Origin of the sequence: Stutzerimonas chloritidismutans (assembly GCF_051486945.1) — a bacterium.
GTDB classification, from domain to species: Bacteria; Pseudomonadota; Gammaproteobacteria; order Pseudomonadales; family Pseudomonadaceae; genus Stutzerimonas; species Stutzerimonas chloritidismutans_B.
In genome coordinates, this window is the sequence record NZ_JAHVDX010000003.1 from 624,052 (window position 1) to 737,744 (window position 113,693).

At 62.1% G+C, this 113,693-nt stretch carries 106 protein-coding genes (2 of these 106 only partly in view); 70 read left to right on the forward strand and 36 right to left on the reverse strand.

What is annotated here, in order from left to right:
- A protein-coding gene (locus KXR72_RS14815) for a LysM peptidoglycan-binding domain-containing protein (RefSeq protein WP_437421851.1) crosses the window boundary here: on the reverse strand, positions 1-986 show its 5' portion. It extends 40 nt beyond the left edge of the window; 986 of the gene's 1,026 nt are visible here — the first part of the coding sequence; it begins with the start codon at positions 984-986; its stop codon lies beyond the left edge, outside the window.
- A 148-nt stretch (positions 987-1,134) separates the two neighbouring features.
- Here KXR72_RS14815 and def point away from each other — a divergent pair, with 148 nt between their 5' ends.
- From def to KXR72_RS14860, 9 genes are all read left to right on the forward strand, one after another.
- Positions 1,135-1,641: a peptide deformylase gene (gene def, locus KXR72_RS14820; protein ID WP_437421852.1), complete on the forward strand. Its 507-nt coding sequence runs from the start codon at positions 1,135-1,137 to the stop codon at positions 1,639-1,641.
- 54 nt (positions 1,642-1,695) lie between these two features.
- The gene (gene fmt, locus KXR72_RS14825) at positions 1,696-2,625 is read left to right on the forward strand and encodes a methionyl-tRNA formyltransferase (RefSeq protein ID WP_437421853.1); all 930 of its coding nucleotides are present in this window, start codon (positions 1,696-1,698) and stop codon (positions 2,623-2,625) included.
- Between the two features lie 5 nt (positions 2,626-2,630).
- Positions 2,631-3,956 carry a 16S rRNA (cytosine(967)-C(5))-methyltransferase RsmB gene (gene rsmB, locus KXR72_RS14830; RefSeq protein ID WP_437421988.1) on the forward strand — a complete coding sequence of 442 codons (1,326 nt, stop codon included), beginning with the start codon at positions 2,631-2,633 and terminating at the stop codon, positions 3,954-3,956.
- Positions 3,957-4,008: 52 nt separating this feature from the next.
- Positions 4,009-5,382, forward strand: a complete 1,374-nt coding sequence (gene trkA, locus KXR72_RS14835) for a Trk system potassium transporter TrkA (protein WP_437421854.1) — start codon at positions 4,009-4,011, stop codon at positions 5,380-5,382.
- Between the two features lie 316 nt (positions 5,383-5,698).
- Positions 5,699-6,553, forward strand: coding sequence for an ectoine/hydroxyectoine ABC transporter substrate-binding protein EhuB (gene ehuB / locus KXR72_RS14840; protein WP_437421855.1), 855 nt, complete (start codon positions 5,699-5,701; stop codon positions 6,551-6,553).
- 217 nt (positions 6,554-6,770) lie between these two features.
- On the forward strand, positions 6,771-7,430 hold the full coding sequence (ehuC, locus tag KXR72_RS14845) for an ectoine/hydroxyectoine ABC transporter permease subunit EhuC (protein ID WP_437421856.1): 660 nt from the start codon (positions 6,771-6,773) through the stop codon (positions 7,428-7,430).
- Positions 7,427-8,086 (forward strand): ectoine/hydroxyectoine ABC transporter permease subunit EhuD, encoded by a 660-nt coding sequence (ehuD, locus tag KXR72_RS14850; protein WP_437421857.1) that lies wholly within the window; start codon positions 7,427-7,429, stop codon positions 8,084-8,086. The genes ehuC and ehuD overlap by 4 nt, the downstream gene beginning before the upstream one ends.
- 8 nt (positions 8,087-8,094) lie before the next feature.
- A complete protein-coding gene (ehuA, locus tag KXR72_RS14855; RefSeq protein ID WP_437421989.1) occupies positions 8,095-8,910 on the forward strand; it encodes an ectoine/hydroxyectoine ABC transporter ATP-binding protein EhuA in 816 nt (271 codons plus the stop codon).
- A gap of 11 nt (positions 8,911-8,921) precedes the next feature.
- Positions 8,922-9,230 (forward strand): hypothetical protein, encoded by a 309-nt coding sequence (locus KXR72_RS14860; RefSeq protein WP_437421858.1) that lies wholly within the window; start codon positions 8,922-8,924, stop codon positions 9,228-9,230.
- Positions 9,231-9,298: 68 nt separating this feature from the next.
- On the opposite strand, the gene KXR72_RS14865 is transcribed toward KXR72_RS14860, so the two are convergent.
- The 3 genes from KXR72_RS14865 to KXR72_RS14875 are packed head-to-tail and all read right to left on the reverse strand — an operon-like array spanning position 9,299 to position 11,098.
- Entirely contained in the window at positions 9,299-9,571 is a 273-nt protein-coding gene (locus tag KXR72_RS14865; RefSeq protein ID WP_437421859.1) for a PilZ domain-containing protein, read from the reverse strand.
- Positions 9,572-9,600: 29 nt separating this feature from the next.
- Positions 9,601-10,488 carry a lysophospholipid acyltransferase gene (locus KXR72_RS14870; protein WP_437421860.1) on the reverse strand — a complete coding sequence of 296 codons (888 nt, stop codon included), beginning with the start codon at positions 10,486-10,488 and terminating at the stop codon, positions 9,601-9,603.
- Between the two features lie 40 nt (positions 10,489-10,528).
- Entirely contained in the window at positions 10,529-11,098 is a 570-nt protein-coding gene (locus tag KXR72_RS14875; RefSeq protein ID WP_437421861.1) for a DNA-3-methyladenine glycosylase I, read from the reverse strand.
- Positions 11,099-11,233: 135 nt separating this feature from the next.
- Here KXR72_RS14875 and glyQ point away from each other — a divergent pair, with 135 nt between their 5' ends.
- Genes glyQ through KXR72_RS14895 form a run of 4 tightly spaced genes read left to right on the forward strand, consistent with a single transcriptional unit; the run spans position 11,234 to position 15,513 of the window.
- On the forward strand, positions 11,234-12,181 hold the full coding sequence (gene glyQ, locus KXR72_RS14880) for a glycine--tRNA ligase subunit alpha (RefSeq protein WP_437421862.1): 948 nt from the start codon (positions 11,234-11,236) through the stop codon (positions 12,179-12,181).
- Positions 12,178-14,232 (forward strand): glycine--tRNA ligase subunit beta, encoded by a 2,055-nt coding sequence (gene glyS / locus KXR72_RS14885; RefSeq protein ID WP_437421863.1) that lies wholly within the window; start codon positions 12,178-12,180, stop codon positions 14,230-14,232. Before glyQ ends, glyS begins: the two co-directional genes overlap by 4 nt.
- A 4-nt stretch (positions 14,233-14,236) precedes the next feature.
- Entirely contained in the window at positions 14,237-14,779 is a 543-nt protein-coding gene (gene gmhB, locus KXR72_RS14890; RefSeq protein WP_437421864.1) for a D-glycero-beta-D-manno-heptose 1,7-bisphosphate 7-phosphatase, read from the forward strand.
- Complete coding sequence (locus tag KXR72_RS14895; protein ID WP_437421865.1) at positions 14,776-15,513, forward strand: lysophospholipid acyltransferase family protein; 738 nt, start codon at positions 14,776-14,778, stop codon at positions 15,511-15,513. The genes gmhB and KXR72_RS14895 overlap by 4 nt, the downstream gene beginning before the upstream one ends.
- Positions 15,514-15,587: 74 nt before the next feature.
- On the opposite strand, the gene ahpF is transcribed toward KXR72_RS14895, so the two are convergent.
- From ahpF to dnaA, 5 genes are all read right to left on the reverse strand, one after another.
- The gene (gene ahpF / locus KXR72_RS14900; protein WP_437421866.1) at positions 15,588-17,153 is read right to left on the reverse strand and encodes an alkyl hydroperoxide reductase subunit F; all 1,566 of its coding nucleotides are present in this window, start codon (positions 17,151-17,153) and stop codon (positions 15,588-15,590) included.
- A 215-nt stretch (positions 17,154-17,368) separates the two neighbouring features.
- Positions 17,369-19,783, reverse strand: coding sequence for a DNA topoisomerase (ATP-hydrolyzing) subunit B (gyrB, locus tag KXR72_RS14905; protein WP_437421867.1), 2,415 nt, complete (start codon positions 19,781-19,783; stop codon positions 17,369-17,371).
- Positions 19,780-20,889, reverse strand: coding sequence for a DNA replication/repair protein RecF (gene recF, locus KXR72_RS14910; RefSeq protein ID WP_437421868.1), 1,110 nt, complete (start codon positions 20,887-20,889; stop codon positions 19,780-19,782). The genes gyrB and recF overlap by 4 nt, the downstream gene beginning before the upstream one ends.
- Positions 20,890-20,897: 8 nt before the next feature.
- Positions 20,898-22,001, reverse strand: a complete 1,104-nt coding sequence (dnaN, locus tag KXR72_RS14915) for a DNA polymerase III subunit beta (protein ID WP_437421869.1) — start codon at positions 21,999-22,001, stop codon at positions 20,898-20,900.
- A 37-nt stretch (positions 22,002-22,038) separates the two neighbouring features.
- The gene (dnaA, locus tag KXR72_RS14920; protein WP_437421870.1) at positions 22,039-23,487 is read right to left on the reverse strand and encodes a chromosomal replication initiator protein DnaA; all 1,449 of its coding nucleotides are present in this window, start codon (positions 23,485-23,487) and stop codon (positions 22,039-22,041) included.
- Between the two features lie 500 nt (positions 23,488-23,987).
- Between dnaA and rpmH the strand changes: the two genes are divergently transcribed.
- The 26 genes from rpmH to KXR72_RS15050 all read left to right on the forward strand — a co-directional run bounded on the left by rpmH (position 23,988) and on the right by KXR72_RS15050 (position 51,091).
- Positions 23,988-24,122 carry a 50S ribosomal protein L34 gene (gene rpmH, locus KXR72_RS14925; RefSeq protein WP_137973924.1) on the forward strand — a complete coding sequence of 45 codons (135 nt, stop codon included), beginning with the start codon at positions 23,988-23,990 and terminating at the stop codon, positions 24,120-24,122.
- A 17-nt stretch (positions 24,123-24,139) separates the two neighbouring features.
- Entirely contained in the window at positions 24,140-24,520 is a 381-nt protein-coding gene (gene rnpA, locus KXR72_RS14930) for a ribonuclease P protein component (protein ID WP_437421871.1), read from the forward strand.
- A 2-nt stretch (positions 24,521-24,522) separates the two neighbouring features.
- A complete protein-coding gene (gene yidD / locus KXR72_RS14935; protein WP_437421872.1) occupies positions 24,523-24,768 on the forward strand; it encodes a membrane protein insertion efficiency factor YidD in 246 nt (81 codons plus the stop codon).
- Between the two features lie 2 nt (positions 24,769-24,770).
- A complete protein-coding gene (yidC, locus tag KXR72_RS14940; protein ID WP_437421873.1) occupies positions 24,771-26,447 on the forward strand; it encodes a membrane protein insertase YidC in 1,677 nt (558 codons plus the stop codon).
- 62 nt (positions 26,448-26,509) lie between these two features.
- Positions 26,510-27,871, forward strand: a complete 1,362-nt coding sequence (gene mnmE / locus KXR72_RS14945; protein ID WP_437421874.1) for a tRNA uridine-5-carboxymethylaminomethyl(34) synthesis GTPase MnmE — start codon at positions 26,510-26,512, stop codon at positions 27,869-27,871.
- A gap of 478 nt (positions 27,872-28,349) precedes the next feature.
- On the forward strand, positions 28,350-30,242 hold the full coding sequence (gene mnmG, locus KXR72_RS14950) for a tRNA uridine-5-carboxymethylaminomethyl(34) synthesis enzyme MnmG (protein ID WP_437421875.1): 1,893 nt from the start codon (positions 28,350-28,352) through the stop codon (positions 30,240-30,242).
- Complete coding sequence (rsmG, locus tag KXR72_RS14955) at positions 30,242-30,886, forward strand: 16S rRNA (guanine(527)-N(7))-methyltransferase RsmG (protein WP_437421876.1); 645 nt, start codon at positions 30,242-30,244, stop codon at positions 30,884-30,886. Before mnmG ends, rsmG begins: the two co-directional genes overlap by 1 nt.
- A gap of 18 nt (positions 30,887-30,904) precedes the next feature.
- Positions 30,905-31,693, forward strand: coding sequence for a ParA family protein (locus KXR72_RS14960; protein WP_437421877.1), 789 nt, complete (start codon positions 30,905-30,907; stop codon positions 31,691-31,693).
- Between the two features lie 10 nt (positions 31,694-31,703).
- Positions 31,704-32,576: a ParB/RepB/Spo0J family partition protein gene (locus KXR72_RS14965; protein WP_437421878.1), complete on the forward strand. Its 873-nt coding sequence runs from the start codon at positions 31,704-31,706 to the stop codon at positions 32,574-32,576.
- Positions 32,577-32,686: 110 nt separating this feature from the next.
- Positions 32,687-33,109 carry a F0F1 ATP synthase subunit I gene (locus tag KXR72_RS14970; protein WP_437421879.1) on the forward strand — a complete coding sequence of 141 codons (423 nt, stop codon included), beginning with the start codon at positions 32,687-32,689 and terminating at the stop codon, positions 33,107-33,109.
- A 14-nt stretch (positions 33,110-33,123) separates the two neighbouring features.
- Positions 33,124-33,996, forward strand: coding sequence for a F0F1 ATP synthase subunit A (gene atpB, locus KXR72_RS14975; RefSeq protein WP_437421880.1), 873 nt, complete (start codon positions 33,124-33,126; stop codon positions 33,994-33,996).
- Positions 33,997-34,067: 71 nt separating this feature from the next.
- The gene (atpE, locus tag KXR72_RS14980) at positions 34,068-34,295 is read left to right on the forward strand and encodes a F0F1 ATP synthase subunit C (RefSeq protein ID WP_019340921.1); all 228 of its coding nucleotides are present in this window, start codon (positions 34,068-34,070) and stop codon (positions 34,293-34,295) included.
- Positions 34,296-34,388: 93 nt separating this feature from the next.
- On the forward strand, positions 34,389-34,859 hold the full coding sequence (locus tag KXR72_RS14985; protein WP_437421881.1) for a F0F1 ATP synthase subunit B: 471 nt from the start codon (positions 34,389-34,391) through the stop codon (positions 34,857-34,859).
- Between the two features lie 12 nt (positions 34,860-34,871).
- The gene (locus KXR72_RS14990) at positions 34,872-35,408 is read left to right on the forward strand and encodes a F0F1 ATP synthase subunit delta (RefSeq protein WP_437421882.1); all 537 of its coding nucleotides are present in this window, start codon (positions 34,872-34,874) and stop codon (positions 35,406-35,408) included.
- Positions 35,409-35,423: 15 nt separating this feature from the next.
- Entirely contained in the window at positions 35,424-36,968 is a 1,545-nt protein-coding gene (gene atpA, locus KXR72_RS14995; RefSeq protein ID WP_437421883.1) for a F0F1 ATP synthase subunit alpha, read from the forward strand.
- A gap of 51 nt (positions 36,969-37,019) precedes the next feature.
- Positions 37,020-37,883, forward strand: coding sequence for a F0F1 ATP synthase subunit gamma (gene atpG / locus KXR72_RS15000; protein ID WP_437421884.1), 864 nt, complete (start codon positions 37,020-37,022; stop codon positions 37,881-37,883).
- Between the two features lie 30 nt (positions 37,884-37,913).
- On the forward strand, positions 37,914-39,290 hold the full coding sequence (gene atpD / locus KXR72_RS15005; RefSeq protein WP_243607782.1) for a F0F1 ATP synthase subunit beta: 1,377 nt from the start codon (positions 37,914-37,916) through the stop codon (positions 39,288-39,290).
- Positions 39,291-39,370: 80 nt separating this feature from the next.
- Entirely contained in the window at positions 39,371-39,799 is a 429-nt protein-coding gene (locus KXR72_RS15010; RefSeq protein ID WP_437421885.1) for a F0F1 ATP synthase subunit epsilon, read from the forward strand.
- 109 nt (positions 39,800-39,908) lie between these two features.
- Positions 39,909-41,273, forward strand: a complete 1,365-nt coding sequence (gene glmU, locus KXR72_RS15015; protein ID WP_437421886.1) for a bifunctional UDP-N-acetylglucosamine diphosphorylase/glucosamine-1-phosphate N-acetyltransferase GlmU — start codon at positions 39,909-39,911, stop codon at positions 41,271-41,273.
- 98 nt (positions 41,274-41,371) lie between these two features.
- Positions 41,372-43,519 (forward strand): methyl-accepting chemotaxis protein, encoded by a 2,148-nt coding sequence (locus tag KXR72_RS15020; RefSeq protein WP_437421887.1) that lies wholly within the window; start codon positions 41,372-41,374, stop codon positions 43,517-43,519.
- Positions 43,520-43,594: 75 nt separating this feature from the next.
- On the forward strand, positions 43,595-44,377 hold the full coding sequence (locus tag KXR72_RS15025) for a DeoR/GlpR family DNA-binding transcription regulator (RefSeq protein WP_437421888.1): 783 nt from the start codon (positions 43,595-43,597) through the stop codon (positions 44,375-44,377).
- A gap of 2 nt (positions 44,378-44,379) precedes the next feature.
- A complete protein-coding gene (glmS, locus tag KXR72_RS15030; protein WP_437421889.1) occupies positions 44,380-46,230 on the forward strand; it encodes a glutamine--fructose-6-phosphate transaminase (isomerizing) in 1,851 nt (616 codons plus the stop codon).
- A 125-nt stretch (positions 46,231-46,355) separates the two neighbouring features.
- On the forward strand, positions 46,356-46,874 hold the full coding sequence (locus KXR72_RS15035) for a sigma-70 family RNA polymerase sigma factor (RefSeq protein ID WP_437421890.1): 519 nt from the start codon (positions 46,356-46,358) through the stop codon (positions 46,872-46,874).
- Positions 46,875-46,903: 29 nt separating this feature from the next.
- Positions 46,904-47,794 carry a DUF4880 domain-containing protein gene (locus tag KXR72_RS15040; protein ID WP_437421891.1) on the forward strand — a complete coding sequence of 297 codons (891 nt, stop codon included), beginning with the start codon at positions 46,904-46,906 and terminating at the stop codon, positions 47,792-47,794.
- Between the two features lie 85 nt (positions 47,795-47,879).
- Positions 47,880-50,240: a TonB-dependent siderophore receptor gene (locus KXR72_RS15045; protein WP_437421892.1), complete on the forward strand. Its 2,361-nt coding sequence runs from the start codon at positions 47,880-47,882 to the stop codon at positions 50,238-50,240.
- A gap of 11 nt (positions 50,241-50,251) precedes the next feature.
- Positions 50,252-51,091, forward strand: a complete 840-nt coding sequence (locus KXR72_RS15050; RefSeq protein ID WP_437421990.1) for an alpha/beta hydrolase — start codon at positions 50,252-50,254, stop codon at positions 51,089-51,091.
- Here the strand turns inward: KXR72_RS15050 and KXR72_RS15055 are convergent.
- From KXR72_RS15055 to KXR72_RS15070, 4 genes are read right to left on the reverse strand one after another with little or no spacing between them, the layout of a single operon-like run.
- Positions 51,072-51,638 carry a biliverdin-producing heme oxygenase gene (locus tag KXR72_RS15055; protein ID WP_437421893.1) on the reverse strand — a complete coding sequence of 189 codons (567 nt, stop codon included), beginning with the start codon at positions 51,636-51,638 and terminating at the stop codon, positions 51,072-51,074. The genes KXR72_RS15050 and KXR72_RS15055 overlap by 20 nt on opposite strands.
- Positions 51,638-54,037 (reverse strand): response regulator, encoded by a 2,400-nt coding sequence (locus tag KXR72_RS15060; RefSeq protein WP_437421894.1) that lies wholly within the window; start codon positions 54,035-54,037, stop codon positions 51,638-51,640. Before KXR72_RS15060 ends, KXR72_RS15055 begins: the two co-directional genes overlap by 1 nt.
- A gap of 53 nt (positions 54,038-54,090) precedes the next feature.
- Positions 54,091-54,576 carry a response regulator gene (locus KXR72_RS15065; RefSeq protein WP_437421895.1) on the reverse strand — a complete coding sequence of 162 codons (486 nt, stop codon included), beginning with the start codon at positions 54,574-54,576 and terminating at the stop codon, positions 54,091-54,093.
- 14 nt (positions 54,577-54,590) lie between these two features.
- Positions 54,591-56,846 (reverse strand): ATP-binding protein, encoded by a 2,256-nt coding sequence (locus tag KXR72_RS15070; protein ID WP_437421896.1) that lies wholly within the window; start codon positions 56,844-56,846, stop codon positions 54,591-54,593.
- A gap of 216 nt (positions 56,847-57,062) precedes the next feature.
- Between KXR72_RS15070 and KXR72_RS15075 the strand changes: the two genes are divergently transcribed.
- Both KXR72_RS15075 and KXR72_RS15080 read left to right on the forward strand, forming a co-directional pair.
- Positions 57,063-57,470 (forward strand): SMI1/KNR4 family protein, encoded by a 408-nt coding sequence (locus KXR72_RS15075; RefSeq protein WP_437421897.1) that lies wholly within the window; start codon positions 57,063-57,065, stop codon positions 57,468-57,470.
- A 34-nt stretch (positions 57,471-57,504) separates the two neighbouring features.
- Positions 57,505-57,879 carry a DUF3301 domain-containing protein gene (locus KXR72_RS15080; protein WP_437421898.1) on the forward strand — a complete coding sequence of 125 codons (375 nt, stop codon included), beginning with the start codon at positions 57,505-57,507 and terminating at the stop codon, positions 57,877-57,879.
- A gap of 4 nt (positions 57,880-57,883) precedes the next feature.
- Here the strand turns inward: KXR72_RS15080 and KXR72_RS15085 are convergent, their stop codons facing one another.
- A complete protein-coding gene (locus KXR72_RS15085) occupies positions 57,884-58,846 on the reverse strand; it encodes a CobW family GTP-binding protein (protein ID WP_437421899.1) in 963 nt (320 codons plus the stop codon).
- Between the two features lie 66 nt (positions 58,847-58,912).
- Here KXR72_RS15085 and KXR72_RS15090 point away from each other — a divergent pair, with 66 nt between their 5' ends.
- Positions 58,913-59,272: an NADH:ubiquinone oxidoreductase gene (locus tag KXR72_RS15090; RefSeq protein WP_437421900.1), complete on the forward strand. Its 360-nt coding sequence runs from the start codon at positions 58,913-58,915 to the stop codon at positions 59,270-59,272.
- A gap of 18 nt (positions 59,273-59,290) precedes the next feature.
- Here KXR72_RS15090 and KXR72_RS15095 read toward each other — a convergent pair whose 3' ends face one another.
- Positions 59,291-59,809 carry a DUF3617 domain-containing protein gene (locus KXR72_RS15095; RefSeq protein WP_437421901.1) on the reverse strand — a complete coding sequence of 173 codons (519 nt, stop codon included), beginning with the start codon at positions 59,807-59,809 and terminating at the stop codon, positions 59,291-59,293.
- A 124-nt stretch (positions 59,810-59,933) separates the two neighbouring features.
- On the opposite strand from KXR72_RS15095, the gene KXR72_RS15100 reads away from it, so the two are divergent.
- The 3 genes from KXR72_RS15100 to KXR72_RS15110 all read left to right on the forward strand — a co-directional run bounded on the left by KXR72_RS15100 (position 59,934) and on the right by KXR72_RS15110 (position 63,979).
- Positions 59,934-60,449 (forward strand): sigma-70 family RNA polymerase sigma factor, encoded by a 516-nt coding sequence (locus tag KXR72_RS15100; protein ID WP_437421902.1) that lies wholly within the window; start codon positions 59,934-59,936, stop codon positions 60,447-60,449.
- A complete protein-coding gene (locus tag KXR72_RS15105) occupies positions 60,446-61,393 on the forward strand; it encodes a FecR domain-containing protein (protein ID WP_437421903.1) in 948 nt (315 codons plus the stop codon). The genes KXR72_RS15100 and KXR72_RS15105 overlap by 4 nt, the downstream gene beginning before the upstream one ends.
- A gap of 102 nt (positions 61,394-61,495) precedes the next feature.
- The gene (locus KXR72_RS15110) at positions 61,496-63,979 is read left to right on the forward strand and encodes a TonB-dependent siderophore receptor (RefSeq protein WP_437421904.1); all 2,484 of its coding nucleotides are present in this window, start codon (positions 61,496-61,498) and stop codon (positions 63,977-63,979) included.
- Positions 63,980-64,033: 54 nt separating this feature from the next.
- Here the strand turns inward: KXR72_RS15110 and KXR72_RS15115 are convergent, their stop codons facing one another.
- The 3 genes from KXR72_RS15115 to KXR72_RS15125 all read right to left on the reverse strand — a co-directional run bounded on the left by KXR72_RS15115 (position 64,034) and on the right by KXR72_RS15125 (position 67,582).
- On the reverse strand, positions 64,034-64,435 hold the full coding sequence (locus KXR72_RS15115) for a DUF1850 domain-containing protein (protein ID WP_437421905.1): 402 nt from the start codon (positions 64,433-64,435) through the stop codon (positions 64,034-64,036).
- Positions 64,432-66,465 (reverse strand): TRAP transporter permease, encoded by a 2,034-nt coding sequence (locus KXR72_RS15120; RefSeq protein ID WP_437421906.1) that lies wholly within the window; start codon positions 66,463-66,465, stop codon positions 64,432-64,434. The genes KXR72_RS15115 and KXR72_RS15120 overlap by 4 nt, the downstream gene beginning before the upstream one ends.
- Positions 66,466-66,628: 163 nt before the next feature.
- On the reverse strand, positions 66,629-67,582 hold the full coding sequence (locus tag KXR72_RS15125) for a TAXI family TRAP transporter solute-binding subunit (protein ID WP_437421907.1): 954 nt from the start codon (positions 67,580-67,582) through the stop codon (positions 66,629-66,631).
- Between the two features lie 375 nt (positions 67,583-67,957).
- On the opposite strand from KXR72_RS15125, the gene KXR72_RS15130 reads away from it, so the two are divergent.
- Both KXR72_RS15130 and KXR72_RS15135 read left to right on the forward strand, forming a co-directional pair.
- Entirely contained in the window at positions 67,958-68,398 is a 441-nt protein-coding gene (locus tag KXR72_RS15130) for a DNA methylase (protein ID WP_437421908.1), read from the forward strand.
- A gap of 260 nt (positions 68,399-68,658) precedes the next feature.
- On the forward strand, positions 68,659-68,901 hold the full coding sequence (locus KXR72_RS15135) for a hypothetical protein (RefSeq protein WP_437421909.1): 243 nt from the start codon (positions 68,659-68,661) through the stop codon (positions 68,899-68,901).
- On the opposite strand, the gene phnN is transcribed toward KXR72_RS15135, so the two are convergent.
- Positions 68,898-69,437, reverse strand: a complete 540-nt coding sequence (gene phnN, locus KXR72_RS15140; RefSeq protein WP_437421910.1) for a phosphonate metabolism protein/1,5-bisphosphokinase (PRPP-forming) PhnN — start codon at positions 69,435-69,437, stop codon at positions 68,898-68,900. The genes KXR72_RS15135 and phnN overlap by 4 nt on opposite strands.
- A gap of 120 nt (positions 69,438-69,557) precedes the next feature.
- Between phnN and KXR72_RS15145 the strand changes: the two genes are divergently transcribed.
- From KXR72_RS15145 to madM, 10 genes are all read left to right on the forward strand, one after another.
- Positions 69,558-69,995, forward strand: coding sequence for a YqaA family protein (locus tag KXR72_RS15145; protein WP_437421911.1), 438 nt, complete (start codon positions 69,558-69,560; stop codon positions 69,993-69,995).
- A 177-nt stretch (positions 69,996-70,172) separates the two neighbouring features.
- On the forward strand, positions 70,173-71,840 hold the full coding sequence (gene mdcA / locus KXR72_RS15150; RefSeq protein WP_437421912.1) for a malonate decarboxylase subunit alpha: 1,668 nt from the start codon (positions 70,173-70,175) through the stop codon (positions 71,838-71,840).
- Positions 71,840-72,712, forward strand: a complete 873-nt coding sequence (locus tag KXR72_RS15155; protein WP_437421913.1) for a triphosphoribosyl-dephospho-CoA synthase — start codon at positions 71,840-71,842, stop codon at positions 72,710-72,712. The genes mdcA and KXR72_RS15155 overlap by 1 nt, the downstream gene beginning before the upstream one ends.
- Positions 72,713-72,714: 2 nt before the next feature.
- A complete protein-coding gene (locus KXR72_RS15160) occupies positions 72,715-73,014 on the forward strand; it encodes a malonate decarboxylase subunit delta (RefSeq protein ID WP_437421914.1) in 300 nt (99 codons plus the stop codon).
- Positions 73,007-73,873: a biotin-independent malonate decarboxylase subunit beta gene (locus KXR72_RS15165; protein WP_045159614.1), complete on the forward strand. Its 867-nt coding sequence runs from the start codon at positions 73,007-73,009 to the stop codon at positions 73,871-73,873. Before KXR72_RS15160 ends, KXR72_RS15165 begins: the two co-directional genes overlap by 8 nt.
- Positions 73,870-74,655 carry a biotin-independent malonate decarboxylase subunit gamma gene (gene mdcE / locus KXR72_RS15170; RefSeq protein WP_437421915.1) on the forward strand — a complete coding sequence of 262 codons (786 nt, stop codon included), beginning with the start codon at positions 73,870-73,872 and terminating at the stop codon, positions 74,653-74,655. Before KXR72_RS15165 ends, mdcE begins: the two co-directional genes overlap by 4 nt.
- Positions 74,656-74,727: 72 nt before the next feature.
- The gene (locus KXR72_RS15175) at positions 74,728-75,345 is read left to right on the forward strand and encodes a malonate decarboxylase holo-ACP synthase (protein WP_437421916.1); all 618 of its coding nucleotides are present in this window, start codon (positions 74,728-74,730) and stop codon (positions 75,343-75,345) included.
- The gene (mdcH, locus tag KXR72_RS15180) at positions 75,342-76,268 is read left to right on the forward strand and encodes a malonate decarboxylase subunit epsilon (protein ID WP_437421917.1); all 927 of its coding nucleotides are present in this window, start codon (positions 75,342-75,344) and stop codon (positions 76,266-76,268) included. The genes KXR72_RS15175 and mdcH overlap by 4 nt, the downstream gene beginning before the upstream one ends.
- A 124-nt stretch (positions 76,269-76,392) precedes the next feature.
- Positions 76,393-76,806, forward strand: coding sequence for a malonate transporter subunit MadL (gene madL / locus KXR72_RS15185; RefSeq protein WP_437421918.1), 414 nt, complete (start codon positions 76,393-76,395; stop codon positions 76,804-76,806).
- 5 nt (positions 76,807-76,811) lie between these two features.
- Complete coding sequence (madM, locus tag KXR72_RS15190) at positions 76,812-77,576, forward strand: malonate transporter subunit MadM (RefSeq protein ID WP_437421919.1); 765 nt, start codon at positions 76,812-76,814, stop codon at positions 77,574-77,576.
- Between the two features lie 193 nt (positions 77,577-77,769).
- On the opposite strand, the gene KXR72_RS15195 is transcribed toward madM, so the two are convergent.
- Entirely contained in the window at positions 77,770-78,690 is a 921-nt protein-coding gene (locus tag KXR72_RS15195) for a LysR family transcriptional regulator (RefSeq protein ID WP_437421920.1), read from the reverse strand.
- Positions 78,691-79,012: 322 nt separating this feature from the next.
- On the opposite strand from KXR72_RS15195, the gene KXR72_RS15200 reads away from it, so the two are divergent.
- On the forward strand, positions 79,013-79,207 hold the full coding sequence (locus KXR72_RS15200) for a hypothetical protein (protein ID WP_437421921.1): 195 nt from the start codon (positions 79,013-79,015) through the stop codon (positions 79,205-79,207).
- Between the two features lie 109 nt (positions 79,208-79,316).
- Here KXR72_RS15200 and KXR72_RS15205 read toward each other — a convergent pair whose 3' ends face one another.
- The 3 genes from KXR72_RS15205 to trpB all read right to left on the reverse strand — a co-directional run bounded on the left by KXR72_RS15205 (position 79,317) and on the right by trpB (position 81,778).
- Positions 79,317-79,646, reverse strand: a complete 330-nt coding sequence (locus KXR72_RS15205; RefSeq protein ID WP_437421922.1) for a DHCW motif cupin fold protein — start codon at positions 79,644-79,646, stop codon at positions 79,317-79,319.
- Positions 79,647-79,748: 102 nt separating this feature from the next.
- The gene (trpA, locus tag KXR72_RS15210; protein ID WP_437421923.1) at positions 79,749-80,570 is read right to left on the reverse strand and encodes a tryptophan synthase subunit alpha; all 822 of its coding nucleotides are present in this window, start codon (positions 80,568-80,570) and stop codon (positions 79,749-79,751) included.
- Positions 80,567-81,778, reverse strand: coding sequence for a tryptophan synthase subunit beta (trpB, locus tag KXR72_RS15215; RefSeq protein ID WP_437421924.1), 1,212 nt, complete (start codon positions 81,776-81,778; stop codon positions 80,567-80,569). Before trpB ends, trpA begins: the two co-directional genes overlap by 4 nt.
- A gap of 145 nt (positions 81,779-81,923) precedes the next feature.
- Here trpB and KXR72_RS15220 point away from each other — a divergent pair, with 145 nt between their 5' ends.
- Positions 81,924-82,820 (forward strand): LysR family transcriptional regulator, encoded by an 897-nt coding sequence (locus KXR72_RS15220; protein ID WP_437421925.1) that lies wholly within the window; start codon positions 81,924-81,926, stop codon positions 82,818-82,820.
- 135 nt (positions 82,821-82,955) lie between these two features.
- Complete coding sequence (locus KXR72_RS15225) at positions 82,956-84,347, forward strand: S8 family peptidase (protein ID WP_437421926.1); 1,392 nt, start codon at positions 82,956-82,958, stop codon at positions 84,345-84,347.
- An 18-nt stretch (positions 84,348-84,365) separates the two neighbouring features.
- On the opposite strand, the gene galE is transcribed toward KXR72_RS15225, so the two are convergent.
- Positions 84,366-85,430, reverse strand: coding sequence for a UDP-glucose 4-epimerase GalE (gene galE, locus KXR72_RS15230; RefSeq protein WP_437421927.1), 1,065 nt, complete (start codon positions 85,428-85,430; stop codon positions 84,366-84,368).
- 404 nt (positions 85,431-85,834) lie between these two features.
- Between galE and KXR72_RS15235 the strand changes: the two genes are divergently transcribed.
- The 6 genes from KXR72_RS15235 (at position 85,835) to KXR72_RS15260 (ending at position 91,806) form a co-directional block, all read left to right on the forward strand.
- Positions 85,835-87,019: a glycosyltransferase family 1 protein gene (locus tag KXR72_RS15235; protein ID WP_437421928.1), complete on the forward strand. Its 1,185-nt coding sequence runs from the start codon at positions 85,835-85,837 to the stop codon at positions 87,017-87,019.
- Positions 87,007-88,248, forward strand: coding sequence for a UDP-galactopyranose mutase (gene glf / locus KXR72_RS15240; RefSeq protein ID WP_437421929.1), 1,242 nt, complete (start codon positions 87,007-87,009; stop codon positions 88,246-88,248). Before KXR72_RS15235 ends, glf begins: the two co-directional genes overlap by 13 nt.
- A 13-nt stretch (positions 88,249-88,261) precedes the next feature.
- A complete protein-coding gene (locus KXR72_RS15245; protein ID WP_437421930.1) occupies positions 88,262-89,416 on the forward strand; it encodes a beta-glucosidase in 1,155 nt (384 codons plus the stop codon).
- Positions 89,413-91,218 (forward strand): ABC transporter ATP-binding protein, encoded by a 1,806-nt coding sequence (locus KXR72_RS15250; RefSeq protein WP_437421931.1) that lies wholly within the window; start codon positions 89,413-89,415, stop codon positions 91,216-91,218. Before KXR72_RS15245 ends, KXR72_RS15250 begins: the two co-directional genes overlap by 4 nt.
- Positions 91,215-91,430: a KTSC domain-containing protein gene (locus KXR72_RS15255; RefSeq protein ID WP_437421932.1), complete on the forward strand. Its 216-nt coding sequence runs from the start codon at positions 91,215-91,217 to the stop codon at positions 91,428-91,430. Before KXR72_RS15250 ends, KXR72_RS15255 begins: the two co-directional genes overlap by 4 nt.
- 160 nt (positions 91,431-91,590) lie before the next feature.
- Positions 91,591-91,806 carry a dodecin gene (locus KXR72_RS15260; RefSeq protein WP_011915136.1) on the forward strand — a complete coding sequence of 72 codons (216 nt, stop codon included), beginning with the start codon at positions 91,591-91,593 and terminating at the stop codon, positions 91,804-91,806.
- A 40-nt stretch (positions 91,807-91,846) separates the two neighbouring features.
- Here KXR72_RS15260 and KXR72_RS15265 read toward each other — a convergent pair whose 3' ends face one another.
- On the reverse strand, positions 91,847-93,211 hold the full coding sequence (locus KXR72_RS15265) for a cation:proton antiporter (RefSeq protein WP_437421933.1): 1,365 nt from the start codon (positions 93,209-93,211) through the stop codon (positions 91,847-91,849).
- 212 nt (positions 93,212-93,423) lie between these two features.
- Between KXR72_RS15265 and KXR72_RS15270 the strand changes: the two genes are divergently transcribed.
- Complete coding sequence (locus KXR72_RS15270; RefSeq protein WP_437421934.1) at positions 93,424-94,347, forward strand: NADP-dependent oxidoreductase; 924 nt, start codon at positions 93,424-93,426, stop codon at positions 94,345-94,347.
- Positions 94,348-94,352: 5 nt separating this feature from the next.
- Here KXR72_RS15270 and KXR72_RS15275 read toward each other — a convergent pair whose 3' ends face one another.
- From KXR72_RS15275 to KXR72_RS15285, 3 genes are all read right to left on the reverse strand, one after another.
- The gene (locus KXR72_RS15275) at positions 94,353-95,348 is read right to left on the reverse strand and encodes an LLM class flavin-dependent oxidoreductase (protein WP_437421935.1); all 996 of its coding nucleotides are present in this window, start codon (positions 95,346-95,348) and stop codon (positions 94,353-94,355) included.
- A 38-nt stretch (positions 95,349-95,386) separates the two neighbouring features.
- Positions 95,387-95,797: a hypothetical protein gene (locus tag KXR72_RS15280; protein WP_437421936.1), complete on the reverse strand. Its 411-nt coding sequence runs from the start codon at positions 95,795-95,797 to the stop codon at positions 95,387-95,389.
- Between the two features lie 107 nt (positions 95,798-95,904).
- On the reverse strand, positions 95,905-96,330 hold the full coding sequence (locus KXR72_RS15285) for a hypothetical protein (RefSeq protein ID WP_437421937.1): 426 nt from the start codon (positions 96,328-96,330) through the stop codon (positions 95,905-95,907).
- 123 nt (positions 96,331-96,453) lie between these two features.
- Between KXR72_RS15285 and KXR72_RS15290 the strand changes: the two genes are divergently transcribed.
- The 3 genes from KXR72_RS15290 (at position 96,454) to KXR72_RS15300 (ending at position 99,703) form a co-directional block, all read left to right on the forward strand.
- Complete coding sequence (locus KXR72_RS15290) at positions 96,454-97,527, forward strand: aminopeptidase (RefSeq protein ID WP_437421938.1); 1,074 nt, start codon at positions 96,454-96,456, stop codon at positions 97,525-97,527.
- 265 nt (positions 97,528-97,792) lie between these two features.
- On the forward strand, positions 97,793-98,968 hold the full coding sequence (locus tag KXR72_RS15295) for a hypothetical protein (protein WP_437421939.1): 1,176 nt from the start codon (positions 97,793-97,795) through the stop codon (positions 98,966-98,968).
- Between the two features lie 12 nt (positions 98,969-98,980).
- Positions 98,981-99,703, forward strand: a complete 723-nt coding sequence (locus tag KXR72_RS15300) for a ferritin-like domain-containing protein (RefSeq protein WP_437421940.1) — start codon at positions 98,981-98,983, stop codon at positions 99,701-99,703.
- Positions 99,704-99,786: 83 nt separating this feature from the next.
- Here KXR72_RS15300 and KXR72_RS15305 read toward each other — a convergent pair whose 3' ends face one another.
- The 8 genes from KXR72_RS15305 to tssM all read right to left on the reverse strand — a co-directional run.
- A complete protein-coding gene (locus KXR72_RS15305; protein ID WP_437421941.1) occupies positions 99,787-100,926 on the reverse strand; it encodes a catalase family protein in 1,140 nt (379 codons plus the stop codon).
- Positions 100,927-100,946: 20 nt separating this feature from the next.
- A complete protein-coding gene (locus tag KXR72_RS15310) occupies positions 100,947-102,818 on the reverse strand; it encodes a di-heme-cytochrome C peroxidase (RefSeq protein ID WP_437421942.1) in 1,872 nt (623 codons plus the stop codon).
- 546 nt (positions 102,819-103,364) lie between these two features.
- Complete coding sequence (locus tag KXR72_RS15315; protein WP_437421943.1) at positions 103,365-103,844, reverse strand: hypothetical protein; 480 nt, start codon at positions 103,842-103,844, stop codon at positions 103,365-103,367.
- A complete protein-coding gene (locus tag KXR72_RS15320) occupies positions 103,841-106,384 on the reverse strand; it encodes a glycoside hydrolase family 24 protein (protein WP_437421944.1) in 2,544 nt (847 codons plus the stop codon). Before KXR72_RS15320 ends, KXR72_RS15315 begins: the two co-directional genes overlap by 4 nt.
- A 35-nt stretch (positions 106,385-106,419) precedes the next feature.
- Positions 106,420-108,462, reverse strand: coding sequence for a type VI secretion system tip protein TssI/VgrG (gene tssI, locus KXR72_RS15325; protein WP_437421945.1), 2,043 nt, complete (start codon positions 108,460-108,462; stop codon positions 106,420-106,422).
- Between the two features lie 20 nt (positions 108,463-108,482).
- A complete protein-coding gene (locus tag KXR72_RS15330; RefSeq protein ID WP_437421946.1) occupies positions 108,483-109,475 on the reverse strand; it encodes a serine/threonine-protein kinase in 993 nt (330 codons plus the stop codon).
- Positions 109,472-110,209 carry a PP2C family protein-serine/threonine phosphatase gene (locus KXR72_RS15335; RefSeq protein ID WP_437421947.1) on the reverse strand — a complete coding sequence of 246 codons (738 nt, stop codon included), beginning with the start codon at positions 110,207-110,209 and terminating at the stop codon, positions 109,472-109,474. Before KXR72_RS15335 ends, KXR72_RS15330 begins: the two co-directional genes overlap by 4 nt.
- Positions 110,209-113,693, reverse strand: the 3' portion of a protein-coding gene (tssM, locus tag KXR72_RS15340; protein ID WP_437421948.1) for a type VI secretion system membrane subunit TssM. It continues 55 nt past the right edge of the window; the window shows 3,485 of its 3,540 coding nt (coding positions 56-3,540); the start codon falls outside the window, past its right edge; the stop codon is at positions 110,209-110,211. The genes KXR72_RS15335 and tssM overlap by 1 nt, the downstream gene beginning before the upstream one ends.

Here is a 113,693-nt window from a genome sequence, read left to right on the forward strand (position 1 = left end):
GTCGCCTGGAGGACCAGCCCGTAGCTGAGCTTGTCGTAAGTGCGGAAGATCATCAGCAGGCCGGAGCGTTCGTCAGGGATCTTCACATTTTCGCCGGTCACCCGGTCGCGCACGGTTTCACCCGTCTTGTAGACGGCCAACACGTTGCCGATTTCCAGGCCGTCACGCGCACCTTTGTTCAGGGTGACCACGTCGAACTGGCCAATCTGGGTCACGCCACGTGGTACGTCGAGAATCAACCCTTCGACCTTTTCCTTCGGCTCGCTCGGCATGAAGGTCGAGTTGATCGCGCGCTCTTCATTGGGGAACAGGCGATCACCGAGGCGGGCTTCCTGAGTCACGCGGGTCAGGCGCAAGGTAGCGATGTCACCTTCGATCTCGACCAGTTCGACGCTGCCGATGTCGTCGGCATTGATGCCGAGAAACTCGCCGGAATCGGGATCGACATAGGTCTTGCCCTGGCGAAAGACACCGTAGGCGCCGACCTTCTCATCGAAACTGCCGCGGCCGTAGATCCGATCTCCGGCACCACTGATCACGCGTTCGGCATTGCCGGCGACGATGTACGGCGCGCTTTCGAACTGCTCGGCAGAATCGACGATGCGGTTGCTGAGCAAAAACGAATTGATAGCTTCCAGCGGAATGGTGCTGATGGCTTCGGCCATCGGAGTGGTGCGTACGGTCGGGGAGAGCTTGATGGTGCCGCGCGAGGCGCCCCGGTTGAGCATCAGGCGCGGCTGGCCGTCGATGTAGACCAGACTGAGCTGGTCGCCGGGATAGATGAGGTGCGGGTTTTCCACCTGAGGATTGGCGTGCCACAGTTCGGGCCACTTCCAGGGCTGGCTCAGGAACCGACCGGAAATGTCCCAGAGCGTGTCGCCCTTCACCACGGTGTATTGCTCAGGATGGCCATCCTTAAGCTCCACAGCGGCCTGAGCCATGCCGCCAACCGCCACCAGCAGCAGGGCGAGTAGTGATTTCCTCATGTGGTGAATCCCTTTATGATGTGCCTTCACGTAAAGCGCCCTAGCGCCGCAGAAACCCTTGTGGAAAGCGGCGTTAAGCCGTTTACAAGCTGCTCGGCATCTTAGCAGCGGCTTTTGACTTTATTCCATAAGTGCATCACAAACGCATATGGCAATCCTGAACATCCTTGAGTTTCCCGATCCGCGCCTGCGGACCATCGCCAAGCCGGTGGACGTGGTCGACGACGGCATTCGCCAGTTGATCGACGATATGTTCGAGACCATGTACGACGCGCCCGGTATCGGCCTGGCCGCGACGCAGGTCAATGTCCACAAGCGGGTCGTGGTAATGGATCTCTCCGAGGACAAGTCCGAACCGCGCGTCTTCATCAACCCCGAGTTCGAGTTCCTGACGGACCAGATGGACCAGTACCAGGAAGGCTGCCTGTCGGTGCCGGGTTTCTACGAAAACGTGGATCGCCCGCAGAAGGTGAAGATCAAGGCGCTCGACCGCGATGGCCAGCCCTACGAGCTTATCGCCGAAGGCCTGCTCGCCGTGTGCATCCAGCACGAATGCGATCACCTCAATGGCAAGCTGTTCGTCGATTACCTGTCCAATCTCAAGCGCGACCGGATTAAGAAGAAGCTCGAAAAGCTTCACCGCCAGCAGGCTTGAACCTCCCACTCCAAAGGCTTGCAGCAGCAAGCCTTTTTTATTGACGAGTCCCCTATGCGCATCGTTTTTGCCGGTACGCCGGAATTCGCAGCCCAGCATCTCCAGGCGCTGCTCGACGCGAAACGCGACATCGTTGCCGTCTATACCCAGCCGGACCGCCCGGCCGGGCGCGGCCAGAAGCTGATGCCGAGCCCGGTCAAGCAACTGGCGCAGAACCATGGCATACCGGTGTTCCAACCACAGACGCTGCGCGCGCCTGAGGCTCAGGCCGAGCTGGCAGCGTTGCACGCTGACCTGATGGTGGTGGTGGCCTACGGGTTAATCCTGCCGCAGGCTGTCCTCGACCTGCCGCGGCTTGGCTGCATCAACAGCCACGCCTCGCTGTTGCCGCGCTGGCGAGGTGCCGCGCCTATCCAACGAGCAATCGAGGCCGGCGACCCGGAATCGGGCGTGACGGTGATGCAGATGGAAGCGGGGCTGGATACGGGGCCGATGCTACTCAAGGTGACCACCCCCATTTCCGCCAACGATACCGGCGGCAGCCTGCACGACCGCCTCGCCACGCTTGGCGCACAGGCTGTGGTCGAAGCCGTCGCCGCGCTGGAGGCCGGCAACCTTGTCGGTCAGGTGCAGGACGATAGCTTCGCCACCTACGCACACAAGCTGAACAAGGACGAGGCGCGCCTGGACTGGAACCGGCCGGCCATCGAGCTGGAACGCCAGGTTCGGGCCTTTCATCCCTGGCCAATCTGTCATGCCAGCCTCGACGAAGCCACGCTGAAGATCCACGCCGCACGCACGGCAACGGGTAATGGCACGCCGGGACTGATCCTGACGGCGAGCAAGGACGGCCTCGAAATCGCCTGCGGGAAAGGCTCGCTCCTGCTGACACGGCTGCAGTTGCCAGGTGGCAAACCGCTGGATTTTGGTGATCTGTTCAATAGCCGACGCGACCAGTTCGCACCGGGCCAGGTGTTGGGCTGATGGCAATGAATCCACGCCTGGCTGCGGCCAGAGCTCTGGGCGTCGTGCTGTCTGGCAAGGCATCGCTGGGGAGCAGCCTGCCGGAGATGCTGACCAAGGTCGATGCACGCGACCGGGGCCTGACCCAGGACCTCGCCTTCGGCACAGCGCGCTGGCAACCACGCCTCGCCGGCCTGGCCGAGCGCCTGCTGCAGAAGCCGTTCAAGGCTGCTGATCGCGACGTCGAAGCGCTTCTGCTGGTCGGCCTTTACCAGCTGTTCCATACCCGTATCCCGCCGCACGCTGCGCTCGGCGAGACGGTCGGCTGCGCGGAGAAACTCAAGAAGCCCTGGGCCAAAGGCCTGCTTAACGCTGTTTTGCGTAAGGCGCAGCGGGAAGGCGAGGCGCTGTTCGCGGACCTCGAGCGCGACCCTGTCATCCGCTTAGCCCATCCGCGCTGGCTGCAAAAGGCCCTCAAGGCGCACTGGCCCGAACACTGGGAAGCGATCTGCGCCGCTAACAACGCGCACCCGCCAATGACGCTGCGGGTCAATCGCCGCCAAGGCACGCGCGACGCGTACCTGGCAAGGCTGCAGGACGCGGGCATCGAGGCCTATCCCACGCCCCACAGTGATGACGGTATCCGCCTGGCCGCCGCCTGCGACGTCTACCAATTACCCGGCTTCGCCGATGGGGAAGTCAGCGTGCAGGACGAAGCCGCGCAGCTCGCTGCCGGGCTGCTCGATCTGGCGCCCGGCCAACGGGTGCTGGACGCTTGCTGCGCACCGGGCGGCAAGACCTGCCACCTTCTCGAGCGCGAAGCGGGACTCGCAGAAGTCGTCGCACTCGATCTCGAACCCAAGCGGCTCGAGCGCGTGCGGGACAACCTGGCGCGGCTGCAGCTCGACGCCAACCTGATTGCCGCCGACGCCCGCAGGACCGATGCCTGGTGGGACGGCCGCAGCTTCCAGCGCATCCTGCTCGACGCACCCTGCTCGGCGACCGGAGTGATCCGCCGTCATCCGGACATCAAACTTACGCGCAAGGTCGAGGATATCCCGCCGCTCGCCGAGCTCCAAGGCGAGATGCTCGACGCACTCTGGCCGACGCTTGCGGTCGGAGGCGTGTTGCTCTACGCCACCTGCTCGGTGCTGCCGACTGAAAACCGCGACGTGATCGAGGCCTTCCTGGCGCGTACGCCCGGCGCGCGCCAGCTGGATCTGCCCGCAGGGTTCGGTGTCGTGCAACCCTACGGCCGCCAGTTGCTGCCGCAGCCGGACGGTCACGACGGGTTTTATTACGCCAAGCTGATCAAGATCGCGGCGCAACCCGGCGGGCGAACAGGACAGTGAATCAGCCTCGGCCAATAACTCGGGGCGGCAACCACCTCTCAGGAGTGATCGCGTGAAGATCATCATTCTCGGCGCAGGGCAGGTCGGCGGCACGCTCGCCGAAAACCTCGCCAGCGAAGCCAACGATATTACGGTGGTGGACACCGACGCCGATCGCCTACGCGAACTGGGCGACCGCCTCGACATCCGCACCGTGGTGGGCCGCGGCTCCTTTCCCACCGTGCTGCGGCAGGCCGGTGCGGACGACGCCGATATGCTCGTAGCCGTGACCAACAGCGACGAGACCAACATGGTCGCTTGCCAGGTCGCCTACACCCTGTTCCACACCCCGACCAAGATTGCGCGGGTGCGTGAGTCGGTTTACCTCACCCGCTCCGGGCTGTTCAGCAACGAGGCGATCCCGGTCGACGTCCTGATCAGCCCCGAACAGGTGGTGACCAACTACATCAAGCGTCTGATCGAGCATCCCGGATCGCTGCAGGTGATCGACTTCGCCGATGGCAAGGCCCAACTGGTTGCGGTACGCGCGTATTACGGCGGCCCGCTGGTCGGCCAGGAGCTGCGCCAGATCCGCAAGCACATGCCCAACGTGGATACCCGCGTCGCGGCGATCTTCCGGCGCAACCAGGCGATCCTGCCGCAGGGCGACACGGTCATCGAGGCCGATGACGAAGTGTTCTTCATTGCCGCCCGCGGGCACATTCGCGCGGTCATGAGCGAGATGCGCCGGCTCGACGACAGCTACCGCCGCATCGTGATCGCCGGTGGCGGCCACATCGGCGAGCGGCTGGCCGAAGCGATCGAGAGCCGCTATCAGGTCAAGATCATCGAGATGAACCCGGCGCGCTGCCGCTACCTGTCCGACACGCTGGACAGCACCATCATCCTGCAGGGCAGCGCGTCGGACCGCGACCTGTTGGTCGAAGAAAACATCAACGACGCGGACGTCTTCCTGGCGCTGACCAACGACGACGAAGCGAACATCATGTCGTCGCTGCTGGCCAAGCGCCTAGGCGCGCGGAAGGTCATGTGCATCATCAACAATCCCGCCTACGTGGACTTGGTGCACGGCGGCGAGATCGACATTGCCATCAGCCCGCAGCTGGCGACCATCGGCACCTTGCTGACCCACGTGCGTCGCGGCGATATCGTCAGTGCTCACTCGTTGCGCCGTGGCGCGGCAGAGGCAATCGAGGTCATCGCCCATGGGGACTCACGTTCGAGCAAAGTCGTCGGCCGCGCCATCGGCAAAGTTTCTCTGCCGCCAGGCACGACCATCGGCGCCGTGATCCGCGACGAGGAGGTGCTGATCGCTCACGACAACACGGTGATCGAGTCTGGCGACCACGTGATTCTCTTCCTTGTCGACAAGCGCCATATCCGCGACGTCGAACGCCTCTTCCAGGCTGGCCTGACCTTCTTCTGAGCCCAGCCGGCCGGTCGCCTTCGGGCGATCGGCCACTTCGTTCGGCAACGCTTCGTTGCCGCTTCGCTTTATTTCTGCCGGTTCGAGACAAATCGGCTCAGATGCCGTCTACATTTCCGTTAGGCGCTCAGCTTTTGTATGCTCGGGCAGATCGGCCGGGCGGCACCTGTCCAACCGGGGCACCGCAGCAGCGTGCGCCACGCAGGTCCGCGTCACCGTTTTTTTGCCGTGTACGGCCGAGGTACCACCCTGGCAACCGCCTCCTAGAACAAACGAATCCGACTTACGGATATCCAAGGAAAACAGGAGAGACACCATGAGGAACTTCAACATCTCACCCATCGCCCGGCTACTGATCGGTTGCACCGCCCTGATGGGCGCCACGATCAGCAGCCTGACCCAGGCCGATACCCTGGACGAGATCAAGGACAGCAGTAGCGTCCGCATCGGCTACGCCAATGAAACCCCCTTCGCTTACACCGCCACCGACGGCAGCGTCACCGGCGAATCCCCCGAAATCGTCGAAAAGATCTTCCAACGCATGGGCGTCGAGAAGATCAATCCGGTGCTCACCGAATGGGGCTCGCTGATCCCCGGCCTGCGCGCCAGCCGCTTCGACCTCATCGCAGCCGGCATGTACATCACCCCCGAGCGCTGCAAGCAGGTCCTGTTCACCGACCCGCATTACCAGTTGAAGGACACCCTCCTGGTCAAGACTGGCAACCCCAAGCAATTGCGCAGCTACGAGGACATCGCCAAGGACGAGACCGCCAAGCTCGCCATCATGTCCGGCACGGTCAACCTGAACTACGCGCGCAAAGCTGGCATCAAGGACTCGCAGATCGTGCAAGTGCCGGACACCACCTCGCAGCTGCAGGCCGTGCGCACCGGACGTGCGGATGCTGCCATCGGCACCCAGCTGACCATGAAGGGCTTAGCTGAGAAGGCAGGCGAAGGGGTCGAAGCCACTACCGATTTCAAGGACGACCCAGCCCATACCGGCTATGGCGCCCTGGCGTTCCGCCCCAAAGACAAGGCTTTGCGCGACGCGGTGAACGCCGAGCTGAAGAAGTGGCTGGGCAGCGACGAGCACCTGAAAACCGTCGAGCCCTTCGGCTTCGATCGCTCCAACATCACCAATAAGACCGCCGACGAACTCTGCGGCGCGTGACAGGCTCGTTGGGGCCTGACTGGCCGCACCGACCTGCACATGATGAACCGTCGTTCCGACAGGCCCGCTCGCAGCATATGGCGGGCCTTCGACGGCTGGCTGCGATACAGATCGCCCCGCGTGGGGCGACCCGGTCGCAGACCGCTCGCCCGACGCAGCCGCCGCACTGCTGGGCGATTCCAGCTCCACCCGATGTGGAGCCAACCGGAAAATCAAGATGAACGAACTCCTACCTCTCTTGCTACAAGGCGCCTGGGTGACCGTGCAGGTCGCCTTTTTCGGCTCACTGCTAGCGATTCTGGCTGCCTTGATCGGCGCCTTCGCCCGGCTGTCGCCCTTCGCGCCGCTGCGCTGGCTGGCAGTCGTCTACATTGAGCTGTTCCGTGGCAGCTCGCTCCTGGTGCAGCTGTTCTGGCTGTATTTCGTGCTGCCGATGCCGCCGTTCAACATCAACATGAGTGCATTCCAGGTCGCCGTGATCGGCCTTGGCCTGAACATCGGTGCGTACGGCGCCGAAGTGCTGCGCGGCGCAATTCGCTCGGTTCACGAGGGCCAATACGAGGCCTGCCTGGCTCTAAACATGACGCCCTGGCAGCGCCTGCGGCGGGTGATCCTGCCGCAGGCACTTCTGGCCGCTATTCCGCCGGGCACTAATTTGCTGATTGAGCTGTTGAAGAACACGTCGCTGGTTTCGCTGATCACCTTGTCGGACCTGGCTTTCCGAGCCCGTCAGCTCGACCAGGCGACGCTGCAGACGCTAGAAATCTTCGGCTTCGCGCTGGTCATCTACTTCGTGCTCGCGCAGCTCATCAACCTCGGGATGCGCACCCTGGAACGCCGCCTCGCCCGTGGCCGCATGCGCGGAGGTTTGTCATGAATTTTTTTGACTGGGACTTTGCGCTGCAGATCCTGCCCCGGCTGCTCGATGCCTCAATCAAGACCATCGGTATAACGCTCGCCGGCTTCTCCATTGCCATCGTGCTCGGCCTGTTTCTCGCCGTGGGGCGCCGTAGCCGCCAACGCTGGCTGGCCTGGCCGGTCACGGGGGTCATCGAGTTCATCCGCAGCACGCCGCTGCTGATCCAGGTGTACTTCCTGTTTTTCGTGCTTCCGAACTTCGGCGTGAATCTGTCCGCGTTGCAGGCAGGCATCGCTGGCATCGCGCTGCATTACGCCTGCTACACCGCCGAGGTTTATCGCGCCGGCCTGGATGCGGTGCCGCGCGCGCAATGGGAAGCGGTGACCGCGCTGAACATGAAGCCGGTGACCGCCTACCGCAAGATCATCCTGCCGCAGGCACTGCGGCCGATCATGCCGGCGCTGGGCAATTACCTGATCTCGATGCTCAAGGACACCCCCGTGCTGTCTGCCATCACCGTGGTGGAAATCATGCAGCGCGCCAAGAACATCGGTTCCGAACACTTCCGCTACCTCGAGCCGATCACCATGGTCGGCCTGTTCTTCCTCATCCTCAGTCTTGGCCTCGCCTGGTTGGTGCGGCGTCTGGAAAACCGAATGGAGCTAGCCCGATGAGTCAGTCCATGCAAGCCGGTGCGCCGGCTTCCGATACCGCCAGCGAAACGGACGTGATGGTGCAGTTCCGTGACGTGAGCAAGCACTATGGTGACCTGACGGTTCTCAATCACCTCGATCTGGACGTGCGTAACGGGGAGAAGGTCGCGATCATCGGGCCTAGCGGATCGGGCAAGTCCACCCTGCTGCGCGCGTTGATGACGTTGGAGCAGATCGACGACGGCGTGATCATGGTCGACGGTGAGCCCCTGACGCACATGCCCGACAGCCACGGTCAGCTGGTGCGCGCCAACGCCCGCCACCAGCGCCGCGTCCGTGGCAAGGTCGGCATGGTCTTTCAGAGTTTCAACCTGTTCCCGCACATGAGTACGCGGCAGAACGTGATGGAGGCGCCTGTCCAGGTGCTCGGGCTGTCCAAGGCCGAGGCGCGCGAGCGTGCCGAAGAGTTGCTGGCGATGGTGGGCCTGGACGACAAGCTCGATCACTACCCCTCGCAGCTGTCCGGTGGCCAGCAGCAGCGTGTTGCCATTGCGCGGGCGCTGGCCATGCGACCCAAGGTCATGCTGTTCGACGAGGTTACCTCGGCGCTCGATCCAGAGCTCTGCGGCGAAGTGCTCAACGTCATCCGCCGCCTCGGCGACGCTCATAGCCTGACGATGCTGATGGTGACGCACCAAATGGGCTTCGCACGCGAATTCGCCGACCGGGTTTGTTTCTTCAACGAAGGGCGAATCCACGAACAGGGGTCACCGGAAGAACTGTTCGACAATCCCCGCGAGGCCCGCACTCAGGAGTTTCTCAGCGCGGTGACGCAGGCCAGTTGACGGAGACAGTTATGCTCGAATCGCTGGAAAAGATGCTGGCTGCCGGTAAGGACAACGCCATGTTGCGTTTCGGCCTCGGTAAGGGCTACCTCGACGCTGGAGATGCACTGGCCGCTGCCCAACACTTGCAGCGCTGCGTCGAGCAGGACTCGAGCTATTCCGCCGCCTGGAAATTGCTCGGCAAGGCACACCAGGCATTAGGTGATTCTGCGGCAGCGCGCCAGGCCTGGGAGCAGGGTCTGATTGCAGCTAAGGCCCGTGGCGACAAGCAGGCGGAAAAGGAAATGCTCGTATTCCTGCGCAAATTGGACCGAGCCTGATCCCCGGTCGAGAGAACGTCAGCGAGCGGAACGAGGTGAGGGGGAGGGCCACTCAGTCTGCCCTGACCTCAATCTGCCCTGACAAAGCGCAGCCCCACCCCCTCGGCATCGACACGCATCACTTCCATTTCCAGCTCGGGCGCGGGAATCGGCAAATCCTGGACCTGGCCGCTGACTATCATGCCAGGCAGCAACTCCGTCAGCTGCGGATGCTTGACGTAGACCCCGCCGTCCGAGAGGTCACGGGTATGGGCGAAGATTTCGCCGAAGGATTCGTGGGTGATACGGATGCGGCACTTCATCGGCGCACGCGGGTGCTGTCGCTGATTCAACGTTCCCATGACTATCCCTGTGTACTGCGTTGCTAAGGTCAGTACCAGCGTGGTTCGCCGGCCGGACGTTTCTTGAACCGCTTCATCGTCCACATGTACTGGCTCGGCCAGCGACGGACATAACGCTCGATCACGCCACTCATCGCGGCGACTGCGACGTCGACGTTTTCCTCGTACATCGCGGGCGGCGCCGCTTCGAGGATCACCTTGTAGCCCGAACCGTCGTCCAGGCGCAACGCATGCAGAAAGACGCCGACTGCCTTGCCGCCGGTGAGCATGCCCGGCACGAATTTGCTTGTCAGCGCTTGAGTGCCAAGGAACGGCACGAACACGCCTGCGCCCTCGCTCGGCTCCGGATCTGCCGGTATACCGACGGCGCCGCCGCGACGCACTTCCTTGATGACACTGATGATGCCTTCGCGGGTGGAGGGCGCAACCTTGTTACCGAGCTGAACACGTTGGCGCTGGAGCAGATCATCGACGGCTTTCAGCTTTGGTGGCCGGTAGAAAATGATCGGTTTGCACTGGGCGCAATAGAAGTGATTAAGCACCTCCCAATTGCCGAGGTGGCTGGTAATGCCGACCACGCCCTTGCCGGACGCCAATGCCTGCTCCAGTACCTCAAGCCCTTCGACTTCACGGACCAGGCTCAGCGTCTTGTCGGCCGGCCATATCCAGGCGCAGGCGCTCTCGGTGAATGTCTTGCCGATCTGCTCAAGGCTCTGACCCAACAGCCGTTCACGCGCCGCGTCGTTCAGTTCGGGAAAACATTTGCCGATGTTGATCCGGGCGACCTCGCGGGAGCGGTTGGGCAGTTTCAACATCAGCCAGCCGATCAGGCTGCCAAGCCGCTGCACGATGGGCCAAGGCAGCAGCGCGAACAGGCGCAGGAAACCAACGACCAGCGCACCTTTGAACCTGTCCAAAGGACCTCTCCCTTCAATCAAAGCGGCTAGTGTAACGCCTTCACGTGGCAGGCTCGCACCCGAGCGCGAGAACCGGGTAACGGTCGCAGTCGAGGGTATGATCCATGACCATGCCGCTGGCCTGCATGAAGGCATAGCAAATGGTGGGGCCGACGAAGCCGAAGCCCGCCCGCTTCAACGCCCGGCTCATTGCCTCCGCCTCGGGCGTGACCGCCGGCACTTCGTCCTTCGAGGCGAAATGATTGATTCTGGGCTGGCCACCCACGAAGGACCACAGCCAGTCCACGGGATGCTCCAGCGCGAGCCAAGCCTGGGCGTTACGCCGAGCGGCTTCGAGCTTGCGTCGATTGCGAATGATGCCGGCGTCCAGCATCAACGCATCGATTTCGGCATCGGTCAGCTGCGCCAGGCGTGGCGCGTCGAAACCGAACAGGACGTGCCGGTATCGCTCGCGCTTGCGCAGCACGGTGATCCACGACAGCCCAGCCTGAAAACCCTCGAGCACCAGGCATTCGAACAAGGCCTGCGGGTCGCGATTCGGCACGCCCCATTCCTGATCGTGATACTGAGCATACAGGGGGTTGCTCGTGCACCAGGCGCAACGCGGCATCGTTCGGCTTCCGTGGATAGGCGGGTAGGGCACCCGGCGGTGAAACGCATGCCCAAACGCCGGGCTGGCGCCGGGTCTGGGCTGTTATCGGGTATACTCCAAGGCTTTATGTCGAAGCCCAGCACAGGTGAAATTTTGACCCAGCCTACGCCTGCCGTGCGCACCTTCCAAGACCTGATCCTCGCCCTGCAAAGCTACTGGGCAGAGCAGGGATGTGTCGTTCTGCAACCCTATGACATGGAAATGGGCGCCGGTACGTTCCACACCGCGACGTTCCTGCGCGCCATTGGTCCTGAAACGTGGAACGCCGCCTATGTGCAGCCGTCCCGCCGCCCCGCCGACGGCCGCTACGGCGAAAACCCCAATCGCCTGCAGCACTATTACCAGTTCCAGGTCGTGCTCAAGCCCAACCCAGACAATATTCAAGACTTATATCTGGAGTCGCTCCGCCGGATCGGCGTCGACACCTCCGTGCATGACGTGCGCTTCGTCGAGGATAACTGGGAGTCGCCGACGCTGGGCGCCTGGGGCCTCGGTTGGGAGGTCTGGCTGAACGGGATGGAAGTTACCCAGTTCACTTATTTCCAGCAGGTGGGCGGGATCGAGTGCTACCCCGTCACCGGCGAGATCACCTACGGCCTGGAGCGACTGGCCATGTACCTGCAGGGTGTGGATTCCGTCTACGACCTGATCTGGACCGACGGCCCCTTCGGCAAGGTCACCTATGGCGACGTGTTCCACCAGAACGAGGTGGAGCAATCGACTTACAACTTCGAGCACGCCAATGTCGACAAGCTCTTTGAACTGTTCGATTTTTACGAGGCGGAAGCCAATCGCCTGATCGCGCTGGAACTGCCATTGCCGACCTATGAAATGGTCCTGAAGGCCTCTCATACCTTCAACTTGCTGGACGCTCGGCGAGCCATCTCGGTGACGGCCCGCCAGCAATACATCCTCCGGGTTCGCGCGCTGGCGCGCTCTGTAGCGCAGAGCTACTTGCAGGCACGTGCGAGGCTCGGCTTCCCCATGGCTACTCCCGACCTGCGTGACGAAGTACTGGCCAAGCTGGAGGCAGCAGAATGAGCGCACTGGATTTCCTCGTCGAACTCGGCACCGAAGAGCTGCCACCCAAGGCGCTGGGCAAGCTGTCCGATGCCTTTCGCAGCGGCATCGAAAAAGGTTTGAAGGAGGCCGGGCTGCTGCATGCACGGGTTCAGGCGTTCGCCGCCCCACGTCGCCTGGCCGTGCTGGTCCAGAACCTCGAGAGCCAACAGCCCGATCGCAGCGTCAATCTCGATGGTCCGCCACTGCAGGCTGCATTCGATGCTGACGGTGAGCCGACCCAGGCCGCCCTTGGTTTCGCCCGTAAATGCGGCGTTGAACTCGCGGACATCGACCGTAGCGGTCCCAAACTGAAGTACAGCCGCACCATCGCCGGCGAGCCGACCACCGCGCTGTTGCCCGGCATCGTCGAAGCCGCACTCAATGATTTGCCGATTCCCAAGCGCATGCGCTGGGCGGCGCGCAAGGAAGAATTCGTCCGCCCGACCCAATGGTTGGTGATGCTGTTCGGCGATCAGGTCATCGATTGCACACTACTGGCTCAGCGGGCAGGTCGCGAATCGCGGGGCCATCGTTTCCACAGCCCAGGACCGGTACGCATCTCCAAGCCGTCCAGCTATCTGGACGACCTGCGCAGTGCTCGTGTCATCGCGGACTTCGCCGAGCGCCGCGCCATGATCGCCAAACGGGTCGACGAGCTGGCCGCCGAGCAGCAGGGCACGGCCATCGTGCCGCCGGAGCTGCTTGATGAGGTCACCGCGCTGGTCGAGTGGCCGGTGCCGCTGGTCTGCTCGTTCGAGGAGCGCTTCCTCGATGTGCCGCAGGAAGCCCTGATCAGTACCATGCAGGACAATCAAAAGTATTTCTGCCTGCTGGACACTAACGGCAAGCTGCTGCCGCGCTTCATTACCGTGGCGAACATCGAGAGTCGCGATCCAGCCCAGGTCATTGCCGGCAACGAGAAGGTGGTGCGCCCGCGTCTGACCGACGCCGAGTTCTTCTTCAAGCAGGACAAGAAGCAGAGGCTCGAAGCCTTCAATGATCGGCTCAAGAATGTGGTGTTTCAGGCGCAACTGGGCTCTGTCTACGACAAGGCCGTGCGCGTGTCCAAGCTCGCCGCGTTCATCGCCGGCAACGTACAAGGCAATTCGGACTGGGCGGCCCGTGCCGGTTTGCTCAGCAAATGCGACCTGGCCACCGAAATGGTCGGTGAGTTTCCCGAAATGCAGGGCGTGGCCGGGTATTACTACGCTCTGAACGACGGTGAACCCCAAGACGTTGCTCTCGCGCTGAACGAGCAGTACATGCCGCGCGGCGCGGGTGCCGAGCTGCCGACCACCCAAACAGGCGCGATCCTGGCGGTCGCTGACAAGCTCGACACGCTGGTAGGAATCTTCGGCATCGGCATGCTCCCCACCGGCAGCAAAGACCCCTATGCGCTGCGCCGCGCTGCGCTTGGCGTGCTGCGCATCCTCGTGGAGAAGGGGATCGATCTCGACCTGGTTCAAGCCGTCAACTTCGCTATCGCTCAATTCGGCGACCAGGTGAAGGCCGCCGGGCTGGACGAGCAGGTACTTGAATTCATCTTCGACCGCCTGCGCGCTCGCTACGAGGACGAAGGCATCGACGTTGCGTCCTACCTTTCGGTGCGCGCCGTGAAGCCTGCGTCTGCACTGGACTTCGACCAGCGCGTCCAAGCGGTGCAGGCGTTCCGCACCCTGCCCGAAGCAGAAGCCCTGGCAGCCGCGAACAAGCGCGTCTCCAACCTGCTCAGCAAGTTCGACGCCAAGCTGCCGGAAACGGTCGAACCGCGTTATTTCGATAACGCCACCGAGTTCTCGCTGTATTCGGCACTGCAACAAGCCGAACAGGCAGTGCAGCCATTGGCCGCCGCACGTCAGTACCGCGAGGCGCTCGAGCGCCTGGCTCATCTGCGCGCCCCGGTGGATGCCTTCTTCGAGGCGGTTCTGGTCAATGCCGACGATGCGTCGGTGCGTGCCAACCGTTATGCATTGTTGGCCCGGTTAAGAGGATTGTTCCTTGGCGTCGCCGATATTTCCGCACTTGGCTAAGCCGGTGAAACTGATCGTCCTTGACCGTGACGGCGTGATCAATGTGGACTCAGACGCCTACGTCAAGAGCGTGGACGAGTGGGTCCCCATCGCGGGTTCGATCCAGGCCATTGCCCGCCTTTGTCAGGCAGGCTGGACGGTTGCCGTCGCAACCAACCAGTCTGGCCTGGCCAGAGGCTTGTTCGATGCCGCGACCCTCGACGACATGCACTTCAAGCTGCAGCAGATGGTCATGGAGGAGGGGGGCCGTATCGAGTTGATCGTGCATTGCCCTCATGGACCGGACGACGGCTGCGACTGCCGCAAGCCGTTACCCGGCCTGTTTCAGAAAATTTCCGAACATTTCCATCTGGCCGACCTGAACGGTGTGCCGGTGGTTGGTGACAGCCACCGCGACCTGCACGCTGGAATGCGCCTGGGTGGGGAGCCTTACCTGGTACGAACCGGGAAGGGTATGCGGACCCTGGAAGGTACGCTGCCGCAGGGCACGCAGGTCTTCGATGATCTGGCCGCTGTCGCGGACCATTTGTTGGAGGAGGGACGATGAGCCTGCTGTACTCCGCACGGATCGCGTTGTTCTATGTACTGCTGTCGCTTAGTGCCTTCGTCTGGTGCCTGATTAGCCTGGTTTTCGCGCCGTTCATGTCGTTCCGCATGCGCTATCGCTTCGTGGTACAGGCCTGGTGCCGCAGCGCGGTTTGGCTGGCCAGGTCGATCATTGGGCTGCGCTATGAAGTTACCGGTCAGGAAAACATCCCTACTACGCCCTGCGTGATCCTTTCCAAGCACCAGAGCACCTGGGAGACCTTTTTCCTGTCGGCCTACTTCGAGCCACTAAGCCAGGTGCTCAAGCGCGAGCTGCTCCATGTCCCGTTTTTCGGCTGGGCGATCATGCTCCTCAAGCCCATCGCTATCGATCGGAATAACCCGAAAGCAGCTTTGCGACAGGTCGCCAAACAGGGTCAGGAACGTCTGGAGCAGGGCGCCTGGGTGCTGATCTTCCCAGAGGGCACTCGCATGCCGGTGGGCCAGAATGGAAAGTTCTCACGCAGCGGCGCGGCATTGGCGGTCAACGCCAAGCTGCCGGTGCTGCCGATAGCCCACAATGCCGGTTGCTATTGGCCTCGCGCCGGCTGGGGCAAACACCCCGGGACGATCCGGGTCGTCATCGGTCCGGCCCTGCAGGCTGAAAGCGAAGGGCCGCGGGCCGTCGCCGAGCTTAACCAACGCGCTGAAGATTGGGTTAACGCCGAGGTTCAGCGACTGGAGGCTTTGGCCTGAGTCCGCCGGGCTCGCGGGCCGCCGTCATATGAAAAGGGGAGCCGAAGCTCCCCTTTTTCGTTTCGCCAACTCAATCAGCTCTGGACCGAACTGCGGATCAGGTGATCGAAGGCGCTCAGCGAGGCCTTGGCGCCCTCACCAACCGCGATGACGATCTGCTTGTACGGCACAGTGGTCACGTCACCGGCGGCGAAGATGCCCGGCAGCGAGGTCTCGCCACGTGCATCGACGATGATCTCGCCGCGTGAAGTCAACTCCACGGTGCCCTTGAGCCAGTCGGAGTTGGGCAGCAGGCCGATCTGCACAAAGATGCCTTCGAGCTCAAGCTGGTGAAACTCGCTAGAGTTGCGGTCCTTATAGGTCAGCCCGGTGACCTTCTTACCGTCGCCGTTCACTTCGCTGGTCAGCGCGCTGGTGATCACGGTGACGTTCGGCAGGCTGTAGAGCTTTTTCTGCAGCACGGCATCGGCACGCAGCTGGCTATCGAACTCGAGCAGCGTCACTTGAGCGACGATGCCAGCCAGATCGATAGCTGCTTCGACGCCGGAGTTGCCGCCGCCGATGACCGCCACACGCTTGCCCTTGAACAGCGGGCCGTCGCAGTGCGGGCAGTAGGCAACGCCACGGCCGCGGTATTCCTGCTCGCCGGGCACGTTCATTTCACGCCAGCGCGCGCCGGTCGCCAGAATAAGGGTCTTGGCCTTCAGCGAGCCGCCGTTTTCCAGCTTGATCTCATGCAGGCCGCCTTCGCTTGAGGCTGGGATCAGCTGAGCGGCGCGCTGCAGGTTCATGATGTCGACGTCGTATTCGCGGACATGGTTCTCCAGCGCACGGGCCAGTTTCGGGCCTTCGGTCTCGTTGACCGAGATGAAGTTTTCGATGGCCATGGTGTCCAGCACCTGACCGCCGAAGCGCTCGGCGGCAACCCCGGTGCGGATGCCCTTGCGCGCCGCGTAGATGGCCGCAGCGGCACCGGCAGGCCCACCACCTACGACGAGCACGTCAAAGGCATCCTTGGCGCTCAGCTTCTCGGCATCACGTGCCGAAGCGCCGGTGTCCAGCTTGGCGAGGATCTCTTCCTCGCCCATGCGGCCCTGGCCGAACAGCTCGCCATTGAGGTAGATGCTCGGTACGGACATGACCTGGCGAACCGTGACTTCTTCCTGAAACAGTGCACCGTCTATGGCGACGTGATGGATGTTCGGGTTGAGCACCGCCATGAGATTCAGCGCCTGGACGACGTCCGGGCAGTTTTGGCAGGACAGCGAGAAGTAGGTTTCGAAGTGGTACTCGCCGTCGAGACTCTTGATCTGCTCGATGATCTCCGGCGCGGTCTTCGAAGGATGGCCGCCGACTTGCAGCAGTGCCAGGACCAGCGACGTGAACTCATGCCCCATCGGGATGCCAGCGAAGCGCAGGCTGATGTCGCCGCCGATGCGATTGAGCGCGAACGACGGCTTACGGACATCGTTGCCGTCGGTGCGCAGGGTAATCTTGTCGCTCAGGCTGGTGATTTCTTGCAGCAGGCTGAGCATTTCTTGCGATTTAGCGTCGTCGTTCAGCGAGGCGACGATCTCGAATGGCAAGGTCACCTTTTCCAAATACGTCTTCAGCTGCGCCTTCAGGTTCGTGTCGAGCATGGTTGGATCCCCAAGTGATTCGATATAGTTCGATAAAGGATCATAGGACGTGCTCGAAGAAGGTTAAAATTGATTAACCATAGCGAGGCCATTTACTTTAGCTATTGATTGTTCCACGTGGAACAACCGGCAAAAGAAAGCCCCGGACAACACGCTGATGCGGCTGCACACGGGGCGAAGGGGAAATCCTGTGTAGCGGACATCGAAAGACGCCGTTAGAAGTCCAAATTAGAGACTGCCAGCGCGTTGGACTCAATAAAGTCACGCCGCGGCTCGACCGCATCTCCCATAAGCGTATTGAAGATCTGATCAGCTGCAATTGCATCTTCGATCGACACGCGGAGCATTCTGCGCACAGCTGGGTCCATCGTGGTCTCCCACAACTGGTCCGGGTTCATTTCGCCGAGCCCCTTGTATCGCTGTACGCTATGACGGCGGGTACCCTCGTTCATCAGCCAGTCAAGCGCCTGTTTGAAGGTCGTCACAGGCTTCTTCCGCTCGCCCCGCTGCACATAAGCCCCGTCTTCGAGCAGGCTGTTGAGCTTGTCACCAAGCGTCGTGACCGTCTTATAGTCGTTGCTGCTGAAGAAGTCGCGGTTGAACGTGATGTAACTCGCCAGCCCATGCGAGATGATCTCGACCTCCGGCAACCAAAGATTTCGCTCCTTGTCTTCGCGCAAGCTGGCTTTGTAGGTGAGGCCGGAACGCTCGACAGTCTTGAGCAGGGCGGCGTAGGGCTCAAGCCAGGCCTGCATGGCCGAATGGTCTGCGAGCTTTTCAACGGGTACCCGCGGCAAGTAAATAAGGTGTTCTGTAAGCTCTTGCGGATAGAGTCGGGACAACCGCTGCAGGGTTTTCATTACGGTGCGGTAGTCATTGACCAAACGTTCCAGCGCCTCGCCAGACAGTCCCGGCGCGTCCTCGTTGACATGAAGGCTAGCGTCTTCGAGTGCGGACTGAGTGAGATACTCGTCCATCGCCTCGTCATCCTTGATGTATTGTTCCTGCTTGCCGCGCTTCACTTTGTAAAGCGGCGGCTGGGCAATGTAGACATAGCCTCGCTCGATCAATTCAGGAAGCTGACGGAAGAAAAAGGTCAACAGCAGCGTGCGAATGTGAGAGCCGTCGACGTCAGCATCCGTCATGATGATAATGTTGTGATACCGCAGTTTGTCGATGTTGTATTCTTCGCGGCCTATCCCGCAGCCCAGCGCTGTAATCAGCGTGCCCACTTCCTGCGAGGAAATCATCTTGTCGAAACGAGCCTTTTCGACGTTGAGGATCTTACCTTTCAACGGCAGAATCGCCTGAGTCCTGCGGTTACGGCCCTGCTTGGCAGAACCGCCCGCGGAGTCACCCTCCACGATGTAAAGTTCTGAAAGCGCAGGATCCTTTTCCTGGCAGTCGGCCAGCTTACCCGGCAGCCCTGCAATGTCCAATGCGCCCTTTCGGCGGGTCATTTCGCGCGCCTTGCGAGCCGCTTCACGGGCACGAGCGGCATCGATCATCTTTCCGACAACCGCCTTGGCTTCGTTAGGATGCTCGAGCAAGAAATCCGCAAAATACTTGCCCATCTCTTGTTCGACCGCCGTCTTAACCTCGGACGAAACCAACTTGTCCTTCGTTTGCGAGCTGAACTTGGGGTCGGGCACTTTGACTGAAATAATGGCTGTCAGGCCTTCACGCGCGTCGTCACCCGTAGTCGAGACCTTATGCTTCTTGGCCAAGCCTTCCTGTTCGATATAGTTATTCAGGTTGCGGGTCAGCGCGGAACGGAACCCCGCGAGATGAGTGCCGCCATCGCGCTGCGGAATGTTATTGGTGAAGCAGAGAATGTTCTCGTTGAAGCTGTCATTCCACTGCAGAGCCACCTCAACGCCCACACCATCATCGCGCTGAACGCTGAAATGAAAGACTTCATTCACCGCGGTCTTGTTGGTATTGAGATAGCTGACAAAGGCGCTAAGACCCCCTTCGTACTTGAAGAGCTCTTCTTTGGCCGTCCGCTCGTCGCGTAGCACGATGCCAACGCCAGAGTTGAGGAATGAAAGTTCCCGGAGGCGCTTCGCCAAGATATCCCAGCTGAAGTGGATATTCTGGAAGGTCTCAGCAGACGGCTTGAAATGAATCTCAGTGCCCGACTCAGTCGTTTCGCCTACGGCAGCGAGCGGAGCCTGCGGTACGCCATGGCGGTAGGTCTGTTCCCATACCTTACCGTCTCGGCGGACGGTCAGTAGCAGTTCCTCGGAAAGTGCGTTAACAACCGATACGCCGACGCCGTGCAAGCCGCCGGAAACCTTATATGAGTTGTCATCGAACTTACCGCCGGCGTGCAAGACGGTCATGATGACCTCAGCCGCTGAGACGCCCTCCTCATGTATATCCACCGGAATGCCACGTCCATTGTCACGGACACTGATGGATTCATCGACATGGATAGTGATACGAATATCGCTGCAATGTCCGGCTAACGCTTCGTCGATAGAGTTATCAACGACCTCGAAGACCATGTGGTGCAGACCAGTTCCGTCGTCCGTGTCACCTATATACATACCTGGGCGCTTACGGACAGCATCTAGCCCCTTGAGCACCTTGATGCTGGACGAATCGTACGTATGGTTCTCGCTCATGCCTTCACTCCCGAGGGGCCGTGGATAGGGACAATGTTTCCCTGTTCCACGTGAAACATTGAGACTGGCGTGTCCACACACCAATCTACTTGCAATAGATTCGAATCGACACAGGTGATAAATACCTGGCAATTCAGCTGTTCTAACAAGCGGCACAATGAACGCCGATGTTGTTCATCCAACTCGGACGGAAGATCATCCACCAAGTAAATGCACTGGCCACGCTTTGCTTCGCCGACCAGATGACCCTGTGCAATGCGCAACGCACAGACGACTAGCTTCTGCTGCCCGCGGGACAAGGTTTCAGCAGCGTTATGCCCCGCTATTCTTAAGCGCAGGTCGGCACGCTGGGGACCGGATTGGGTGTGCCCCATGGCACGGTCTCGCTCGAGAGACGCCGCCAATACATCAGCAAGATGACGATCCTTGTCCCAGCCCCGGTAATAACTGAGTTGAAACTCGCCCAAGTCCAATAACTCTGCCAACGTGGCCTCGAATACCGGTTTAAGCAACTGAATATAGGCACGCCGAAAGCTGTCAATTTCGTCGCTTGCCACCGTCAATTCACGGCTCCACGCCGCGACGGAAGCGCTGTCAAGTGTACCATGCCGAAGCATCGAGTTCCGTTGCCGTAGGGCCTGCTGCAACCGCTGCCAGGCGCCCAAAAACCGGGGTTCCACGTGAAACACACCCCAATCCATGAACTGTCGTCTAAGCTTCGGCGCACCTTCCAATAACCGGAAACTGTCTGGATTAATCACTTGCAATGGAAGCGATTCAGCCAACTCAGCCGCGCCTTTGACCGTCTGGCCATTGATTCGGATGCGCACCTCACCGGCGCGATCCCGCGCGATCCCAAGCGCATTGGTTTGATCAGGTAACTGAACCTGGCCAAATACGGTGCAGCTCGTTTGCTCGTGGGAAATAACTGGATTTAAGCGGGTACTCCGAAAAGAGCGCGCCAGGCCAAGAAGATGGATGGCCTCGAGAAAGCTGGTTTTCCCGCTGCCATTGTCGCCTTGAAGGATATTGATCCGCGGGGAGGGGGTTAACGTCACCGGCTGCAGATTGCGAACGCCGGTGACGGAGATACGGCTAAGCGACATTCAAACCGTTACAGACGCATTGGCATGACGACATAGGCAGAGTCGTCGTTGTCGAATTCCTGGACCAGCGCACTGCTGTTGGCGTCAGAGAGGATCAGGCGTACCTGATCCGCGGTCATTACACCGAGTACATCGAGCAAGTAGCTGACATTAAAGCCGATCTCCAGCGACCCACCGTTATAGTCGACCGCCACTTCTTCTTCGGCTTCTTCCTGTTCAGGATTGTTCGCCTGAATCTTGAGCAAGCCGCTTTCTAGCTGCAGCCGAATGCCACGATATTTTTCGTTCGACAGGATTGCAGTTCGGCTGAACGCTTCGCGAAGCGTCTGGCGCTCGCCGACGACCAACTTGTCGCCGCCCCGAGGCAGTACGCGCTCGTAATCGGGGAACTTACCGTCGACCAGCTTGGAGGTGAAGGTGAACTCCCCCGTCGTGGCTCGGATGTGGTGCTGACCCAAGACAATGCTCACGTCACCGTCCTGGTCGGACAGTAGGCGGGCCAGTTCGAGAATACCCTTACGTGGAACGATAACCTGATGACGGTCCGGCTGCTCGATACCTGCCTGCATGGAACACATTGCCAAGCGATGCCCATCGGTCGCGACCGCACGGAGCATTCCGCTGGAAACTTCAATGAGCATTCCATTGAGGTAGTAGCGAACGTCCTGCTGCGCCATGGCAAAACCGCTGCGCTCGATTAGCCGGCGCATCTTGCCCTGATTGACCGTAAAGCTGAGGGAGCCTGGCCCCTCCTCAACGGCCGGAAAATCATTGGCAGGAAGGGTGGACAACGTGAAGCGGCTGCGTCCGGACTTGATGATCACCTTGCTGTCATCGAGCCGAATATCAATCAGCGCATCGGGCTGCAGACTTTTGCAGATGTCCATCAGTTTACGCGCCGGCACGGTGATCTCCCCCGGCTCGGACGCGTCTTCCAACGTCACGCGCCCTACCAGCTCAACCTCAAGGTCCGTGCCGGTCAACGACAGCTGATGATTGTCGACCACCAAGAGAACGTTGGACAACACCGGCAAGGTCTGGCGGCGTTCTACTACGCCAGCCACCAGCTGCAGAGGTTTCAACAGGGCTTCGCGCTGAATAGTGAAATGCATGGTCTGGTCCCTTGCCTATTAGATGGCGGCAATCTGTTCAGGTAGTCAAAGTGCGCAACAGGTTTTTGTAGTCCTCGCGAATATCGGCATCTATTTCGCGAAGTTCGGCGATTTTACGGCAAGCATGCAACACGGTCGTGTGATCCCTGCCACCAAAGGCATCACCGATTTCCGGCAGGCTATGATTGGTCAGTTCTTTCGACAAGGCCATCGCTACCTGCCGAGGGCGGGCAACCGAGCGAGACCGACGTTTCGACAACAGATCGGCAATCTTGATCTTGTAATACTCAGCCACGGTGCGCTGGATGTTATCCACGCTGACCAGCTTGTCCTGTAATGCCAGGAGGTCTTTCAAAGACTCTCGGATCAGCTCGATCGTAATGTCGCGCCCCATGAAGTGCGAATGTGCGATCACACGCTTCAACGCACCTTCGAGTTCGCGCACATTAGACCGGATGCGTTGTGCAATAAAGAAGGCCGCATCATGCGGCAAGTCGATATTGGCCTGGTCGGCCTTCTTCATCAGGATCGCTACGCGTGTTTCGAGTTCCGGGGGTTCCACCGCGACGGTCAGCCCCCAACCGAAGCGTGACTTGAGGCGCTCCTCCAGTCCATCGATCTCTTTGGGATATCGATCACTCGTCAAGATGACTTGCTGACCGCCTTCAAGCAGCGCGTTAAAGGTGTGGAAGAACTCCTCCTGAGAGCGCTCTTTCTTTGCAAAGAACTGAATGTCGTCGATCAGCAGCGCGTCGACCGAACGATAAAAACGCTTGAATTCGTTGATGGCGTTGAGCTGCAGCGCCTTGACCATATCTGCGACGAAACGCTCCGAATGCAGGTACACGACCTTTGCATTCGGGTTCTTCTTCAAAAGATGGTTGCCCACGGCATGCATCAAGTGAGTCTTGCCGAGACCGACCCCACCATAGAGGAACAATGGGTTGTAACCATGTTTGGGATTGTCGGCGACCTGCCAGGCCGCCGCACGGGCGAGCTGATTGGATTTACCCTCGACAAAGTTCTCGAAGGTGAAGGTACGGTTGAGGTAACTGGTGTGCTTGAGCGCGCCTTCGACCTGCACGTTACGCTCGCTACGAGCTGGCGTGACCGGAGCATCCACGGCCACTTGCGATACTGGTGCAACAGGCACCGCTTCGGGCGTTACAGCCGCTACGCGAACTGGCGCGGTGTCCGCAGGGCGCGACGACGCGGCGGGGGGCAATGCAGCCGCCGCAGTCCGCTTGCTGCCAATCAAAAGCGAAAGCGCCGGTGCTAGCCCAGTGGCACGTTCGGACAACAGCTCCATCAGCCTCGACAGGTATTTTTCGTTGACCCAATCGAGCACGAACCGGTTAGGTGCGTACACACGGAGCTCATCTCCGTTCGCTTCAACCTGAAGCGGGCGTATCCACGTGTTGAATTGCTGGGCTGGCAGTTCATCCCTCAGAAGGTCAATGCACTGCTGCCAAAGTTCCACCGACACGGAATCTCCTAAACGCTGTCGAGCTCGAAAACGGTCGCCATTGTAGCTGGGCCGCGCCTCCGTTATCCACAGCGGTATCGGCGTTCGGTCGTCTATCCAAGCATCTGGTAAGACTGACAAGCACTATGAACCCTGTTGATAACCTGAAAGCAGCCCTGCGGAAAAGCTGTTTTTTTCCACCTGCGCAACCTGTGCTGTGGATAACTAAGTCAGGTATACACAGGACGATCACGGGATGTGAACCGCTTACTCCGAGTTATTCCTAAGGGTTATCACGACCGTGAAGCCCCGCCGCCGCTCGCCTGACGTAGGTTATCCACAGAAATACCGACGCACATACATAAGCTTAGAAAAAGAAGAGCTTTATTCTTTTTCCTTTCTATATCTTTTTCGAAATCTCGACTGGTTGGAAATTGACCTGACTCGATGGCTTCTCTACAATCGCCGGTCTCTTAAAAGGGGGCCATTCCGGCTCGCAACCGATCACCAGGTAACGCATCATGAAACGCACTTTCCAACCGAGCACTCTCAAGCGCGCCCGCACTCATGGTTTCCGCGCTCGCATGGCTACCAAGAACGGCCGTGCAGTTCTGTCGCGCCGTCGCGCCAAAGGTCGTAAGCGTCTGACCGTCTGAATACGTCGGAACAGGTAGTGAGTCGAGACTTCGGACGGGACAAGCGACTGCTGACCCCCCGCCAGTTCAAATTGGTCTTCGACTCCCCCTCCGGCAAGCTACCGGGCAGGAATGTCCTACTGTTGGTGCGGGAAAACGGATTGCCTCATCCCCGACTGGGATTGGTAATCGGCAAAAAGAGCGTCAAGCTCGCGGTGGAGCGCAATCGCATCAAGCGGCAGCTGCGCGAAACTTTTCGTCTCCACCAGTTGGAACTAACGGGATGGGACATTGTGGTAATCGCGCGAAAGGGTCTGGCCGATCAGGAAAGCGCTGAGCTCGCCCGGCATTTTTCCAAGCTCTGGAAGCGACTGTCTCGAACTTCCATCGCGCCTTGCGATTCCCGCAGCCAGGCCTAGCCATGCGCAACCTGGCCCTCGTTCCCATACGCATCTATCGGTACGCCATCAGCCCTATGATGGCCAGCCATTGTCGTTTCTACCCCACCTGCTCCTGCTACGCGCAAGAGGCCATCGAAACCCATGGCCTATTGCGTGGTGGCTGGCTGAGCCTGCGCCGGCTCGGCCGTTGCCATCCATGGAATCCGGGCGGCTATGACCCCGTGCCTTCCTACACCACCTCCAATTCATCCTCGATGACCGAGTAACCATGGATATCAAACGCTCGATCCTGCTCGTTGCCCTGGCAATCGTTGCCTACCTGTTGGTCCTGCAGTGGAACCAGGACTATGGCCAGGCAGCACTGCCCCCTGAGACCACCCAGGAACAAAGTCAGTCCAACTCGCTACCGGACACACCTGCCTCCAATTTGGCCAATCAGCAAGCTGGCGATTTGCCGGTCGTCGAAGGGGCACCGCAGGCCAGCGCCGTATCCGACTCTCAAGCCAGTACCCAGCTGATCCGGGTACGGACCGACGTACTGGACCTGGCAATCGACCCGAAGGGTGGAGATGTCGTTGACCTGCGCTTGCCGCAGTATCCGCGTCGCCAGGATAGGCCCGATGTGCCGTTTCAGCTCTTCGAGCGTAGCGGCGAACGGACCTACGAAGCCCAGAGTGGTTTGATTGGTGACGGTCCGGACAAGGCCACTGGTCGCCCGCTCTACTCGAGCGAGCAGCAGCAATATCAGCTGGCCGAGGGGCAAGATCAGCTCGTCGTCGACCTTGCTTACAGTGCCGACGGAGTCAATTACACCAAGCGATTCACTTTCGAGCGCGGCAACTATGACCTCGGCGTCAGCTACCTGATCGATAACCAGAGCGGGGAGCCTTGGACCGGTTACATGTTCGGCCAGCTCAAGCGTGACAGCAGCGGCGACCCGTCCTCGAGCACGGCCACTGGCACCGCCACCTACCTGGGCGCCGCGCTGTGGACCAAGGACGAGCCCTATACCAAGGTGTCCATGGGCGACATGGACGACAAAAGCCTGAAGAAAACCGTGGAAGGTGGATGGATCGCCTGGCTGCAGCACTACTTCGTCACCGCCTGGATCCCGCAAGCCGAGCAGACTAACCAGGTCCAGACCCGCAAAGACAGCCAGGGCAACTACATCATCGGTTTCACTGGCCCAGCGGTCACGGTCGCACCCGGTGAGCAAGGCGAGGCGTCAGCCAGACTTTATGCAGGCCCCAAGAGCCAGGACAAGCTTGAAGAGTTGTCCCCTGGCCTGCGTTTGACTGTTGACTACGGCATTCTCTGGTTCATCGCGCAGCCGATCTTCTGGTTGCTACAGAACATTCATGCACTGTTGGGCAACTGGGGTTGGTCGATCATCGCGTTGACCATCATCATCAAGCTCGCGTTTTTCCCTCTTTCGGCGGCCAGCTACCGGTCGATGGCGCGCATGCGTGCGGTGTCGCCGAAAATGCAGGCGCTGAAAGAGCAGTACGGTGATGATCGCCAGAAGATGTCCCAGGCGATGATGGAGCTTTACAAGAAAGAAAAGATCAACCCGCTCGGCGGCTGCTTGCCGATCCTGGTGCAGATGCCAGTGTTCCTCGCGCTCTATTGGGTGCTGTTGGAAAGCGTTGAGATGCGCCAAGCGCCGTGGATGTTCTGGATCACCGACTTGTCGATCAAGGATCCCTTTTTCATCCTGCCGATCATCATGGGCGCGACAATGTTCATCCAGCAGCAACTGAACCCGACGCCGCCGGATCCCATGCAGGCCAAAGTGATGAAGCTGTTGCCGATCATCTTCACCTTCTTCTTCCTCTGGTTCCCTGCCGGCCTGGTGCTGTACTGGGTGGTCAACAACGTCTTGTCCATTGCGCAGCAGTGGTACATTACGCGCAAGATCACTGCTCAGACCGCACCTGCGACCTGATCTGAAGCTCTGAGCAAAACGCCCCTTGATTGGGGCGTTTTGCTTTCCACGGGAGGACACCGATGACACCTATACGTGACACTATCGCAGCCGTTGCCACGGCCCCGGGACGTGGGGGTATCGGTGTGGTCCGGGTATCAGGACCCCGCGCCCGGCCGATCGCCATTACGTTAAGCGGTCGAGAGCCCGTTGCACGCCATGCCCACTACGGCCCCTTCCACGCCGACGACGGCGAGGTCATCGATGAAGGCCTGTTGCTGTTCTTTCTTGGTCCCCACTCGTTCACCGGTGAAGATGTGCTCGAACTGCAGGGCCATGGCGGCCCCATCGTTCTCGACATGCTTCTGAACCGCTGCGTCGAACTGGGCGCACGGCTGGCCCGCCCGGGCGAGTTCAGCGAGCGAGCCTTCCTCAACGACAAGCTCGACCTGGCTCAGGCCGAAGCGATAGCTGATTTGATCGAGGCCAGTTCAGCCCAAGCCGCACGCAACGCTGTCCGTTCGTTACAGGGTGAATTCTCCCGACGGGTTCATCAGCTGACCGAAAAGCTGATCCAGCTACGGATTTACGTCGAAGCGGCAATCGACTTTCCCGAAGAGGAAATCGACTTTCTGGCAGACGGTCACGTGCTGTCTCTTTTGGAGGGTGTTCGTCAGGAGCTCGCGGCCGTACTCAGGGAAGCGGGGCAGGGCGCGTTGCTTCGCGACGGCATGAACGTGGTGATCGCCGGTCGCCCCAACGCGGGTAAGTCGAGCCTGCTGAACGCGCTCGCAGGGCGCGAGGCAGCCATCGTTACCGATATCGCCGGTACCACGCGTGACATCCTGCGGGAACACATTCATATCGACGGGATGCCGCTGCACATCATCGACACCGCCGGTTTGCGAGATACCTGCGACGAAGTCGAGCGAATCGGCGTCGAACGGGCGATACGCGCCATCGGGGAAGCTGATCGAATCCTGCTGATGGTCGATGCCACGACGCACGAGTCGGCTGAGGCGCTATGGCCGGCGTTGCTGCAGACACGGCCGGAACCGAGTCGGATCACCGTCATTCGAAACAAAGCTGACCTCACAGGTGAAACCCCTTCGTTGAAAACCTCTGAAGAGGGGCAGGTGACGCTGAGCCTTTCCGCACGCTCAGGCGACGGCCTCGAGCTGCTTCGTGAACATCTCAAGGCGTGCATGGGCTTCGATCAGACGGCCGAAAGCGGCTTCAGCGCTCGCCGCCGGCATTTGGAGGCCTTGCGGCACGCCGCAGACCATCTCGCTCACGGCCAAGCACAGCTGACCCTTGCCGGCGCTGGTGAGCTGCTCGCCGAAGATCTTCGACAGGCCCAGCAAGCGTTGGCAGAAATCACCGGCGCTTTCAGCTCGGACGATTTGCTTGGTCGCATTTTTTCTAGCTTCTGCATCGGCAAATAGCGCCTATCGACCGACCCGAGCACCGATTCAGACGATGCTCGGATAGTGTTGATCCCCTTCGCGGCGTCTACTCGGTGTTCATGCATGGGCAAAACACCTCCATAACCCTGTGGAAAAGAACGCCTGAGCACGGTCGATAACCCGTTGATGTTTAAGCGTGAATAACGCTCTGTTGATAAGTGTTAAAGTTATCAACAGCTCGTCAACCGAGCGCGCACGGGTTCTCCTGGCTTGTCCCACAGGGTTCTGGTGTTCTGAAGGCCATATATATCAAGCTCTCTAGGGATCTATCCACAGATATGGCGCCGCCATCTATAAACATAAAAACCAGCTTTAAAAGATTTCTTCTCTTTATCTATGTTTACACAAGCCCCGGCGGCGGTTGTTCATTTTTTGCTCAAAGCCCTTCTTTCAGGAACCCCGTGCCCCTATACTGGCGCGCTTCCCAAAACCCATCTGAACAGGCACGAGGTGCGTGGTGGATTTCCCTTCCCGTTTTGACGTAATCGTGATCGGCGGCGGCCATGCCGGTACCGAAGCGGCTCTAGCCGCAGCCAGGATCGGCGTAAAAACGCTGCTGCTTACGCACAACGTGGAAACCCTTGGGCAAATGAGCTGCAACCCAGCCATCGGCGGCATTGGAAAAAGCCATCTGGTAAAGGAAATTGACGCACTGGGAGGTGCGATGGCGCATGCCACTGACCTCGGTGGCATCCAGTTCCGAGTGCTCAACAGCCGCAAAGGGCCGGCTGTACGCGCAACCCGAGCACAAGCCGATCGCGTCCTGTACAAGGCAGCCATTCGCGAGACTCTGGAAAATCAGCCGAACCTGTGGATATTCCAGCAAGCGGTTGATGACCTCATCGTTGAGGGAGAACAGGTAAAGGGCGTCGTTACACAAATGGGCCTGAGGTTCCTCAGCGACTCCGTTGTGCTCACGACTGGAACCTTTCTGGGCGGACTTATCCACATCGGTTTGGAAAATTTTTCGGGAGGCCGAGCCGGTGATCCGCCATCCATCGCGCTGGCCCATCGTCTTCGCGAGTTACCTTTACGGGTGGGCCGCCTGAAGACAGGCACTCCGCCTCGCATCGACGGACGCAGCGTCGATTTTTCCCTGATGACCGAACAGCCAGGAGACACACCAGTTCCCACCATGTCCTTTCTGGGCAACGCTGCTCAGCATCCCAGGCAGGTCAGCTGCTGGATAACCCATACCAATGCCCGTACACACGAGATCATCGCCAGCAACCTAGATCGTTCGCCAATGTATTCGGGTGTAATCGAGGGCGTCGGTCCGCGTTATTGCCCGTCGATCGAGGACAAGATTCATCGCTTCGCCGACAAGGACAGCCATCAGGTATTTCTTGAACCCGAAGGGCTGACGACCCACGAGCTCTACCCCAACGGCATCTCCACCTCACTGCCCTTCGATGTGCAGCTGCAGATCGTGCGCAGCATTCGCGGCATGGAACAGGCTCACATCGTGCGGCCAGGCTATGCCATCGAATATGACTATTTCGATCCGCGAGACCTCAAGTACAGCTTGGAAACCAAGGTGATCGGCGGCCTGTTCTTCGCTGGACAGATCAACGGCACAACCGGCTACGAAGAAGCCGGCGCACAAGGCCTGCTTGCAGGCACCAATGCCGCGTTGCGCGCGCAAGGCCGCGAAAGTTGGTGCCCGCGGCGCGATGAGGCTTATCTCGGCGTTTTGGTCGATGATCTGATCACCCTCGGTACTCAAGAGCCGTATCGCATGTTCACCTCGCGCGCCGAGTATCGGTTGATCTTGCGTGAGGACAATGCTGACCTGCGGCTGACTGAAAAGGGCCGCGAGCTGGGCCTGGTCGATGATCGGCGCTGGGAAAGCTTCGAGCGCAAGCGTGAGGCAATCCAGCGTGAGGAGCAGCGCCTGCGTAGTACCTGGGTGCGCCCTGGAACGGCTGAGGGCGAAGCGGTCGCGGCCCGATTCGGCACGCCGCTGGCGCATGAGTACAACCTGCTCAACCTGCTGGCACGTCCTGAGATCGACTACCACAGCCTCATGGCGGTAACTGGGCATGGCGTCGAAGATGTTCAGGTAGCCGAGCAGGTTGAGATCAAGACCAAGTACGCCGGCTATATCGACCGTCAACAGGATGAGATCACCCGGTTGCGGGCCAGCGAAAGCGTCACCTTGCCAGTGGACCTGGACTACACAACCATCTCCGGCCTGTCGAAGGAAATTCAGCACAAGCTGACCCTCGCTCGTCCGGAGACACTGGGCCAGGCCTCCCGCATCCCCGGCGTCACGCCGGCCGCAGTGTCGCTGCTGATGATCCATCTGAAAAAGCGCAACGCCGGGCAGAAGTTGGAGCAAAGCGCTTGATGGATAAGGCCGATCGTTATGCAGAGGAGCTGAACCAGGGCGCCCGCGAACTCGGTGTTGATCTGAGTGCAGACCAGCAATCATGCTTGCTGGGATACATGGCCCTGCTGGTCAAGTGGAACAAGGCCTACAACCTGACGGCGGTACGTGAGCCTGCGGAGATGGTGTCTCGCCATCTGCTCGATAGTTTGAGCATCGTGCCTGAAGTCGCGAGCGGTGGTGATCGTTGGCTGGACGTCGGCAGCGGTGGAGGCATGCCAGGCATTCCGCTGGCCATCATGTTCCCCGAGCGGCATTTCACTCTGCTTGACTCTAACGGCAAAAAGACTCGCTTTCTCACCCAGGTCAAGCTGGAGTTGAAACTCGCCAACGTGGAGGTTGTCCACACCCGCGTCGAGGCGTTCCAGCCGACGTTGCCCTTTACCGGTATCACCTCCAGGGCGTTCAGTTCGTTGAGCGATTTCGCTAGCTGGACCCGTCATCTGGGCGACAGCGAAACATGCTGGCTCGCCATGAAAGGTGTGCAGCCCGACGATGAACTTCAAGCGCTGCCCACCGATTTCGATCTGCAGAGCTGTCAGGTCCTCAAGGTGCCCGGTTGCCAAGGGCAACGCCATCTGTTGATACTGCGCCGCACTTCATGACCCGGACAGACACTGACCATGGCTAAAGTATTCGCCATCGCCAACCAGAAGGGCGGTGTCGCCAAAACCACCACGTGCATCAACCTTGCCGCTTCGCTCGTCGCGACACGGCGACGGGTGCTGCTCATCGATTTGGATCCTCAGGGCAACGCGACCACCGGCAGCGGTGTGGATAAGTTGAATCTGGAGTACTCGATCTATGACGTGCTGATTGGCGAATGCAGCCTGGTCGATGCCATGCAGTTTTCCGAACACGGCGGCTATCAGCTTCTACCGGCCAACCGCGACCTGACGGCAGCAGAGGTCGCACTGTTGAAATTGCCGGCCAAGGAGCATCGCCTACGCGACGCACTGGCGCCCGTACGTGAAAACTACGACTACATCCTGATTGATTGCCCTCCGTCGCTTTCGATGCTCACCATCAACGCCTTGACCGCATCGGATGGCGTGATCATTCCCATGCAATGTGAGTATTACGCACTAGAAGGATTGACCGACCTGGTCAACTCGATTCAGCGAATCGCTCAGGCATTGAACCCATCTCTCAGGATCGAAGGCCTGCTGCGCACCATGTACGACCCTCGCAGCAGCTTGACCAACGATGTTACCGAACAGCTGAAAGCGCATTTTGGTGACAAGGTCTACGACACAGTTATTCCGCGCAACGTCAGGCTAGCCGAAGCACCCAGCCACGGCATGCCGGCGCTGGTATACGACAAGCAATCCAAGGGCGCCCTGGCCTATCTCGCGCTGGCGGGCGAGCTGTCCCGCCGGCAGCGCCGCGCCGCCCGTAGCGTAACCGCATAAGGAACATTCAATGGCGACCAAAAAAAGAGGGCTGGGCCGGGGGCTGGACGCCCTGCTCGGCGGCGCCAACATCGCAGCGCCAGCCCAGGAGGCAGCGGCCCGCGAAGAGCGCGATCTGCATCAGCTGCCTGTGGACCTCATCCAGCGGGGTAAATATCAGCCGCGTCGCGACATCGATCCGGTAACACTCGAAGAGCTGGCTAACTCCATCCGCACCCAAGGCGTGATGCAGCCCATCGTGGTCCGTAGCATCGGTGGTGACCGTTACGAGATCATTGCCGGCGAGCGTCGCTGGCGCGCCAGCCAGCTGGCGGGTCTGGACCGGGTGCCGGCCATCGTGCGCGAGGTCACCGACGAAGCGGCGATCGCCATGGCCCTGATCGAAAACATCCAGCGAGAGGACCTCAACCCCATCGAGGAGGCCTTTGCATTGCAGCGCTTGCAGCAGGAGTTCCAGCTTACTCAGCAGCAAGTCGCCGATGCCGTGGGTAAGTCACGTGTTTCCGTCAGCAACCTGTTGCGCCTGATCAACCTGCCCGACGAAATCAAGACGTTGTTGTCTCATGGCGACCTGGAGATGGGGCACGCCCGTGCGTTGCTTGGCCTACCGACGGAACAACAGGTCGAAGGCGCGCGGCACGTTGTCGCACGCGGGCTTACGGTCCGCCAAACCGAAGCCCTGGTTCGGCAATGGCTGAGTAGCAAGCCGAGCCCGAAAACCGAGATGCGGAACGATCCCGATATTGTGCGTCTGGAGCAGAAACTGGCCGAGCGGCTAGGCTCTCCAGTGCAGATCAAGCATGGCCAGAAGGGAAAAGGGCAGTTGGTGATCCGCTATAACTCGCTCGATGAATTGCAAGGCGTACTCGCACACATTCGTTGATACAAAAAAAATGTAGTGGCAGTCGGAAATAACTACCTGACGGTTGAACGCGGGCAGGGCTGCTCCTATACTCGCGGCGCTTTTTTGACTGCGGCCATTAGCCGTCTGAGATGACGATTCACGACGGGTTCATGGTGAAATTTCACAACAAGACACCCTTCCATCGGCATCCGGTAGTCCGGGTTTTGGCTGCACAGGCGCTCGTTGCGTTGATCGCAACTGTTATCTGTACTGCTGTTTTTGGTATGGTCGCGGGCTATTCCGCGCTGCTTGGCGGGCTAATAGCTTTCCTGGCCAATGTCTATTTTGCTTTTAAGGCGTTCCGCTATTTTGGCGCACGCTCGGCCAGGGCAATCGTCCAGTCCTTCTGGGCGGGTGAGATGGGTAAACAGATTCTGGCAGCAGCGTTGTTTGCGCTGGTGTTTGTAGGAGTGAAGCCACTGCAACCAGCGGCACTGTTCGTTGGTTATCTGCTGGTTTTAGGCGCCGGAGCGAGCGCCCTCCTGCTGATGAAAAATAATCCGAAGCATTGAGCACTGAGGCATTTATGGCGAGTACCCCGGCGGAATATATCCAGCATCACCTGCAGAATCTGACTTATGGAAAGTTGCCTGAAGGCTACGTGCGCGCTGACGGTTCGGTCGTCGACCAGGCCACTTGGACCATTGCCCAGACTGGCGCCGAGGCGCGGGACATGGGGTTCATGGCTGTCCATCTGGATACCCTGGGCTGGTCGCTGTTCATGGGGCTGATCTTCGTCGTGCTGTTCCGCCTGGCCGCCAAGGGCGCCACCGCGGGCACGCCGGGTCGCCTGCAAAATCTGGTCGAAATGTGCGTCGAGTTCGTCGAAGGCGTCGTCAAAGACACCTTCCATGGCCGTAATCCGGTCATCGCGCCGCTCGCCCTGACCATTTTCGTCTGGGTGTTCCTGATGAACAGCCTGAAGTGGATTCCGGTGGACTACATCCCCGGCCTGGCTCATGCCTTGGGCGTACCGTATTTCAAAATTGTGCCGACAGCTGACCCGAACGGTACTTTCGGCCTGTCGCTCGGTGTATTCATCCTGATCCTGTTCTACAGCTTCAAGGTCAAGGGCGTGGGCGGCTTCACCAAGGAATTGGCGTTTACGCCGTTCAATCACTGGTCGCTCATTCCGTTCAACCTGTTTCTCGAAATCCTCGGTCTGCTGACCAAGCCGCTGAGCCTGGCTCTGCGACTGTTCGGCAACATGTATGCCGGTGAGGTGGTGTTCATTCTCATCGCGCTGCTGCCGTTCTACGTGCAGTGGACCCTGAATGTGCCCTGGGCGATCTTCCATATTCTGGTGATCCCGCTTCAGGCGTTCATTTTCATGGTTCTGACCGTGGTGTACCTGAGTTCTGCGCATGAAGATCATAGTCATGCTGAACTCACACCGTAATCGCTGAACCCGGTTCGACTCAGTTTCGCGTTACCCAAGAAAACCTTAACCCTTAGCTTCAGGAGCTTTACATGGAACTCGTCTACATCGCCGCCTCCATCATGATCGGTCTGGGTGCCCTGGGCACTGGCATCGGCTTCGCCCTGCTGGGTGGCAAGCTGCTGGAATCCACTGCTCGTCAACCCGAGCTGGCTCCTCAGCTGCAAACAAAGACCTTCCTCATGGCTGGCCTGCTCGACGCCGTCCCGATGATCGGTGTTGGTATCGCGATGTACCTCATCTTCGTTGTCGCTGCCTAAGACTTTTCCGGTTCCTGATGGGGTTCGCGTGGCGAACCCCGTTGCCGTGGAATTGACAACCGCGTCGAACGAAATAGCACGAGGTATATCGCTGTGAACATTAACTTGACGCTGTTCGGTCAAACGTTCGCCTTCGCTATTTTCGTCTGGTTCTGCATGAAGTACGTATGGCCGCCCATCACCAAGGCCATGCAAGAACGCCAGAAGAAAATCGCCGAAGGTTTGGACGCTGCAGGCCGTGCGCAGCAAGACCTGAAATTGGCTCAGGAAAAGGTTACCAATACCCTCCGCGAGACCAAGGGACAGGCTGCCCAGATCCTTGAGCAGGCCAACAAGCAGGCCAACGCCATCGTTGAGGAAGCCAAGCAGCAGGCACGCATCGAAGGCGACCGCCTGGTAGCCGGTGCCCGCGCCGAGATCGAGCAGGAAGTGAACCGTGCCAAGGAGCAACTGCGTAACCAGGTAGCGGCATTGGCCGTGCTGGGTGCGGAGAAAATCCTGGAGTCCCAGGTGGACGCCAAGGCGCACAACGATCTGGTCGAAAAACTGGCCTCCCAACTCTAAGCGAGGCAAGCGATGATCAATACCCAGACGCTTGCTCGGCCGTATGCAAAGGCCGCTTTCGAGTTCGCCGGCTCGGCCGGTCGGATCGACGCCTGGTCGGGCATGTTGAGCCTGGCTGCGGTCGCCGTTGAAGTTCCGCAGGTCGCCGAACTGCTGAAGAACCCGCGCCTGACCAGCGAAAGCAAGGTCAAGACGCTGGTTCAGGCGCTCGGCAGCGACATCGATGAAGCCTTCCGCAACTTCGTCACCACGCTCGGCGACAATGATCGCCTGGACGTGCTGCCGATGATTAGGGAGCTCTTCGAGGAGCTCAAGGCAGAAGCCGAAAAGACAATCGACGTTGAAGTGCAGACTGCTTTCGAGCTCTCCCCTGCGCAACTCCAAACTTTGGCTGCCGCCCTGTCGAAGCGGCTAGATCGTACCGTCAACCCCCAGCAGGTCGTGAACCCTGCGCTGATCGGCGGCGTTGTTATCCGCGCCGGCGATGTGGTTGTCGATGGTTCGGTCCGCGGCAAACTGAGCCAGTTGGCCGAATCGTTGAAATCCTGATTTGAGGGTCGTGGCATGCAGCAACTGAATCCTTCCGAGATTAGTGAAATCATAAAGCAGCGCATCGGTAGCTCCGATGTGTCCGCTCAAGCGCGTAACGAAGGCACCGTCGTCAGCGTTTCTGACGGTATCGTTCGCATTTACGGCCTGGCCGACGTGATGTACGGGGAGATGATCGAATTCCCGGGCGGCGTTTACGGCATGGCTCTGAACCTGGAACAGGACTCCGTAGGTGCCGTTGTACTGGGCAACTACCAAGGCCTGACCGAAGGCATGAGTGCCAAATGCACCGGCCGCGTCCTGGAAGTACCGGTAGGTCCGGAACTTCTGGGTCGTGTCGTTGATGCGCTGGGCAATCCGGTTGACGGCAAGGGCCCGGTCAATGCGCAGGCTACCGATGCGGTCGAGAAAGTCGCTCCGGGCGTGATCTGGCGTAAGTCGGTCGACCAGCCAGTTCAGACCGGCTATAAGTCGGTCGACGCCATGATCCCGGTCGGGCGTGGCCAGCGTGAGCTGATCATCGGTGACCGTCAGATCGGTAAGACCGCTCTGGCGATCGACGCGATCATCAACCAGCGCAACAGCGGCATCAAATGCGTCTACGTTGCGATTGGTCAGAAGCAGTCGACCATTGCTAACGTAGTCCGCAAGCTGGAACAGCACGGTGCTCTGGCCAACACCATCATCGTCGCCGCATCGGCGTCCGAGTCGGCTGCTCTGCAGTTCCTGGCGCCTTACGCTGGCTGCACCATGGGCGAGTACTTCCGTGACCGCGGCGAAGACGCGCTGATCGTTTACGACGACCTGTCCAAGCAAGCTGTTGCCTATCGTCAGATTTCTCTGCTGCTGCGCCGTCCGCCGGGACGCGAAGCCTACCCGGGCGATGTGTTCTATCTCCACAGCCGTCTGCTGGAGCGTGCGTCGCGCGTCTCCGAAGAGTATGTCGAGAAGTTCACCAACGGTGCCGTTACTGGCAAGACCGGCTCGCTGACTGCACTGCCCATCATCGAGACCCAGGCGGGCGACGTTTCCGCGTTCGTTCCGACCAACGTGATTTCCATCACCGACGGTCAGATCTTCCTCGAATCGTCGATGTTCAACGCAGGCATCCGTCCGGCCGTCAACGCCGGTATCTCGGTATCCCGCGTCGGTGGCGCCGCGCAGACCAAGATCATCAAGAAGCTGTCGGGTGGCATCCGTACCGCTCTGGCTCAGTACCGTGAACTGGCGGCCTTCGCTCAGTTCGCTTCTGACCTGGACGAAGCAACCCGCAAGCAGCTCGAGCATGGTCAACGTGTGACCGAGCTGATGAAGCAGAAGCAGTACGCGCCGATGTCCATTGCCGACATGGCGGTGTCCCTGTATGCCGCCGAGCGTGGCTACCTGCAGGACATCGAAGTAGCCAAGGTTGGCGCCTTCGAGCAGGCGTTGATTGCCTATTTCCACCACGAGCATGCCGCTCTGCTGGACAAGATCAACGTGAAGGGCGACTTCAACGACGAAATCGACGCGGGCATCAAGTCTGGCATCGAGTCGTTCAAGGCCACCCAATCCTGGTAAGCCGCAGCGGGAGCCCGCGAGGCTCCCGCCTGCTAACCCGATAGGTGTCAAATGGCAGGCGCAAAAGAGATTCGCAGCAAGATTGCGAGCATCAAAAGCACGCAGAAGATCACCAGCGCCATGGAAAAGGTGGCGGTCAGCAAGATGCGCAAGGCACAGATGCGCATGGCAGCCAGCCGTCCCTATGCGGAGCGGATTCAGCAGGTTATCGGCCATCTGGCCAATACCAACCCGGAATACCGTCACCCGTTCATGGTCGAGCGTCCGGTCAAGCGCGTCGGTTATATCGTCGTGTCGTCCGATCGTGGTCTGTGCGGTGGCTTGAACACCAACCTGTTCAAGGCGCTGATCAAGAACATGAAAGAGTGGCACGACAGCAATGTCGAAGCCGACCTGTGCGTGATCGGTAACAAGGGCGCGAGCTTCTTCCGCAGCTTTGGCGGCAACGTGGTCGCAGCAGTCAATGGGCTTGGCGAAGAGCCGTCGATCAACGATCTGATCGGCAGCGTCAAGGTCATGCTGGATGCTTTCGACCAGGGCCGTCTGGACCGTCTCTACCTGGTGTCGAACAAATTCATCAACACCATGACGCAGAAGCCGACCGTAGCCCAATTGCTGCCGTTGGCTGCCAGTGACGATCAGACCGCGCCGAAGGGGCAGTGGGATTACCTGTACGAACCGGACGCACGGCTGCTGCTCGATGCGCTGCTGGTGCGTTACGTCGAGTCCCAGGTCTACCAGGCCGTGGTCGAGAACGGCGCTGCCGAACAGGCCGCCCGTATGATCGCCATGAAGAACGCAACCGACAATGCCGGTGAGCTGATCAGCGACCTGCAACTGGTCTACAACAAGGCCCGTCAGGCTGCGATCACGCAGGAAATTTCGGAAATCGTCGGCGGCGCTGCCGCGGTTTAAGAACGGTTCAAATATTCAGAGGAACCAAACATGAGTAGCGGACGTATCGTTCAAATCATCGGCGCCGTTATCGACGTGGAATTTCCGCGCGATCTGGTACCGAACATCTATGACGCGCTGAAGGTCACTGGCGCCGAAACCACCCTGGAAGTCCAGCAGCAGCTGGGCGACGGCATCGTCCGTACCATTGCCATGGGTTCGACCGAAGGCCTCAAGCGTGGCCTGGATGTCAGCAACACTGGCGCGGCCATTTCGGTACCGGTGGGCACTGCCACTCTGGGCCGCATCATGGACGTCCTGGGTAACCCCATCGACGAAGCCGGCCCGATCGGTGAAGAAGAGCGCTGGGGCATCCACCGCGCGGCGCCGAGCTATGCCGAGCAGGCTGGTGGCAACGAGCTGCTGGAAACCGGCATCAAGGTTATCGACCTGGTCTGCCCGTTCGCCAAGGGCGGTAAGGTCGGTCTGTTCGGTGGTGCCGGTGTCGGCAAGACCGTAAACATGATGGAGCTGATCCGTAACATCGCGATGGAGCACAGTGGCTACTCCGTGTTCGCCGGTGTGGGTGAGCGTACTCGTGAAGGGAACGACTTCTATCACGAGATGAAGGACTCCAACGTCCTGGACAAGGTCGCCCTGGTCTACGGCCAGATGAACGAGCCACCAGGAAACCGCCTGCGCGTCGCACTGACCGGCCTGACCATGGCCGAGAAGTTCCGCGACGAGGGCAAGGATGTTCTGCTGTTCGTCGACAACATCTACCGCTACACCCTGGCCGGTACCGAAGTGTCCGCGCTGCTGGGTCGTATGCCGTCCGCGGTGGGCTATCAGCCGACCCTGGCCGAGGAGATGGGCGTTCTGCAGGAACGCATCACTTCCACCAAGAGCGGCTCGATCACTTCCGTTCAGGCTGTTTACGTTCCTGCGGACGACTTGACTGACCCGTCCCCGGCGACCACCTTCGCCCACTTGGACGCCACCGTGGTTCTGTCGCGCGACATCGCTTCGCTGGGTATCTACCCGGCAGTTGACCCGCTCGATTCGACTTCGCGTCAGCTGGATGCCAACGTGATCGGTCAAGAGCACTACGACACTGCGCGTGGCGTTCAGTATGTACTGCAGCGTTACAAGGAGCTGAAGGACATCATCGCGATTCTGGGTATGGACGAACTGTCCGAATCCGACAAGCAGCTGGTGTCCCGTGCGCGTAAGATCCAGCGCTTCCTGTCCCAGCCGTTCTTCGTGGCCGAAGTCTTCACCGGTTCGCCGGGCAAGTATGTGCCGCTGAAGGAAACCATCCGTGGCTTTGCCGGCATCCTCGCTGGCGACTACGATCACCTGCCAGAGCAGGCGTTCTACATGGTTGGCGGTATCGACGAAGCCATCGAGAAAGCCAAGAAACTGTAACTGGCGCGCCCGCTTGCGGGCGCCAATAAGCCTGGCCTGCGGTTCGCGCCAAGGGTTGGGCTGATTACCGAGGCATAAGTATGGCTATGACAGTCCACTGTGACATCGTCAGCGCGGAAGAAGAGCTGTTCTCGGGGCTGGTGGAGATGGTTGTCGCTCACGGTCACCTGGGTGATCTGGGCATCCTGCCGGGCCATGCGCCCTTGCTGACCGATCTCAAGCCCGGTCCGGTGCGCGTGATCAAGCAGGGCGGTGAAGAAGAGATCTTCTACATCTCCGGCGGCTTCATCGAAGTGCAGCCGAACATGGTTAAGGTTCTGGCCGATACCGCTACGCGCGCGAAGGACCTAGACCAGGCTGCTGCTCAGGCAGCAGTCAAGGCGGCCGAGAAGGCGCTGCACGAGAAAGGCGCGGACTTCGACTACGGTTCGGCGTCCGCCCGTCTCGCCGAGGCGGCAGCCCAGCTGCGTACCATCGAGCAGCTGCGCAAGAAGTACGGTCGCGGCTGATTCTCCGGTCGCTTCATCGCGCATGAGTAAAAGGGTAGCCTTGGCTACCCTTTTTCTTTTTCCAGCCAACCCGTTCGGCCCTTTGGGTCATGACTGCTCAGGATTCCCCATGTCTCTCGATATCGTCATTCTCGCCGCCGGCCAAGGCACGCGCATGCGATCGGCGCTGCCCAAGGTGCTGCATCCCGTCGCCGGGAAGTCCATGCTCGGTCACGTCATCGATACCGCCCGTGCATTGTCGCCGACCGCTATCCACGTGGTGATTGGCCATGGTGCGGAGCGGGTCCGGAAATCGCTTGCGGCGGATGATGTGCAGTTCGTTATGCAGGCCGAGCAACTTGGTACCGGGCATGCCGTGGCTCAGTCGTTGCCTGGGTTGTCGGCCGAACGGGTGCTGATTCTCTATGGCGACGTGCCGCTGATCGAAGCGCAGACGCTGGAGCGCTTGCTTGACCAGGTCGGCCCCTCCCAGCTGGCGTTGCTAACGGTTGAACTGGCCGATCCGACTGGCTATGGCCGAATCGTGCGTGACGAGGCCGGCCGGGTGCAGGCGATCGTCGAGCACAAGGATGCGACTACGCAGCAGCGCCTGATCCGCGAAGGTAACACCGGGATCCTCGCGGTACCGGGCGACCGCCTGGGTGATTGGTTGGGGCGTTTGTCCAACCGCAACGCACAGGGCGAGTACTACCTCACTGACGTTATCGCCATGGCGGTTTCCGATGGCCTAACAATCGCCACTGAGCAGCCGATCGACCCGATGGAAGTTCAGGGCGCCAACGATCGCATCCAGCTCGCCGAACTGGAACGCCACTACCAGCAGCGCGCAGCCCGTCGGCTGATGGCGCAGGGCGTGACTCTTCGTGATCCTGCGCGGTTCGATCTGCGCGGCGAGGTGACGGTTGGGCGCGATGTGATGATCGATGTGAACGTGGTGCTCGAGGGGCGGGTCGTCATCGAAGATGGCGTTCAGATCGGGCCGAACTGTGTGATCCGTGACAGCGTTTTGCGCAACGGTGCGGTGGTCAAGGCCAACAGCCATCTCGAAGGCGCTGAGCTTGGTGAGGGGGCTGACTGCGGTCCGTTCGCCCGGCTGCGCCCCGGTGCGTTCCTCGCCGAGGGTGCCCACGTGGGCAATTTCGTGGAAGTGAAGAACGCGCGTCTGGGCGAAGGGGCCAAGGCCGGGCATCTGGCCTATTTGGGCGATGCCGAGATCGGCGCGCGGGCCAACATCGGTGCCGGGACCATCACCTGCAACTACGATGGTGCCAACAAGTTTCGTACGGTGATTGGCGAGGACGCCTTCATCGGCTCCAACAGCTCGCTCGTTGCACCGGTTACCTTGGGCGAGGGCGCTACGACGGGCGCTGGCTCGGTGATCACTGCAGATGTTCCGGCGCGTACGCTGGCCCTCGGACGCGCACGCCAGGCCGTGATCCAGGGCTGGAAGCGACCAGAAAAAGCCCGAAAATAAGCGAGGCGGCGGGATTCTCCGTACGTCTGAGGATCACCCGTTCAAGAGATCGCATATCCGGCCGATTCAATGGGGCATAGCCATAAAAAGGATGCCCCATGCGCCTGTTCGACCGCCTTTCCATTCAATGGAAAATCACCCTGCTTGCAGGGCTGTGCCTGCTATTGATCGTCGGGTTGCTGGTAGGCGCCTCTCAGTTTCAGGCTCGGCAAACCGCCGCGCTAGTGAGCAGCGCCAGTGGCGCCATGCTGGAAGAGTCGGCGCGCAATAACCTGCAGGCGCGTGGTCAGGCACAAGCCTTGCGCATCGAGCGGCAATTCAACGCCGCCTACCAGTACGGCCAGGGATTCGTCCGCCAGGTGCTGTCCCTGCGCGAGCAATCTATCGAGCGCATGGCCAATGCCTTCGAGATCCGTGAGGATCTGCATCATCAGATCAAGACGGCGCTGCAGGCCAACCCCGAGCTGCTCGGTCTCTATGTCGTCTTCGACACCGATGCGCTGGACGATAAAGACGGGATGTTCATAGGCAATGCGGAGATGGGGGGCAATGACAGCGGTAGATTCTCGTTGTATTGGTCGCAGCGAAAGCCCGGAGATCTCAGTTACGAAACCATCGACGAACAGGAGCTCGCCGATACCACTCCTGGCATCAGCGGAGCGCCTTATAACACCTGGTTCAGCTGCCCGCGCGAGACCGGCAAGGTCTGCCTGCTGGAACCTTACTTCGATGAGGTCGAAGGAAAGCCGTTGCTAATGACCAGCATCGCACTGCCTTTGACGCTGGATGGCAAAACTATCGGAGTCGTGGGGGTCGACATCAGCCTCGCCTCGCTGCAGACCTACAGCCTGCAGGCGCAACAGCAACTTTATGATGGGCAGGGACATCTCAGTGTGATTAGCCCTGCTCAGCTTCTTGCTGCGCATAGTTCTGATACCACCTTGCTGGGCAAGCCCGTCAGCCAAGCGTTTGGCAATGACGCAACGGCGATTGCGCGCGCCGTTGCCGCCGGCCAGGCCGCATTGCTCGAGAACGGCGACATGCTTCGTGTTTTGCAGCCGATAGCAGCGATTCCCGGCCTGCCGGCCTGGGCGGTACTGCTGGAGGTTCCTCGTGCGGTGCTGCTGGCGCCTTCGCTGCGCCTCGAGCAGCAATTGCATGAGCGGGGGCGAGAAGACAGTGTCAGCGGCCTGCTCATCGGGCTGGCGGCGGTGCTACTGGGCCTGGCCCTGATGTGGATCACCGCACGCGGCGTGACCCGCCCCATCAAAGGCGTGGCTGCGATGCTCAAGGACATCGCGAGCGGGGAAGGTGACCTGACACGGCGGCTCGAATACGCCCGCCAGGATGAACTGGGCGCCCTGGCCGGTTGGTTCAATCGCTTTCTCGACAAGCTGCAGCCGACCATCTCCGAGGTCAAACGCTCGGTCCAGGATGCACGAAGCGGTGCCGACCAGTCGGCTGCCATCGCTGCACAGACCAGTGCCGGAATGCAGCAACAATTCCGTGAGGTCGACCAGGTGGCCACCGCTTCACAGGAAATGAGCGCGACGGCGCAGGACGTCGCCCGTAACGCCGCGCAGGCTGCCGAAGCGGCGCGCGGTGCCGATCAGGCGACACAGGAAGGGCTGGCGATCATCGACGCCACCACCCGCGGCATCGAGCGTCTGGCCGGCGAGCTCGACCACGCGATGACTGAAGTCAGGCAGCTGGCTGATAGCAGCGAGCAGATCGGTTCGGTGCTCGAGGTCATACGGGGGATCGCCGAACAAACCAATCTCCTGGCATTGAACGCGGCGATCGAGGCGGCACGCGCGGGCGAGGCGGGTCGTGGCTTCGCCGTCGTCGCCGACGAGGTGCGCAACCTGGCTCGCCGCACCCAGGAGTCGATCGAGGAGATCCGTCAGGTCATCGAGCGGTTACAGGGCGGGACGCGTGAAGTGGTTAACGCCATGCAAGGCAGCCAAGGCCAGGCGCAGGGCAGCGTCGAGCAAGTGGGAAGTGCCGTTGCGGCGTTGCGGCGCATTGGCGAGGCGGTGGCCGTGATCACCGACATGAACCTGCAGATCGCCAGTGCAGCCGAGGAGCAAAGCGCCGTGGCCGAAGAGGTGAACCGCAACGTCGCAGGCATTCGTGACGTCACCGAGTCGCTTTCAGGTCAAGCCGACGAGGCGGCCCGCGTCAGCCAGTCGCTGAACCAGCTAGCCAACCATCAACAACAACTGATGGGGTATTTCCGGGTTTGAGCGGCAGCACCAGTTGACGTCCCGCCCCACATTGGGTTTTGATTCGCGCGTTTTCTTTCGAATCGAAACTTTATTATGTCGAAACGCAACACACCGCAACGTCGTCACGCCATCCTTGCGCTGCTCAATGCGCAAGGCGAGGTGAGCGTCGACGAGCTGTCCGGGCGTTTCGAGACTTCCGAGGTCACCATTCGCAAAGACCTCGCGGCGCTGGAGAAGAACGGCCTACTGCTGCGCCGCTACGGCGGCGCGGTGCCCCTGCCTCAAGAGCTGATCGGCGATACGGCGCAACCGGTGTCGCCGTGGAAGCAGGCCATTGCGCGTGCCGCCGTCGGCTGTATCCGCGAGCATGCACGCATCATCATCGACAGCGGGACCACCACCGCGGCGATGATTCCGCAGCTCGGTCGCACGCCCGGCCTGCTGGTCATGACCAATTCGCTGAACGTGGCCAACGCCTTGCGCGAGCTGGAGCACGAGCCGACCCTGCTGATGACCGGCGGAACCTGGGACCCCCACTCGGAATCCTTTCAAGGACAAGTGGCCGAACAGGTGCTGCGTTCCTATGATTTCGACCAACTCTTCATCGGCGCCGATGGCATCGACCTGCAACGCGGCACTACGACCTTCAACGAGCTGCTCGGGCTGTCGCGCGTGATGGCCGAGGTCGCGCGTGAGGTGATCGTGCTGGCCGAATCGGACAAGATCGGCCGACGCATCCCGAACCTGGAGCTGCCCTGGGATCGCATTCATACCCTCATCACGGACGAACGCCTCACCGACGAGGCGCGTTCGAGCATTCTGGCCCGCGGCGTCAAGCTGATCTGCGCGGTCATCGACATCCATCAGGAGACCTGACCATGTGTGGCATCGTTGGCGCCGTCGCCGAACGCAACATCACTGCAATCCTGCTCGAGGGCCTGAAGCGCCTCGAATACCGAGGCTACGACAGCGCCGGTATCGCCGTGCTCGATGACGCCGGCACGCTGCACCGTCTGCGCCGCTCGGGCAAGGTGTCCGAACTCGAAACCGCACAGCAGCAAGAGCAAGTGAACGGCCGCCTGGGCATTGCGCATACGCGCTGGGCCACTCATGGCGCACCCTGCGAGCGCAACGCGCACCCACACTTCTCCGGTGCCGACCTGGCGGTGGTGCACAACGGCATCATCGAAAACCATGAGGCGCTGCGTCAGCAGCTCAAGGGCATGGGCTACGTGTTTCTGTCCGACACAGATACCGAAGTCATCGTCCACCTGCTGCACCACAAGCTGGGCGAGTCCGGTGACCTCGCCGCCGCGCTGAAATCGGCGGTCAAGGAGCTCCATGGCGCCTACGGTCTGGCAGTCGTCAGCGCGCGGCAACCGGATCGCCTGCTCGCTGCCCGCAGCGGCAGCCCGCTGGTGATCGGCCTGGGCATGGGCGAGAACTTCCTCGCTTCCGACCAGTTGGCCCTGCGCCAAGTGACCGATCGTTTCATGTATCTCGAAGAAGGAGACATCGCCGAGATCCGCCGCGACAGCATCCAGATCTGGACTGTCGACGGGCAGCCGGTCGAGCGCGAGTCGGTGCAATACCACGAGGGCGCCGAGGCGGCAGACAAAGGCGAGTACCGCCACTTCATGCTCAAGGAGATCCATGAGCAACCGAAGGTTGTGCAGCGCACCCTTGAGGGTCGGCTTGGCGACCAGCAGGTGCTGGTGCAGGCGTTCGGCCCGCAAGCAGCCGAGTTGTTCGCCAAGGTGCGCAACGTCCAGATCGTCGCTTGCGGCACCAGCTATCACGCCGGGATGGTGGCCCGTTACTGGCTGGAAGAACTGGCCGGCATCCCCTGCCAGGTCGAGGTCGCCAGCGAGTTCCGTTACCGCAAAGTGGTGGTACAGCCGGACACCCTGTTCGTCACCATCTCTCAATCCGGCGAAACCGCAGATTCCCTGGCGGCGCTTCGCAATGCCAAGTCGCGTACCGACAAGGAAGGCCGCTACCTCGCCAGCCTGGCAATCTGTAACGTCGGCACCAGCTCGCTGGTACGCGAATCCGACCTGACGCTGCTCACCCAAGCCGGGCCCGAGATCGGTGTCGCCTCGACCAAGGCCTTCACCACTCAATTGGTCGGCCTCTTGCTGCTGACGCTCTCGCTTGGCCAGGTGCGTGGCACGCTAGCTGCCGCCGACGAAGCTGAGCTGGTCTCCGAGCTGCGTCGCTTGCCGACCCGCCTCGGCGAAGCCCTGGCACTGGATACCCAGGTCGAGAAAATCTCCGAGCACTTCGCCGAGAAGCATCACACCCTGTTCCTCGGGCGTGGAGCGCAATACCCGGTGGCGATGGAGGGCGCCCTCAAGCTCAAGGAGATTTCCTATATCCACGCCGAGGCCTACCCGGCTGGCGAGCTCAAGCATGGCCCGCTGGCGCTGGTCGATGCCGACATGCCGGTGGTCACGGTTGCGCCGAACAATGAGCTGCTGGAGAAACTCAAGTCCAACCTTCAGGAAGTCCGCGCACGGGGTGGCGAGCTGATCGTTTTCGCCGACCGGGAAGCCGGCATCGAAGACGCCGAGGGCATCATCAGCCTGAGCATGCCGCACATCCACGACGTCCTCGCGCCAATCCTCTACACCTTGCCGCTGCAATTGCTGTCTTACTACGTTGCGGTGCTCCGCGGCACGGACGTCGACCAGCCGCGCAACCTGGCCAAGTCGGTGACGGTGGAATGATCGAGCCCGGGCACATCATCGGGTAATGATGATCTTGTTGTAATGGTAATGATTCGCGATTAATGTTCAGGCCGGTCGCCATGTCTCGTGGCGTTTTCCGAGTTGCTGCCTGAGGCCTGCCTGCATTGTCGCTATCCGATCCAAACGCCAGCGTTTCCCTCGATGTGCTTTACGGCGCGCATCATGGCTGGCTTCAAAGCTGGCTGCGGCGAACGGTCGGTTGCTCGCAGCAGGCTGCGGATCTTGCGCAAGACACGTTTGTCCGCTTACTGGTGCGCGGAAAACCAGTCAACGATCAAGCACCCCGCGCATTACTCACCCGTATCGCCCGCGGCTTGGTCATCGATCAGTGGCGGCGTGATGCGCTGGAGCGCGCCTACATCGAGGCGCTGGCCTCATTGCCTGAGGCCAGCCACCCATCTCCAGAGGTCCGACACGAGGCGTTGCAGTCGCTGGAGCGCATCGCCCGGCTACTTGATGGTCTCAAGCCGGTCGTACGTGAGGCCTTCCTGCTATACCAACTTGGCGGTCTGACACATGTGCAGGTCGGGCGGCAGTTAGGTGTTTCCAGCCGCACCGTCGAACGCCACGTGGCAAATGCGCTGCTGCATTGCTATCGCCTGTGCTACGAGAATCAGAATTGAGGCCGCTGCAACGCCTGCCGGAGCCGATCGTGCGTGAGGCCATCGAATGGCAATCGCGCATGCGGACTGCCTGTGCAGACGACCTGCTGCAACGCGAACTGCAAGCGTGGCTCCTCAAAGATGACCAGCATCAGCTTGCCTGGCAGCGGATGCAGCAGATGGGCGAGCTGTTCCAGGTTGATCGTCTACCCGACCCGGACCGCACGATACCGCTGTTGAGGCGAGCAGAAGCTGACCTCGGCCGACGCCGAGCACTCAAGGTTTTGGGTTGGTGCGTTACGGTTGGCGGCACATCGCTGCTCGCCGCGCAGGGCTCGTCGGACTGGCGCGCCGATTACGCCACCGGCACGGGCGAGCGCAAGCAACTTGCCATAGCGGACGCTCACGTCATGCTCAACACCGGCAGTGCAGCTGACTTGGTAGGAAACACGCTGCAATTGCGTGCTGGCGAGGTGCTGATCGATGGTCGGGGCTGGCGCGCTCGCTGCCGTTTTGCCACCTGTACCGGTGCCGACTCCAGCGTAGTACTCCGTGAGCGCGGCGCTCGCAGCGAGATCCATATCCGCCGGGGTGAGGTGCTGATCACGACAGCGGCTGGTACCAAGGCGCTGCGTGCCGGCGAAAGCGCGGCGGCGACTAAGAGCGGCCTTGCGGTTATCGCGCGCGGCCCGATCGACCCGTTCGCGTGGGCGCGGGGCCTGATAGTGGTCGACGATGCGCGCTTGGCAGACGTTCTCGCCGAGGCTGGTCGGTATCGGCAAGGCTGGCTGGGTTGCGACCCGGCGGTCGCCAACCTTCGGTTGTCTGGCGTGTTCCGGCTGGATGCGCCCGAGCGAATGCTCGAAAACCTCACTCACCTCTTGCCGGTTCGCGTCGTCGAGCGCACCCGCTGGTGGGTGCGCATTGTACCGCTGGCCTGACTATCTCCCATGAGGGCACCGAAAAACTGGCGGACTTTTGCGTGCCATCCGGTTAAGGCGGTATCGACTCTCAATGGAATACGTCATGCCCGCCCGCTCGCTACCTTTCCAGCCCCGCACCGTGCCTGCCGCAATCTGCCTGGCACTCTCTTTAATAGGCGGCGTTGCCAGCCAGCCGCTATATGCTGCACCGAGCATAGCGGCCGACGCGCCGGCCATCCCCGCTGGGCCTTTGGCTCAGGCGCTGAATCTCTTCGCCGAGCGAGCAGGCATCACACTGTCGTTTTCGCCGGAACAGGTTCGTGGATTGGACAGCCCCGGCGCAGTCGGCGGCAGATCGGTCGCCGATGGTCTGGCCGCGCTGCTCGAGGGTACCGGCCTCGTTGCTCAGGAAACGTCCGCCGGTTACGTGATCGTCCAGCGCCCGGCTGGGGCGGCACTGGAGTTGACGCCAGCGATTATCGAAGGGACGGCGACCCGCGGTGCCTTCGTACCCGCCGACGGCTACGTAGCGACCAGCGCGAGTACCGCAACCAAGACCGACACCCCTATTCTCGAAACCGCGCAGAGCATTAGCGTGGTGACCGCTGAGCAAATCGCCGATCGCAACGTCGATCGAGTCGAGGACGCTGTCGCCTATGCCGCGGGTGTGCGTGTCGGCAGTTCGGGCCTCGATCCCCGTTTTGACAGCATCAGCGTGCGTGGCTTCGACACCACCATGACTGCTGACTTCCTCGATGGTCTGCGGCAGCCCTATAACGGTTGGCTGTCAATTTATGGTGTTGAGGCTTACACGCTGGAGCGCATCGAAGTACTCAAGGGACCGGCCTCGGTGCTCTATGGACAGATCAGCCCCGGCGGCATGGTCAACCGCGTCAGCAAGCGGCCGACCCTGGAGGCGCGCAACGAGCTCGAACTGCAGGGCGGGAATAATGAACACCGCCAAGGTCAGTTCGACCTTGGTGGCCAGCTGGACACAGACGGCGACGTGCTGTTTCGCGCCGTCGGCGTCTACCGCGACGCTGAACATTCTATCGAGCAGCTGAACAACGACGTGCGGTTGATCGCGCCCTCTCTGAGCTGGCAGATCGACCCGGACACCCGTCTGACGCTGCTGGCCCACTATCAGGAACGTGAAACCGCAGCCTCGCCGATGCTCTATCAGGAGGGCGACCGGCTTACCGATTTCTGGCAGGGCGACGAATACTTCGACAAGCTCGATCAACGCCAATGGGCGCTCGGATACGAGTTCGAGCACGTCTTCAACGACACCTTCAGCCTGCAGCAAAACATGCGCTACGGTCAGATCGACACGATCAACCAGTACCTGCAGCCCAATGGCATCATCACTGATGGCGTCATGGATCGTTATGCGGTGGGTGTGTACGAAGACATGGCGTCGCTGAGCAGTGATACCCGGCTGATAAGCCGCTTCGCCACGAATGCGCTACAGCACACCCTGCTCAGTGGTTGGGACTACACGTGGTTCGACGGCTCGGTGCTCTATGCTTCGGGTCTCGCACCGTCCATTGATATGAATGCGCCGGATTATCACCAGCCGGTCGCCAGGCCAACCGATGAGCTGGCCGATCAGGACAGCCTGACCCAGCGCAGTGGCGTGTACCTTCAGGATCAAATGGAACTCAACCGCTGGCGGCTGTCCGTCGGGGCGCGTCGCGACTGGGTACACGTGCGAAACAGCGACAACCTCAGCGACACCAATACCAAGAGCAGCGATTCGGCTACTACCTTTCAGCTCGGCGCCCTGTATCTGTTCGACAATGGCGTGGCGCCCTACGCCAGCTATGCCGAGTCGTTCCTTCCGCAGAGCGGCACGAACGCCAGCGGCGCGGCCTTCAAGCCTACCGAGGGTCGGCAATATGAGTTCGGCCTCAAATACCAGCCGCCTGGCACGCGAGCCCTGTTCACTGCCTCGCTCTATCATTTGACGCAGCAGAATGTGGTCACTCGCGATCCGGTGGACCCGCTCGATAGCGTGCAGACCGGCGAACAGGTCTCACGCGGGCTGGAGCTCGAAGCCGTAGCCGACCTCAACGATCGGATGCACCTGACCGCGAGCTACAGCTACAACGATCCAGAGATCACCAAGAGCAACGATGGCGACGAAGGCAACGACCCGAAGGATGTGCCGCGCCACCTCGCTTCAATCTGGCTGGACTACAAGCTGCCGACAGGTCTTGGGGTTGGCGCCGGCGCGCGCTACACCGGCAGCGTTTACGGCGACAACATGAACTCCACCAAAAGCGACGCATACACGCTGTTCGATGCTGGCGTGCACTACGATTTTGGCGGCGAGCTGGACGGCATCCGGGTGGCGCTCAATGCGCGCAACCTAACCGACAGGCAATACATCAATTGCCAGGACGGCTACTGCTATCGCGGTGAAGCGCGCAGCGTCATCACTAGCCTGAGCTACCGCTGGTGAGAGGCGTGAATATGATCCGTTCCATGACGTTGCTGCTGTGCCTGCTACTGGCGGGCGCCGCGGGGGCTGCAACCCCCCAATCCGTGTCGCTCGACGGTACCGAGCAATGGACGCTGAAAAGCGCAGAAGGGCGTGAATATCGCATCATGGTCAGCCTGCCGGAGGGCGAAGTGCCCTACACCGGCGGCTTTCCGGTGATCTACCTGCTCGATGCCAATGCCTACTTTCCAGCATTCCATGCCGCAAAGCGGGCGCAGGATTCGTTGCGCGGTGCGATCCTGGTTGGCATCGGCTATCCCAGTGACACGCCGCTGGATTTCGAGCGCCGTGCCTTCGACCTGTCGCCGCCCCAGGAGCCAGAGCGCAACGTGCCGCCCCAGGGTGGCCAGGATCTGTTTCTCGACTTCATCGAGCAGCGCCTGATGCCAGCTGTCGACGCGCGCTTCAAGGTCGATCAGGACCAGCGCAGCCTGGTCGGGCACAGCTTTGGCGGCATGTTCGGCATCTACGCCTTGTTCACCCGGCCAGCGCTTTTCCAGCATGTCGTTGCGATCAGCCCGAGTCTATGGTGGCGTGATCGCTACCTGCTGGCGCACGAACGGGACTTCACCCGCCGGGCGCACGCCGGTGAGCTGGACTTGATCCACCGCAGCCTGACGATGTGGGTGGGTGATCGCGAAATGCCGCAGGAGATTCAGGACGTCCGCGCATTGCAGCTGCGCCTGCAGGACCTCTCGCAATACGGCCTGCGCAGCGATTTTCAGATCGAAGCTGGCGAAGACCACATGTCGGTACCCTTCCGGGTGACGAATCGGGTGCTTGGCGAACTGCTCAGCACGCGGCGGTACTAGTCGCTGAGCTCGGTGCGGCGTGGCGGATGAAGAGCGCGAAGCAGGCGCTCGCGCCAGCCAGTACGTCTTGCCAGGGTTGCAGGCGTGCCTGTTGTTCGAGTTGCCCGAGGAAGCGGGGCCACGAGGGGCTGGTATCGGTGTGCGCCAGGTAGCGCAGCGGCGCGGTTGGGTTGGCGTTGGCCACACGCCGTGCGAGCAGGCGGCCGCCCAGGCGCGAGCCTTCGAGTACGTAACAAGCGCCCAGGCACCAGCCCGCGGAGGGCTGGATGTTGAGTGACGTATCTGGAAGCTGCCCCAACCCGCCGAGATCGGCCAGATCAGCAAGCAGCGCATGGCGCCGTTGGCGGTTCGGCCAGTCGTCGATCCACTCTGTGATGCCAGCCTCTTCAAGCCCGGTTTCCAACGGTCGGACCACGCGCAGGTGCGCCTGCAGGAAAGCGCGATAGCCCTCCAGGCTCTCCAGATCGAAGTCTGAGAAGGCAGCGTCGACGCGCTCGTGCTGGGCGGCGGTGGCCTCGCGCAGGCGCTGGCGGATCGAGTCGTGCATCAGGCCAGCACGTGTTCTTTGAGGACCATGCTGAGCTTGCGGGCAAGCTGCTCTTCGCGGAACGGTTTCTGGATGATGGTCGTGCTGCCCATCCCCAGTTCGCCGAGCTCGGCATAGCCAGTGATGAACACCACAGGCAGCTTCGGGTAGCGCGACAACACGGCGCGGGCAAGCTCGCCGCCATTCATGCCCGGCATCGCAAAGTCGGCAAGCAGAAGGTCCGGGTTGGTGCCTTGCTCCAATAATTCGAGCACCTTGCGGCCACTGTCAGCCTCGATGACGGCATAGCCGAGGTTGCGCAGCATCTGGGCAGTCACTTCGCGCACGTTATGGTCGTCATCCACCAGCAGGACGGTGTTGGACGCATCGGCCAGCAGCGGTCGCTGGTCATCCTCTGGCGCTCCGCTGGCCTGGACCGGTTCGGTAACCCGCGGGAGATAGACCTTCACGGTCGTGCCGACACCCAGTTCAGTTTCGATGCGCGCACCGCCTCCAGACTGTTTGGCGAACCCGAAGACCTGCGCCAGGCCAAGGCCGGAGCCCTTGCCGACTTCCTTGGTGGTGAAGAAGGGCTCGAATGCCTTTTGCAACACCTCGTCGCTCATCCCGGTACCCGTATCCCGCACCGCCAGCTCGACGTACTCCCCCGGGCCGGGCTCTTCAGCGCGTAGCGGCGGGGCGGTAATGACCGCGTTGTTCGTGCTCAACGTCAGGCAGCCGCCGGAGCCCATTGCGTCGCGTGCATTGATCGCCAGGTTGAGGATGATCATCTCGATCTGCGTTGGGTCGACGAGGGCGTGCCAGAGGCCGGCGCGGGTGTCGGTTTCGATGGTCACCGAGCCGCCCAGTGTGCTGTGCAACAGGCTGAGCAGCCCGACCAGCGTGTCGTTGAGATCCACCGCCTTGGGTGCCAATTGTTGGCGGCGGGCAAAGGCCAGCAGCTGGCCGGTCAGCGTGGCGCCGCGCTCGCCCGATTCCTGGATGTACTGCAGGCGGTTCAGCGCCTTGGCAAGCGGTGCGCCGGTCTGCAGGTCGTTGCGCAGAAAGCTGGCACTGGTAAGGATCACGGTGAGCAGATTGTTGAAGTCATGGGCGACACCGGCGGTGAGCTGGCCGACGGCTTCCAGGCGCTGCATCTGCTGCAGGGTGGCCTCGATTCGCTCGCGTTCCTTGATCTGCTCGACCAGCTCGCGGTTGGCCGCGGCCAGGCGGTCCACGGCGGCGATCTCGCTGGTGATGTCGCGGCCGGCGGCGTAGATCATCCCGGCGTCGGGCACGGCCGTCCATGACAGCCAGCGATAGGTGCCGTCGCGGTGCTGCATGCGGTTGACGAAGCGATCGGTAAAGTTGCCCTGGCGGATACGCGCGGTTTCCTCGACGGTGGCGCGCTGGTCATCGGGATGGACCAGTGTCCAGAGCGTGGTGCCCAGCAAGTCCTCGCGGGGCCAGCCGAGCGTATCTTCCCAGACCGGGTTCAACGCCACCACCGTGGTGTCGAAGCGCGTAACCGCCAGGAGGTCGCGTGAGAGTTCCCAGGTCCTGTCGCGCTCACGGGTCCGCTCCTCGACGCGCTCGCCAAGCGTTTCGTTGAGACGTTTGAGCGCTTCGGTAGCCAGCTTCTGCTCGGTAATGTCCATCACAACGCCAATGAAGCGTCGGCATTGGCCGTTCTCGAAGAAGCCTTGGCCGCGGGTTTCGATCCAGCGAACCTGGCCGTCGTCGAGACGAATGCGGTAGTCCACGGTGAATTCGCGGTCGCTTTCGGTGCCAGCCGCCTCGCGTACGCGCTGGCGCAGATAGCCAATGTCATCGGGGTGGCAAAGCAATTCGAGCGTGCGCAGGTCTACCGGCGCGTCGGCACCGATCCCGAGCATGGCGCGGCAGCGCCGGTCGAGCAGCAGGCGGCCGGCCTGGGGCTCGTAGTCCCACATGCCCATGCCCGCTGCATCGATGGCCAGGCGTGCTCGCACCTCTACCTCGCGCAGCGTTTCCTCGGCACGCAGACGGCCGAGACGCTCCTGAACTTCGCTCAACGCGCGTTCGACCGCTTTGGGCAGGAACTTGAGGTTCTGCTTGAGCACGTAGTCGATCGCACCCGAGCGCATCATGTTGACGGCGTGCTCTTCACCAAACACGCCGGAGAGGAAGATGAAGGGCGTCTCCGGCGCGAGCTGCCGTGCTTCCTGCAGGGCCTGGCTGCCGGAATAGCCGGGCAGGATGTAATCGGAGAGAATCAGGTCGAAGCGGCGGCGCTGCAAAGCCTCGCTAACGCCAGCGTGGTCGAACACCACTTCGGCATCGATCTGATAGCCGCTACGCTCGAGCGTGACGAGTGCGAGTTCGGCATCGTGCGGGCTGTCTTCGATGAACAGGACGCTGATCTGAGTTGTCGCCGGCATAACCATCCTGTCTGGAGTACAGCTAGAGAGGAGTCGTGAGACGCGCCTGGCTATCAGCTCGGCTCTTCATCCGACTTGCGTTCACGACGATGGCGTTGCAGGCGTAACGACCCGGGTGGCGGCTCGTTGAGCACCGCCCAGAAGACGCCCAGGTCAGAGATGGCGGCAACGAAATCCCGGAATTCGACCGGTTTTACAACGTAAGCGTTCACCCCGAGCTCATACGCTTTCGCCAGGTCCGGTTCTTCGCGCGATGAGGTCAGCATCACCACAGGGATCGCACGCAGATCGGGCGTCTCGCGAATCGTCTTCAGGACTTCAAGGCCATCGACCTTGGGCAGTTTCAGGTCGAGCAGCAAAACGGCCGGATTTCCATCGGCCCGTTTGCTGTAATCGTTGCGGCGTAGCAGGTAATCGAGGGCCTCGGCGCCATCACGCATGATGATCACATCGTTGGCCAGCTGGCTGCGCTCGAGCGCGACAAGGGTCAGCTCGAGGTCATGAGGGTTGTCTTCTACCAGCAGGATGGGTTTGAGCATGAGCGAATCCGGTACTAAAGAGAGGATGCGTAACTGAGCGTGGGCAGTGAGAAGAAGAAGGTCGCGCCGTGGCCGACCTGGCCGTCCGCCCAGACCTGACCATCGTGTCGCTCGATGATCCGGCGTACGCTTGCCAACCCGATACCGGTGCCCTCGAATTCCTCCATGCGATGCAGCCGCTGGAAGACCCCGAAGAGCTTGTTGGCGTATTGCATGTTGAAACCGACGCCGTTGTCGCGCACGTAGACGATGACTTCTTCGGCGCGCTCTTCGGCGCCGATCTCGATGATCGCCTGCTCGCGTTTACGGCTGTATTTGATGGCGTTGGATATGAGATTGCGCAGCGCCATGTGGATGAACGCGGCATCGGCGATCACCACAGGCATTGGGTGGATGCGCCATTCTATCTGTCGGCCCTCGCAATCGGGTGCCATTTCCTGACGGATGGACTCGACCAGCGCAGCCAGATTGACATCTGACAGCCGCAGCGCCGCACGCCCCATCTGGGAGAAGCTCAGCAGATTATCGACCAGCGTGCCGGCGAAGCGGGCGGCGTCTCCAATGTTGTCGAGAAATCGCAGGCCGCGGTCGCTGAGCTTGCTGCCCTCGAGTTCGCCGAGCAGCTCCGCGTACCCGGCGATGTGCCGCAAGGGTGCGCGTAGATCATGGGACACGCTGTAAGAGAACGACTCGAGCTCCTTGTTACTCTCGCGGAGCTCGCCAGCCAGCTGGGCCATTTCTTCGGCTTTGCGCAACACGATGCCAAGCACCGCGGTGCGCAGTTCCAGTGCGCCCTCGATCTCGATGGATTGCCAGGGTTCGGCGAAGCCCCGCAGGGTTTCCTGCCAGCTTTCGAAGCTGTTGCGTGGTGACAGGCTGCCGCGCACCTGATCGATGCGTTTTTCCGGCTGGCCCGCCCAGTTGACCGTCTTGACCTGCTCGCGGCGGAACCAGATCAGGTAGTGCGGATGCAAACGCGATATCGGGATCGCCAGCACGCCGGCACAGTGCTTGGCCAGCTCTGGGATGGCCGGTACGTCACGGCCAACGTTGTTGCTGCTGAATACCTGCATCTCATCCTGATGCGCGAGCCATTGGGTCAGGCGTGTCAGCAGCGCGGAAGGTGGGGTTTCGCCAACGGTTTCGTAGCGCTCACCCGAAATGATCGCGCCGCCGCTGGCGTTGGCGAAGTCCAGCACCACCTGCGGCTGGCCGAGGAACCCTTCGACCACGCTGTCGCGGTCGGCCATGCTCGACAGCAACTCGACGATTTGCCGGCGCAGTTCGAGCTTGCGCTGGGCGAGCGCAGCGGTTTCCTTGGCTTCGATTTGCAGCGAGAGGATTCGCGCGAGCAACTCGCAGGCGGTGCGGGTTTGATAGGACACGGCGCGCGGCGCTGCGTCATGGCATGAAATCAGGCCCCAGAGCTTGCCCTGGATGACGATGGAGACGGACATCGAGGCCAGGGTGCCCATGTTGCGCATGTATTGCAGGTGCACGGGCGACACGCTGCGCAGGGAGGCAAAGCTCAAGTCCAACGGTTGGCCGTCAGGATTGACTGCCGGAACGATAGGAGATGGCTGGTAATTGGCGTCCTGGATGACACGAACGAGGTTGCTGCAGTACAGCTGTCGGGCCTGCGGTGGGATGTCCGAGGCGGGAAAACAGAGCCCCAGATACTGCGGGTAACCTTCATCGGCTTCTTCGGCGAGCACCAGACCGTTGCCCTGCTCGTCGAAGCGGTAGGCCTTGACCCGTCCAAAACCGGTGATTCGCTTGACCTCGCGAACCGCCAACGCACAGATGTAGTCCAGCTCCTGTGCTTCTTGCAGCTGCACCACGAAGGTCCGCATCAGCGGGTAGAGGTTGTCGTAGGCGGCGCCGGAACTGCCAGCCGCCTCGAACTCGACTATCAGCTTGCCTTTGAAGCGATGTGCCATCAGCGCCAGCGGGAGGTGATTGGCTCCGTTGTCCAGGCGAAAGCTGATGTCGCTCAGGTGGAAGGGGTTGTGGTCATCCTCGGCCAGCGCCGCCAGGCGCTCCGAAAAGCCGCAGTCGCAGATCAGGTCCGGCAGCCGGCGGCCCAGCAAACTTTCAGCGGTCACGCCGAGCCACTGTTCCACGTTCTCGCTGGCCTGAACGATCGCCAGTTCGGGCTCACTGAGCGCCAACAGGAAACCGTGAGGCTGGATGCTACCGGGGATGTGGATGGGTTCATCGCCACACTGTGCGATGGCGTCGGCGAGCTTGCGTTCTTCGGTGGATGCCAATGGAACTCCTGTGGAGCCCGAACGGGCCGGATATGGCGAGCGGGCACCGATTGCGATCGCTATCGTGGGCCACAGGTCGAGGTGGGTGGCTTACGGATAACGCGGCAGTGTTGCCGTTTTGCGGGTGCCGGTCACTTTAGCGCGACTAAGACTGGCTCGCCAATGCGATGGCTTGTATAAACGGCGCATTTTCTGGCGACTGGCGAAGGGGGCTGCATGGAAGAGGTGATCGAGCAACTGCGTGAGCTCAACGAGTCGGTGCCGGTGCCACTGGAATTGCCTGACGACGACCGGTTGGTCGAGGTCGAGGAAGAGTTGCTGATCAACTTGCCGTACGGCTTGCGCGAGTTTCTGCTGCTGGTCAGCGACGTGGTGTACGGCCGCCTCGAGCCGGTGACTGCGACCGACCCACAGTCTCACACCTACCTGCCCGAAGTCGCCGCCAATGCCTGGGACGCCGGGGTCCCGCGCGACCTGCTGCCGATCTGCCAGGACGGGCCGGATTATTACGTGGTCGACCTGGAAGGTGAAGTAACGCTCTTTGATGGCACCGAACACGAACTCACTGACGAAAGCTGGGAAACGGTCTGGCATTGGGTGCGCGACGTCTGGCTGGAGAGCTGACGATGCCGGTCACTTCGCGTCATGGAGGCCACCGTTGATTACCCTGGGCAACCTGTTCCTCTTTCTGTTGCTGATGACGGCCGTGGCGTGGTTGTGGCATTCGCACGGCATCCGCGAGCGCGCCTTGGTAGCGGTCCGCCGGCACTGCAAAGCGCAGGATGTTGAACTGCTGGACGGTAACGTCGCGTTCCGACGCATCCGCTTGCTCCGTGATGCCCGCCAACAACGCCGCCTGGCGCGCGTCTATGGTTTCGAATTCACCGTGACCGGCGAGCAGCGGCATCAAGGGAGTATCGTCATGTTCGGCGGGCGCCCAGGGCCCATCGAAATGGAAGCCCATCCCTTCCACCCGCGCGAAGATCAGGGTCGGGTCATTCAGCTTGACGAATGGCGACGTCGCGGCGAATAGCACGCTAGCACCGGCAGGCCACCAGAGCCGCGCTCAGTCTCGTCTCGTCCTGAGCCTCGTCGAAGATCAATTCCATCCGTGAATCCTTGCGCCACTCGCTGGGCATGAAAGCCAATGCCTGGCCGCCAACCGCATTGGCCGAACGCCCTCCCTCGGGTGTTTGCAGGATCAGCTTCGCGCGGCGCCAGGGCATGCTGGCGAGCCAGTCCGCAACGAGTTGTGGGTCGAAGCGCTGGCTCGGGTGCCAGCGCCAACCAATGCTCCAACCGTCTGCGTTGCCCTGGGCCTGGCAAATGGGGCGGGTTGGGTCCAGCCAAAGGCTATGGGGTGGTGAAGGCGCGTCGGGTAAGGGCGCGGCGGCCTCGTGGTATCGAGCGCGGTGGGCTATCCCGGGCAACGCAGCCAGGTCGAGCTGTCCGTGATGAGTCCAGTGGAGCGGGCGCGCCGGCAGTTGCGCCGCCAATTGTTCCCGTCGGGCAACATCAAGCGCCTCGCTCTTGTTCATGACCAGCAGCCCACAGTGTGGCAGGGCCTGTGCCTGGCTGTCCGGCAAAGGCTCGCCGGCCGCCAGTGCCGCAGCATCGAGCACAGCGACGGCGGGTTGCAGGTTCAGTACGGTCTGCCAGGGTGCCGCCGCCAGCTGTGCCAACAGGTCCACAGGATGGCCCAGGCCGGACGGTTCGATCAGCAAGCGGTCTGGGTGTGCCTTGCGCAGCAGGCGGTTCAGCCCCACCTGGAAGGGCACGCCATTGACGCAGCAGAGGCAGCCACCGGCGATTTCGGCAAGGCTGACCGAGGCGTCATCGGTGGTTAACAGCGCCGCATCCAGGCCTATCTGCCCGAATTCATTGACCAGGACGGCCCAGTGCTCATCGGCCGGCTTCTGGCGCAACAATGCGCGGATCAGGCTAGTCTTGCCGGCGCCGAGGGGGCCGGTAATCAGGTGGGTCGGAATCTGCTGAAGCATGTGCGTGGTCGATAGGTCAGGGTCGGGCTGCATGCTAGAGTCGCACGTCAGCAGAGGAGGATGAAGGTGTTGCGTTTCCTATGTGTCGTGTTGTTGGCGGTTACGGGCCAGGCGCTGGCTGAAGGGTGCGTCGTGCACAGTCAGGACGACCGGGTCGAAGTCGAAGTGTGCCAGGAGAACCGCAGCATTCCTTCCGAGCTGTTCCGGTCCGGTTTCTGCCAGCCAGCCCTCAAGGGGCAGGAGGTCGAGGTCCGGTTCGTCGAGCAATGTCCCGACGGTGCCTTCGGTGTGTGCCGCGACGCGCAAGTGTCGAACATGCCTTATCGACAGGACATCCACTATTACGGCGTGGCGACCGATGCTCGTTTTCTCGCGCCTGCCTGCACCCAAACCAATGGCGGCACATGGGAAGGCGAAGTGCCTTGAGCGGTTCCACGTGGAACCTCAGGAGCGCGGCTTCAGCGTGCCGCAGTCCTCGCTAAGCCAACGGCCGTGGGACGCCATGCGGCTGGTGCCGCGTTGATCTCCAACCTGATATTCACTTTCGATGGTGCTGCGCACTTCTCGTTCGCTGATCAGGTGGGTCTCGCCGCTGCCCTTGGCGTCGGGACATTCGAAGCTGAAGCGCCACCGATCGCCTGAGGCGTCCGAAATCGTCTGGGTGCATCCCGGTTCATCCTGAAAAGGGAGTTCACGTGCTTCGATTTGAGCCTCACTGAGGCACATCCGCACCCCCGTCTCGCTGACCGCAAGACCTTGCTCGGCAAGCATCTTCTTCATCATTTCCTGCTGTTCCGGCGGCAGTCCCTTCATTTGCTCGAGCATTTCGGCCATGCCGGGCATCTGCATGCCATCGACCTCCATCTCTTCACTGGAAAATTCCCAGAGCCCCGGCAGCATCTCCGCCGCTTGGACGGGCAGGGCCAACGTGGCCAAGCAGACGAAGGGCAGTGCATTTTTCATCGGTACGTTCCTCGGCGAAATAATCTCAGCCTAGACGAAATCTGGGCGCGTCGAGGTCAGCGGACCATAGCGTTTCGTTGATGAGAAGCGTTAGCATTAGCATCTCAACGCAGACGGAACCATCATGGCGAGCTCAGGCACGCTTCGGCAACAATTCCTGCATCAGCTCTATGTCGACCACCAAGGCTGGCTCAACGGCTGGTTGCGTCGGCAGTTGGGCTGCAGCCAGCGGGCCGCGGACCTGGCGCAGGATACTTTCGTCCGCGTGCTGACCAAGGACGGAAGCCTAGACGCCGTCCGTGAACCGCGGGCGTACTTGCACACCATCGCCCGAGGGCTGCTGATCAACCACTGGCGGCGCCGGGACATCGAACAGGCCTACCTGGACGCGATGGCGCTCCAGCCGGAAGCGGTCGCGCCGTCGGCTGAATCCCAGGCCCAGGTCATCGAGACGTTGCTGCGAGTAGACGCCATGCTCCAGGCAATGCCGCCGCGGGTACGCCAGGCCTTCTTGCTTTCGCAGTTGTACGGCCTGACCTACGCGGCGATCGCGGCAGAGCTGGGCGTGTCCGACCGGATGGTGAAGAAATACATGGCCCAGGCCATGCTGCAATGCCTGCTGCTGGAAGACGAGGCATGAGCCGGGACTACGCCACACTGCAGGCTGCCGCGCATTGGTTTTCGGTGCTCCAGGCCGACCATGTCAGCGAGGCCGATCGCCGCGCTTGGCGTGCATGGATGAACGTGGCGGAGCATGAACGGGCGTGGCAATGCGTCGAACGCATCAGTGCTGGCTTCGTGCCGTTGGCGCGGGACCCCTTCGCACCTGATGCGACTGCACTGTTGCAACGCCGCGCGCCGAGCCGAAGGCAGGCGCTCAAGGCGCTTTCAGTCCTGGGTGGCGGCGCGTTGCTCGCGTTGACGGGCGGGGCGTTGCCCTGGCGCCGCTGGACGGCCGACCAGCGCACCCTGGTCGGTGAGGTGCGCGAATGGCCGCTGAGCGACGGCACCCGGATCTGGTTGAACACCGATAGCGCGGCAGATCTCAGCTCGGGCGGCGTGGGTACCGAGGTGCGGCTGTATCGCGGCGAGCTGCTCGTCGAGGCACCTGCCCTGACGGCGCCGTTGCGCTTGCACACGGCCGAAGGGCATCTCGAGGCGGTCGTGGCCACGCAGTTCTCGGTGCAGCAGCAGGCGGGCCAAACCCAGCTCAGCGTGTTCGCGGGTCAGCTGACGGTCTGGCCGGGCGGGCAGGGTATAGCGCACCGCATCGTCGAGGGTCGGCAGGTCTCGTTCAGCGCCGATGCGCTCGGCCTGTCCGAGCCGGTGCAGACCGGTCGCCAGGCCTGGGCGCGTGGCGTCCTGCTGGCCGACAACCGGCGGCTCGACGACTTCCTGCTGGAGTTAGGTCGATACCGCCAGGGCTATCTGGGCTGCGACCCGCGCATCGCCGGCTTGCGCGTAGTAGGGGCATATCCGCTGGCGGACACCGACCGCGTTCTCGAAGCCCTGGCCGGTACCCTGCGGTTGCGCGTCAACCGGCTGCTGCCCTGGTGGGTCACCCTGGAGCCATTGTCGGCTTGAGGCGATGCGATGAAAAAAAATCGCATCGGCAGTTCCCCTTTTGCTGCACTCGCGGGGCATAGACGCATCGATCACCGTTTTGCTTCAGCAAAAGGAGTCTTCATGCGTCCCCATGCCTTGCCGCTTCGCCGCAACACCCTGTCCCGCTCGATTCGCGCCGCGCTGCTCTGCCTGCCGCTGGCAACCCTTAGCGCCGTGCCGGTGGCGCTCGCCCAGGTCGCCAGCGAGCAAGGCCTGCGCCACTACGACGTTCCTGCCGGCGCACTGTCGACCGCTTTGAGCCGCTTCGCCGGCGAGGCGGGAGTCCTGTTGTCGGTCGAGGGCCGCCTTGTCGAAGGGCGTGAAACGTCCGGCGTGCAAGGCCAGTACGGCGTGCAGGAAGGCTTCGAGGCGCTGCTCCAGGGCAGCGGCCTGCAGGCGGTACGCGATGCGCGTGGCACCTATTCTCTGGAACCGGCGCCAGCCGCCGGACAAAGTGGCGCCGTTGAACTCAAGCCGATGGTGGTCGAAGGCTTCGCCCTAGGTAATGCACTCGGCGAGATGGAAGGCTACGCCGCGACGCACAGCAGTGTGGCGACCAAGACCAGCATGCCGCTGGCTGAAACGTCGCAAACCGTCTCCGTCGTTACCCGGCAGCAGATCGAAGACCAGGGCTCGCGCTCCATCGCCCAGGCCGTGCGCTACACACCGGGATTGATGAGCACGCCGTACGGTGCCACGACTCGCTATGACTACGTGGCTATGCGCGGCATCACTGACGGCTCGGTCGACAACCTCTACCTCGACGGTCAGAAGCTGCTCGGCGACAGCGGCACCTATAGCAGCCTGCAGGTCGACCCCTATTTCGTCGAGCGCATCGACATTCTCAAAGGCCCGTCGTCGGTGCTCTACGGCCGCAGCCTACCGGGTGGTCTGGTGGCTATGACGACCAAGAAGCCCCAGCACGAGGCGAGCCGGCAGATTCAGTTGTCCTACGGCAGCGAGGATTACAAGCAGATCGGCTTCGACCTGACCGGCCCGCTAGATGAGCGCATCGCGTACCGCCTCGTCGGTGTGGTCAAGGATGCTGATAACCAGGTCGATGGCGTCGAGGAAAAGCGCTACGCCCTGATGCCATCGCTAAGCATCGACGTGACCCAGGATACCCGTCTCACGCTTCAGGCCATGCTCCAGCACGACCCGGAAAGCGGCTATCACGGCGGCCTGCCGGCGGACGGCACCGTAACCTCGCACAATGGCCAGCGCATTTCGCGCAGCTTCTTCGAAGGTGACGAGCATTATGAGAAGTTCGAGCGCGACCAGCAGATGATCGGCTACCAGCTCGAGCACCGGTTCAATGACGTGGTGTCGGCGCGACAGAACTTCCAGTACCTCGATTCGACGGTCGAATCCGGCCAGGTCTACCAGTACGGCTACGCCACGCAGGACGAACTGGTGCGCTATTACACCGGTGCCGATGAGGTGTTGCACGCCTGGACCTTGGACAACCAGCTGCAGTTTCTTTTTGACACCGGCGCCCTGAGCCACACCTTGGTTACCGGGCTGGACTACCAGCGGCGCAAGGCAAAGGTGGACTACAACGGGGCCACCGGCATCGGCACGATCAACCCCTACACCGGCGTCGCCAACCCGAGCAGCCTGGCGGTCTACCACCAGTACGACGAATTGCGCGAACTGGAGCAGACCGGCCTGTACCTGCAGGATCTGATCAGCCTCGGCAACTGGCGCTTCTCTTTGGGTGCGCGGCAGGACTGGGTAGACGTTTCCTTCGAGCAGACCGAGTCGATGTATGGCGACCAGGCGGATCAGTCCAAGCTTGAACAGTTCACCGGTCGCGTTGGCGTGCTCTATGCGTTCGACAATGGCCTGTCGCCCTATGCCAGCTACTCCGAGTCCTTCAACCCGAACGCGACTGGTGCCTACAACTACGACTCGGGCACAGGCGCTTACGACATCACCCTGCTCGATCCCACCGAGGGTGAACAGTTCGAGGTCGGCCTGAAATACCAGCCGCTCGGCACGGATGATCTCTATACGATCTCGCTGTTCGACCTGAAGCAATCCAACCTGTCGAGCAAGGATTCCAACGAGAGCTTTTTCCGCTCGGTCGGTGAGATCACATCGCGCGGTGTCGAACTGGAAGCCCGCTTTGCGCCGGCCGACAACGTCAATGTCCTGGCCAGCTACACCTACATGGACGTTGAGTACAGCAAGGACTACGTCGGCACCGCAGGGGTCAACAACCGCGGCAATACACCCAATGCTGTCGCGCGCAACATGGCGTCGCTGTGGGCTGACTACACCTTGCACACCGGGCCATTGGCTGGGCTGCAGATTGGCGGCGGCGCGCGCTACTTCGGCAAGAGCTGGGTAGATGCGGAAAACACGCTACGCATCCCGGCATACACGCTGTATGACGCCATGCTCGGCTACGACTTGTCGCGGGTCGGCATGGAGGGTCTGGGCGTACGCCTGAACCTGAATAACCTGACCGATGAGAAATACGTCGCCGCCTGCAACAGCCTCAACCAGTGCTACTACGGCGAAGCGCGAAACGTGATGGCGACGCTGACCTACGACTTCTGATTGGTGCGTCTGGCGCATGCGCTCCGCTGTGTTGCGCGGCCATGCGTCGGCGAATCAGGAAGAACCGGCCGCCGAGGCGGCGCAGCTCCAGAGTTCCAGCGCGGGCTGGGCCGCTTGTGGCGGGCCCAGCCATTCGCTCAAGGCGTGGCAACGCTGGTCAAAACACAGTTGGTAATCCCCTGCTTCGGGGGTTCGCCCCACACGCAGCGGTTGCAACGGCGGCATCTGGCGCTGGTAGTGCCAGGCCCCGTCACGCAGTTCGGCGTCATCCGGAATTTCCATCCCGGCACCTGAACCCTTGACCCGCGCTTCGCCGAGCAGCAGCCCGTCCGGCGTCACGCGGTAATCTTCTTCCCAGCGGATCTTCTCGATGGTGTGGTTCCAGGCCAGGGTGAAGTCCTGTGTGGGCACTTGCGCCCACACCGCCCCAGCCAGTCCCAAGCAAAGACCGATCACGCCAGTACCGGGCCGGCCCGGCGGGCCCGCACGATGTGTTGCGCCAGCAGCAGGATGCCGATGCCGAAGCCGATCTCGTCGGTGATCGGCAGCGCCATGATCAGCGTAGTGCCGGCGGCGAAGCCGAGCAGCCGCTCCCACCAGGCGAGCGGGCGCTGCAGGTAGCCGATCGAGGCGATGCCCCAGAGGCCAATGGCGAAGGTTGCCTTGACGATCATGTAGAGCGTCATCCAAAGGCTATCTCCCTGCAGCATCAGCGAGGGGTTGTACACCGCCATGAAGGGCACCACGAAGCCGGCAACGGCGATGCGCACCGCCCAGAAGCTGATCTTCAGCCCACGCTCCTTGGCAATCGGCGCGGCGGCGAAGCAGGCCAATGCGACCGGTGGCGTCAGGTCGGCGAGGATCCCGAAGTAGAAGACGAACATGTGCGAGACGATCAGCGGCACGCCCAGGTCCAGCAGCGCGGGTGCAGCGATCGAACTGGTGATGATGTAGTTGGGGATGGTCGGGATACCCATGCCCAGCACCAAACAGGTCAGCATGGTCAGGATCAGCGAGAGGAACAGATTGTTCTCGCCAACCGCCAGGATGTAGCCGGCAAACGTAGAGGCCACGCCTGTCAGCGATACCACGCCGATGATGACACCGACCAGCGTACATGCGATGCCCACCGGAACGGCGTGACGCGCGCCTTCGACCAGTGCGTGCAGGCAGATCACCAGGGTGTCGCGGCCGCCTTTGACGAACCAGCAAGCCACCACCAATGCGGCGATAACGCCGAAGATCACGCCGATGCCGAGCTGGAAGAACCCGGCGCAAAGCACACCCAGTGCAATCCAGAACGCCATGCGCAGAGCGAACGATGACACTCGCAGGATGATTGCCGAGCCAAGGATGACGATGGCCGTCAACGCCAGGCCAATCATCCCGGAGAACAGCGGCGTACGGCCGGAGAACAGCAGGTAAACCAGCACCGCCAGAGGGATCAACAGGAACCAGCGCTCTTTCACCGCGGCCCAGGCACTCGGGCATTCGTTCTTGGGCAGACCCTTGAGGTCGGCGCGCTTGGCTTCCAGGTGCACCATCCAGAACACTGAGCCGAAGTACAGGAGGGCGGGAATCAGCGCCGCTTTGGCGACCTCGAAGAAGGGCACATTGATGGTTTCCGCCATGATGAACGCCACGGCGCCCATCACCGGCGGCATCATCTGGCTGCCCATCGAGGAGGTTGCCTCCACGCCGCCGGCGAAGGCCGGACGGTAGCCGAAGCGCTTCATGAGCGGAATGGTGAACTGGCCAGTGGTGACCACGTTGGCTACGCCTGACCCGGTGATGGTGCCCATCAGCGCAGAAGACACTACGGATACCTTGGCCGGGCCGCCCAACTTGTGCCCGAACAGGCCCATGGCGAAGTCAGTGAACAGCTTGATCATGCCAGCCTGTTCGAGAAAGGCGCCGAACAGGATGAACAGGAAGATGTAGGTGGCCGAAACATAGGTCGGCGTACCGTAGAGACCCTCGGTGCCATAGGCCAGCTGGTTGACGAGTTGGTCGATGTCATAACCGCGGTGCGCCAGATCGCCCGGCAGATACTGGCCGAGCAGCCCGTAGGCGAGGAATAGCGCGCAAATGATCGGCAGCGCGATGCCCATGACGCGGCGGGCGGCCTCGAACACCAGCACGATCAGCGCGATGCCCACATAGAAGTCCAGCGTCGTCAGATCACCGGAGCGCTGGATAAGGTCGCCCTCGAAATACCATTGATAAAACGCCGTGCCCATGCCTGCCAGGGCCAGAACCCAGGCCAGGGGCTGCCATGGCTTGCCGTTGCCGCGGGCCGGAAAGCTGAGGAACACCAGCATCAACAGGAAGCCGACGTGGCCCGCACGCAGCACCTGGCTGGACACCGGATGAAACGCGGCCATGATGATCTGGTAGACGGAAAACAGCAGCGCGACGTAGAACAGTGCCTTTGGCCACTCGGCCGTGCTGCCTGTCAAACCTTGTTCTTGTTGTAACTCGCTCATGGAATGCCTCGAGCAATAAGCGTGGTCGCGGAGAGCCGCTAACAAAACCTGCCGTGCACGCACGCTGGTTTTACTAGCGCCTCTTCAGGTCGGTCGGATCAAGTAGCGGGTGCCAGGTCTGGCACCCGCCGGGTGGGCTGCGATAGCGCAGCCCGGCTCGGGGTCAGAGTGCCCCGGCTTCCTTGTAGAAGCGCTCAGCGCCCGGGTGCAGCGGGATCGGCAGATCCTTGGCGGCGCCTTCCAGTTTGATGTCCTTGGCGGCCGAATGAGCCTTGCCCAGCTGCTCGAGGTTGTCGAACAGCAGCTTGGTCATCTGATAAGCCACGTCATCGGACACACCCTCGTGGGTCACCAGGATGTTGGTGATCGCTACGGTCGGTACGTCAGCTTCCTGGCCGTCATAGGTGCCTGCCGGGATCTTCGCGGCCTGGTAGGCCGGGTTATTGATCTTGGCGACCACGTCTTCGGGGATTTCCACGTAGTTCAGCGGCATGGTCGAGGCCAGGTCGCGGATGGCAGCCATGCCCAGACCGGCCGACTGCAGGGTGGCGTCCAGCTGGCGGTTCTTGATCAGCTCGACGGACTCGGCGAACGGCAGGTACTCGACCTTGCCCATGTCCTCGTAGCTCAGGCCAGCCGCTTTGAGGATGGCGCGAGCGTTGAGCTCGGTGCCGGACTTCGGCGCGCCGACGGAAATGGATTTGCCCTTCAGATCGGCGAGCGTCTTGATGCCCGATTCCTGGCTGGCGACGATCTGGATGTAGTTCGGGTAGGCCCCGCCAATGGCGCGCAGCTTCTTCAGCGGCGCCTTGAAGCCAGCGTCTTCCACGCCATTCCAGCCATCGGCAACCGAGTCACCGAGGGCGAAGCCCAGCTCGCCACGGCCGGCCTGCAGGAGGTTGAGGTTCTCGACGGACGCCTTGGTCGCCTGCACGGAAGTCTTCGAGCCCTCGATGCCCTTGCTGTACAGCTGGGAGATGGCCACCCCGATCGGGTAGTACACACCGCTGGTGCCGCCCGTGAGGATGTTGATGAAGGTCGGTGCCGCGACCGCTGCAGTGCTGGCGGTAAAGGCCGCTGCGGCAGCGAACAGGCTGAAGCGTTTGCTCAATCTCATGGTGTCTCTCCGTTTCGTTGTTATTGGTTTCGCAGAACTGACGATACACGACCCCTGCAGCCAGGCGGCAGGTGGACAAGAAAAGGGAGACGGCGGCGTGAACGCTTCCAAACGTGGGAAGCAAAGAGCGCTGTGCGGCTTTTCTTGTCGTAGTCTTCGCATCGGGCAGTTGGGGTATAGCACGAGCCGTGCCATCACTTGCAATGGCTCTGTCTCGATTGATTTGAGGTAGCGCGGCGACGTGAGCGGCATAAAACCGCTCATGGACGCTGTTTCGATGAGCGGTTTTTTGCCTATTGCAGCCAAGCCCGGCGAACCCGCCCGCTTGGCTGGCGTCGCAATGGGAGCAGCCCGCCGACCGCGAGGTACACCCAGATGGCTCATGAAATCAGCGCGAAATCACTGGGGATCGACATCAACCAGGGCGAAGGTGAGCTGTTCAAGTGGTTTATCGCCAGCTTCCTGTTCGGCAAGCGCATCCAGCAGAGCATTGCCGCCGAGGCCTATCGCGTCATCGTCGTCAAGCACAAGCGCGACACACCTGGGAAACTCGGTCACTGCAGCCGGCGCGCGTTGGTGAGCATGCTCGGCGAGGGTCGCTATGTGCGCTACGACGAGTCCACGGCCGACCGGTTGCTCAAGCTGTGCAACAAGCTCAACGACGACTATGACGGCAAGCTCGGCAACATCCGCGAGCAGAGCCGGGACCGCAAGGAGCTGGAAAAGCGGCTGGCCGAGTTTGAAGGCATCGGGCCGAAAACCGTGGAAATCTTCATGCGTGAGGCCGAAACGGTCTGGTATGTATCCTCGGCATGATTGCCTTCGGTTGATGCAACGCGGCGTGCAGTACGGAGCTGGACAACTCGCGATCGCGAAAAGAAACAGCACAGTCCTTTCCTGTAGGAGCCAGCTTGCTGGCGATCAGCGCGTCGCGGTGTGTCGGGTCCCGCTGGTAATCATCCATGTTCCGAATCCCGTATATGCGCACAAGCACAGTGATTAATCCCCGACCAGCCGCTCTTGCGCTATGAGCCGATACGGCTAGAGTGGCCCAACTCGTCTTCGAAGCCCGAACCATGCGCGCCGCACTCCTCGCGATCAGCCTCACCGTTCCCCTGTTAGCCGCGGCTGGCCCGGCGCCTTACTACCAGTGGCAGAGCAAGGCCGACGGCACCGTGATCTGCCGGCAGACCTCGCCGGGGCATGGCTGGGAGCGGCTCAATGACCAACCCTTCCGCGACCTCAATTGCACTCAGCCGGCCGCCCGGGTGGACAGGCCTACCGGCGTGCCGGGATTTCGGTCGCAGCCAGGGCGTTAACGGTCGATAAGCTTGAGCAGGCGATCTACGGTCGCTTGGATGTCGCCTGAGTTGTCGAGCGTGACGACACCTTCCAGCGAGTCTTCGAAACGCGCGTTGCGTGCCAGCCGGGCCTCGATCTGCTCGGGCGTTTCCCGGTTGCGCTTGAGCAGGCGCTGGCGCAACACATCCGGCTGTACGCGCAGCAGCACGGCGAGCAGGCCCGGATAGCGCTGGCGCGCCTGTTCCAGATAGCCACGCGAGCCGTTGACCAGCACATCCTCACCGGCGGCCAGCCATTGCGCGATCTGGATTGGGATGCCATAGGCCAACTCGTTCGCGCGCCAGCTCATGGCAAAAGCCCCGCTGCGCTCCAGGCGATCGAACTCATCATGAGTCACGGCCTCGGCTGATTCACCCACGGCTTCGGCCGAGCGCGTGATAACGCGCCGGGCAACCCGCACGCCGCGTTCGGCCAAGGCCTCGCGCGCGGCGTCGAGGACACTGTCCTTGCCCGAGCCGGAGGGGCCGATGAGGTAGATCAATCTGCCTTCCATCCAATCCTCTGTTACCGTGCGATGCGCGTCGCCAATGCCGTGCAGCCTGCCAGATTTCTCTTACGGCTTCTGCTTCTATCGCCGCTGGCGCTACCTGAGTCCGACGTTCCGTATATCAGCATGCTCGACCTTTCCGCCTATCTCGGCCTGTTCGGTGCCGCCTTCGCCGCGGCGACACTTGTGCCCGCGCAATCCGAAGCCGTACTGGTCGGGCTGCTGCTTCATGGATCACAGCCGGCCGCGGCGCTGCTGCTGGTCGCAACGGTGGGCAACGTCCTGGGCTCGCTGGTCAACTGGCTCCTGGGGCGGTCGGTCGAGCGGTTGCGCCACAAGCGCTGGTTTCCGGTGAGCGATCAACAGCTCGAACGCGCGCAGCGACGTTACCATCGCTACGGGCGTTGGTCGTTATTGCTGAGCTGGGTGCCGATCATTGGCGACCCGCTGACCGTGGTCGCTGGCACCTTGCGCGAACCGCTCTGGAGCTTCTTATTCCTGGTGACTCTGGCCAAGGGCGGGCGATACCTGCTGCTGGCTGGTGTCACGCTGGGTTGGCTGTAGGTCTCTGTACTTGGCGGATCGCCCTGCATCTTCCTCCCGTGCATACCTGCTATAGGCGACCGCTCTAATGCGTGAAACGTTACGACCAGCGTAACGGTCCGCTGTCCAGCTTGATTGATGACCTCTAGGCCACCTCCCTACTGTGCGTTCCACAAGCGGAAATACTGTGGAGTCAGCATGACAACAACAATCTCCCCACCGCCGCAGTGGTCGCGTCGTCGCGCTGAGAAAGCCCGTCGTCTCGATCAGGTGCAGCGCCTCGCCGATGGCGTGGTGCTGCCCAGCGAGCGGATCGTCGAGGCCCTGGAACTGCTGATCGCCCCCGGTGATCGCGTGGTGCTCGAGGGCAACAACCAGAAGCAGGCGGACTTCCTCTCCCGCTCGCTGGCCAAGGCCGACCCCGGCAAGCTGCATGACCTGCACATGATCATGCCGAGTGTCAGCCGCGCCGAGCACCTGGACCTGTTCGAACGGCAGATCGCGCGCAAGCTCGACTTCTCCTTTGCCGGACCGCAGAGCCTGCGCATCAGCCAGCTGCTCGAAGACGGGCTGCTGGAAGTCGGCGCCATCCACACCTACATCGAACTCTATTCGCGGCTATTGGTGGACCTGATCCCCAACGTCGCGCTGGTGGCCGGCTTCCAGGCGGATCGTCACGGCAACATCTACACCGGCCCCAGCACCGAAGACACCCCAGCGCTGGTCGAGCCGACCGCCTTCAGCGACGGCATCGTCATCGTCCAGGTCAACGAGATCGTCGACGAGCTGCCGCGCGTGGACATCCCGGCGAGCTGGGTCGATTTCGTCGTGGTGGCGGACAAGCCGTTCTACATCGAGCCGCTGTTCACCCGCGACCCACGCCACATCAAGCCGGTGCACGTGCTGATGGCGATGATGGCGATCCGCGGCATCTACGAAAAACACAACGTGCAGTCGCTCAACCACGGCATCGGTTTCAACACCGCCGCCATCGAGCTGATCCTGCCGACCTACGGCGAATCCCTCGGCCTGAAGGGCAAGATCTGCCGCAACTGGACGCTCAACCCGCACCCGACGCTGATCCCGGCGATCGAGACCGGCTGGGTGGAAAGCGTGCACTGCTTCGGCACCGAGCTGGGCATGGAGAACTACATCGCCCAGCGCCCGGACGTGTTCTTCACCGGCCGCGACGGCTCGATGCGCTCCAATCGCATGATGTGCCAGCTGGCCGGGCAGTACGCGGTGGACCTGTTCATCGGCGCCACCCTGCAGGTCGATGGCGACGGCCATTCCTCCACCGTGACCCGCGGCCGCCTGGCCGGTTTCGGCGGTGCGCCGAACATGGGCCACGACCCGCGCGGTCGCCGCCACCCGACTCCGGCCTGGCTGGACATGGCCATGCCCGGCGGCGAAGCCCCGGTGACCATGCTCGAGCGCGGCAAGAAGCTCGTGGTGCAGATGGTCGAGACCTTCCAGGAAGGCGGCAAACCCACCATCGTCGAGCAGCTCGACGCGGTAGAGGTGGCGAAGAAGAGCGGCATGCCGCTGGCGCCGATCATGATCTACGGCGACGACGTCACCCATCTGCTCACCGAGGAAGGCATCGCCTACCTGTATAAGGCGCGCTCGCTGGAGGAACGCCAGGCGATGATCGCTGCGGTGGCCGGCGTCACCAGCATCGGCCTGCGGCACAACCCGAAGGACACCGAGCGCATGCGCCGCGAAGGCCTGGTCGCCCTGCCGGAAGACCTCGGCATCCGCCGCAACGACGCCAGCCGCGAGCTGCTCGCCGCCAAGAGCATCGCCGAGCTGGTGGAGTGGTCCGGCGGCCTCTACAACCCGCCTGCCAAGTTCAGGAGCTGGTGATGAGCGCACTCATTGCACGACGGGCGCCGTCCGCGGCCGAGCGCCTGGCCGATCTGGCGGTGCAGGCGTTGATCGACGAGGCCGAGCTGTCGCCCAAGCCGGGGCTGGTCGACCGACGCGGCAGCGGCGCCCATCAGGACCTGCACCTGGGGCTGATGCACGCCTCGGCGCAGTCGCTGTGGCCGGCCTTCGCCGCCATGGCCGATGCGGCGCGGCTCGAAGGTCGGGTCAGCCAGGCGCTGCGTGAAACCCTCGGCCAGCTGGGCCGCGACGGCGAAGCGGAAATGCTGCGCGTCACCGCCGGGGTCAACACCCATCGCGGCGCGATCTGGGCGCTGGGGCTGCTCAGCGCGGCAGCCATGCTGGAAAGCGGCGCTTCGGCCGGCGGGATCGCCGCCAGCGCGGCCGCCCTGGCGCGGCTGGACGACCCGGCCGCGCCGCACAACCCGGACAGCCACGGCGCGCGGGTCTGCCGTCGCTACGGCGTGCTCGGCGCCCGCGAGCAGGCGCAGCAGGGCTTCCCCGCGGTCATCGAGCACGGCTTGCCGCAGCTGCTGGCCAGTCGCCATGCCGGCGCCGGCGAGCAGAACGCCAGGCTCGATGCATTGCTGGCGATCATGAGCAGCCTGACCGACACCTGCGTGCTGCACCGCGCCGGTCTTGAAGGGCTGACCCGCATGCAGGACGGTGCCCGCGCCGTGCTCGAAGCCGGTGGTGCCGCCAGCCTCGCCGGTCGTCGCCAGCTGCGCCTGCTCGATCGCGACATGCTCGCCCTCAACGCCTCGCCGGGGGGCGCCGCCGACCTCCTGGCCGCCACCCTTTTCCTCGACCGTCTGGCGCCGCATGCGCTGGCGCCGACTGGGAGCAACTGAACATGGAAACCCTGTCTTTCGAATTCGCCGCCGGGCAACCCGCCCGCGGCAAGGCCCTGGTCGGCGTGGTCGGCTCGGGCGATCTGGAAGTCCTGCTGGAACCCGGCCAGGCCGGCAAGCTGGCGATCCAGGTAGTCACCTCGGTCAATGGTGCCGAGCAACGCTGGAAGAGTCTGTTCGAGCGGATGTTCCGCGGGCAGACGCCACCGGCATTGAACATCGATATTCACGATTTTGGGGCCACACCCGGCGTAGTGCGTCTGCGCCTGGAGCAGGGACTGGAGGAGGTCGGCCATGACTGATGTGTCCGCTAACACCGTGGCCCGTTTACTCGAGTCGCGCAGCTTCGTCGAACTCGGTGCCCGCCAGCGTGCCCGCGCACTGCTAGACGAGGGTAGCTTCCGCGAACTGCTCGATCCGTTCGATCGCGTCACCTCGCCCTGGCTGCCGAAGCAGGGCATCGTCACCCAGGCCGACGACGGCGTGGTGGTCGCCAAGGGCACCATTGACGGCCAGCCGGCGGTGATCGCCGCCATCGAAGGCGCCTTCCAGGGCGGCAGCATGGGCGAAGTCGGCGGCGCGAAGATCGCCGGCGCGCTGGAACTGGCTGCCGAAGACAACCGCAACGGCATCCCGACCCGCGCCGTGCTCCTGCTGGAAACCGGAGGCGTGCGTCTGCAGGAAGCCAACCTGGGCCTGGCCGCCATCGCCGAGATCCAGGCGGCCATCGTCGAGCTGCGCGACTACCAGCCGGTGATCGGCGTGGTCGCCGGTTCCGTCGGCTGCTTCGGTGGCATGTCCATCGCGGCCGGGCTGTGCAGCTACCTGGTCGTCACCCGCGAAGCCCGCGTCGGCCTCAACGGCCCGCAGGTGATCGAGCAGGAAGCCGGGCTCGACGAGTACGACTCGCGCGACCGCCCCTTTATCTGGAGCCTGACCGGCGGTGAGCAACGCTACGCCTCGGGTCTGGTGGATGCCTACGTGGCCGACGACACCGACGCCATCCGCGCGCAACTGCACGAACTGTTCGCCCTCGGCAAGCCGCTGCAGCCGCGAAGCCGCCGCCACGCCTGGTACCTCCAGCGCCTGGCCGACGTCGACACCCGCACGCAGCTCGATGCCGCCGCCGTGCGTGCCCTCTACGAAGGAGATGCCCAATGAGCCGTGGACTGAACTGGTTGCAAGCCCTGGCCGGCGGTCAGGCACTGGCGGGCTACCCGGCCTCGGTGAAGGTGGTCGATGGCAGCCTTGGTGATCGTACCGCCCGCTATATCGCCGTGGTGCCGGACGCCGAGAATCCCTTTCCGCGCGCGCGCAACGGCGAGGTCGGTCTGCTCGAAGGCTGGGCCCTGGGCCAGGCGCTGGACGAGGTGATCGCCGCCGATCGCGACAAGGCGGACAAGCGTGTGGTGGTCGCCGTGGTCGACGTGCCGAGCCAGGCCTATGGCCGCCGCGAGGAGGCGCTGGGCATTCACCAGGCCCTCGCCGGCGCGGTGGATGGCTATGCCCGCGCACGGCTGGCTGGGCACCCGGTGATCGCGCTGCTGGTGGGCAAGGCCATGTCCGGCGCCTTTCTCGCTCATGGCTATCAGGCCCAGCGGATCATCGCCCTGCGCGATCCGGGCGTGATGGTGCATGCCATGGGCAAGGCCGCCGCGGCGCGCATCACCCTGCGCAGCGTCGAGGAGCTGGAAGCCCTGGCCGAATCGGTGCCGCCAATGGCCTACGACATCGACAACTACGCGACCCTCGGCCTGCTCTGGGAAACCCTCGCCGTGGACAGCATCGAGCAGCCCTCGGCGGATGATCTGGCGCGTGTGCGCGACTGTCTCGCCAAGGCCGTCGTGGACATCGGTGGCAGCAGCGATCTGCGCGGCCGTCTCGGCGCGCCGAATCGCGAGGCGTCGTCGCGGGTGCGCGAGCTGTTGCGCGCGCAGTGGTAACGAACACCTGAGCGGCGTATTCGCCGAACCCGTATCAGCGACTCGACAACAACAATCACGAGGAGGCTGTAGATGCACGACACACCTCGCCCCCACGACCTGCTCTGGGGTATGCGTCCCGAGCAGTTGCCGGCCGATGCCCCGGCCTGGGCGGTGGCCGTGCTCGCCGCCGGCCAGCCGGTGGTGGTGCGTCGTGCCGTCGTCGCGCCAGGGCAGGTGGCGGTCGGCCTGCGCGGGGCCACGCGAGACCAGCGTCTGGCCGCGCTGATGCCGATCGCCGCGATCAGCCATCGGCTGACGCCGGAGCAGCTGCTCGATCGTCGCGCCAGCGAAGACCTGCCGGTGTTCCGCGTGCTGGCTGGCCTGCGTCCGCTGCTCGATGCCCTCGGCCATGCCTGGGGTGTCACCGGCTCGGCCGGCTTCCAGCTCGCCACCGGACTGCAGACCGCGCATCCGGACAGCGATCTCGATCTGCTGCTAAGAGCCGAATGGCCACTGCCGCGCAGCGAAGCGCGCTCGTTGCTGCAAATGCTTGAAGGTCGCGCCTGTCGCGTCGACCTGCAACTCGAAACGCCGCTCGGTGGCGTCGCGCTCAGCGATTGGGCCGGTGGCGCCGCCCGGGTGCTGGCCAAGACCGCCGAAGGACCGCGCCTGGTCGCCAACCCCTGGGTAGAGGGGCGGGCGGCATGAGCAGTCTGTTCGCCTTTCCCGGCCAGGGCGCGCAGAAGCCGGGCATGTTGCATCGCCTGCCGGATGCGCCAGAAATCGCTGCGACCCTGGCCGAGGCCAGTGCCGTGCTCGGCGAGGATGCGTTGCTGCTCGATTCGGCCGAAGCGCTGCAATCGACCCGCGCGGTGCAGCTCTGCCTGCTGATCGCCGGTGTCGCCGGAGCGCGCCTGCTGATGCGCGATGGCCAGCGGCCGGACTACGTCGCCGGGCTGTCCATCGGTGCCTATGCCGCGGCGGTTGTCGCCGAGTCGCTGACGTTCGCCGACGCCCTGCGCCTGGTCGCACTGCGCGGCGAGCTGATGCAGCAGGCCTATCCCGAGGGCTATGGCATGACCGCCATCCTCGGCTTGTCGCTGGGTGCGGTGGAGTCGCTGCTGGCCGAAGCCGAGGGCCCGGTCCATCTCGGTAACATCAACGCCGACAACCAGATCGTCATCGCCGGCAGCGACGCCGCCATGGCCGCGGTCGCCGGCCGGGCCAAAGCGCTGGGCGCCTCCTGTGCGCGGCGCCTGGCGATGAGCGTGCCCTCGCATTGCGCGCTGCTCGAGCAGCCGGCACAGCGGCTGGCGGACGCTTTCGCCGAGGTGGAGGTGCGCGCACCGCGGATTCGCTACCTCAGCGGCTCCTCGGCGCGCCCGTTGTTCGACGCCGAGCGCCTGCGCGACGACCTGGCCTTCAACATGTGCCGCGTCGTCGACTGGCACGGCACCTTGCGCACGGCCTACGAGCGCGGCGTGCTACTGCATATCGAATTGCCTCCGGGCCAGGTGCTGACCGGGCTGGCGCGGCGGGTTTTCGAACAGGGCACGCTGGCCGCCTTCGATGGGGCCCGGCAGGACACACTGGACGCCTTGCTGCGTCAGGAGGGCAGCCAGAGCCGATAGACCGCGTGCACACTCAGCGCGAGCAAGCCTTACTCGCCAGCTGATCGATGAATAAAAACAACTACCTCGACAAACACGCGCCAGGGCCCATGCAGGCTGGAGCGCAACCAAAAGGACAAGAACAATGATCATCTTTGGTGTGGCCTTTCTGGCCTTGTGTACCCTCACCGGTATCTTTGTTGGCGAGCTGCTCGGCAAGGCCATCGGCGTGCCGGCCAACGTCGGCGGTGTTGGTATCGCCATGGTGCTGCTGATCCTGATCGGCAGCTATCTGAAGAAGCGCGGCCTGTTCAATCCGGAGTCCGAGCAGGGCATCAAGTTCTGGAGCGCCGTGTACATCCCGATCGTGGTGGCCATGGCCGCGCAGCAGAATGTCTACGGCGCGCTGGCAGGCGGTCCGATGGCGATCCTTGCCGGTGTAGCGGCGGTTGCCCTGGCCTTCGTCCTGGTACCCGTGCTGGATCGGATCGGCCGAAAAAAGTTTGAGGCCGAGCCGGTCGCCTCGGCCAAGCCAGCCACCAACGGCGCCCGGGGGTAACGGCCATGTACGAATCCCTGATGAAAGTGATCACCGGCTACGGAATGATCAGCGGCTTCGCCATCATCGGCGCGACCATGTGGATCTCCTATTGGCTGTCGGACAAGCTCACCAAAGGCCGCCTGCATGGCTCGGCGGTAGCCATCCTTATCGGCCTCCTGCTGTCGTACATCGGCGGCGTGGTCACCGGCGGGCAGAAAGGCCTGGTGGATATCGCGCTGTTCTCAGGTATCGGGCTGCTCGGCGGCGCCATGCTGCGGGACTTCGCCATCGTTGCGACTGGCTTTGGGGTCAGTGTCGAGGAGCTCAAGCGCGCCGGCATGGTCGGTGTGCTGGCGCTGTTTGTCGGCGTGTTTTCGTCCTTTATCGCGGGAGTTGGGGTGGCCATGGCCTTCGGTTACACCGATGCGGTCAGCCTGACCACCATCGGCACGGGCGCCGTGACCTACATCGTCGGCCCGGTCACCGGCGCGGCGATTGGTGCCAGTTCCGAAGTCATGGCGCTGTCCATCGCGGCCGGCCTGGTCAAGGCGATCCTGGTGATGATCGCCACCCCCTTCTTCGCCCCGATGATCGGCCTGAACAACCCGCGTGCGGCCGTGATCTTCGGCGGCTTGATCGGCACTTCCAGTGGGGTAGCGGGTGGACTGGCTGCAACGGATGCGAAGCTGGTGCCTTACGGTTGCCTGACCGCTGCGTTCTACACTGCGCTGGGATGCCTGCTCGGTCCGTCACTGCTGTTCTTCATCATGCGCGGCATGCTGGGCTGATCGTCCCAATGCGCAAGGGCGCGCCTGGCGCGACAGGGGGTCGCACTAGGTGAGCCGCGCCCGGTTGGTGGGGTGACATTCGCCCGGGCGGTGCGGCGAGGCTTGATGGGCGAACAAGTTCGCCCCTACAGGTTGCTTTAGCCCGGCTTGTGGGGCGAATTTATTCGCCCGAACAACCTCGCCGATCGCACGATCAGCTTGGATGCTTGAGGCTGTACATCCGGCATTCGGCCAGGAACGCGAGCAGGTTGGGATCGCGTTCCTTGGCCTTCAGAAACACCACACCGATATGCTGCTGCAGGTGATAGCGGGCCTGCAGCGGCACCAGCTTCACCCGCGACTCGTAGACCATCCCCACCCGCCCGGGCAGCAATGCATACCCGACGCCTGAATTGACCATGCTCAGCAAGGTGAAGATGTCATTCACCTGCATCGCCACCTTGGGCTCGAAGCCCGCCTGCTGGAACACCCGATTGCCGTCCTGGTGCGTCGCGAAGCCCTGCGTCAGGGTGATGAAAGTGGCGTCGCGAAGCTCGCTCAGGTCGACTTCCGGCTGTTGCGCAAAAGGCGAATCGGCCGGCGCGGCGAGAAAGATGTCATCGGCGAACAGCGGCAACTGTGCGCAATCCGGGTCGTGGCTGACGCTGTCGTTCAGTGAGACCAGAATCGCATCGAGCTCCATGTTCTTCAGTTTGTAGAACAGGTCGACGTTGGAGCCGAGGATCAAGTCGATGTTGAGCTCGCTGCGCCGCAGCTTCAGACCCATGATCAGCTGCGGCACAGTTTTCACCGTCAGCGAGTACAGTGCGCCAAGCTTGAACCGCTCCGCCGAAAAGCCCGCGGCCTGGCGCGTTTGGCGCACTGTTTCCAAGACATCCTGTACCAGCTTCTGGGCGTTTTCTTCCAGTACGTAAGCGCTTTCCAGGGGTATCAGGTTGCGCCCCTCGTGCTTGAACAGCGGGCAGCGCAGTGCGCTTTCCAGCGAATGGATGGCGCGATGCACGCTGACGTTGCTCGTGTTCAGCTCCGCTGCCGCCTTGCTCAGGTTTCCGCTACGCATGAAGGCGAGGAAAACCTCGAGCTTTTTCAGGGTGAATTCTTCATCAATCTGCATCTGAGCTTGCCTGCGTTTTGCTAATGCCTGGCCTTGCTTTGCCGGTGCCCTTGATTCTGCGCGAACGGCGACGGATATGCGCGCCTGGATGGTCTCGCTCAAGCCGCAGGATGCGTGCAGATTGCAACGTAACCCAACGGTGACAATGCAATGTGCAAGGATCAAAACGGCTTAATTATCACGTAAGTTTATGATTATAAAAGAGTTTATTAAGTGGCTCGGCTGGCATGGTCGATGCTCCATATGTTCCCGATTAGCCCTGTTACAACAACAAACGAAATGACATCGCTGGAATGCGCTCCGGCTTCGAGAGGTCTGCAAAATGGACAACAAGCTGAACGGCACCCAGGTATGGGCCGATGGATACTCGTTTATGGAAGTCAGCGAGACGCTGATCACCGCCCTGGGGCTTCGCAAGGGCGATGCGACCATACCGAAGGCCGAATCCGAACCTCACGACACAGCGATCGCGGCGGACTACGACGACGCGCATACCGAGCCTGTCGGCAGCTGGTAATCCGGGTCAGCGCGCTGCGACTGCCCTGGCGGCGCGCCATGGTCTCCCGCTGAATTTCTGCACCGCCTAGCGGGCCGGTTCTCTTGCTGGCGCCTTGAAAGACGGCGCCTCAATCCACGACGAATAACGTTGCACCGGCCTCGGTAGAGGACCGGTGCGGCTCTGCGCCGTCCCCGACTTGGTAGCTCGTGCCGGGCGTCAGGGTGAAGCGGCGGCCGTCCGCCAGTTCGGTATGCAGCTCACCGGACAGGCACAGCAGGATGTGGCCCTTGGTGCACCAGTGATCGGCCAGGTAGCCGGGGGTGTACTCGACCATGCGTACGCGGATCGGGCCGAACTGGCAGGTTCGCCAGTAGGCCATGCCGGTTTCGCCGGCATGCTCGGTGGGCTCGACGCTCGCCCAGTCTGTAGTGCCGAAGGGAAGGTGGGTGATGTCCATTTCAGATCCTTTCTTTTGCCGTCTTGAGCCTGCCGGAAAGCGAACAATAAAAAGCTGCTGGCCGGCATGGCCGGGCAGCAGCTCTTTCTTCGCCGAAGATAGTTACTGCCGTGCGGCCCGCACGCCTTCGCTCAATTCGCGACAGAGTCCCAGCACACCCTCGACGGCCTGTTCGGACGTTTCGGCGCTGGCGATCTGGTCGATCAGCGCCGAACCCACCACTACGCCCTCGGTCAGGCGGGCGATGGCCGCGGCCTGCTCCGATGTGCGGATGCCGAAGCCGACGCACACGGGCAGATCGGTATGGCGCTTCAGGCGCGCGACCGCTTCCTCGACGTGTTCCAGAGTGGCGGAACCGGCCCCGGTCACGCCGGCCACCGAGACGTAGTAGACGAAGCCCGAGCTGCCGTTGAGTACGGTGGGCAGGCGTGCGTCGTCGGTGGTCGGGGTGGTCAGGCGGATGAAGTCGATACCGGCGTTCTGGGCCGGGTCGCAGAGCTCGTCGTTATGCTCCGGCGGCAGGTCGACGACGATCAAACCGTCGACACCCGCTTCTTTCGCATCGCTGACAAAACGCTCGACGCCATAGGCGAAGATCGGGTTGTAGTAACCCATCAGTACCAGCGGGGTAGTGCTGTTGCTTTCGCGAAATTCGCGGACCATCTGCAGCGTCTTCGGCAGGTTCTGCTTGGCGGCCAGGGCGCGGATGTTCGCCAGCTGGATCGCCGGGCCGTCGGCCATCGGATCGGTGAAGGGCATGCCCAGCTCGATGACATCGGCGCCGGCCTCCGGCAGGCCCTTGAGGATGGCGAGCGAGGTGGCGTAGTCCGGGTCGCCGGCGGTCACGAAGGTCACCAGCGCGGCGCGGTTTTCCTGCTTCAGTTGTGCGAAGCGCGTCTGCAGGCGAGTGTTCACCGAGCTCATATGTGTTCTTCCTGTTCGTCGTAGTGGTGCATGACGGTTTGCATGTCCTTGTCGCCGCGGCCGGAGAGGTTGACCACCATCAGGTGCTCTTTTGGCAGCCTTGCCGCGCGCTTGAAGGCTTCGGCCAGGGCATGGGCGGATTCCAGCGCGGGAATGATGCCTTCCAGGCGGCAGCACTGGTGGAACGCGGCCAGGGCTTCGTCATCGGTGCAAGGCACGTATTCGACGCGCTTGATCTCGTGCAACCAGGCGTGCTCCGGGCCGACGCCTGGGTAGTCGAGGCCGGCGGAAATCGAGTGGGCATCGGTGATCTGGCCGTCCTTGTCCTGCAGGAGGAAGGTGCGGTTGCCGTGCAGCACGCCCGGCGCGCCACCAGCCATGCTCGCGGCGTGCTTGCCGGTTTCGATACCGTGACCGGCCGCTTCGACACCAACGATCTGCACCGACTCGTCATCGAGGAACGGATGGAACAGGCCGATGGCGTTGGAGCCACCGCCGATGCAGGCGACCAGCGAGTCGGGCAGGCGGCCTTCCTTCTCCATGATCTGCTCGCGCACTTCGTTGCCGATTACCGACTGGAAGTCGCGAACCATGGCCGGGTAGGGGTGCGGGCCTGCGGCCGTGCCGATCAGGTAGAAGGTGTTGTGAACGTTGGTCACCCAGTCGCGCAGGGCCTCGTTCATCGCGTCCTTCAGGGTGCCGGTGCCGGCGGTGACCGGAATCACCTCGGCGCCCAACAGCCGCATGCGGAAGACGTTGGCCTGCTGGCGCTCGATGTCGGTGGTGCCCATGTAGACCACGCACTGCATGCCGAAACGCGCCGCAACGGTGGCGGTGGCCACGCCGTGCATGCCGGCGCCGGTCTCGGCGATGATGCGCTGCTTGCCCATGCGCTTGGCCAGGAGGATCTGGCCGATGCAGTTGTTGATCTTGTGCGCGCCGGTGTGATTCAGGTCTTCGCGCTTGAGGTAGATCTTCGCTCCGCCGAAGTGCTCGGAAAGGCGCTCGGCGTAATACAGCGGGCTGGCACGGCCGATGTAGTCGCGCTGGAAGTAGGCGAGTTCTTCCTGGAAGGCCGGATCGCTCTTGGCCTTCTCGTATTCGGCGGCCAGCTGGTTGATCAGCGGCATCAGGGTTTCGGCGACGAACTGGCCGCCGAAGCGGCCGAACAGGCCCCTGGCGTCAGGGCCGCTGCGGAATGAAGTCATGGCTATCTCCGGAGAACGATGTAGAAGCCAGCTTGCTGGCGTTCGGCACCAAGCTGCTGGGGCGTACGGGATGAATGCACCCTAACCCTACGTGACCGAGAGGAAAAGCGATAAGATCGCTGCAACCTGTCAGGAAATCTCACCTATGAGTCACGGTCTTCCACCCCTCAACGCCTTGCGTGCCTTCGAAGCCGCAGCCCGACTGCTGAGTATCAGCCAGGCGGCGGCCGAGCTCAACGTGACGCACGGCGCCATCAGCCGGCAGATCCGACTGCTCGAAGACGACCTCGGCCTGGTCCTCTTCGCCAAGGATGGGCGCGGCGTAAAACTCACCGATGCCGGGCTGCGCCTTCGTGAGTCAGCGGGCGAGGCCTTTGCGCGTTTACGTGAAACCTGCACCGAGCTGCGGCAGCAGACGGCCGATGCACCCTTCGTACTGGGCTGCCCGGGCAGCCTGTTGGCGCGGTGGTTCATCCCACGGCTGGATCGCCTCAACCGGGACCTGCCGGATCTGCACCTCCAGCTTTCTGCCAGCGAAGGCGAGCTGGACCCTCGACGGCCCGGGCTCGATGCCACGCTCTGGTACGCCGAGCCCCCCTGGCCGGCAGATATGCGGGTGTTCGAGCTGGCAGCCGAACGCATCGGCCCGGTGCTTAGCCCGCATCATCCACGCGCGGAGGCGCTGCGCCGCGCGCCGGCTACGGCGCTGCTCGAGGAGGCATTGCTGCATACCGCGTCCCGTCCGCAGGCCTGGCCGGCGTGGGCGCAAGCGCATGGCATCGAGCCCGGCCGATTGCAGACGGGGCAGGGCTTCGAACATCTCTATTACCTGCTGGAGGCGGCGCTGGCCGGGCTGGGCGTGGCTATCGCGCCGCAACAGCTGGTAGCCGACGATCTACGCCAGGGCCGGCTGCTGGCGCCCTGGGGATTCGTCGAGGCCCGCGCGCGGCTCGCGCTCTGGGTGCCGGCGCGGCGTCTGGATCGCCGTGCTGAACGCCTGGCGGACTGGTTGCGGCACGAATGGGCCAAGGATGCCCGCTAGCGTGATGGCAAAACGCCGACTAACGGCTTCGCCATTCGTCTGGCGCCACTAAAACGACATCGTTCGTGCCGATACAGTCCGCACATAGGCCGCTCCGCTTGGGCGTGGCTGTCTGCAGTCGTTCGGAGAACAGTGATGGTCTACAAGAAACCTATCGGTCTGGTCATGTTCGCGTTGCTCGCCACGGGGGCCGAGCAAGTGGCTGCCAAACCCAGCCCCTCGGTTGACGCCTCCCTCAAGGCGGGCCGGCCGTTCGTTGCCGGTGAGCTGCTGGTGCAGTTCAAGGCCAGCGCGTCGGAAACAGCCAAGGCCACCGCGTTGAGCCGGCGGGGCGCCAAGGTCGGGCGCAAGCTGATCGACAAGGCCGCGCGCCGCGATGCCAAGGGTGATCTGGTCCAGGCGCAGCTTGGCAAGGGCCGCAAGGTCGACGCCGCGCTGATCGCGCAGCTGGCGGCTGACCCGGCGGTGGAATACGTGGAACCGAACTGGGTCTACCGCACCCAGGTGGCCAACCCCAACGATCCGGGCCTCAATCTGCTGTGGGGTATGCAGGGCGCCACCACTTCGCCAACCTCCACCTACGGCAGCGGCGCGCTGGCGGCCTGGAACGCTGGGGCATTGTGCTCGAGCAGCGTGCACGTCGGCATCATCGATGAGGGCGTGATGATCAACCACGGTGATCTGCGCGCCAACGTCTGGCTCAACCCGGGCGAGGGCAGCCGCGCTGACCGTAAGGACAACGACCGCAACGGCTTCGTCGATGATCTTCGCGGCTGGGACTTCGCCGCGAACAACGCCAGCGTTTACGACGGCCCCGCTGACGACCACGGCACTCATGTCGCCGGCACGGTGGCCGCTGCGGCGAATAACGGTGCCGGTGTGTTCGGTGTGTGCCCGAGCGCACGGCTGATATCCGCCAAGTTCCTCGGTGCAAACGGCGGTACTACGGCGAGCGCGGTCAAGGCGATCAACTACCTGACCCAGTTGAAATTGGCGAAGAAGATCAACCTGGTTGCCACCAACAATTCCTGGGGCGGCGGCGGCTATTCGCAGGCGCTGTATGACGCAATCAAGGCGGCCGGCAACGCCAACATCCTGTTCATCGCCGCGGCGGGCAATAGCGGGCTCGACATCGACGCAGCACCGAGCTACCCGGCGAGCTACCAGCTGCCCAACGTGATTTCCGTTGGCGCGCTGGATCAGAATGGCCGCCGCGCCAGCTTCTCGAACTATGGCGTAAACACGGTGCACATCGCCGCGCCCGGCCTGAACATCGTCTCGACGGTGCCCACCTCGACCGGCGCCGCCGGCTACGCCTACATGAGCGGCACATCGATGGCCGCGCCGCACGTCACTGGCGCTGCTGCGCTCTATGCCTCGCTCAATCCCTGCGCGACCGCCGCGCAGATTCGCGAAGCCCTGTTGCGACTCGCAGTACGTGATCCGCAGCTCACCGGCGTGGTGCAGCAGAATCGCCGGCTCGATGTCTCCAAGATTCGCAGCGAGCTGAGCTGCGGCGCACCCTGACGCACCCGCCGCGTTGGCCTAGCTGGCCAGCGCGGTTTCGGCGTTGGCGGCCTGGTCGGCCGCGACCTTGCTGGCGGCGTAGCCCTTGGGGTTGCGGCTCTGCCAGCGCCAGGCGTCGGCGAGCATGGTCAGCAGGTCTTTCTCCGCTTCCCAGCCCAATTCCTCGCGGGCCTTGGTCGGATCCGACCAGCACTGCGCGATGTCGCCGGGGCGGCGGGCCTTGTAGATGTGCGGCAGCGGGCGGCCGATGACTTCTTCGAACGCGGTGATCATCTGACGTACCGAGTAGCCGCGCCCGGTGCCCAGGTTCCAAACCTGCACGCCGCGTACCTGCTCCAGCCGCTCGAGTGCCTTGAGGTGCCCCTTGGCCAGGTCGACCACATGGATGTAGTCGCGTACGCCGGTGCCGTCCGGGGTCGGGTAGTCGGCGCCGTAGACGCTTAGCTGCTTGCGCCGGCCAACCGCGACCTGAAGCATGTAAGGCAGCAGGTTGTTTGGAATGCCGTTGGGGTCTTCGCCGATCAGGCCGGACTCATGCGCGCCAATGGGGTTGAAATAGCGCAGCAGTGCGATCGACCAGCGCGGGTCGGATTCCGCCAGGCCCTTGAGCACGTTCTCCGCCATGAGCTTGGATTGCCCATAGGGATTTGTCGGCAGGCCGGTCGGGTTCTGCTCAGTGATCGGCATCTTCGGCGCCTCGCCGTAGACCGTCGCCGAGGAGCTGAACACCAGCCGGAAGATGCCGGCCTCGGCCATCGCCTGGCACAGCGCGATGCTGCCGCTGACGTTGGTTTCGTAATAGCGCAGCGGCTCACGCACGCTTTCGCCAACGGCCTTGAGCCCAGCGAAATGCAGCACAGCTTTGATGGGGTACGAGGCGAACAGGGCGTTGAGTAGCGAGCGGTTGCGCACGTCGCCTTTAACGAACTGGACGTTACGGCCGGCCAGGCGCTCTACCCGATCCAGCGCGACTTTTGAACTGTTGCAAAGATTGTCCAGCACCAGCACTTCGTGGCCAGCCTGCAGGAGCTCCAGCACTGCATGGGACCCGATGTATCCAGCTCCACCCGTGACCAGAATCATGTATCTACCTCGCTTACCAAATTTCGACGCGCACGAGGCTGCACGGCTGACCGTATGAGCGCGGCCGCTGCAAGCATCTCCAGGGTTAGGGTCGGCGAGTCGGTCGGTGCTGACTGCAGGAAGCACACATGGCCGATGCCGGGTAAAACAGGCGTCCTGGGATAGGGACGGGAGAAGGTGTGAGCAAGTTCCAGCGAAGCGGCAGTCACCCGATGACCGACCTCTGAACGGGGCCTACGGAACCTTGGATCGTCCGCCACCGTCCATAGCCGGCGGACAGCGCTTGCGAGTTGGGTTTATCGGCTGTAGCGCGCCATCAGGTTTTGCTTTGCGCGGGCTGCGCGGGCCTATGTGATGCGGCAGAAGGGAATCTGGAGGGCATTGCTACCCTTTACGAGGTTTCCATGAGCTGGGCCGGACCCTACCAATACGAAATCGGCAAATCCCCCGACAAGCAGGAGACGCCGCCCGAAGTGATCTTCGACGAGCAGATCCCGACCCTGCTGTGCCTGTCCCACCTGCGCTGGAGCTTCGTCTACCAGCGCCCGCAGCACCTGATGTCGCGCTTTGCCCGTGATTTCAACGTGCTGTTCTTCGAAGAGCCGATCCCCACCGAGGATCAGCAGCCCTGGCTGGAAGTGCGTCCCGAGGAGAACGGCGTGCAAGTGCTGGTGCCGCGCCTGCCACACGGTTGCGAAGGCGAGACGGCGCTGCGCGTGCAGCGTGACCTGCTCGATGGCTACCTGGCCAAGCTCGGCGTCGGTGATCTGATGCTCTGGTTCTACACCCCGATGGCGCTGGGCTATGCCGGCCACCTGAAGCCCAAGCTGACGGTGTACGACTGCATGGATGAGCTGTCGGCCTTCCGCGGCGCGCCACCCGAGCTGGTCGAACGCGAGCGCGAACTGCTCAAGCGCGCCGACCTGGTGTTTACCGGCGGCTATAGCATCTGGGAAGCCAAGCGCGAGCTGCATGATGACGCCCATCCCTTCCCGAGCAGCGTCGATGTGGCGCATTTCGCCGAGGCTCGGCGGACCCAGGCCGATCCCGAGGACCAGGCCGAAATCCCCCATCCCCGCCTGGGCTTCTACGGCGTGATCGACGAGCGCTTCGACATCGAGCTGGTCGCCGACGTGGCGAAGCAGCGGCCTGACTGGCAGTTCGTGCTCGTCGGCCCGGTGGTGAAGATCGACCCGGCCGACCTGCCGCAGCGCGACAACATCCACTACCTGGGCGGGAAGACGTATGACGAGCTGCCGCGCTACCTGTCCGGCTGGGACGTGGCGATCATGCCGTTCGCGATGAACGAATCGACCCGTTTCATCAGCCCGACCAAGACGCCCGAATACCTGGCCGGTGGTTGCCCTGTGGTGTCCACGCCGATCAAGGACGTGGTGCGCACCTACGGCGATACCGAGATCGTCCATATCGCCGATACGCCCGAGGCGTTCGTCGCCGCGGTCGAGCAGGCCCTGGCCGATGGTGAAGACCGCGATCGCCTGTTGAAAACCGCTGACGAGATTCTCGGCGACATGTCCTGGGACCATACCTGGGCGCTGATGAAGGAGAAGATGCTATGCGCGATATGAGCCTGCGAGACAGCAACCCCGAGCACGCAGGCGGAGGCGCCAGCGAGGGTTCGTCCGGCCGCCGTCGCGGCTTCGACTATCTCATCGTCGGTGCCGGTTTCGCTGGTAGCGTGCTGGCCGAGCGGCTGGCGGCCGGCTTGAACAAGCGCGTGCTGGTGGTGGACCGGCGCCCGCACATCGGCGGCAATGCCTACGATCATTACGACGAAGCCGGTGTGCTGATCCACCGCTATGGCCCGCACATCTTCCACACCAACGCCCAGCGCATCGTCGATTACCTCTCGCGGTTCACCGAGTGGCGGCCGTATGAGCATCGCGTACTGGCGCAGGTGGACGGGCAGCAGGTGCCGATCCCGATCAACATGACCACGCTGAACAAGCTTTATGGCCTGAACATAACGACCGAGCAGGAGGCGGCGGATTTCCTCGCCAGCCGCGCCGAGCCGGTCGAGGACATCCAGACCAGTGAAGACGTGGTCATCAACGGCATCGGCCGCGAGCTGTACCAGAAATTCTTCCGCGGCTACACCCGCAAGCAGTGGGGCCTTGACCCGTCGCAGCTGGACAAGTCGGTGACCTCGCGCATCCCCACGCGCACCAACACCGACGACCGCTACTTCACCGACAGCTTCCAGCAGATGCCCAAGCATGGCTACACCAAGATGTTCGAGAAGATGCTCGCGCACCCGAACATCAAGGTGATGATTAACACCGACTACCGCGAGATCCGCGACGAGGTGCAGTACGACCATCTGATCTTCTGTGGCCCGATCGATGAGTACTTCGACTACCGCTTCGGCAAGCTGCCGTACCGCTCCCTGAAGTTCGAGCACAAGCAGCTCGAGCAGGAGCAGTTCCAGGCGGTGGGTACGGTCAACTACCCAAGCGAAGACGTGCCCTACACGCGGATCAGTGAGTACAAGCATCTCACCGGGCAGGTCCATCCACGTACCAGCATTACGTACGAATACCCGTCGGCCGAGGGCGACCCCTACTACCCGATCCCGCGGCCGGAGAACGCCGAGCTCTACAAGCGCTACCAGAAGCTGGCGGACGAGACGCCCGGCGTGACCTTCGTCGGCCGGCTCGGCACCTACAAGTACTACAACATGGATCAGGTGGTCGGGCAGGCGCTGGCGCTGTACAAGCGTATTGAAGAGGCCGAGCGCGGGCCCGAGGCCGGGGAAAGCGACGAGCATGCCCGCAGCCTGGCCGACCAGGCGCCGTGAGGGAGTCGTATTGATGCACCAGCCCTCGCTGTTCGACAGCTTCTTTCTGGGCGGCTTCGAGTGTTCGACGCACCGGCGTAGTGACGGCAGGCGGCTCGACCTGTTGGTTGCCACGGGGCATGACCGCTGGGCCGCGCACGACTACGGTGTACTCCAGCGCCACGGCATCCGCAGCGTGCGCGATGGGCTGCGCTGGCACCTGATCGAGCAGACGTCCGGCCACTACGATTGGTCGAGCTTCCTGCCCATGCTGCAAGCCGCGCATCGCCAAGGTACGCAGGTCATCTGGGATCTGTGTCATTACGGCTGGCCGGACGACCTCGACATCTGGCGGCCGCAGTTCGTCGAGCGTTTCGCCCGTTTCGCCGCGGCGGCCGCGCAGCTGGTCAAGGACGAGACCGACGGTGTGCCCTTCTACGCACCGGTCAACGAGATTTCATTCTGGTCATGGGCAGGCGGTGACGAGGCCTACTTCAATCCGATGGCCCGTGGCCGCGGCTTCGAGCTCAAGCACCAGCTGGTGCGGGCCAGCATCGCGGCCATCGAGGCGATCCGCGACGTGGAACCGCGTGCGCGTTTCGTCCAGGTCGACCCGGCGATTCACGTCACCTCGCGAAATGACCGCCCCGGCCCGCGACGCGCTGCGGAAGACTTCCGCCTGTCGCAGTTCCAGGGATGGGACATGCTCACCGGCGAACTCTGGCCGGGCCTCGGCGGTGCGCCGCAGTATCTCGACATCATTGGCGTGAACTACTACTCCGATAACCAGTGGTATCACGAGGACGGTCAGACCATCCCGCGCGATAGCACCGACTACCGGCCATTCAAGGGCATCCTTCGCGAGATCGCGCACCGTTACAAGCGGCCAATTCTGATCGCCGAGACCGGCGCCGAGGGCGATGTGCGTGGCGACTGGCTGCGCTACGTCAGCGAACAGGCCGGCCTCGCCATGCAGGCCGGTGTTCAAGTGGAAGGCATCTGCCTGTACCCGGTGCTCGACTACCCCGGCTGGACCGATGACCGCCATTGCCCGGTCGGCCTGCTTGGGTTCGCCGATGACAATGGCAACCGCTGCGTCCATCAGGGGCTGGCCGACGAGCTGCGCCTGCAGCAGATGCGTTTTCACCAGACCAGCCCCGCCCAGCACATCGCCGAAGCGCTGTCATGAACGCCCCGGCTGCCGCGCCCAAGGCCCGTCCCCGCGACGTGCCGTTGCCCAGCCGGCCGGTGGCCTTCCTCTGGCACTACATCTGCGCGCGGCCGTGGCATTTTGGGGGTCTGCTGGCGCTGATCGTCGGTGCGGCGAGCTGCGCGGTGGCGGTGCAGTACGGCATGAAGCTGCTGGTCGACTCCATGGCGCAGGGCAGCGCGGACCGTGCATCGGCCAACGTCTGGTGGCCACTGGGGCTGTTCATCAGCCTGATCGTCATTGAAAACGTGTTCTGGCGCCTGGGCGGCTGGCTCGGTTGCCGTACGGTGGTGGCCAGCGTCGTGGACATCCGCGTCGACCTGTTCAAGCACCTGACCGGCCACCCGATGCGCTACTTCACCGAGCACTTCGCCGGCTCGCTGGGCAATCGCATTTCGGCCCTCGGCGGTGCGGCGGGCTCAATCTACGGCGGCTTGGCGTGGAAGATCGTCCCCCCGATCGTCGACTTCCTCGGCGCCGTGGTGGTGCTGTTCACCGTGGACTGGCGCATGGCGGTGGCGCTGATCCTGTTCGTCGCCATCGTCGCGGCGCTGATCACCGGCTTCGGCATCCGCGGGCGCAGCAAGCACCAGCGCTTCGCGGCGCAGTCGGCGCGGGTTGGCGGCGAGCTGGTCGATGCCGTCTCCAATGTCTGGACGATCAAGGCCTTCTCCGCGCGCGATCGCGAGGCCGAACGCCTGGCCCATGAGATCGGGTACGAAGCCCGTGCCCAGCGGCGCAGCTGGATGTACCTGGAAAAGGCGCGGGTGATGCACGACATTTGCCTGTCGGTGATGGCCGGCGGCATGCTCGTCTGGGCCATCAGCCTGTGGGTCGACGGCTCGGTGACCGCCGGCGACGTGGTGCTGGTCAGCGCGCTGACCTTCCGCATCCTGCACGGCTCGCGCGACTTGGCGCTGGCGCTGGTGGACACCACCCAGCAACTCGGCGCCATCGACGACACCCTGCGCATCATCGTCCAGCCGCACGGCCTGGAAGACAGCGACACCCAGCTGATGCTGGCCGAAGGCGACATCACCTTCGAGGCGATCGATTTCAGCTACCCGGACCGCGGCGCTGTGTTCCAGGGCCTCGATCTGCACATCCCGGCGGGGCAGAAGGTCGGCGTGGTGGGCTCGTCCGGCGCCGGCAAGTCGACGCTCATCAACCTCATCCAACGGCTGGACGATGTGAAGGGCGGGCGCGTTCTCATCGACGGCCAGGACATCCGCAGCGTCAGCCAGGACAGCCTGCGCGAGAAGATTGCGGTGGTCCCGCAGGAGACGGCGCTGTTCAACCGCAGCATTCGTGACAACATCCGCTACGGCCGGCCCGGCGCCAGCGACGAGGAAGTCGAAGCCGCCGCGCGCAGTGCCTTCTGCGACGGCTTTATCCGCGAGCTGCCGCAGGGCTACGACACCCTCGTCGGCGAGCGCGGGGTGATGCTGTCCGGCGGGCAGCGCCAGCGCCTGGGCATTGCGCGCGCGTTCCTCAAGGATGCCCCCATCCTGATTCTCGACGAGGCCACCTCGGCGCTCGATACCCAGTCCGAGGCGGAAATTCAGGCCGCGCTGAACAACCTGGTTCATAACCGAACGGTCGTGGCAGTCGCGCATCGGCTATCCACCTTGGCGAGTTTCGACCGCATCCTCGTGCTGCGTGACGGGCGCATTGTCGAAGATGGGTCCCCGCATGAACTTCGTAGCCGAGAGGGCGAATTTCATGCGCTCTGGCGCATGCAGGCCGAAGGGTTCACGAAGCAGCCCGACAAGGCGCCATGAAACGCGTCGCGGTGAACTCCAGTAGCTTGCGGGCGCTGGGTTACGACCCGGACGGGAGAGTACTGGAAGTCGAATTTCACAACGGCTCGCAGTATCGCTACGAAGGGGTGCCGCCGGAGGCGGTGCAGGCGCTGCTGGAAGCCGACTCGCTCGGGCAGCATTTCAATCAGGTCTTCAAGCCGCAGCACTACGCTTATCGGCGGCTGACGTAGGGCTCGTTGGGCGCGACGCACCCCGCGTCAGCTCGACTCTGGCCTCTTGAGCGGGCCGATCGCGCCGCTGCGCTGAACTTCCTGCCCGCTCTACGGGCCTCAATGAGACAGGACGCGTCATCATCGAGCGGAGGCTCCTCAGACCAGAAGGGGACAGTTCATGTCGGACCATCACACGTACAAGAAGGTAGAAATCGTCGGTTCCTCGCGCAACAGCGTCGACGAGGCGATCCAGAACGGCATCGCCGAGGCGTCCAAGTCACTGCAAAACGTCGAATGGTTCGAGGTCGGCGAGATTCGAGGCCATGTCGAGAACGGCAAGGTCGGCCATTTCCAGGTCACCATGAAGGTCGGTTTCCGTCTCGCCAACAGCTGATGGCAACGCCCTCTCGCCGGCGCCCTTCGCCGGGCGCCCTTCAGGCGTGATCGGTCGGGGGTTGGCCGCGGCTGCGTTCATAACGACGCAGCAGCGGCTGAGTGCTCAGCCCGTGGATCAAGATGCTCAACACCACCACTGAAATGACCAACTGGATGATGTCGTCTGCTTCATCCGGCAACAGGCCGTGGGTGATGGCATAGCTCAGGTAGTAAAGGCTGCCGATCCCGCGGATGCCGAACCAGCCGACGGTCAGGCGCTGAGTGCGGTCCAGGTAACGCCGCGGCATCAACAGCCAGACGCTGAGTGGGCGGATCAACATGAACAGCGCCAGCGCCAGCGGTACTGCGCGCCAGTCCCAGTGGACGGAGACCAGCACGCCCAGCATGGTCACCAGCAAGACTTCCAGGCTGCGCTCCAACTGCCCGCCGAAGGTCAGGATGTCGCCCACCATCACGCCGGCGGCGACCTTGGGCTCGTCGATTTTGCCTTCCTCCAGCGGTAACTCACGCGGTACCAGGCCGCCTTCGGCAAGGTGCGGCACGGCGTGCGCAATCAACTCTTCGGAAGGGGTTTCGGACTCGTCCGCGGCATCTTTCTCGGCGTGCCGCAGGCCGAGGCCGGCGGCAAACACCGCGAGAAATCCCCAGGCGCCGATCAGCTCAGCACCAACGTAGGCCAAGGCAATCAGTGCAAGGGCCAGAGAGTCGTTGGGCGACATGGAGGTATCGGCGTGCCGCGCGCGAAGGTAGATGGCCAGCCGGCCGATGACGCGCCCGAGCAAGTAGCCGAACGCCAGGCCGGCGGGCACCGCCCAGAGCAGCCGGTGTAGCGCCCAGCCGCTGACCCAGCCGGAGCCGAGCGTGCCTTCCTCGATCAGCAGCAGGCCAAAGACGACGAAGGGAAACGCCGTGCCGTCGTTGAATCCAGCCTCGCCGGACAGGCCATAGCGCACGGGGTCACTGTCCCGTGAGTTGCTCACCTGCACCAGGCTCGCAAGCACCGGGTCGGTGGGGGCGAGGATGGCGCCGATCAGCACGGCGACTCCCCAGCTCAGCCCGAAGGCGTAATGACAGAACGCGGCAACCCCGGCGATGCAGGCCAGCATCACCGGGCCGGCGAGCACGTAGGCGCTTTTCCAGGCCGGGTGACTTAACGGCATGCGTAACTTGAGGCCGCTGACGAACAATGACACCAATACGGCGATTTCCGTGAGGTGTTCCATCCACCCTGCGATGTGCAGAAACTCCATTTCCCACAGGCCGATACCCAGTTGGCCAATGAGCAGGCCGAAGCCGAGATAGATCAAGGAAGTGGTCACGGGGAGCCAACGCAGGTAGGCCGACGCCAGCGCCAGGATCAAGAGCAGGACGCCGAGCACGGCCATCCATTCGAGAAAATTCATTCAGTGTTCCGATTCGGGTGCGTCGCGCGGACAGCTGCGGCGCCATGTTCCTTTCGAACCGGGCACGCGGGATGAGGTTCAGCATGCCCGGCGGATGACACGTCCCGTCCGCCGGGCGGAATTGCCTGCGCGATGCCCGGTCACTAGAAAGGCACCGTTGCGAGGCGCGGTGCTGCCAGCCCTTCGCCTCGCCCAGCCAGAGGGAGTACTCGATGAAAGCGATGACTTATGCGTGCTACGGCGAACCTGACGTCATGCAGCTCAGCGATGAGCCGATGCCCAAAGTGGCGCCCGGTGAGGTGCTGATCCGCGTGCGCCGCGCCGCTGTGAATCCGGTGGACTGGAAATTGATGGCCGGCAAGCTGGATGCGGTGATGCCCACCTTCTTCCCGGTGATCCCCGGCTGGGATGTGGCAGGGACGGTCGAAGCGGTCGGCTTCGACGTGCCCGAATTCGCCGTCGGCGACCCGGTGCTCGCCTACGCTCGCAAGGATTATGTCCAAGGTGGCACCTACGCCGAATTCGTCAGCGTCCCGGCCCGTTCGGTCGCGCGCAAGCCCGAGGCGCTGGGCTGGGACGAAGCCGGCGGCTTGCCGCTGGCCGGCCTGACGGCCTATCAGTTGCTGACGCGTCTGGGCATCGGCCGCGGCGACACCGTGCTGATTCATGCGGCCTCGGGCGGTGTCGGCGTGATGGGTGCGCAGATCGCTCGTAACCTGGGCGGCCGCGTGATCGGCACGGCGTCGAAGAAGAACCACGACTTTCTCGGCGCGCTTGGTATCGAGCCGGTCGAGTATGGCGATGGGCTGGCCGAGCGCGTGCGTGAGTTGGTGCCCGAAGGCGTCGATGTGGTCGCCGACTTTATCGGCGGCGTGCTGCCGGTCACCCAGGCGGTGTTGCGTGAAGGTGGCCGGCACGCCTCGATCGTCGATGACTCAGTGCAGCAGGCCGGTGGTCACTACATCTGGGTGCGCCCCAGCGGTAGCGATTTGCAGGTGCTGGCTGACATGGCAGCAGAAGGGCGGCTGGATGTGCCCGTCGCCGAACGCTTCCCGCTCGAGCGCGCCGCCGAGGCCATGCGCCTGAACCAGACCGGGCACGTACGCGGCAAGGTCATCCTGCGGATCGCTGACTGACGGGCTCAGCGCAGCCCGGCGACGATGTCGAACGCGTGATGGCGGTCGGCGGTTTCGTAGAAGTCGCAGGTAAAGATCAGCTCGTCGGCGCCGGTCTGCTCGAGCAGGACGTCCAGTCGCGCGCGGATCTTCGCAGGACCGCCGATCAAGGCCATACCTAGAAAACTTCCAACCGCATCCTGTTCGTGCGGCAGCCATTTGCCTTGCATGCTTCTGACCGGCGGCACCAGCACCAGGCTTTGCCCGCGTATCAGCGCCAGAATGCGCTGGTACGCCGTGGTGGCCAGGTACTCAGCCTGCTCGTCGGTATCGGCCGCCATCAACGGCACGCCAAGCAACACATAGGGTTTGTCGAGCACCTCGGACGGCCGGAAGTTGTCGCGGTATAGGCGAATCGCTTCGTGCACATAGCGCGGCGCGAAATGCGAGGCGAAGGCGTAGGGTAAGCCCTTCGCAGCGGCTAGCTGGGCGCTGAACAGGCTGGAGCCAAGCAGCCAGAGCGGCACATTGCTGCCGACACCCGGCATGGCAATCACGCGCTGGTTAGGCTGGCGCGGGCCAAGTAGCAGTTGCAGCTCCTCGACGTCCGCGGGGAAATCATCGGCGCTGCCCATGCGGTCGCGGCGCAACGCATGCGCCGTGAACTGGTCGGCGCCCGGCGCGCGGCCGAGGCCCAGTTCGATACGGCCCGGATAGAGCGCTTCGAGCGTGCCGAATTGTTCGGCGATCACCAAGGGCGCGTGGTTGGGCAGCATCACGCCGCCCGCGCCCAGGCGAATCCGCGACGTGCCGGAGGCCAGGTAGCCTATGAGCACGGAGGTCGCCGCGCTGGCAATGCCGTCCATGTTGTGATGCTCGGCGACCCAAAAACGCTCGAAGCCGAGCTGTTCGACATGTTGTGCCAGCGCCAGCGAGTTGCGCAGGGCAAGCCCGGCGTCGCCGTCGTCTCGGATGGGCGCAAGGTCCAGTGCGGAGAACCGCACCTGTTCGATAGGGGACATCTTCTACCTCTCTGCTGACGCGCCGCGCGGCGCGTCACTTAGTAACAGTGCTCGGCCTCTGCGTCGGCCACAACGTTGCGGTCTTCGTCGCGCAACCAGCCCTGCGGTGTGAAGCCCAGGGACCGGGCTTCGAACACATAACGCCGCCCGGGCTGGAAGTCGTCGTAACGAATGACCAAGGTACAGCGCAGGTACTGGGTCTCGCCGAACTGCCCAAGTCCGCCACTGCTGATTTCGAATTCGTAGCGGGCCTCGAGTTCATGCGCACCGGGATCGACCTGGAAGTAGCGCCCGTCGGGCGTGCGTTTGTCGTCCAGGCGATCGGACATGAAGATGTCGCTTGGTTGCGCACGCAGGTCAACCCAGGCCATGCCGGGGTCGGGCGCGGGTAGGGGGCTGGCGCAGCCGGACAGGCCGAGCGCCAGGCATAACGGCAAGGGCAGTCGCATGTTCAATCCTCCGAGCCGGGCTGAGCGCCAGGCCATGAGCCGTCGAGCCTGAGCCAGACAGCGCGGATTTTCAACGCCTGCCCGTTATTCCGCAGTGAGCGCGCCGTTCAGCGGGTCGCGACGCCACCGCAGCCGCGTTCGGTTGCTTTGGCCAGCAACTGGTCGTGCTGATCATAGAGCCGTGCCCAGGGGCGGAAGCCGTAGCCGCCGGCAACCAGCCGGTAGCGCATGCCGGCGTTGAAACGGTCGTAATCGAGCGTCAGGCGGCAGTCACGCTCCAGCGCGTCGCTGTCGCGGCCGACGTCGGCTGGAGCGACTTCGAAACGGTAGCGCATGCCGAGCTGGTGGCTGCCGGGTGTGACTTGAAAATAGCGGTGGTCATCGAGCGGCTTCTGGTCGACCGCCACGGCCTTCAGTTCGGTCTCGCCGTTGGGGGCCAGTTCAACCCAGGCCTGACTGGGGTCGTGCTTGGGCATCCACAGGGCGCAACCGCTTAGGCTGGTGAGCGCAAGCGCAACAAGCAGGATTCGCATGGCTGTCTCTCCGATCGGCAGCGGGGTCTGGCTGGCGATGAGGCGATGTCGTGGTTGGGTGGGCTTCGTTGTCGTTGTAGGCTCGGCACACTGCCCGCGAAGGGCCCGTATGCCAGGCGTTTCATGTCGAAGCCGACTCGTTACAAGCTCAAAAGCGCCCCAGTCGACAACCGTAGCCTACGTTGGGTTCCCCTGGTGTTGGCGGTGGCGCTGAGTGGTTGCAGCACCTATTACGGGCAGCTCGTTGCCGGCCAGCTGACGTTGCTGAGCCAGCGTGAATCCGTCGAGGCGATTATCGAGAGCCCGCGGACCGAGCCGGCCCTGCGCCAGCGCCTGGCCCAGGCACAGCAAGCCAGACGCTTCGCCAGCCAAGCGCTGGGCCTGCCGGACAACGGCAGTTACCGCGTCTATGCCGATATCGGGCGGCCCTATGTGGTGTGGAACGTATTCGCCACGCCGGAGTTTGCCGTGGCGCCACTGACGCACTGTTTTCCGATTGCCGGTTGTGTGGCGTATCGCGGTTATTACCAGCAGGGTCGCGCCCGGGGCGAGGCGGCGCGGCTCGGGTTGGAGGGGTATGACACCCACGTTGCCGGCGTGCAGGCCTACTCCACGTTGGGCTGGTTCGACGACCCGCTGCTTAGCTCCATGTTGCGCTGGAGCGATGATCGTCTCGCCGGGCTGATCTTCCACGAACTGGCCCATCAGCGCCTGTATGTGGCCGACGACACCGCGTTCAACGAGTCCTTCGCGTCTTTCGTCGAGCACGAGGGGCTGCGCCAGTGGCAGGCCCGGCGCGGCGTGGCGCCGGCACGACCTGGGCAGCCCCACCACTACGCCGACTTCAGCCAGCTGATGCTGGAGACGCGTGAACGACTGGCCGTGCTGTACGCCTCGGGCCTTGGCGCTGACCGGATGCGCACCGCCAAGGCAGCCGAATTCACCCGCCTGCGCCAGGCCTATCGACAGCTGCGCGACGCGCAGTGGCAAGGCGACACGCGCTTTGATCGTTGGATGGCCCAACCACTGAATAACGCCAGTCTGGTGCCCTTCGGTTTGTATGACCGGTGGGTGCCAGCGTTCGCTGCGCTGTTCGAGCAGGCCGGTGGCGATTGGCCGCGCTTCTACGAGGCGGTCGAAGCGCTCGGCCGCCTGCGTGCCGACGAGCGGAGCCGGCGGTTGGACGCGCTGATGTAAGGCGTCGTCGCCGCTTCGCTTGGCGCTATGTCCGGCAAGGCATCGCGGCGTTTTCCGTTCCGCTCGATAACGCCATGTTCGGCGGGGTTGGAGGCGGCCGCTCGTCGTGATATCGGCTTTTCGCGCCGTTTAACACGGAATTGTTTCGCCCCTGGTTCCGTCCATTTTCTAGGCAGTCAGCCTTGCTGACCCGTGATTAGCGCCTACGTGGCCCCTCAGGCTGCCGTACGCCGAACCTAGAAAAAGCCGTTCCAACGGAGGCTACATGGATAACCTATCGGGCATTCTCGATAACAAGGGCACGCCCCTCGACAAGCAGAAATTCACCTGGAAGGAGATGGCGGGCAAGCCCATCAGCAAGCTCGACGATGACGCCTTCACCCGGGTACGCATCATCCTTATGAACGGTATCGAGACCGATGCGCTGCGGCTGAAGCATGGCATCGCGCGCATTACCGGCCAGCTACGCGGGCCGCTCGCCGAGATTCGTCGGGTCGAGCAACACCAGGCAACGATGATCAATTGGCTGATCTCTGCCGATCACTCGCCGCTCGAAACCACGGTCGCCTATGAGCAGGTGGCCATCGAGGTCACTGCTGCGGTCGCCCAGACTGAACCCGATCCCTACCAGGCGCAGACGTATCGCTTCGGCCTGCTGGAAGACTTCGACCACCTGTATCGCTACTCGGCCATGCTCGACCGCCTCGAAGGCAAGGATGCCAACAACATCCTGCAGGGCTACACCGATATCGTCCCGGGCCGGCAGACGTCTGAGCACCATCGCCATCCTGAAAACGACCTGCGTGAAAGCTATGAAAAAGAACAGGCGGCGCTGATTACCAAGATTCATGCAGCAATGATCACGGCGGCCGAGTTCCAGACCCACGATTACTACATGAACATCGGCCCGTTGTTCGCCGATCCGCTGGCGCGGCAGCTCTACGCCGAGATTGCCTCTGTCGAAGAGCAGCACGTGACCCAGTACGGTTCACTGGCCGACCCGCTCGAGTCCTTCATAGAAAAGTGGCTGGTTCACGAGGCGATGGAGGTCTATGCCTATGCCAGCTGCGCCGAGCAGGAGACGAACCCGCGCATCAAGGCGATGTGGGAGCGCTTCCTCGATTACGAATTGGGCCATCTGAACATGGCCTGCGAGTACTTCAAGAAGATCGAACGCCGCGACCCGGCGGAGATCTTGGGAGGCCCGCTGCCAAAGATGATCGAGTTCAAGAGCCAGCGCGACTTCGTTCGCCAGGTCTTGGCTGCAGAAGTCAACCTTCGCACTAGCGGCACTCAGTACGTCGACAAGAGCCAAGAGCCGCAGAACTCCCTGGACTACCGCGCCCAACTCAACTCCGAAGGTGTCGCGTCGAACATCGTCTCGGCGGGCTACCAATGGGCGCCAGGTGGCGAACTGATGAAGATGCGCAAGGCTTCTTGAGGAGAACAGGACATGGCAACTTCCGCAAAACTCGGTACCAACTTCACTGGCGTGCAAATGTCTCCGAAGGACACCAAGCGCCTGCTCGATGCCGTCAACGAGATCCATCCAGACGTTCCTGGCGATTCCAAGGGCATGATGCTCGAGCGCTCGACGCGTGCCGAGGAAGCTGATCGCATTGGCTCGGTTCCTGTACCTGGGTCGGCCAAGGGCATGATCAAGTCGACGTTCGATATGGCGCTGGGCAAAAGCCCTGAGCTACTTGTCGACAAGCTAGGCGAGCGCCTGGCCTTCGAGCGCAGCGGTGTTCGGCTGTATGACGCCATGATCGCCAAGGCGAAGGCGCTCGAGACCGCCGGCTCCGATCTGGTTCAGGTACTGCAGCACATCCGCGACGAAGAGTTCGAGCACATGCACATGGTGGCCGAAGCGATCGAGACGCTCGGGGCTGACCCAACCGCGCAGACGCCCTGCGCGGATATCGTTGCGGTCAAATCGATGGGCGTCATGCAGGTGCTCACCGACCCACGTACGAACATTTCCCAGGGCATCAATGCGCTGCTCACCCTTGAGCTTGAAGACAATGCCGCCTGGGAATTGTTGATCGAACTGGCCGAAGCAGGCGGTCACCCCCGGATTGCAAAGGGCTTTCACAAGGCCAAAGAGCAGGAGGACGACCATCTGGTCAAGATCAAGACCTTGCTGCGGCGGGATCTAATCAGCCAAGTGAAGTGACACCGCGTGCGCTTCATCCTTTAGCGTGCCTCAGGGCACGCTTTTTTTTTGCGCATGGTTCTGCTTTAGGAAGCGCCCGCGAGTTACCGCAGCGCGCCGTTGCGCTCCAAGCGATAGGTGCTGATCGCCTCGTACACCGCCTTGCGCAATCGATTGATCCCGCCGATGGGGCGATGGGCTGGCAACGCATGCCAGGGGTTGAACGAGAGGTTGTCACAGGCGAGGTTCTGTTCGGGGCTGTCGAAGTCCTGAGCCGGCAGGCGGATGTCGGCAACTGTTTCAAATGGCGAAATCGCCTCGTCCCATTCGATGCTGGTGTCTTCGATCGGCATGTAGTGTTCGGGTTTCTGCCGTTGTACTTGCAGTTCGAAGCAGGCCGGTACGCGGTCTAGCGAGAGTTGTCGATAAAGCGCGCTGCGTAGAAAGTTCGGTAGGTCGCGGTTCTGCTCCGGCAGTGCGTAGGTCGGGCAGCGCTCGGGTGCCGGAATCACGCGGTACTTGATGTTCAGGTCGCCCAGCTTGTAGGGCGCGACCGAGCTGTAGGTAGTCGCGACCGGGCTCTCTGGTGCTGGGGCGAGGGTCTGCAGGGCGATGAACAAGTGGCGCAGTTGCCACGTCCTTGGATCGGCGCTGGGAAAGAACGCCATGGCCTTCTTGCCCTCGGCCTGCGCGGCAAAGTTGCTGCGGTACTCGGCGACGTCACTCACGAAGAAAACCGGGTGATTGAACATGACAAAGTCCTGTTCGCCGGCATGCCGCGGGTCGCGTGTGAGTTTTTCGCCAGGTACGTCGAGCAGCTTGATCGCCATGCCTCGAGCATCCTTGATGCGATCGAATTGCGGGTAGGCGTTGCCGTTGGAAAGCCTGACCCAGGCGCTCCATGCCTTGCCTGGATCACTGAACACGCCTTGCCTAAGCTCGGGTTCGAGGCGCTGACGCACGCTAACCTCGGCGCGCACGCAGCCGTGCGCCTTGGCATGGGCGTCACGCAGTACGCGGGTGTTCTCGCTGTGCTGCTCGACCACGGCGACCGCGTTTTCGATGATCGCCTGGGTGTCGGCGGCCTCGGTGGGCGCGATGACCTCTTCGCTCGAAACCGGACCGCTGTGCTTCACGTGGAACACCACTGCGCCGATCGCCCAGCCAGCTAGCCCAATGACAACCACCATGATTATCAGCTTGGCCAGAACGCGGCCAAGCCAGAGCCAGAACCTTTTAAGCATGTGCATATCCTTTGCGTTGGCTACGGGCAGCTAGGCCCTGGGTTGTGAGGTCGCGGTGGAATATCGGCTAACCGCGGTTCAAAGCGGGCGTCGCCCAGCACCTTGAGGTACTCGACCAGCGCCCAGCGCTCCTCGGGTGCGAGTGCTCGGCCGATGACGCCGTGTCCGCGGCAGCCGGCGCGGAATTCGTGCCCGCGGTTGCTGTTGCCGGTGATCGTCGTATCGAGCAGGAAGCCGCCTTTGAACGGCTCGGTTCGTATGCCGACGTGCTGCGGGTCGTATTCGCGGTTGCCAGCCCAGAACGTGACCTGTCGCTCGGCCACGGGCGACAGCAGCTGGAACAGCGTCGGCACCGAGCCGTTATGCAGGAAAGGAGGCGTCGCCCAGATGCCCTCGAGCGGACGCGCCTTGTAGCCACGAATCTCCTGCACACCGATCGGTAGTCCAAAGCCATCGAACTCGGCCCGTTCTTCCGGGGTGATACCGGCATTCTGGTAGGCGCGGTTCTGAACGTACGCGGTGAGGTAGGCGAGGCCTTTGGCGCTGGATACTTGCGTCAGATCCAGCGGGCCGGCTGACCGTCCGTACAGCTTGACGTCGAGCCGTGCCAGCTCGTCGGGCGTCCAGCCGAGGCGGGACAGGTCAAAGCGATGGTCAGCGATGTTGTCAGCCGTGGTCGGGTCGGTACCGACAACCGTGGTCGGGATGACGGGCATCTTCCATTCCGGGTCCCGGCCGGGAGCGAAGCGTTTGTCGACCGGCTTGGGTTTGGCCGCATGACAGTGGGCGCAGTTCTCGCGGTACAACGCACGGCCGCGGCTCGCCTGTTCCAAGTCGATCGAGCCCAGCAGCTCTTCGGGCCAACGCGGGGGTGCGAGCCGCATCAGCGTTGTTTCCAGGGTATGCAGGTCGCGTACGCGCACGCCTGATGCGTAGCGCTCATGTTCCGGCACTGGCTGCCCGTTTTCACGGAGCAGCTGCAGACGCGCACCAACGCCCAGCGCCTCGCCAATATTCCGCGCCATCGGCTGCATGGCCGAGCCGTTCCATTGCACCCAGTCGAATTTCCAAATGTCCCAGACCTGCGGATAGCTGACCGGGGCGTTGGCGATGCGGTAGTTGGCCGTGTCCAGCGCATCGCCGAAGGCCGTGTTAGCGATACGGCCAAACGCATCGGTTCGACCAAAGCCTTCCTCGGTCGGGTACAGGCCCCGGTGCCAGTCGTTGTAGGCCGTCCCCAGCAGTCGGTCCAGTACCTGCTTGAAGTCGCGGCGCAGCTGCGCGCGCGCCGGCTCGTCGTGCTCACCCAGTACCGCGTGGGCGAAACGGCTGAACTTGAAGGGGTTGTAATAGGTGAAGGCCATGCTCATGCCGAGCGCCTGACCGAACGAACCTCCACGTAAGGTCGGCACCGTCGAGGCCAGCGAGTGCATCGCCGCACCGCCGTCGATGCGGATTGCCTGGCCTTGGTAACGAAGCTCACCGGTGTGGCAAGCCGCGCAACTGACGTCCAGGTAGGCCCGTCCGCTTTCGTCGTCTTCGTGCCGAGCGAAGCCAACCGGCAGGTTGCCAGGGTTCAGCGCCGTGGCGCGTTGCGCAGGGTCGACCAGAAAGCCGAAGCGGGCGAGGTAGGCGGGTGTCGCGAACCTGTCCTCATTGAAGGGCAACTCCAGAGCGGTAAACCAGTCGTACTCCAACCCTTTAACTTGCGTGCCTTGGGGCGTGTAGTAATAGGTCTGCCGGTCCGCCTCGCTCCATTGATCAAGGTAGCGAAGCCCTTTGGGTGCCTCGTATTCCGGAAGGTTCGGAAAGGCCACGAAATACAACCCGACCCCTATGGCCACTACGGCCATCATCAGCAGCCCGAGTAGGGCGCGTCGCAGCAATCGCATCTGTACGTCCTTGTAGCGTCATGGCGAATGCGCGTTTATGGCAGGGTTGAGCAGCGATGGCAATGAGACATTGTTGGTTTCGGTGACACGTTACCGTGAGTGCTGTCTCGGACAGCTATTCAAGATCAAGCAAACTTCCTTTCACAGAAGTTGAAATGCATGGGAGATAAGTTAGGTAGTTAGAGTTTTTCTTAACTAATATGCCGTGCTTGGGCTCTTGAATACCAGCAACTCTATTAACGCTGGATACTACGGCGTACGTATAGTCGACATTAGCAAAACTAATAGAGTTGGTCAGTTCGCTGTCAGACACGTTGCCTATTGAGATTACTACCTCGTCTAATGGTTTTTTAATTCTAGCTCTGGCGGATGGTTAGGTCGTCCGAAAGTATAAGTAATCGTATTGTCTTGCTTATGTAGTTCGATGAGCTTGTTAGATTCCATTGTGCAGCTGAAGAGAAGCTTAGGCTCTTCGATAGTCTTTGCCGCTAGGGTGGACGAGAAAGCTAAAGTCAAGGCCAACATAATTTTGTAAATGGAGTTTGTTTAGACATTATTCACGCTGCATTTTTTCAGCACGTTATTTTCTTGATCAACAAAATCCGGCTCATTTATCCATTCTTGTGAATTCGATATTTTGTTGTAAAAACCAAGCCACTTAATTTTTGCAGACCTATCTGAAATCATTTGCATCTCAGCAATTGGTATTGCCCTAGAAAAGCTATCCCAGTCTAGCGACATCCCACCAAATCCTAAATCAGTAGGCTCGATTAACTTTATAACCAATTTTTTTTTGCTAAATTTTCCAGTGGCATGTATGTAGATTTGGTTCGCATTAACCTCCATTGTTATGTCTTCCTTGCTAGCAATTGAGATCCAGCCACTTTCGTCACAGTTTAGTGCCCATTTCCCTGAAAGGTCACTTTCTTTTAATGGTTCGTTCTCGCTGCCATGTCCTAAGGATGATAGGCAGAGAACACCCACAGCCAATAAGCAACTGGGCGTAAATATAGACATAATGGTCAATATCCAAACTCCTCTAGAAACCCTGATTTTATATGTAAGTCTGTTTCACCTAGCTTTTCTTCCTTGAGGAATTTTTCATAATTCCCAAGAGCCTCCTCCATGGTTTCTATAGGCTGCCCATATCTGCTGGGAGGTAAGCTAGCCCATATCCAACTACAGCTCTCTATGGCTTCTTTTATTTTGTCGTCCACGATCATTTTCAGAGCATTTCCCTTAGTGGCATATCTAAGCAATACGACCCCGAACCTATCTTGGGATTCTGGGGAAAAATCTTGTATCCTCAGTCTGCTCCTTGTCTTTATATAGTTGGCGTCACTCCATGTATACCCCATTACTTGATATGCCCCTGCTGCCGAAGAAACATATCCTCCAGTTTTTATTTTAATTTGTGGGTGGTCAGAAAAATCTTTCCCATGATCCTTAATGAAAGATGAACCACCGAATAATCTTTCATAGCCGCGAGGGCCAACAGTTCCCTCTCCGACCCTAATCATTCTCATAAATGCACGGACTCTTAGCTCTTTAAGAGAAATCTTTGTAGGGTGAGTAAATGCAGCCGATAGCCACATAGGCTGAAAATGCCAAGCGCTCCCGTCCGCACTGATTCCACCCTTACCCTTCAAACTCTCCCACCAACTCAACTGCTCAATACGCGCCTTTTCGCTTTCCCAATTCTGGTTCGGATCAACATACGGGATATGCCCCATCAACGGATCCAGTTCATCCCACTTATCGGCCTTCCAGAACCACTCGCTCTCATAATGAGTAACCAGTTGCGCGATGGATTGTGCATGCCAGGGTTTTGCCAAGGCGCTACGGATCTCGGTAGCAGTAAGCTTGTTGTCGCGATTGGTGTCGATTATGTCGCAGAGCCTTTTCTTAACTGGCCCCTGATCTTCCTGGCTGACCATGGCGCGGTAATTCGCGCGCTCCTCATCGGTAAGTCGACGCAAGGCATCGTAAAGGTAGGCGGCTTTGCCAATCGGGCGGCCGGTTTCCTTGATGAAGTCGTAGCCCACCCATTCCCAGGGGCTATGGCGAGTGGTGATGGGCTCCCGTTCTGCCAGCCAGCCACTGATAGGATTACCGCTGCTATCAGCGAGCAGGTTGTTCAGTCTCCACCAGCGGGTCACCGCGGGCTTGGTACTGCCTGGCACAGTCGTACTAACTTGCAGTTTGTGGTCGGCTGGTAGTGCGTCCAACAAGCTTTGTGGAATGATCAGGTCGACGCCAACGGTTGCTCCCGCATCGCTGGCCTTCGGCGGGTTGTTGGCGTTGATGTCCTCGCGGTGTGAGATGAGTTTGCTAGCCCCCTTGTAGACCTTCAGGAGGGTTTTTTGTTGATTGGGCAAGCCTGCAGCCCATGCCCGGCTTTGGGCGATGAAAGCGGGTACGTCTTCACAACTGAGAACCTCCAGATGCAGGAGTGGTTTGGCACCCCCTTCATCGTGATTCTGGTACTGGCCAAGGTGCCCAATCAGCTCGCCAGCCTTGATCGGATAGGGCTTGGGCAATACATGCACTTGATCCAATACGGGTTCCGAGCGAGTGGCTTCGAGCGAGCCAAAATGCACGAAGCCTTTTATGTTGTGCGTGCTATCGGCCGACAGCGGCACTACGTCATGCCCTTCGATGATTTGCTGTAGTTCCCGATAGGCTGCTGTTCCAGCCTTGAGCGAAAACTTTGCTCCAACAGGGAGCAAGCCGGTTTTCGGATCGCTACTTTTGCCGTTACCCGTTTTTCTTACATTCAGGCCTTTTTGTGGGGCAAGGCTCGGCTCCTCATCATCGGCATCGTCTGCGACCCGAAAGGTATCTGGTTCACCCGCTACGGCTTGCATTTCCTTGATGAAGACCCACGACTCTGCGCCTGTGAGCGCGGGTATGGCGCAGCCTTCCACGATGCTCAGTAACTTGCGCCAGTTGGAAGAGTCGGTGCCTGGAGCGACCTTCACCTTGGTACCTTTGGGTAGCAAGGCAGTGACTGCGCCATTCTTGGGGGCTGCACGTACTCGCAAGCCGCGCACGCTATCGACAGCCTTATCGGGCTTCACGCTGTATAGCGTGTCCCCCATGAAGCCAGGGGCTGTAGGTGCTCCTGTCTTGCTGTAGCTGTCCCAGTCCAGCAGGTGCATGTAGAGGCTGAAAAAGGTCAAGGAGGGGGACGGTACAGGCGTCACGCCTTCCTTCGGCGGCAACGCTGGCGCCTCCAGGCGATGTTTGACCAAGACAAAACAGCGCGAGAATGGGGCCGAGAAGGTGGTTTTCGCTGAGTTGAGGTAGAGGCTTTTGGGATAGCTTTTGTCAATTCGATAGGCGATCACCTCGCCATCGGCAATGCAGCACACTTGGGATTGATCGAATACCACCGCTGTCTTGTCGTCGAAATGAATGCCGCCATGCCACTGGCCATTCTTGCCGATGGGGTAGTAGCCACCGCCCGCCTTGGCCATCGCGGTCAGATGTTGAATGGGATTGAGATTTTCCTCCTTGGGCTTGAAGGGAAAGCTCCAGTTGTTAACTTTGGTCGTGTCGCTCATGTCTACCGATCCTTGATTGTTTACTTCCTAAGCCATCAGCCCGAGAAGTTGAACATTCGTTTGGGCTGCTTGGGTTCTGAGGACTCATTCGCCAACGCCTGCTCCAACAAACTCCCCGCCTTGTCGCTATCCGCCTCGCCCGGCAACACTGGCGGTTTGATCTTGATCCCCGATCCCTTACCCGGCGCGCCGCCGGCGTTGATTTTCACCAGCGGGCCAGAGACTGTGATGCCGCCCGGATCAAGCTTGATGAAGCTGCCGCCGGCCTTGAGGGTCAGTTCGATGCCGGCTTCGATGACCATCTTCTGGCCGGCCTTGAGGTGAATCTCGCGGCCGGCCTTGGTCAGCTGCGCGGCCCCAAGCTTGATGTGCTGGTTTTGGCCGACGGTGAGGTGGTCGTCGGGTTTGATTTCTACCTTGCGATCGCCGCTTACGCTCAGGTGTTCCTCGGCCTTGAGCTCGCTGTAGCTGTTAGCTTCCACGGTGTCGTGGCGCTCATGGCCGACGCGGATCTTCTGGTCGTGCTCGATGGTTTCGTCCCAGTCCCGCTGGGCGTGGATGTATATCTGCTCAGCGCCCTTGCGATCCTCGATGCGCAGTTCGTTGTAGCCGCCCCCGCCGGGGCTCGACAGTGTCTTGAAAACGCTACGGGTCTTGTTTGCCGGCAGGTCGTAGGGGACCTGATGTTCGGCATGGTAGAGGCAGCCAGTCACCAAGGGCTGGTCGGGGTCAGCTTCGAGAAACGTAACCAGTACTTCCATACCGACGCGCGGGATGGCGATACCGCCGTAGCGGTCGCCGGCCCAGCTTGAGCTGACGCGCAGCCAGCAGCTTGTCTTGTCGTCGGCCTGGCCTTCACGGTCCCAGAAGAACTGGACCTTTACGCGGCCGTACTCGTCGCAGTGGATATCTTCCCCCGCAGGGCCGGTGACGACGGCAGTTTGAGCGCCAAGCGCGCGAGGCTTCGGGTGGTTCAGGGCGGGCCGATAGGCGACATCCCAGGGCGTGGCGGTGAACTGGTTACGGTAGCCTTGGGTAAAACCGTCATGTGACGTGACGTCGCTTGTTACCGACTCTTCCAGCACCTGCGGCTGTTTGCCTTCGTGTATCACCTCGTTCAGCAACCAAAGGTCGTTCCATTCCTGCCGAGGGTGGTCGGAGATTTCCAGAAGGTGACCGCTGACGAGCGTGGGCTGGTCGCTTCGGCCTTCGGCCAGTCGATAGTCGGCACGATGACGCTCCAGGGCGCGCTGGGAAAGATGCTTACCACGGGCGCGATCCGTGAAACGGCCGGGATAGTCGTAGTCTTCCAGGTCCGGTCGTGGCGTGGCCGTTTGATCTGTGCCCTTGTGGCCGGCCTCCATCACCAGACGCGGCTGCTCGAAGTCGTAATCGCGTCGGCTCACTCGGTTGGTACGAGTCTCCAAGCGAACTGCGAAGCGCTTGATCACCGGCTCGTCGGCGACTAGCCCGCTGTCCTGCACATACGCGGTGGGCTGGCCAAGTTTGGGGAAGCTCGTCTGGTCATCACCGAACACCAGTACATGACCCTGCGGGCTGTGCTCGAAGTGATAGTGGATGCCTTCTTCTTCGCATAAGCGCTGGACGAAGTGCAGGTCGGTTTCGTCGTACTGGGTGCAGTAGTCGCGCTCGGGATAGACCACCGGGCCGAGCTGGAAGCGATAGGCGTTCGCCTGGATGCCGTGGCGTTCTAGCACCTGGGCGATGATCTGCGGCACGGTCAGGTGCTGAAAGATGCGCTGATCGGTACGGTGCGTGAGGTAGGCAAGCTGCGGAACGAGGGTCACCCGGTAGCGCGTCAGGCGCTTCCCTGAATCGCCTTGCGCAACGCGGTGAATCAATCCATGAATGCCGTTGCCTGCAGGCGAGAGCTCAAGGAAGGCTGGCTGATACAGCAGGCTCTGCAGATCCAGATCGGGGCGCTCGCTGACCAACTCCAGGTCGAAGCGGTAAGGCTGGCTGATGGCCTCGCGACCGGTAAAGGCAAGCACCTGCAGGTCATGCTCGATACCTTCGATCGTGAGGCTGAAATGGGTGTCATTGGCCGTGTTGAACATGGCGCTTCCTTGTTCTCATGTCATCCGTGGGTGCGCCCGAACCAGCGCTGTAGGCGGCTGGGTGCGGGGCGGCGAAAAATTTCCAGCAGATCGCCGACGCTGCATGTGCGCTTGTCACTATCGAACGCCAGGGCAGTGCGCAGGGCTGGCCAGCCGTGGGCGGGAAAGCTCGCCGGGCATTGCAGCTCGTTGTCCAGGCTCATGGCCTTGGCTTGCTTGGAGCTCAGTCGGCGGAACGGGTGCTTGCCGCTCGCAAGCTCGAACAGCAGGCAGGCAAGCGCGTAGATATCGCTGGCGGCGCTGGGCTCGGCGCCGTCCAGTAGCTCCGGCGCGGCGTAGCGTGTGGTCCATGCCTTGAAACGGTTGCGGGACAGGCGTGGCAACGTTTTGAGAGACCCCTCGATGGGCTGACCGAGCCCGTAGTCGAAGAGGCGTAGCCCGTCCTCAGCGAGTATCACGTTGCTTGGTTTGAGGTCGCCGTGGATCACGCCCCGGCTATGGGAGTAGTCGAGCGCCTCGAGCAACGGTACGGCGATTTCGTTGAGTGCTTCCGTGACCAGCCCCTCGGGACGCTCGCTAAGGAGCTGGTCGAGCGTCGGCCCTTTGAGCAATTCCAGCGTGATGAAGGCCCGTTGACTCAGGGTGTCCACATCGAACCCGAACAGGCGCACGACATGGCGATGGCTCAACCGGGCGGTCAGCGCGAACTCGCTGTATAGCAGCGCGTGGGCGTCCGGATATTGCGCAAAATCATCGCTCAACGTCTTGAGCGCGACGTACGGCTCCGGATCTCCAAACTGCTCGCGCAGCAAATCCCGCGCCCGATATACCGCTCCCATGCCACCGACGCCTAGCAGTCGTTCGATCAGATAGCGCCCAGCCAGCACCTCCGGTAGCACCCCCGACGCAACGGGGTTGGTCTGCGGGCTCGGCATAGCGGGAGCGCTGGCTGTGGCCGCAAAGGCGAAGTAGGTGAGGTCCGACGCCGGCTCGGCGCGCAGGGGCTCGCTCATAGCCGGATTACCACTGCGCTCAGGTTGTCTCGACACGGACCGTCCATGGCCTCTTCAAACAGCCTTTGCAGGGCGAGGCCTGTGGATGGCGCATTGAGCGCTGCTCCCAAGCTGTCCGGTGACAGGCTTTGGTAGAGCCCGTCGCTGCATAGCAATAGGGTGTCGCCTGGATAAACATCGAACTCGAGGATATCCAGTGTCAGTTGTTCGCTGGCGCCGATGGCGCGGGTTAGGGCGTTTGCGGCTGGGTGACGCGCGGCCTCTTGCGGACTCAGGCTCTGCTCGTCGATCAGCTGTTGTAGCAGCGAATGGTCGCGCGAGAGCTGATAAAGCCGTCCGCGGCGCCAGAGGTAGCAGCGGCTATCGCCAGCCCACACGCAGGCGGCACGGTCGGCCTCCATCAGCAGCGCGACCACGGTGCTGCCAATCACCGGATCGGGTCGATCTGCCGTGACCGTCAGTTCTTGCCCGAGTCTGCGGTTGAGGTCATGCAAACAGCGGCGCAGAGCGACCAAGCGCTCCGCCATGCTGCCTTCGGGCAACGCGGCGAGCTGCTCGACGATCAGGCGGCTGGCGAGCGCGCCGTTGTGGTGGCCGCCCATTCCATCCGCCACGACCCAAAGGCCTTGCTCGGGGAGGTCGAGAAAGGCGTCTTCATTGCGTGCGCGGACTTTGCCCGTATCGGTCCGCGCGGCGCTGCGCCAGCGGTACGCCAGGCTCGCAGTGGCTGACATTACAGGGTCGCCGGAAGTTTGAAGTCGCGCAGCACGGCGATATCGAACGGGTTCGGCGAACGCTGGCTGTGTAACAGATAGTTGGCGTTGCGGCCGCCCAGATTGGCCTTGAGCATCAGCACGTCGCGACCGCTGTGGTAATCGACCTGCATCAGGTCCAGCAGGCGGAATAGCGACCAGGGGCCGGTGTTCTTCTCGATACCGACACGGCGCCCGCCCAGTTCTTCGACCACCAGGCTGGTGCGGCCTTCCTCTGCGTCGGCTGGCCAGCTGAAGGCTGTCTGCACGATCGGGCCGTGGCGGTATTCCATCTGCTGATTGCCAAAGCGGAAGTCAGCGCGACCCAGGCTCGAATCCAGCGAGTAAGGCTCGAGCTTGAAGCGGATCTGCGGCTCGTTCGGATTCTCTGCGAAGAAACTGCGGCGGATGGTTTGCGCGTTGCTCATCTGCGACAGGAACTCGCGTGACAGGGGCAAGCCACGGCCGTCGACTCGACGAAGCTGATATTGGCCAGCGCTCCCGCTGACGAACGCCTTCAGGTAGCGATCAAAGAACCCGTCAGCCACGCCTTGCGCCTTGAAGAACTCCCGGAAGTCAGCAATAGCGACGTCGCTCTCGCTGTGTGCGCTGAATGGATAGCGCTGGCGTAGGGAACCTTTGTAGAACGCGTACAGTTCGCTCTGGTAGCGCTGGTTGAGGTAGTGGTAGGCGTCGTTCAGGACCAGCGTCCAGCTGTCTTCGGCGAGCAGGCCGAGCCAGTTGCCGATCGGTTGCGGTAACCGGGCTGCGCTGGCTCTCAACTGGTTGATGGCATCACGCTGACCCGCCATGCGCGCTTTGGCGAGTTCAAAGGCCGCCTGATCAGGCGCACTGGCGTGGGCCAGACTCGCCAGTTGCAATTGAAGCGCATCGAGGGCCTGTAGGGTGGGAACAAGCTCGGCGCTGGCGCCTGCATTGTCGTCGAGCAGGCGATGCAGCGGCTCGAAGCGGCGCTCGAGTGTTTTGCGCGCCGTGTCGGGTACGTTCTTGGCCAGTGCGGCCTGGGCCTGCTCGGCAGCGGCTGATGCGAGCTTGGCGGCTTTGCCCAGCTTGCCGTTGGCGTTTTTGAGAGCATCGGCTGCGTCCACCGCTTCGCCGGCGGTCTCGACTGCGCCGGCAAAGCGGGTGTTGTCACGGACCTCGACAAGCAGTTGCAACAGCGGCGAATTAGCCGCGGACAACCCACTAAGCAGCACCGAGCCCTGGCCGGCACCCGCGATAGGCTCCAGCGTCAGCTGGGCGACCGCTTCGCTCCAATAGTTGGCGTAATCCCGGAAATAGAGCTGCTCCATCTCGACCATCAAGCGGCCAAGATCTTTCAGACTCAAGCTGTCGCCTTCGCCGAGCACCCAGTTATCGCGCAGGATCTCGCGCACCAGCTCGCTGCCCTGGGCGACGTAGAATTTCTGATAGCCGTTCTGGGTATAGAAACCAGGAATGGTGTAGTCGCTGCCGCTGAATAGCGCACCTTGCGGTCCGAGATGCTGACTGAACCGGTAGTCAGGCAGGCTACGAGCCTGATCGCGCAACATGCGGTAGACGACATTGGCCAACGATTCGCTGCGCAACACCTGACGTGCCTCGGCGACGAGTTGGTCGTTGAGCGCGTAAGGCGCGAAGCCGTCACCGAGTAACCGCTCAAAATGGGTGTTTAGGCCGTTCTGCGCAACGGCATTGCCGGCGTAACGCAACGACCAATCGGCGGCTACCCAATCCTTGAGGAAACCGTCGTCGCGACGCTCTTCCAGGCTGAGCATCAGGTAGGCGCGCAGGCTACCAAGCAGGCGCTCTCGATCAGTCAAGTTGGCGCGTATCTGAGCTTCGAGCTGACGCGCAACGCGAGGCAGTAGCAGGGTTTCCAGCTCACGGCGGTAGGCCCGGTGGACGGTGGGATCAACTACCTCACCTTGGTAAAGCCCGCCGCGCTGCAAGTAGGACACGTCAGCCTTATCCGGAAACACCTGAGTAGCCGCATAGCTCATATCCAGCGCCTTGAGCGTACGCAGTGCGTCATCTTCAGCCGTGATGCCCTGATGCTCGCGGCCCAGCTGGTCAGCGAGGCCGCGTAACTGCTCAAGCCGTTCATGGTTGTTGGAGAAGCCATTGGCCCAAAGGGCGCCGAACAGTGCCAGGCAGGCGAAGCTCGCGGCATACAGGGCGCGCTGGCCCCAATCGATGCGGCGTACTTCCTTTTGATCGAGACCGGCGAGGTCGGCTTCGGGGAAGATCACGCGGCTGAGCAAGTGATTGATAAAGCGAGCACGTCCGCTGCGGAATGTTGGCAACGCGCTGCTCGACAGGCCGAGGTTGCGGCCAATGCCGCTGGTGAGCGGATCGAGTCCACCTTGGAGTTGCGGCGCACTGGTGAGGTAGAAACCGCGCAGTTGGCTGGCCCGCTGGTAGCGGTTGCCTGAGAATGCTAGCTCGACGAACAGGCATAAACGCTCGCCAATCTGGCCAAGCTGGTGCGGGAAATCAAGGATGCGACCCCTGCGCTGGGTGTCGCGCTCTTGGTGCATGCGCAGGATGACCTGGCTGTTGAGTCGGCGCAGCAGTTCCTCGAATTCGCTCCGAACGACGTTGACGTCGGTACCGTCCTGCTCCTTGCGGAAGCTCGCGCCGAGCACCTGATCGCTTTCCTCGCGCGAGAGCTGATCAAAGAACTCGTCGAAGCCAAGCACCTTATCCGCTTTGCTCAGCACCAGATAGACCGGCACGTCGGCGCCAAGGCGCTGGTGGATCTCGTGCAGGCGCTGACGGCTCTGGCGCGCCAGCGTTTCGAGCTCCAGTTCGCTCGAATGCAACAGTTGCTCGACCGGAATGTTGATCAGCACGCCATTGAGCGGGCGTGCACGGCGGCGGCGCAGCAGGCCGAGTAGCGTTTCCCACGCCTTGCCATCGACACCCGAGTCGGGCTGCGTCAGGTAGCGGCCGGCGGTATCGATCAGCACGGCATGGTCGGCGAAGTACCAGTCTGCATAGCGGGTGCCTGAGACATCCTTGGTCAGTCGCTGGTTTTCACCGCGGTTGAGCGGAAAGTCCAAGCCGGAAAAATCCAGCAATGAGGTTTTGCCGCTGCCTTGAGGACCGAGCAGCAAATACCAGGGCAGGTCGTTGCGCCATTTCTCGCTGCGGCCGCGGTACAGGCTCGAACTCTTGAGGGTACGAACGGCGTCGCGGTAGCGCTGGCTCAGGATGCCTTGCTCTTCGCTGACCAAGCCTTCACGGCGAAGCCGCTCCTGAACCTCTTCGTCGCTGGCTTCGGCCTGCTTGCGACGAGTGCTATGCCAGCTGGCGAACACGATGAACAGGCCCCAGACCAGGCAGAGGCCGGCAATGGTCAGCAGACGACTGCTGGATGACTCCCAAAACTTATAGTCGTTTATCGCCAGCAGTGGCCCAACGAGCCACACGAGCAGGGCCAACACCAGCAGGACGCACAGGC

Excerpts from the sequence above, each read along its gene's own strand:
- def (WP_437421852.1), top strand. The coding sequence starts at position 1,135 with ATGGCAATCCTGAACATCCTTGAGTTTCCCGATCCGCGCCTGCGGACC.
- fmt (WP_437421853.1), top strand. The coding sequence starts at position 1,696 with ATGCGCATCGTTTTTGCCGGTACGCCGGAATTCGCAGCCCAGCATCTC.
- rsmB (WP_437421988.1), top strand. The coding sequence starts at position 2,631 with ATGAATCCACGCCTGGCTGCGGCCAGAGCTCTGGGCGTCGTGCTGTCT.
- ehuB (WP_437421855.1), top strand. The coding sequence starts at position 5,699 with ATGAGGAACTTCAACATCTCACCCATCGCCCGGCTACTGATCGGTTGC.
- ehuC (WP_437421856.1), top strand. The coding sequence starts at position 6,771 with ATGAACGAACTCCTACCTCTCTTGCTACAAGGCGCCTGGGTGACCGTG.
- ehuD (WP_437421857.1), top strand. The coding sequence starts at position 7,427 with ATGAATTTTTTTGACTGGGACTTTGCGCTGCAGATCCTGCCCCGGCTG.
- ehuA (WP_437421989.1), top strand. The coding sequence starts at position 8,095 with ATGCAAGCCGGTGCGCCGGCTTCCGATACCGCCAGCGAAACGGACGTG.
- KXR72_RS14860 (WP_437421858.1), top strand. The coding sequence starts at position 8,922 with ATGCTCGAATCGCTGGAAAAGATGCTGGCTGCCGGTAAGGACAACGCC.
- KXR72_RS14865 (WP_437421859.1), bottom strand. The coding sequence starts at position 9,571 with ATGGGAACGTTGAATCAGCGACAGCACCCGCGTGCGCCGATGAAGTGC.
- KXR72_RS14875 (WP_437421861.1), bottom strand. The coding sequence starts at position 11,098 with ATGCCGCGTTGCGCCTGGTGCACGAGCAACCCCCTGTATGCTCAGTAT.
- glyS (WP_437421863.1), top strand. The coding sequence starts at position 12,178 with ATGAGCGCACTGGATTTCCTCGTCGAACTCGGCACCGAAGAGCTGCCA.
- KXR72_RS14895 (WP_437421865.1), top strand. The coding sequence starts at position 14,776 with ATGAGCCTGCTGTACTCCGCACGGATCGCGTTGTTCTATGTACTGCTG.
- ahpF (WP_437421866.1), bottom strand. The coding sequence starts at position 17,153 with ATGCTCGACACGAACCTGAAGGCGCAGCTGAAGACGTATTTGGAAAAG.
- gyrB (WP_437421867.1), bottom strand. The coding sequence starts at position 19,783 with ATGAGCGAGAACCATACGTACGATTCGTCCAGCATCAAGGTGCTCAAG.
- recF (WP_437421868.1), bottom strand. The coding sequence starts at position 20,889 with ATGTCGCTTAGCCGTATCTCCGTCACCGGCGTTCGCAATCTGCAGCCG.
- dnaN (WP_437421869.1), bottom strand. The coding sequence starts at position 22,001 with ATGCATTTCACTATTCAGCGCGAAGCCCTGTTGAAACCTCTGCAGCTG.
- rpmH (WP_137973924.1), top strand. The coding sequence starts at position 23,988 with ATGAAACGCACTTTCCAACCGAGCACTCTCAAGCGCGCCCGCACTCAT.
- yidD (WP_437421872.1), top strand. The coding sequence starts at position 24,523 with ATGCGCAACCTGGCCCTCGTTCCCATACGCATCTATCGGTACGCCATC.
- yidC (WP_437421873.1), top strand. The coding sequence starts at position 24,771 with ATGGATATCAAACGCTCGATCCTGCTCGTTGCCCTGGCAATCGTTGCC.
- mnmE (WP_437421874.1), top strand. The coding sequence starts at position 26,510 with ATGACACCTATACGTGACACTATCGCAGCCGTTGCCACGGCCCCGGGA.
- rsmG (WP_437421876.1), top strand. The coding sequence starts at position 30,242 with ATGGATAAGGCCGATCGTTATGCAGAGGAGCTGAACCAGGGCGCCCGC.
- KXR72_RS14960 (WP_437421877.1), top strand. The coding sequence starts at position 30,905 with ATGGCTAAAGTATTCGCCATCGCCAACCAGAAGGGCGGTGTCGCCAAA.
- KXR72_RS14965 (WP_437421878.1), top strand. The coding sequence starts at position 31,704 with ATGGCGACCAAAAAAAGAGGGCTGGGCCGGGGGCTGGACGCCCTGCTC.
- KXR72_RS14970 (WP_437421879.1), top strand. The coding sequence starts at position 32,687 with ATGACGATTCACGACGGGTTCATGGTGAAATTTCACAACAAGACACCC.
- atpB (WP_437421880.1), top strand. The coding sequence starts at position 33,124 with ATGGCGAGTACCCCGGCGGAATATATCCAGCATCACCTGCAGAATCTG.
- atpE (WP_019340921.1), top strand. The coding sequence starts at position 34,068 with ATGGAACTCGTCTACATCGCCGCCTCCATCATGATCGGTCTGGGTGCC.
- KXR72_RS14990 (WP_437421882.1), top strand. The coding sequence starts at position 34,872 with ATGATCAATACCCAGACGCTTGCTCGGCCGTATGCAAAGGCCGCTTTC.
- atpA (WP_437421883.1), top strand. The coding sequence starts at position 35,424 with ATGCAGCAACTGAATCCTTCCGAGATTAGTGAAATCATAAAGCAGCGC.
- atpG (WP_437421884.1), top strand. The coding sequence starts at position 37,020 with ATGGCAGGCGCAAAAGAGATTCGCAGCAAGATTGCGAGCATCAAAAGC.
- atpD (WP_243607782.1), top strand. The coding sequence starts at position 37,914 with ATGAGTAGCGGACGTATCGTTCAAATCATCGGCGCCGTTATCGACGTG.
- KXR72_RS15010 (WP_437421885.1), top strand. The coding sequence starts at position 39,371 with ATGGCTATGACAGTCCACTGTGACATCGTCAGCGCGGAAGAAGAGCTG.
- glmU (WP_437421886.1), top strand. The coding sequence starts at position 39,909 with ATGTCTCTCGATATCGTCATTCTCGCCGCCGGCCAAGGCACGCGCATG.
- KXR72_RS15020 (WP_437421887.1), top strand. The coding sequence starts at position 41,372 with ATGCGCCTGTTCGACCGCCTTTCCATTCAATGGAAAATCACCCTGCTT.
- KXR72_RS15025 (WP_437421888.1), top strand. The coding sequence starts at position 43,595 with ATGTCGAAACGCAACACACCGCAACGTCGTCACGCCATCCTTGCGCTG.
- glmS (WP_437421889.1), top strand. The coding sequence starts at position 44,380 with ATGTGTGGCATCGTTGGCGCCGTCGCCGAACGCAACATCACTGCAATC.
- KXR72_RS15045 (WP_437421892.1), top strand. The coding sequence starts at position 47,880 with ATGCCCGCCCGCTCGCTACCTTTCCAGCCCCGCACCGTGCCTGCCGCA.
- KXR72_RS15050 (WP_437421990.1), top strand. The coding sequence starts at position 50,252 with ATGATCCGTTCCATGACGTTGCTGCTGTGCCTGCTACTGGCGGGCGCC.
- KXR72_RS15055 (WP_437421893.1), bottom strand. The coding sequence starts at position 51,638 with ATGCACGACTCGATCCGCCAGCGCCTGCGCGAGGCCACCGCCGCCCAG.
- KXR72_RS15060 (WP_437421894.1), bottom strand. The coding sequence starts at position 54,037 with ATGCCGGCGACAACTCAGATCAGCGTCCTGTTCATCGAAGACAGCCCG.
- KXR72_RS15065 (WP_437421895.1), bottom strand. The coding sequence starts at position 54,576 with ATGCTCAAACCCATCCTGCTGGTAGAAGACAACCCTCATGACCTCGAG.
- KXR72_RS15075 (WP_437421897.1), top strand. The coding sequence starts at position 57,063 with ATGGAAGAGGTGATCGAGCAACTGCGTGAGCTCAACGAGTCGGTGCCG.
- KXR72_RS15085 (WP_437421899.1), bottom strand. The coding sequence starts at position 58,846 with ATGCTTCAGCAGATTCCGACCCACCTGATTACCGGCCCCCTCGGCGCC.
- KXR72_RS15095 (WP_437421901.1), bottom strand. The coding sequence starts at position 59,809 with ATGAAAAATGCACTGCCCTTCGTCTGCTTGGCCACGTTGGCCCTGCCC.
- KXR72_RS15100 (WP_437421902.1), top strand. The coding sequence starts at position 59,934 with ATGGCGAGCTCAGGCACGCTTCGGCAACAATTCCTGCATCAGCTCTAT.
- KXR72_RS15105 (WP_437421903.1), top strand. The coding sequence starts at position 60,446 with ATGAGCCGGGACTACGCCACACTGCAGGCTGCCGCGCATTGGTTTTCG.
- KXR72_RS15110 (WP_437421904.1), top strand. The coding sequence starts at position 61,496 with ATGCGTCCCCATGCCTTGCCGCTTCGCCGCAACACCCTGTCCCGCTCG.
- KXR72_RS15120 (WP_437421906.1), bottom strand. The coding sequence starts at position 66,465 with ATGAGCGAGTTACAACAAGAACAAGGTTTGACAGGCAGCACGGCCGAG.
- KXR72_RS15125 (WP_437421907.1), bottom strand. The coding sequence starts at position 67,582 with ATGAGATTGAGCAAACGCTTCAGCCTGTTCGCTGCCGCAGCGGCCTTT.
- KXR72_RS15130 (WP_437421908.1), top strand. The coding sequence starts at position 67,958 with ATGGCTCATGAAATCAGCGCGAAATCACTGGGGATCGACATCAACCAG.
- KXR72_RS15135 (WP_437421909.1), top strand. The coding sequence starts at position 68,659 with ATGCGCGCCGCACTCCTCGCGATCAGCCTCACCGTTCCCCTGTTAGCC.
- phnN (WP_437421910.1), bottom strand. The coding sequence starts at position 69,437 with ATGGAAGGCAGATTGATCTACCTCATCGGCCCCTCCGGCTCGGGCAAG.
- KXR72_RS15145 (WP_437421911.1), top strand. The coding sequence starts at position 69,558 with ATGCTCGACCTTTCCGCCTATCTCGGCCTGTTCGGTGCCGCCTTCGCC.
- mdcA (WP_437421912.1), top strand. The coding sequence starts at position 70,173 with ATGACAACAACAATCTCCCCACCGCCGCAGTGGTCGCGTCGTCGCGCT.
- KXR72_RS15155 (WP_437421913.1), top strand. The coding sequence starts at position 71,840 with ATGAGCGCACTCATTGCACGACGGGCGCCGTCCGCGGCCGAGCGCCTG.
- KXR72_RS15160 (WP_437421914.1), top strand. The coding sequence starts at position 72,715 with ATGGAAACCCTGTCTTTCGAATTCGCCGCCGGGCAACCCGCCCGCGGC.
- KXR72_RS15165 (WP_045159614.1), top strand. The coding sequence starts at position 73,007 with ATGACTGATGTGTCCGCTAACACCGTGGCCCGTTTACTCGAGTCGCGC.
- mdcE (WP_437421915.1), top strand. The coding sequence starts at position 73,870 with ATGAGCCGTGGACTGAACTGGTTGCAAGCCCTGGCCGGCGGTCAGGCA.
- KXR72_RS15175 (WP_437421916.1), top strand. The coding sequence starts at position 74,728 with ATGCACGACACACCTCGCCCCCACGACCTGCTCTGGGGTATGCGTCCC.
- mdcH (WP_437421917.1), top strand. The coding sequence starts at position 75,342 with ATGAGCAGTCTGTTCGCCTTTCCCGGCCAGGGCGCGCAGAAGCCGGGC.
- madL (WP_437421918.1), top strand. The coding sequence starts at position 76,393 with ATGATCATCTTTGGTGTGGCCTTTCTGGCCTTGTGTACCCTCACCGGT.
- madM (WP_437421919.1), top strand. The coding sequence starts at position 76,812 with ATGTACGAATCCCTGATGAAAGTGATCACCGGCTACGGAATGATCAGC.
- KXR72_RS15195 (WP_437421920.1), bottom strand. The coding sequence starts at position 78,690 with ATGCAGATTGATGAAGAATTCACCCTGAAAAAGCTCGAGGTTTTCCTC.
- KXR72_RS15200 (WP_437421921.1), top strand. The coding sequence starts at position 79,013 with ATGGACAACAAGCTGAACGGCACCCAGGTATGGGCCGATGGATACTCG.
- KXR72_RS15205 (WP_437421922.1), bottom strand. The coding sequence starts at position 79,646 with ATGGACATCACCCACCTTCCCTTCGGCACTACAGACTGGGCGAGCGTC.
- trpA (WP_437421923.1), bottom strand. The coding sequence starts at position 80,570 with ATGAGCTCGGTGAACACTCGCCTGCAGACGCGCTTCGCACAACTGAAG.
- trpB (WP_437421924.1), bottom strand. The coding sequence starts at position 81,778 with ATGACTTCATTCCGCAGCGGCCCTGACGCCAGGGGCCTGTTCGGCCGC.
- KXR72_RS15220 (WP_437421925.1), top strand. The coding sequence starts at position 81,924 with ATGAGTCACGGTCTTCCACCCCTCAACGCCTTGCGTGCCTTCGAAGCC.
- KXR72_RS15225 (WP_437421926.1), top strand. The coding sequence starts at position 82,956 with ATGGTCTACAAGAAACCTATCGGTCTGGTCATGTTCGCGTTGCTCGCC.
- galE (WP_437421927.1), bottom strand. The coding sequence starts at position 85,430 with ATGATTCTGGTCACGGGTGGAGCTGGATACATCGGGTCCCATGCAGTG.
- KXR72_RS15235 (WP_437421928.1), top strand. The coding sequence starts at position 85,835 with ATGAGCTGGGCCGGACCCTACCAATACGAAATCGGCAAATCCCCCGAC.
- glf (WP_437421929.1), top strand. The coding sequence starts at position 87,007 with ATGCGCGATATGAGCCTGCGAGACAGCAACCCCGAGCACGCAGGCGGA.
- KXR72_RS15245 (WP_437421930.1), top strand. The coding sequence starts at position 88,262 with ATGCACCAGCCCTCGCTGTTCGACAGCTTCTTTCTGGGCGGCTTCGAG.
- KXR72_RS15250 (WP_437421931.1), top strand. The coding sequence starts at position 89,413 with ATGAACGCCCCGGCTGCCGCGCCCAAGGCCCGTCCCCGCGACGTGCCG.
- KXR72_RS15255 (WP_437421932.1), top strand. The coding sequence starts at position 91,215 with ATGAAACGCGTCGCGGTGAACTCCAGTAGCTTGCGGGCGCTGGGTTAC.
- KXR72_RS15260 (WP_011915136.1), top strand. The coding sequence starts at position 91,591 with ATGTCGGACCATCACACGTACAAGAAGGTAGAAATCGTCGGTTCCTCG.
- KXR72_RS15265 (WP_437421933.1), bottom strand. The coding sequence starts at position 93,211 with ATGAATTTTCTCGAATGGATGGCCGTGCTCGGCGTCCTGCTCTTGATC.
- KXR72_RS15270 (WP_437421934.1), top strand. The coding sequence starts at position 93,424 with ATGAAAGCGATGACTTATGCGTGCTACGGCGAACCTGACGTCATGCAG.
- KXR72_RS15275 (WP_437421935.1), bottom strand. The coding sequence starts at position 95,348 with ATGTCCCCTATCGAACAGGTGCGGTTCTCCGCACTGGACCTTGCGCCC.
- KXR72_RS15280 (WP_437421936.1), bottom strand. The coding sequence starts at position 95,797 with ATGCGACTGCCCTTGCCGTTATGCCTGGCGCTCGGCCTGTCCGGCTGC.
- KXR72_RS15285 (WP_437421937.1), bottom strand. The coding sequence starts at position 96,330 with ATGCGAATCCTGCTTGTTGCGCTTGCGCTCACCAGCCTAAGCGGTTGC.
- KXR72_RS15290 (WP_437421938.1), top strand. The coding sequence starts at position 96,454 with ATGTCGAAGCCGACTCGTTACAAGCTCAAAAGCGCCCCAGTCGACAAC.
- KXR72_RS15295 (WP_437421939.1), top strand. The coding sequence starts at position 97,793 with ATGGATAACCTATCGGGCATTCTCGATAACAAGGGCACGCCCCTCGAC.
- KXR72_RS15300 (WP_437421940.1), top strand. The coding sequence starts at position 98,981 with ATGGCAACTTCCGCAAAACTCGGTACCAACTTCACTGGCGTGCAAATG.
- KXR72_RS15305 (WP_437421941.1), bottom strand. The coding sequence starts at position 100,926 with ATGCTTAAAAGGTTCTGGCTCTGGCTTGGCCGCGTTCTGGCCAAGCTG.
- KXR72_RS15310 (WP_437421942.1), bottom strand. The coding sequence starts at position 102,818 with ATGCGATTGCTGCGACGCGCCCTACTCGGGCTGCTGATGATGGCCGTA.
- KXR72_RS15320 (WP_437421944.1), bottom strand. The coding sequence starts at position 106,384 with ATGAGCGACACGACCAAAGTTAACAACTGGAGCTTTCCCTTCAAGCCC.
- tssI (WP_437421945.1), bottom strand. The coding sequence starts at position 108,462 with ATGTTCAACACGGCCAATGACACCCATTTCAGCCTCACGATCGAAGGT.
- KXR72_RS15330 (WP_437421946.1), bottom strand. The coding sequence starts at position 109,475 with ATGAGCGAGCCCCTGCGCGCCGAGCCGGCGTCGGACCTCACCTACTTC.
- KXR72_RS15335 (WP_437421947.1), bottom strand. The coding sequence starts at position 110,209 with ATGTCAGCCACTGCGAGCCTGGCGTACCGCTGGCGCAGCGCCGCGCGG.